The organism is Bacillus sp. N13C7 (assembly GCF_026790065.1).
GTDB lineage: Bacteria > Bacillota > Bacilli > Bacillales > Bacillaceae > Bacillus.
This window is the reverse complement of the sequence record NZ_JALAMO010000006.1, coordinates 88,340-201,139: the sequence shown is the minus strand read 5'-3', so window position 1 is coordinate 201,139 and position 112,800 is coordinate 88,340. Positions and strand designations below refer to the sequence as shown.

124 protein-coding genes, 3 pseudogenes, 4 riboswitches and 1 other annotated feature (2 of these 132 only partly in view) are annotated in these 112,800 nt (G+C 45.0%); of the genes and pseudogenes, 31 read left to right on the top strand and 96 right to left on the bottom strand.

All coding sequences use genetic code 11. The features are described from left to right. Positions 1–541, bottom strand: a pseudogene (locus MOB98_RS07820) (DedA family protein); it reaches 123 nt to the left of the window's first position. A gap of 172 nt (positions 542–713) precedes the next feature. Here MOB98_RS07820 and MOB98_RS07815 point away from each other — a divergent pair. From MOB98_RS07815 to MOB98_RS07805, 3 genes are read left to right on the top strand one after another with little or no spacing between them, the layout of a single operon-like run. Then, on the top strand, positions 714–3,116 hold the full coding sequence (locus tag MOB98_RS07815) for an EAL domain-containing protein (RefSeq protein WP_268367053.1): 2,403 nt from the start codon (positions 714–716) through the stop codon (positions 3,114–3,116). A gap of 36 nt (positions 3,117–3,152) precedes the next feature. Then, a complete protein-coding gene (locus MOB98_RS07810; protein ID WP_268362415.1) occupies positions 3,153–4,088 on the top strand; it encodes a Ku protein in 936 nt (311 codons plus the stop codon). Between the two features lie 3 nt (positions 4,089–4,091). Further along, positions 4,092–5,927 (top strand): DNA ligase D, encoded by a 1,836-nt coding sequence (locus tag MOB98_RS07805; RefSeq protein WP_268367052.1) that lies wholly within the window; start codon positions 4,092–4,094, stop codon positions 5,925–5,927. A gap of 76 nt (positions 5,928–6,003) precedes the next feature. Here MOB98_RS07805 and MOB98_RS07800 read toward each other — a convergent pair whose 3' ends face one another. Together MOB98_RS07800 and MOB98_RS07795 are read right to left on the bottom strand one after the other, a co-directional pair. After that, a complete protein-coding gene (locus MOB98_RS07800) occupies positions 6,004–7,017 on the bottom strand; it encodes a glycosyltransferase family 2 protein (protein ID WP_268362654.1) in 1,014 nt (337 codons plus the stop codon). Positions 7,018–7,029: 12 nt separating this feature from the next. Continuing rightward, positions 7,030–8,724 carry a DUF6044 family protein gene (locus MOB98_RS07795; RefSeq protein ID WP_268362652.1) on the bottom strand — a complete coding sequence of 565 codons (1,695 nt, stop codon included), beginning with the start codon at positions 8,722–8,724 and terminating at the stop codon, positions 7,030–7,032. Between the two features lie 195 nt (positions 8,725–8,919). Here MOB98_RS07795 and MOB98_RS07790 point away from each other — a divergent pair, with 195 nt between their 5' ends. Then, positions 8,920–9,732 carry a metallophosphoesterase gene (locus MOB98_RS07790; RefSeq protein ID WP_268362649.1) on the top strand — a complete coding sequence of 271 codons (813 nt, stop codon included), beginning with the start codon at positions 8,920–8,922 and terminating at the stop codon, positions 9,730–9,732. A gap of 27 nt (positions 9,733–9,759) precedes the next feature. Here MOB98_RS07790 and MOB98_RS07785 read toward each other — a convergent pair whose 3' ends face one another. After that, entirely contained in the window at positions 9,760–10,311 is a 552-nt protein-coding gene (locus tag MOB98_RS07785) for a YkoP family protein (RefSeq protein ID WP_268362646.1), read from the bottom strand. Positions 10,312–10,402: 91 nt separating this feature from the next. Here MOB98_RS07785 and MOB98_RS07780 point away from each other — a divergent pair. Continuing rightward, a pseudogene (locus MOB98_RS07780) lies at positions 10,403–11,541 on the top strand (MGDG synthase family glycosyltransferase). On the opposite strand, the gene MOB98_RS07775 reads toward MOB98_RS07780, so the two are convergent. The 3 genes from MOB98_RS07775 to MOB98_RS07765 all read right to left on the bottom strand — a co-directional run bounded on the left by MOB98_RS07775 (position 11,538) and on the right by MOB98_RS07765 (position 12,562). Further along, entirely contained in the window at positions 11,538–12,002 is a 465-nt protein-coding gene (locus MOB98_RS07775; protein ID WP_003232536.1) for a MarR family winged helix-turn-helix transcriptional regulator, read from the bottom strand. The pseudogene MOB98_RS07780 and the gene MOB98_RS07775 overlap by 4 nt on opposite strands. Before the next feature lie 134 nt (positions 12,003–12,136). Further along, positions 12,137–12,319, bottom strand: a complete 183-nt coding sequence (locus MOB98_RS07770) for a stress protein (RefSeq protein ID WP_268362330.1) — start codon at positions 12,317–12,319, stop codon at positions 12,137–12,139. An 87-nt stretch (positions 12,320–12,406) separates the two neighbouring features. Then, the gene (locus tag MOB98_RS07765) at positions 12,407–12,562 is read right to left on the bottom strand and encodes a hypothetical protein (RefSeq protein ID WP_003218545.1); all 156 of its coding nucleotides are present in this window, start codon (positions 12,560–12,562) and stop codon (positions 12,407–12,409) included. 193 nt (positions 12,563–12,755) lie between these two features. On the opposite strand from MOB98_RS07765, the gene tnrA reads away from it, so the two are divergent. After that, the gene (gene tnrA / locus MOB98_RS07760; protein ID WP_003232541.1) at positions 12,756–13,088 is read left to right on the top strand and encodes a MerR family transcriptional regulator TnrA; all 333 of its coding nucleotides are present in this window, start codon (positions 12,756–12,758) and stop codon (positions 13,086–13,088) included. A 42-nt stretch (positions 13,089–13,130) separates the two neighbouring features. On the opposite strand, the gene mgtE is transcribed toward tnrA, so the two are convergent. The 7 genes from mgtE to ykoG all read right to left on the bottom strand — a co-directional run bounded on the left by mgtE (position 13,131) and on the right by ykoG (position 18,551). After that, positions 13,131–14,486 carry a magnesium transporter gene (mgtE, locus tag MOB98_RS07755; protein WP_268362327.1) on the bottom strand — a complete coding sequence of 452 codons (1,356 nt, stop codon included), beginning with the start codon at positions 14,484–14,486 and terminating at the stop codon, positions 13,131–13,133. Between the two features lie 17 nt (positions 14,487–14,503). Further along, positions 14,504–14,626, bottom strand: coding sequence for a hypothetical protein (locus tag MOB98_RS07750; protein ID WP_010330178.1), 123 nt, complete (start codon positions 14,624–14,626; stop codon positions 14,504–14,506). A 92-nt stretch (positions 14,627–14,718) separates the two neighbouring features. Continuing rightward, a riboswitch (M-box (ykoK) riboswitch) is annotated at positions 14,719–14,885 on the bottom strand. Between the two features lie 107 nt (positions 14,886–14,992). Continuing rightward, positions 14,993–15,130 carry a transcriptional regulator SplA domain-containing protein gene (locus MOB98_RS07745; protein WP_003218541.1) on the bottom strand — a complete coding sequence of 46 codons (138 nt, stop codon included), beginning with the start codon at positions 15,128–15,130 and terminating at the stop codon, positions 14,993–14,995. Between the two features lie 81 nt (positions 15,131–15,211). Next, positions 15,212–15,727, bottom strand: coding sequence for a PepSY domain-containing protein (locus MOB98_RS07740; RefSeq protein WP_268362325.1), 516 nt, complete (start codon positions 15,725–15,727; stop codon positions 15,212–15,214). Positions 15,728–15,819: 92 nt separating this feature from the next. Beyond that, complete coding sequence (locus tag MOB98_RS07735) at positions 15,820–16,500, bottom strand: PepSY domain-containing protein (protein ID WP_268362323.1); 681 nt, start codon at positions 16,498–16,500, stop codon at positions 15,820–15,822. Continuing rightward, positions 16,497–17,861: a two-component system sensor histidine kinase YkoH gene (gene ykoH / locus MOB98_RS07730; protein ID WP_268362320.1), complete on the bottom strand. Its 1,365-nt coding sequence runs from the start codon at positions 17,859–17,861 to the stop codon at positions 16,497–16,499. The genes MOB98_RS07735 and ykoH overlap by 4 nt, the downstream gene beginning before the upstream one ends. Before the next feature lie 3 nt (positions 17,862–17,864). After that, positions 17,865–18,551, bottom strand: coding sequence for a two-component system response regulator YkoG (ykoG, locus tag MOB98_RS07725; protein ID WP_268362317.1), 687 nt, complete (start codon positions 18,549–18,551; stop codon positions 17,865–17,867). A 101-nt stretch (positions 18,552–18,652) separates the two neighbouring features. After that, positions 18,653–18,764, top strand: a riboswitch (TPP riboswitch). 96 nt (positions 18,765–18,860) lie between these two features. Between ykoG and MOB98_RS07720 the strand changes: the two genes are divergently transcribed. Genes MOB98_RS07720 through thiX form a run of 4 tightly spaced genes read left to right on the top strand, consistent with a single transcriptional unit; the run spans position 18,861 to position 22,433 of the window. Beyond that, positions 18,861–19,463, top strand: coding sequence for a Ykof family thiamine-binding protein (locus MOB98_RS07720; RefSeq protein ID WP_268362315.1), 603 nt, complete (start codon positions 18,861–18,863; stop codon positions 19,461–19,463). 1 nt (position 19,464) lies between these two features. Beyond that, the gene (locus tag MOB98_RS07715) at positions 19,465–20,064 is read left to right on the top strand and encodes an ECF transporter S component (protein ID WP_268362313.1); all 600 of its coding nucleotides are present in this window, start codon (positions 19,465–19,467) and stop codon (positions 20,062–20,064) included. Continuing rightward, positions 20,051–21,694 (top strand): ABC transporter ATP-binding protein, encoded by a 1,644-nt coding sequence (locus tag MOB98_RS07710; protein ID WP_268367051.1) that lies wholly within the window; start codon positions 20,051–20,053, stop codon positions 21,692–21,694. Before MOB98_RS07715 ends, MOB98_RS07710 begins: the two co-directional genes overlap by 14 nt. Further along, the gene (gene thiX, locus MOB98_RS07705; protein WP_268362309.1) at positions 21,669–22,433 is read left to right on the top strand and encodes an HMP/thiamine ABC transporter permease ThiX; all 765 of its coding nucleotides are present in this window, start codon (positions 21,669–21,671) and stop codon (positions 22,431–22,433) included. The genes MOB98_RS07710 and thiX overlap by 26 nt, the downstream gene beginning before the upstream one ends. 32 nt (positions 22,434–22,465) lie before the next feature. On the opposite strand, the gene rsbRB is transcribed toward thiX, so the two are convergent. Next, the gene (gene rsbRB, locus MOB98_RS07700; RefSeq protein WP_268362307.1) at positions 22,466–23,299 is read right to left on the bottom strand and encodes an RsbT co-antagonist RsbRB; all 834 of its coding nucleotides are present in this window, start codon (positions 23,297–23,299) and stop codon (positions 22,466–22,468) included. 222 nt (positions 23,300–23,521) lie between these two features. Between rsbRB and isp the strand changes: the two genes are divergently transcribed. Then, positions 23,522–24,481 (top strand): S8 family peptidase, encoded by a 960-nt coding sequence (gene isp, locus MOB98_RS07695; RefSeq protein ID WP_268362305.1) that lies wholly within the window; start codon positions 23,522–23,524, stop codon positions 24,479–24,481. Between the two features lie 131 nt (positions 24,482–24,612). Continuing rightward, positions 24,613–24,768: riboswitch (SAM riboswitch) on the top strand. 129 nt (positions 24,769–24,897) lie between these two features. Continuing rightward, positions 24,898–27,186: a 5-methyltetrahydropteroyltriglutamate--homocysteine S-methyltransferase gene (gene metE / locus MOB98_RS07690; RefSeq protein ID WP_268359672.1), complete on the top strand. Its 2,289-nt coding sequence runs from the start codon at positions 24,898–24,900 to the stop codon at positions 27,184–27,186. A 38-nt stretch (positions 27,187–27,224) separates the two neighbouring features. Here metE and MOB98_RS07685 read toward each other — a convergent pair whose 3' ends face one another. Further along, entirely contained in the window at positions 27,225–27,851 is a 627-nt protein-coding gene (locus MOB98_RS07685; RefSeq protein ID WP_268359675.1) for a histidine phosphatase family protein, read from the bottom strand. A 135-nt stretch (positions 27,852–27,986) separates the two neighbouring features. On the opposite strand from MOB98_RS07685, the gene MOB98_RS07680 reads away from it, so the two are divergent. Continuing rightward, positions 27,987–28,457 (top strand): nucleoside deaminase, encoded by a 471-nt coding sequence (locus tag MOB98_RS07680; RefSeq protein ID WP_268359678.1) that lies wholly within the window; start codon positions 27,987–27,989, stop codon positions 28,455–28,457. 4 nt (positions 28,458–28,461) lie between these two features. Here MOB98_RS07680 and MOB98_RS07675 read toward each other — a convergent pair whose 3' ends face one another. Continuing rightward, positions 28,462–29,565: a TPR domain-containing glycosyltransferase gene (locus tag MOB98_RS07675; protein ID WP_268359680.1), complete on the bottom strand. Its 1,104-nt coding sequence runs from the start codon at positions 29,563–29,565 to the stop codon at positions 28,462–28,464. A 109-nt stretch (positions 29,566–29,674) separates the two neighbouring features. Further along, complete coding sequence (locus MOB98_RS07670; RefSeq protein WP_268359682.1) at positions 29,675–30,085, bottom strand: organic hydroperoxide resistance protein; 411 nt, start codon at positions 30,083–30,085, stop codon at positions 29,675–29,677. A gap of 142 nt (positions 30,086–30,227) precedes the next feature. Between MOB98_RS07670 and MOB98_RS07665 the strand changes: the two genes are divergently transcribed. Next, a complete protein-coding gene (locus tag MOB98_RS07665) occupies positions 30,228–30,671 on the top strand; it encodes a MarR family winged helix-turn-helix transcriptional regulator (protein ID WP_268359684.1) in 444 nt (147 codons plus the stop codon). Positions 30,672–30,702: 31 nt separating this feature from the next. Here the strand turns inward: MOB98_RS07665 and MOB98_RS07660 are convergent, their stop codons facing one another. From MOB98_RS07660 to MOB98_RS07620, 9 genes are all read right to left on the bottom strand, one after another. After that, positions 30,703–31,128, bottom strand: a complete 426-nt coding sequence (locus tag MOB98_RS07660; RefSeq protein WP_010333956.1) for an organic hydroperoxide resistance protein — start codon at positions 31,126–31,128, stop codon at positions 30,703–30,705. Between the two features lie 128 nt (positions 31,129–31,256). Beyond that, on the bottom strand, positions 31,257–32,504 hold the full coding sequence (proA, locus tag MOB98_RS07655; protein WP_268359686.1) for a glutamate-5-semialdehyde dehydrogenase: 1,248 nt from the start codon (positions 32,502–32,504) through the stop codon (positions 31,257–31,259). 11 nt (positions 32,505–32,515) lie between these two features. Continuing rightward, on the bottom strand, positions 32,516–33,613 hold the full coding sequence (gene proB, locus MOB98_RS07650) for a glutamate 5-kinase (protein ID WP_268359689.1): 1,098 nt from the start codon (positions 33,611–33,613) through the stop codon (positions 32,516–32,518). Between the two features lie 63 nt (positions 33,614–33,676). Beyond that, positions 33,677–33,887: a binding site (T-box leader), on the bottom strand. Between the two features lie 86 nt (positions 33,888–33,973). Further along, on the bottom strand, positions 33,974–34,876 hold the full coding sequence (gene purU / locus MOB98_RS07645; protein ID WP_268359691.1) for a formyltetrahydrofolate deformylase: 903 nt from the start codon (positions 34,874–34,876) through the stop codon (positions 33,974–33,976). A 70-nt stretch (positions 34,877–34,946) separates the two neighbouring features. Further along, positions 34,947–35,264 (bottom strand): multidrug efflux SMR transporter subunit YkkD, encoded by a 318-nt coding sequence (ykkD, locus tag MOB98_RS07640; protein ID WP_268359693.1) that lies wholly within the window; start codon positions 35,262–35,264, stop codon positions 34,947–34,949. Next, positions 35,264–35,602, bottom strand: coding sequence for a multidrug efflux SMR transporter subunit YkkC (gene ykkC / locus MOB98_RS07635; protein ID WP_268359696.1), 339 nt, complete (start codon positions 35,600–35,602; stop codon positions 35,264–35,266). The genes ykkD and ykkC overlap by 1 nt, the downstream gene beginning before the upstream one ends. A gap of 77 nt (positions 35,603–35,679) precedes the next feature. Continuing rightward, positions 35,680–35,791, bottom strand: a riboswitch (guanidine-I (ykkC/yxkD leader). Between the two features lie 34 nt (positions 35,792–35,825). Continuing rightward, on the bottom strand, positions 35,826–36,341 hold the full coding sequence (locus MOB98_RS07630) for a GNAT family N-acetyltransferase (protein WP_268367050.1): 516 nt from the start codon (positions 36,339–36,341) through the stop codon (positions 35,826–35,828). After that, positions 36,331–36,858 carry a DinB family protein gene (locus tag MOB98_RS07625; RefSeq protein WP_268367049.1) on the bottom strand — a complete coding sequence of 176 codons (528 nt, stop codon included), beginning with the start codon at positions 36,856–36,858 and terminating at the stop codon, positions 36,331–36,333. Before MOB98_RS07625 ends, MOB98_RS07630 begins: the two co-directional genes overlap by 11 nt. Before the next feature lie 88 nt (positions 36,859–36,946). Next, the gene (locus tag MOB98_RS07620) at positions 36,947–37,678 is read right to left on the bottom strand and encodes a DUF421 domain-containing protein (RefSeq protein WP_268367048.1); all 732 of its coding nucleotides are present in this window, start codon (positions 37,676–37,678) and stop codon (positions 36,947–36,949) included. Positions 37,679–37,833: 155 nt separating this feature from the next. On the opposite strand from MOB98_RS07620, the gene MOB98_RS07615 reads away from it, so the two are divergent. After that, positions 37,834–38,064, top strand: coding sequence for a hypothetical protein (locus MOB98_RS07615; protein WP_268367047.1), 231 nt, complete (start codon positions 37,834–37,836; stop codon positions 38,062–38,064). 76 nt (positions 38,065–38,140) lie between these two features. Here the strand turns inward: MOB98_RS07615 and hmpA are convergent, their stop codons facing one another. Beyond that, positions 38,141–39,340, bottom strand: a complete 1,200-nt coding sequence (hmpA, locus tag MOB98_RS07610; RefSeq protein ID WP_268367046.1) for an NO-inducible flavohemoprotein — start codon at positions 39,338–39,340, stop codon at positions 38,141–38,143. Positions 39,341–39,582: 242 nt separating this feature from the next. Next, positions 39,583–40,101: an acyl-CoA thioesterase gene (locus MOB98_RS07605; protein ID WP_041520929.1), complete on the bottom strand. Its 519-nt coding sequence runs from the start codon at positions 40,099–40,101 to the stop codon at positions 39,583–39,585. A gap of 189 nt (positions 40,102–40,290) precedes the next feature. Between MOB98_RS07605 and MOB98_RS07600 the strand changes: the two genes are divergently transcribed. After that, positions 40,291–41,151, top strand: a complete 861-nt coding sequence (locus MOB98_RS07600; protein WP_268362568.1) for a dimethylarginine dimethylaminohydrolase family protein — start codon at positions 40,291–40,293, stop codon at positions 41,149–41,151. An 88-nt stretch (positions 41,152–41,239) separates the two neighbouring features. Next, positions 41,240–42,289, top strand: a complete 1,050-nt coding sequence (gene pgl / locus MOB98_RS07595; protein ID WP_268367045.1) for a 6-phosphogluconolactonase — start codon at positions 41,240–41,242, stop codon at positions 42,287–42,289. Between the two features lie 43 nt (positions 42,290–42,332). Here the strand turns inward: pgl and MOB98_RS07590 are convergent, their stop codons facing one another. The 10 genes and pseudogenes from MOB98_RS07590 to proG all read right to left on the bottom strand — a co-directional run bounded on the left by MOB98_RS07590 (position 42,333) and on the right by proG (position 52,709). Beyond that, positions 42,333–43,322, bottom strand: a complete 990-nt coding sequence (locus tag MOB98_RS07590) for an ABC transporter ATP-binding protein (RefSeq protein WP_268367044.1) — start codon at positions 43,320–43,322, stop codon at positions 42,333–42,335. Positions 43,323–43,334: 12 nt separating this feature from the next. Further along, entirely contained in the window at positions 43,335–44,225 is an 891-nt protein-coding gene (locus MOB98_RS07585; protein ID WP_268367058.1) for an NlpC/P60 family protein, read from the bottom strand. 6 nt (positions 44,226–44,231) lie between these two features. Next, positions 44,232–45,319, bottom strand: a pseudogene (gene ykfB, locus MOB98_RS07580) (L-Ala-D/L-Glu epimerase); the annotation flags it as partial. Then, a complete protein-coding gene (locus MOB98_RS07575; RefSeq protein ID WP_268367043.1) occupies positions 45,316–46,275 on the bottom strand; it encodes a S66 peptidase family protein in 960 nt (319 codons plus the stop codon). The pseudogene ykfB and the gene MOB98_RS07575, both read right to left, overlap by 4 nt. A gap of 87 nt (positions 46,276–46,362) precedes the next feature. After that, complete coding sequence (gene dppE, locus MOB98_RS07570) at positions 46,363–47,994, bottom strand: dipeptide ABC transporter substrate-binding protein DppE (protein WP_268367042.1); 1,632 nt, start codon at positions 47,992–47,994, stop codon at positions 46,363–46,365. Positions 47,995–48,014: 20 nt separating this feature from the next. Beyond that, on the bottom strand, positions 48,015–49,022 hold the full coding sequence (locus MOB98_RS07565; protein ID WP_268367041.1) for an ABC transporter ATP-binding protein: 1,008 nt from the start codon (positions 49,020–49,022) through the stop codon (positions 48,015–48,017). 4 nt (positions 49,023–49,026) lie between these two features. Beyond that, a complete protein-coding gene (dppC, locus tag MOB98_RS07560; protein ID WP_268367040.1) occupies positions 49,027–49,989 on the bottom strand; it encodes a dipeptide ABC transporter permease DppC in 963 nt (320 codons plus the stop codon). Between the two features lie 5 nt (positions 49,990–49,994). Continuing rightward, positions 49,995–50,921, bottom strand: a complete 927-nt coding sequence (gene dppB / locus MOB98_RS07555) for a dipeptide ABC transporter permease DppB (RefSeq protein ID WP_268362920.1) — start codon at positions 50,919–50,921, stop codon at positions 49,995–49,997. A 16-nt stretch (positions 50,922–50,937) separates the two neighbouring features. Beyond that, on the bottom strand, positions 50,938–51,762 hold the full coding sequence (gene dppA / locus MOB98_RS07550; protein WP_268362921.1) for a D-aminopeptidase DppA: 825 nt from the start codon (positions 51,760–51,762) through the stop codon (positions 50,938–50,940). A gap of 128 nt (positions 51,763–51,890) precedes the next feature. Beyond that, positions 51,891–52,709, bottom strand: a complete 819-nt coding sequence (gene proG / locus MOB98_RS07545) for a pyrroline-5-carboxylate reductase ProG (RefSeq protein ID WP_268367039.1) — start codon at positions 52,707–52,709, stop codon at positions 51,891–51,893. Positions 52,710–52,880: 171 nt separating this feature from the next. Here proG and htrA point away from each other — a divergent pair, with 171 nt between their 5' ends. After that, a complete protein-coding gene (gene htrA / locus MOB98_RS07540) occupies positions 52,881–54,239 on the top strand; it encodes a serine protease HtrA (RefSeq protein WP_268360142.1) in 1,359 nt (452 codons plus the stop codon). A gap of 158 nt (positions 54,240–54,397) precedes the next feature. Beyond that, positions 54,398–54,574, top strand: a complete 177-nt coding sequence (locus MOB98_RS07535; protein WP_268360141.1) for a hypothetical protein — start codon at positions 54,398–54,400, stop codon at positions 54,572–54,574. 173 nt (positions 54,575–54,747) lie between these two features. On the opposite strand, the gene MOB98_RS07530 is transcribed toward MOB98_RS07535, so the two are convergent. The 4 genes from MOB98_RS07530 to MOB98_RS07515 form a co-directional block, all read right to left on the bottom strand. Further along, positions 54,748–55,719: a glycosyltransferase family 2 protein gene (locus MOB98_RS07530; RefSeq protein WP_268360140.1), complete on the bottom strand. Its 972-nt coding sequence runs from the start codon at positions 55,717–55,719 to the stop codon at positions 54,748–54,750. Positions 55,720–55,730: 11 nt separating this feature from the next. Further along, complete coding sequence (locus tag MOB98_RS07525; protein ID WP_268360139.1) at positions 55,731–57,920, bottom strand: glycosyltransferase family 39 protein; 2,190 nt, start codon at positions 57,918–57,920, stop codon at positions 55,731–55,733. 7 nt (positions 57,921–57,927) lie between these two features. Beyond that, positions 57,928–58,068 carry a hypothetical protein gene (locus MOB98_RS07520; RefSeq protein ID WP_268360143.1) on the bottom strand — a complete coding sequence of 47 codons (141 nt, stop codon included), beginning with the start codon at positions 58,066–58,068 and terminating at the stop codon, positions 57,928–57,930. 82 nt (positions 58,069–58,150) lie between these two features. Then, positions 58,151–59,101 (bottom strand): ring-cleaving dioxygenase, encoded by a 951-nt coding sequence (locus tag MOB98_RS07515; RefSeq protein WP_268360138.1) that lies wholly within the window; start codon positions 59,099–59,101, stop codon positions 58,151–58,153. Positions 59,102–59,486: 385 nt separating this feature from the next. Here MOB98_RS07515 and steT point away from each other — a divergent pair, with 385 nt between their 5' ends. The 6 genes from steT (at position 59,487) to spoIISC (ending at position 63,973) form a co-directional block, all read left to right on the top strand. Then, positions 59,487–60,803, top strand: a complete 1,317-nt coding sequence (gene steT, locus MOB98_RS07510) for a serine/threonine exchanger (protein WP_268360137.1) — start codon at positions 59,487–59,489, stop codon at positions 60,801–60,803. A gap of 275 nt (positions 60,804–61,078) precedes the next feature. Further along, on the top strand, positions 61,079–61,696 hold the full coding sequence (locus MOB98_RS07505; protein ID WP_003218470.1) for a DUF47 domain-containing protein: 618 nt from the start codon (positions 61,079–61,081) through the stop codon (positions 61,694–61,696). A 12-nt stretch (positions 61,697–61,708) separates the two neighbouring features. Then, on the top strand, positions 61,709–62,710 hold the full coding sequence (locus tag MOB98_RS07500; RefSeq protein ID WP_268360135.1) for an inorganic phosphate transporter: 1,002 nt from the start codon (positions 61,709–61,711) through the stop codon (positions 62,708–62,710). Between the two features lie 109 nt (positions 62,711–62,819). Then, positions 62,820–63,566 (top strand): toxin-antitoxin-antitoxin system toxin SpoIISA, encoded by a 747-nt coding sequence (spoIISA, locus tag MOB98_RS07495; RefSeq protein WP_268360134.1) that lies wholly within the window; start codon positions 62,820–62,822, stop codon positions 63,564–63,566. Further along, positions 63,566–63,736: a three component toxin-antitoxin-antitoxin system antitoxin SpoIISB gene (spoIISB, locus tag MOB98_RS07490; RefSeq protein WP_268360133.1), complete on the top strand. Its 171-nt coding sequence runs from the start codon at positions 63,566–63,568 to the stop codon at positions 63,734–63,736. Before spoIISA ends, spoIISB begins: the two co-directional genes overlap by 1 nt. An 84-nt stretch (positions 63,737–63,820) precedes the next feature. Continuing rightward, a complete protein-coding gene (spoIISC, locus tag MOB98_RS07485) occupies positions 63,821–63,973 on the top strand; it encodes a three component toxin-antitoxin-antitoxin system antitoxin SpoIISC (RefSeq protein WP_268360132.1) in 153 nt (50 codons plus the stop codon). Here spoIISC and MOB98_RS07480 read toward each other — a convergent pair. The 37 genes from MOB98_RS07480 to MOB98_RS07300 all read right to left on the bottom strand — a co-directional run bounded on the left by MOB98_RS07480 (position 63,970) and on the right by MOB98_RS07300 (position 91,496). Continuing rightward, on the bottom strand, positions 63,970–65,061 hold the full coding sequence (locus MOB98_RS07480; protein ID WP_268360131.1) for an acyltransferase family protein: 1,092 nt from the start codon (positions 65,059–65,061) through the stop codon (positions 63,970–63,972). The genes spoIISC and MOB98_RS07480 overlap by 4 nt on opposite strands. Positions 65,062–65,137: 76 nt before the next feature. Beyond that, a complete protein-coding gene (locus tag MOB98_RS07475; RefSeq protein WP_268360130.1) occupies positions 65,138–66,034 on the bottom strand; it encodes an N-acetylmuramoyl-L-alanine amidase in 897 nt (298 codons plus the stop codon). A 12-nt stretch (positions 66,035–66,046) separates the two neighbouring features. Further along, positions 66,047–66,310, bottom strand: coding sequence for a phage holin (locus tag MOB98_RS07470; protein ID WP_268360129.1), 264 nt, complete (start codon positions 66,308–66,310; stop codon positions 66,047–66,049). Between the two features lie 11 nt (positions 66,311–66,321). After that, on the bottom strand, positions 66,322–66,591 hold the full coding sequence (locus MOB98_RS07465) for a hemolysin XhlA family protein (protein ID WP_268360136.1): 270 nt from the start codon (positions 66,589–66,591) through the stop codon (positions 66,322–66,324). 52 nt (positions 66,592–66,643) lie between these two features. Then, positions 66,644–67,483: a phage-like element PBSX protein XepA gene (xepA, locus tag MOB98_RS07460; RefSeq protein WP_268360128.1), complete on the bottom strand. Its 840-nt coding sequence runs from the start codon at positions 67,481–67,483 to the stop codon at positions 66,644–66,646. Between the two features lie 44 nt (positions 67,484–67,527). Further along, a complete protein-coding gene (locus MOB98_RS07455; RefSeq protein ID WP_019258164.1) occupies positions 67,528–67,692 on the bottom strand; it encodes an XkdX family protein in 165 nt (54 codons plus the stop codon). After that, complete coding sequence (locus MOB98_RS07450; RefSeq protein WP_268360127.1) at positions 67,689–68,015, bottom strand: XkdW family protein; 327 nt, start codon at positions 68,013–68,015, stop codon at positions 67,689–67,691. Before MOB98_RS07450 ends, MOB98_RS07455 begins: the two co-directional genes overlap by 4 nt. A 17-nt stretch (positions 68,016–68,032) precedes the next feature. Beyond that, positions 68,033–70,114, bottom strand: coding sequence for a terminase (locus MOB98_RS07445; protein WP_268360126.1), 2,082 nt, complete (start codon positions 70,112–70,114; stop codon positions 68,033–68,035). Between the two features lie 2 nt (positions 70,115–70,116). Then, a complete protein-coding gene (locus MOB98_RS07440; protein WP_268360125.1) occupies positions 70,117–70,389 on the bottom strand; it encodes a hypothetical protein in 273 nt (90 codons plus the stop codon). Continuing rightward, positions 70,386–70,964, bottom strand: a complete 579-nt coding sequence (locus tag MOB98_RS07435) for a YmfQ family protein (RefSeq protein ID WP_268367038.1) — start codon at positions 70,962–70,964, stop codon at positions 70,386–70,388. The genes MOB98_RS07440 and MOB98_RS07435 overlap by 4 nt, the downstream gene beginning before the upstream one ends. Next, a complete protein-coding gene (locus tag MOB98_RS07430; RefSeq protein WP_268367037.1) occupies positions 70,948–71,994 on the bottom strand; it encodes a baseplate J/gp47 family protein in 1,047 nt (348 codons plus the stop codon). Before MOB98_RS07430 ends, MOB98_RS07435 begins: the two co-directional genes overlap by 17 nt. Then, positions 71,987–72,412 carry a DUF2634 domain-containing protein gene (locus tag MOB98_RS07425; RefSeq protein WP_268367036.1) on the bottom strand — a complete coding sequence of 142 codons (426 nt, stop codon included), beginning with the start codon at positions 72,410–72,412 and terminating at the stop codon, positions 71,987–71,989. Before MOB98_RS07425 ends, MOB98_RS07430 begins: the two co-directional genes overlap by 8 nt. 57 nt (positions 72,413–72,469) lie before the next feature. Next, a complete protein-coding gene (locus MOB98_RS07420; protein WP_268363015.1) occupies positions 72,470–72,736 on the bottom strand; it encodes a DUF2577 family protein in 267 nt (88 codons plus the stop codon). Further along, positions 72,736–73,713: an XkdQ/YqbQ family protein gene (locus tag MOB98_RS07415; protein ID WP_268367035.1), complete on the bottom strand. Its 978-nt coding sequence runs from the start codon at positions 73,711–73,713 to the stop codon at positions 72,736–72,738. Before MOB98_RS07415 ends, MOB98_RS07420 begins: the two co-directional genes overlap by 1 nt. Before the next feature lie 15 nt (positions 73,714–73,728). Then, positions 73,729–74,388 carry a LysM peptidoglycan-binding domain-containing protein gene (locus tag MOB98_RS07410; protein WP_268362691.1) on the bottom strand — a complete coding sequence of 220 codons (660 nt, stop codon included), beginning with the start codon at positions 74,386–74,388 and terminating at the stop codon, positions 73,729–73,731. Then, the gene (locus MOB98_RS07405) at positions 74,381–78,382 is read right to left on the bottom strand and encodes a transglycosylase SLT domain-containing protein (RefSeq protein WP_268362753.1); all 4,002 of its coding nucleotides are present in this window, start codon (positions 78,380–78,382) and stop codon (positions 74,381–74,383) included. Before MOB98_RS07405 ends, MOB98_RS07410 begins: the two co-directional genes overlap by 8 nt. A gap of 1 nt (position 78,383) precedes the next feature. Beyond that, positions 78,384–78,533 (bottom strand): hypothetical protein, encoded by a 150-nt coding sequence (locus MOB98_RS07400; protein WP_003239113.1) that lies wholly within the window; start codon positions 78,531–78,533, stop codon positions 78,384–78,386. Positions 78,534–78,562: 29 nt separating this feature from the next. After that, positions 78,563–79,009, bottom strand: coding sequence for a phage-like element PBSX protein XkdN (locus MOB98_RS07395; RefSeq protein WP_003232676.1), 447 nt, complete (start codon positions 79,007–79,009; stop codon positions 78,563–78,565). Between the two features lie 91 nt (positions 79,010–79,100). Beyond that, complete coding sequence (locus MOB98_RS07390) at positions 79,101–79,544, bottom strand: phage tail tube protein (protein ID WP_003232677.1); 444 nt, start codon at positions 79,542–79,544, stop codon at positions 79,101–79,103. 1 nt (position 79,545) lies between these two features. After that, positions 79,546–80,946: a phage tail sheath family protein gene (locus MOB98_RS07385; protein WP_268362693.1), complete on the bottom strand. Its 1,401-nt coding sequence runs from the start codon at positions 80,944–80,946 to the stop codon at positions 79,546–79,548. After that, positions 80,943–81,161, bottom strand: coding sequence for a hypothetical protein (locus MOB98_RS07380; RefSeq protein ID WP_268362695.1), 219 nt, complete (start codon positions 81,159–81,161; stop codon positions 80,943–80,945). Before MOB98_RS07380 ends, MOB98_RS07385 begins: the two co-directional genes overlap by 4 nt. Positions 81,162–81,164: 3 nt before the next feature. Beyond that, positions 81,165–81,605 carry a phage portal protein gene (locus MOB98_RS07375; protein WP_268362697.1) on the bottom strand — a complete coding sequence of 147 codons (441 nt, stop codon included), beginning with the start codon at positions 81,603–81,605 and terminating at the stop codon, positions 81,165–81,167. Positions 81,606–81,617: 12 nt separating this feature from the next. Beyond that, the gene (locus tag MOB98_RS07370; protein ID WP_268362699.1) at positions 81,618–82,103 is read right to left on the bottom strand and encodes an HK97 gp10 family phage protein; all 486 of its coding nucleotides are present in this window, start codon (positions 82,101–82,103) and stop codon (positions 81,618–81,620) included. Continuing rightward, the gene (locus MOB98_RS07365) at positions 82,100–82,456 is read right to left on the bottom strand and encodes a YqbH/XkdH family protein (protein ID WP_268362702.1); all 357 of its coding nucleotides are present in this window, start codon (positions 82,454–82,456) and stop codon (positions 82,100–82,102) included. The genes MOB98_RS07370 and MOB98_RS07365 overlap by 4 nt, the downstream gene beginning before the upstream one ends. Beyond that, positions 82,453–82,836: a DUF3199 family protein gene (locus MOB98_RS07360; RefSeq protein WP_040083372.1), complete on the bottom strand. Its 384-nt coding sequence runs from the start codon at positions 82,834–82,836 to the stop codon at positions 82,453–82,455. The genes MOB98_RS07365 and MOB98_RS07360 overlap by 4 nt, the downstream gene beginning before the upstream one ends. A gap of 21 nt (positions 82,837–82,857) precedes the next feature. Further along, positions 82,858–83,793: a phage major capsid protein gene (locus MOB98_RS07355; protein ID WP_268362705.1), complete on the bottom strand. Its 936-nt coding sequence runs from the start codon at positions 83,791–83,793 to the stop codon at positions 82,858–82,860. Positions 83,794–83,817: 24 nt separating this feature from the next. After that, the gene (locus MOB98_RS07350; protein WP_268362708.1) at positions 83,818–84,645 is read right to left on the bottom strand and encodes an XkdF-like putative serine protease domain-containing protein; all 828 of its coding nucleotides are present in this window, start codon (positions 84,643–84,645) and stop codon (positions 83,818–83,820) included. A 19-nt stretch (positions 84,646–84,664) separates the two neighbouring features. Then, a complete protein-coding gene (locus tag MOB98_RS07345; protein WP_268362711.1) occupies positions 84,665–86,152 on the bottom strand; it encodes a phage portal protein in 1,488 nt (495 codons plus the stop codon). Positions 86,153–86,155: 3 nt separating this feature from the next. Continuing rightward, complete coding sequence (locus MOB98_RS07340) at positions 86,156–87,457, bottom strand: PBSX family phage terminase large subunit (protein ID WP_268367034.1); 1,302 nt, start codon at positions 87,455–87,457, stop codon at positions 86,156–86,158. Beyond that, positions 87,454–88,251 carry a phage terminase small subunit gene (xtmA, locus tag MOB98_RS07335; protein WP_268362714.1) on the bottom strand — a complete coding sequence of 266 codons (798 nt, stop codon included), beginning with the start codon at positions 88,249–88,251 and terminating at the stop codon, positions 87,454–87,456. The genes MOB98_RS07340 and xtmA overlap by 4 nt, the downstream gene beginning before the upstream one ends. A 115-nt stretch (positions 88,252–88,366) precedes the next feature. Further along, positions 88,367–88,876 (bottom strand): sigma-70 family RNA polymerase sigma factor, encoded by a 510-nt coding sequence (locus MOB98_RS07330; protein WP_268362716.1) that lies wholly within the window; start codon positions 88,874–88,876, stop codon positions 88,367–88,369. A gap of 116 nt (positions 88,877–88,992) precedes the next feature. Continuing rightward, complete coding sequence (locus MOB98_RS07325) at positions 88,993–89,199, bottom strand: XtrA/YqaO family protein (RefSeq protein ID WP_268362719.1); 207 nt, start codon at positions 89,197–89,199, stop codon at positions 88,993–88,995. Continuing rightward, positions 89,186–89,542, bottom strand: coding sequence for a phage portal protein (locus tag MOB98_RS07320; protein WP_268362721.1), 357 nt, complete (start codon positions 89,540–89,542; stop codon positions 89,186–89,188). The genes MOB98_RS07325 and MOB98_RS07320 overlap by 14 nt, the downstream gene beginning before the upstream one ends. Before the next feature lie 84 nt (positions 89,543–89,626). Continuing rightward, a complete protein-coding gene (locus tag MOB98_RS07315) occupies positions 89,627–89,794 on the bottom strand; it encodes a hypothetical protein (RefSeq protein WP_268362724.1) in 168 nt (55 codons plus the stop codon). Further along, positions 89,794–90,594, bottom strand: a complete 801-nt coding sequence (locus MOB98_RS07310) for an ATP-binding protein (RefSeq protein WP_268362726.1) — start codon at positions 90,592–90,594, stop codon at positions 89,794–89,796. Before MOB98_RS07310 ends, MOB98_RS07315 begins: the two co-directional genes overlap by 1 nt. Further along, positions 90,494–91,330, bottom strand: coding sequence for a phage portal protein (locus tag MOB98_RS07305; RefSeq protein ID WP_268362729.1), 837 nt, complete (start codon positions 91,328–91,330; stop codon positions 90,494–90,496). Before MOB98_RS07305 ends, MOB98_RS07310 begins: the two co-directional genes overlap by 101 nt. Beyond that, entirely contained in the window at positions 91,317–91,496 is a 180-nt protein-coding gene (locus MOB98_RS07300) for a hypothetical protein (protein WP_268362730.1), read from the bottom strand. The genes MOB98_RS07305 and MOB98_RS07300 overlap by 14 nt, the downstream gene beginning before the upstream one ends. Before the next feature lie 177 nt (positions 91,497–91,673). Here MOB98_RS07300 and xre point away from each other — a divergent pair, with 177 nt between their 5' ends. Both xre and MOB98_RS07290 read left to right on the top strand, forming a co-directional pair. Then, positions 91,674–92,015 carry an HTH-type transcriptional regulator Xre gene (xre, locus tag MOB98_RS07295; protein ID WP_014476533.1) on the top strand — a complete coding sequence of 114 codons (342 nt, stop codon included), beginning with the start codon at positions 91,674–91,676 and terminating at the stop codon, positions 92,013–92,015. 160 nt (positions 92,016–92,175) lie between these two features. Next, a complete protein-coding gene (locus tag MOB98_RS07290; protein WP_268362733.1) occupies positions 92,176–92,772 on the top strand; it encodes an ImmA/IrrE family metallo-endopeptidase in 597 nt (198 codons plus the stop codon). A 41-nt stretch (positions 92,773–92,813) separates the two neighbouring features. On the opposite strand, the gene MOB98_RS07285 is transcribed toward MOB98_RS07290, so the two are convergent. Together MOB98_RS07285 and MOB98_RS07280 are read right to left on the bottom strand one after the other, a co-directional pair. Continuing rightward, positions 92,814–93,650, bottom strand: a complete 837-nt coding sequence (locus MOB98_RS07285; protein ID WP_268362736.1) for a manganese catalase family protein — start codon at positions 93,648–93,650, stop codon at positions 92,814–92,816. A gap of 71 nt (positions 93,651–93,721) precedes the next feature. After that, positions 93,722–94,327: a poly-gamma-glutamate hydrolase family protein gene (locus MOB98_RS07280; RefSeq protein ID WP_268362737.1), complete on the bottom strand. Its 606-nt coding sequence runs from the start codon at positions 94,325–94,327 to the stop codon at positions 93,722–93,724. Positions 94,328–94,432: 105 nt separating this feature from the next. On the opposite strand from MOB98_RS07280, the gene MOB98_RS07275 reads away from it, so the two are divergent. Next, positions 94,433–94,810 carry a PH domain-containing protein gene (locus MOB98_RS07275; protein WP_268362739.1) on the top strand — a complete coding sequence of 126 codons (378 nt, stop codon included), beginning with the start codon at positions 94,433–94,435 and terminating at the stop codon, positions 94,808–94,810. Positions 94,811–94,846: 36 nt separating this feature from the next. On the opposite strand, the gene MOB98_RS07270 is transcribed toward MOB98_RS07275, so the two are convergent. Next, the gene (locus MOB98_RS07270) at positions 94,847–95,800 is read right to left on the bottom strand and encodes an N-acetylmuramoyl-L-alanine amidase (protein WP_268362742.1); all 954 of its coding nucleotides are present in this window, start codon (positions 95,798–95,800) and stop codon (positions 94,847–94,849) included. 123 nt (positions 95,801–95,923) lie between these two features. Here MOB98_RS07270 and MOB98_RS07265 point away from each other — a divergent pair, with 123 nt between their 5' ends. Next, a complete protein-coding gene (locus MOB98_RS07265; protein ID WP_268362744.1) occupies positions 95,924–96,178 on the top strand; it encodes a YciI family protein in 255 nt (84 codons plus the stop codon). Between the two features lie 34 nt (positions 96,179–96,212). Here the strand turns inward: MOB98_RS07265 and phrA are convergent, their stop codons facing one another. The 3 genes from phrA to yjoB all read right to left on the bottom strand — a co-directional run bounded on the left by phrA (position 96,213) and on the right by yjoB (position 98,889). Further along, complete coding sequence (gene phrA / locus MOB98_RS07260) at positions 96,213–96,347, bottom strand: phosphatase RapA inhibitor PhrA (RefSeq protein WP_268362747.1); 135 nt, start codon at positions 96,345–96,347, stop codon at positions 96,213–96,215. Beyond that, on the bottom strand, positions 96,337–97,473 hold the full coding sequence (rapA, locus tag MOB98_RS07255) for a response regulator aspartate phosphatase RapA (protein ID WP_268367033.1): 1,137 nt from the start codon (positions 97,471–97,473) through the stop codon (positions 96,337–96,339). Before rapA ends, phrA begins: the two co-directional genes overlap by 11 nt. A gap of 144 nt (positions 97,474–97,617) precedes the next feature. Beyond that, on the bottom strand, positions 97,618–98,889 hold the full coding sequence (yjoB, locus tag MOB98_RS07250) for an ATPase YjoB (protein ID WP_268367032.1): 1,272 nt from the start codon (positions 98,887–98,889) through the stop codon (positions 97,618–97,620). 151 nt (positions 98,890–99,040) lie between these two features. Here yjoB and MOB98_RS07245 point away from each other — a divergent pair, with 151 nt between their 5' ends. Further along, complete coding sequence (locus tag MOB98_RS07245) at positions 99,041–99,505, top strand: DinB family protein (protein WP_268362557.1); 465 nt, start codon at positions 99,041–99,043, stop codon at positions 99,503–99,505. Between the two features lie 223 nt (positions 99,506–99,728). Continuing rightward, a complete protein-coding gene (locus MOB98_RS07240) occupies positions 99,729–100,493 on the top strand; it encodes a sulfite exporter TauE/SafE family protein (protein ID WP_268362556.1) in 765 nt (254 codons plus the stop codon). A 38-nt stretch (positions 100,494–100,531) separates the two neighbouring features. Here the strand turns inward: MOB98_RS07240 and MOB98_RS07235 are convergent, their stop codons facing one another. The 10 genes from MOB98_RS07235 to uxaC form a co-directional block, all read right to left on the bottom strand. After that, positions 100,532–102,025: an altronate dehydratase family protein gene (locus tag MOB98_RS07235; RefSeq protein ID WP_268362555.1), complete on the bottom strand. Its 1,494-nt coding sequence runs from the start codon at positions 102,023–102,025 to the stop codon at positions 100,532–100,534. Continuing rightward, positions 102,022–103,464, bottom strand: a complete 1,443-nt coding sequence (locus tag MOB98_RS07230; RefSeq protein ID WP_268362561.1) for a tagaturonate reductase — start codon at positions 103,462–103,464, stop codon at positions 102,022–102,024. Before MOB98_RS07230 ends, MOB98_RS07235 begins: the two co-directional genes overlap by 4 nt. 75 nt (positions 103,465–103,539) lie before the next feature. Then, on the bottom strand, positions 103,540–104,541 hold the full coding sequence (locus tag MOB98_RS07225; RefSeq protein WP_268362552.1) for a LacI family DNA-binding transcriptional regulator: 1,002 nt from the start codon (positions 104,539–104,541) through the stop codon (positions 103,540–103,542). Between the two features lie 86 nt (positions 104,542–104,627). Continuing rightward, a complete protein-coding gene (locus MOB98_RS07220) occupies positions 104,628–105,896 on the bottom strand; it encodes an MFS transporter (protein ID WP_268362549.1) in 1,269 nt (422 codons plus the stop codon). 47 nt (positions 105,897–105,943) lie between these two features. Beyond that, the gene (locus MOB98_RS07215) at positions 105,944–106,780 is read right to left on the bottom strand and encodes an SDR family oxidoreductase (RefSeq protein WP_268362546.1); all 837 of its coding nucleotides are present in this window, start codon (positions 106,778–106,780) and stop codon (positions 105,944–105,946) included. Then, on the bottom strand, positions 106,777–107,856 hold the full coding sequence (gene uxuA, locus MOB98_RS07210) for a mannonate dehydratase (protein WP_268362544.1): 1,080 nt from the start codon (positions 107,854–107,856) through the stop codon (positions 106,777–106,779). Before uxuA ends, MOB98_RS07215 begins: the two co-directional genes overlap by 4 nt. Positions 107,857–107,880: 24 nt before the next feature. Beyond that, positions 107,881–108,900 (bottom strand): zinc-binding alcohol dehydrogenase family protein, encoded by a 1,020-nt coding sequence (locus tag MOB98_RS07205; RefSeq protein ID WP_268362543.1) that lies wholly within the window; start codon positions 108,898–108,900, stop codon positions 107,881–107,883. Positions 108,901–108,905: 5 nt separating this feature from the next. Continuing rightward, complete coding sequence (allD, locus tag MOB98_RS07200) at positions 108,906–109,919, bottom strand: ureidoglycolate dehydrogenase (protein WP_268362541.1); 1,014 nt, start codon at positions 109,917–109,919, stop codon at positions 108,906–108,908. A 104-nt stretch (positions 109,920–110,023) separates the two neighbouring features. Continuing rightward, a complete protein-coding gene (locus MOB98_RS07195) occupies positions 110,024–111,403 on the bottom strand; it encodes an MFS transporter (protein WP_268362538.1) in 1,380 nt (459 codons plus the stop codon). Positions 111,404–111,470: 67 nt separating this feature from the next. After that, a protein-coding gene (uxaC, locus tag MOB98_RS07190) for a glucuronate isomerase (protein ID WP_268367031.1) crosses the window boundary here: on the bottom strand, positions 111,471–112,800 show its 3' portion. 92 nt of this gene lie beyond the right edge of the window; the window shows 1,330 of its 1,422 coding nt (coding positions 93–1,422); its start codon lies off the right edge, out of view — the gene reads right to left on this strand; the stop codon is at positions 111,471–111,473.

The window sequence follows — 112,800 nt, the reverse complement described above, 5'->3', positions numbered from 1 at the left end:
ATCGAGAATAGCGCCGACCTCCTTCCAGTTTTCACCGAGCTTCACACCGAGATAGACATATACAAATGTTATCGGCACCATGGCGATGAACGTATAGAGCGAAAACACCCAAACGTTCATTTTTGCAATTCCGCATGGAATGGAGATTAATGTACGTATGCCTGGCAAGAAACGGCCGCTGAAGGCTACAAATCCCCCGTGCTTTTTAAAAAATTCATCCGACTTATCGAGAGCTTCAGGCTTAATAAAGAGGTACTTCCCGAAACGCTCAAGAAACGGCCTCCCTCCGTATCGTCCTATCCAATACAGCGTGAGCGGGCCGGCAACACCCCCAAGCGATCCCGCCAAAACAGCGCCGAAAAGCGTCATATCTCCTCTAGATACCCAATAACCTGCAAGCGGCAGGACGATCTCAGCAGGGATAAACTCAATACAGAGCGCTAGAAATATTCCAAAATAAGATAAACTTTTAAATGCTTCTATCCATGACATAACCAGCTCTTCGATAGCCATCACTTCCCTTTTTTCGATATTTATGTATAACGCATTTTGTTTTTCGGAAAACATCAACATGATTTTAACACATTTTTCACGGTCAGCCGAACTAAAAATAGATCTCACATGTATTTCTATGGACTTACAGGCTGAAACTCTGCGGTTAAGCAGCCGATAATATAGAGAGCCAACAAGACTTACACAGGGGGAATCTCCATTTGGAAATACACGCAACGTATAATACGACGCTTATATGTTTATCTATTCTTATTGCCTGTGCCGCATCGTACACTTCCCTTGAAGTCTCAAGGAAAGTCACCATCAATACAGGCTTAAAAAGCAAAGTTTGGCTGATCAGCGGCTCACTTATTATGGGATTCGGAATTTGGTCAATGCATTTTGTCGGGATGATGGCCGTCCATACGGAGATGCCGCTGCAATATGAATTCTTTCCTTTAATAGCATCCATAGGCGCATCTGTTTCCGGATCATTTGTCTCATTATATTTTGTCAGCCGGCACATTCTTACATATTACAGACTGCTTACTGGATCAGTTGTGCTTGGCGTATCTATTGCATCTATGCACTATATCGGAATGGCTGCCATTTCCCGGGTAATGATTATATACGAACCGATTCTTTTTACAGTTTCCATTATCATTGCGATTGCAGCATCTTTCGTCTCGTTAAAAATATTCTTTGACTTGGCCATGAAAAAACATTCTGACCATCTTATGTTCTATAAAGTCATCAGCTCGCTCGTGATGGGAGCAGGTATTTCTGGCATGCACTATACGGGAATGCTTGCGGCAACTTTCCACATGGACATGGCACCGCCCCGAAGCCATATGGAGGTCCATACGTTTCATTGGTCTATTTTTGTTGCGTTAATCATTTTCAGTATTCAGACACTGTTATTATTCAGTTCCCATGCCGATCGAAAGTTCGTTAAACAAAGCGAACGCATAAAAGATAACGAACAGAGATTTCAGTCTTTAATCGTCCACAATATTGACGCAATTTTTATTTTGTCGTTAGAAGGAAACATTATATCTTCCAATCATGCTGGTGAGGATATGATCAGAACATTTGGCTTTAGCATGCACGATTTGAGAAATTATACATCGCAGAAGATTAAGCGCCTCTTTGAGCAAGTCAAAACAGAAAAACAAGCCATTAACAGTGACAGCGATCTTATCACAGAAAAAGGGCAGTTTCACTTAAATATTACGCTTATACCTGTTGAAGTCAATCAAGAGCTTGACAGCATTTATGTCATTTGCAAAGACGTGACAAAGCAGTACAGGGCAGAAAAAGAAATCCATAGAATGGCTCATTATGACTCACTCACAGATTTACCCAACAGACGGCATGCCATTTCGCACTTAACAGAGGTAATGAATCGTGAGCATACCTTAAACAATAGCACCGTTGTATTCTTTCTGGACTTAAACCGTTTTAAAGTGATTAACGATGCATTAGGGCATAATGTTGGCGATCAGCTGCTTCAGCTGGCGGCTAAACGTCTGTCATCAGTTGTGCCTGATAATGGATTTATCGCCCGTCTTGGCGGAGATGAATTTATTATTATATTGAAGGATGCCAATACCGGAACAGGCGAAGCAGATGTTTTAGCAAGAAAAATTATCCAAAAATTCAAAAAACCATTTAAGATTCAGGATCACACGCTTGTTACATCTGTCAGTATCGGAATTGCGATATCGCCAAAAGACGGGACGGACGGTCTTGAATTGATGAAAAAGGCTGATATGGCAATGTATGCCGCTAAAGAACGAAACAAAAGCAAATACAGATACTATTCTTTTTCAATCGGCAACAAGGAAACCGTCAAGCTTAACCAAGAGATGGTACTCAGAGAGGCCATAGAAAACAATAGATTTGTCTTGCATTATCAGCCGCAATTCAGTGCAAAAAATCAAAAAATGACAGGTGCAGAAGCGCTGATACGCCTTGTTACACCCGATGGGCGGCTTCGTCCGCCCGGAGAATTTATCGGTGTTGCCGAAGAGACGGGTCTCATTATTGATATCGGAAAGTGGATAATTGATGAAGCATGCAAGCAGGCAAGGGCTTGGTATGACAAAGGATTTGACCTCTCTGTCGCCATTAATATTTCTGCAAGACAGTTTCAATCTGAAGATCTGATTCCCCTGATCAAGGATACGCTAATGAAATATCAGCTTCCTCCGCAACTTCTGGAAGTTGAAGTGACAGAAAGCATGACAATGGACAATCTCGATCACTCCAAGAAGGTTTTGTCTTCTTTAACGGAATTAGGAATCAGAATCAGCATTGACGATTTCGGAACGGGACACAGCTCCCTTAGCTATTTGAAGGACTTTCCGATTCACAGGCTGAAAATCGACAAATCGTTTATCGACGATATTCAGACCCATCCGAAATCAGAGCAAATTACCGGAGCGATAATCGCGATGGGCCATCAGCTGTCTTTGCAGGTGATTGCTGAAGGTGTAGAAAATTCCGCTCAAAAACAGCTTCTTTATGAAAAAGGCTGTGATCATTTACAGGGCTACTTGTTCAGCAGGCCGATACCGCCGGAACAACTCGAACAATTACTTCTCGAACAGCCGCCGCTATAAGGCGACGGATGTTTTTTTACCCATAAGTTGCTACACATGAATCGCCCTTCCCCACTTCACACTAAAGAAAAAAAGGGGTTTATCGATATGCATACAATGTGGAAGGGATCGATCAGTTTCGGATTAGTAAACATCCCCATCAAGCTATATGCGGCCACTGAAGATAAAGACATTAAGCTGCGCAGCCTTCATAAGGAGGATCATGCGCCAATCAAATACGAAAAAATTTGCACAAATTGCGAAAAAACGCTCGGTCCTGATGAAATTGTAAAAGGATATGAATATGTAAAAGGCAAATATGTAGTGCTGACAGACGAAGATTTAAAAAGCTTAAAGCAGGAGCATGAAGAGAAGGCGGTTGAGATTGTTGATTTTGTTCAGCTACAGGAAATTGACCCGATTTATTTTAACCGCTCCTACTTTGTCGGACCCGGGGATAACGGCACGAAAGCCTATACCCTGCTGCGCGAGGCGCTGCGCTCAACCGGAAAGATCGGCATCGCCAATATGACAATCAGGTCGAAGCAGCAGCTGGCCATTCTCCGCGTTTATGAAAATTGTATCGTCATGGAGTCTATCCATTATCCGGATGAGGTCAGAAGCGCTGCTCATGTCCCGGGTGTACCGGATCAATCGAATGTAAACGATAAGGAACTGCAAACTGCTATCACATTAATAAATGAGCTGACGACTGAGTTTGAGCCTGAAAAATATGAAGACACGTACCGGCACGCCCTGCTGCAAAGAGTCAACGACAAGCTTGAGAACAAAGAAACAGCGGTCACTCCTGATAAAGCGCCTCCTCGTGAAGATGTCATTGACCTGGTCAGCGCCCTGCAAGCCAGCATCGACCGGACCAGAAGGCCGAACCGGGAAGCACCAGCAGCAGCACCAGCACAACCCGCTGAACCGAAAGGAGCCGGAGATAAAAAACGAAAAACGACAAGAAAAAAAGCCTCCGGCACATCATAACCCATGGCATTTACGATGCAGCCCGTCCTTACTTCGACACCGCCAATAGGAGCAGAATGGCGCTACGAAGTGAAATATGACGGGTACCGCTGTATTCTCCGCATCCATTCGGCAGGTGTAACCTTAACCAGCAGAAATGGCTTGGAGCTTAACAGCACCTTCCCTGAAATCACACATTTCGCCAAAACCGCCTTTCAGCACATGGAAAAAGATCTTCCGCTGACACTTGATGGCGAAATCGTATGGCTGGTGAACCCTTGTCGTGCAGATTTTGAACACCTTCAAGTGCGGGGGCGTTTAAAAAGGCCGGAAAAGATTCAGGAATCTGCAAACGCGCGCCCTTGCTGCTTTCTCGCCTTTGATCTGTTAGAGCGAAGCGGAGAAGCTGTATCCTCTCTTTCGTATCTGGATCGAAAAAAGTCGCTGTTTGATCTCGTGTCTGCGGCAAAGCTTCCTGCATCTCCAGACCCTTATGCTAAGGAAACCATTCAGTATATCCCCTGCTATGATCAATTTGATCCGATTTGGGAGAAGGTGATCAAGTATGACGGAGAAGGAATTGTAGCGAAGAAAACAAACAGCAAATGGCTTGAAAAGAAGCGGTCGTCCGATTGGCTCAAATATAAAAATTTTAAACAAGCTTATGTTTGTATAACAGGGTTCAACCCCAATAATGGATTTCTGACGGTCTCTGTGTTAAAAAACGGCGTAATGACACCGATTGCCTCTGTCTCACACGGAATGCGCGATGAAGAAAAAAACGCCATACGCGAGATAATGGAACAGCACGGACATAAAACACCGTCGGGCGAATTTACGCTTGAACCATCGATTTGTGCAACCGTTCAATACTTAACGATTCACCAAGGCACATTAAGAGAGGTATCGTTTGTCGGTTTTGAATTCCATATGGACTGGACTGAATGCACGTATGCGCAAGTCATACGCCGCTCAAAACCGGTCCATCCAAAGCTTCAGTTCACAAGCCTGGATAAAATCGTATTTGAAAAGAATAAAAAAACAAAAGAAGATTTTATCCAGTACATGATTGAAGTCAGTGACTACCTGTTCCCATTTCTGAAAAGCCGTGCTGTCACCGTCATTCGGTATCCGCATGGATCAAGAAGCGAATCATTTTTCCAAAAAAATAAGCCGGACTATGCGCCGGATTTTGTTCAATCGTTCTTTGACGGAAGCCATGAACATATCGTCTGTGAGGATATGTCTACATTATTATGGCTTGCCAATCAGCTTGCTTTAGAGTTTCATGTTCCTTTTCAAACCATAAAAAGCAGACGTCCGGCTGAGATTGTCATTGACTTGGACCCGCCTTCACGCGATGATTTTCTCATGGCCGTGCAGGCCGCAAATGAACTGAAGCGGCTGTTTGACTCCTTTGGCATCACATCGTACCCGAAGCTGTCCGGCAACAAGGGCATCCAGCTTTATATTCCCTTGTCCCCAGAGGCGTTTACGTATGAAGAAACACGGCAATTTACACAGCTGATCGCAGCGTACTGCACCAATGCGTTTCCCGAGCTCTTTACTACAGAACGCTTAATTAAAAACAGGCATGGTAAATTGTATCTCGATTATCTGCAGCATGCAGAGGGAAAAACGATTATCTGCCCTTATTCGACAAGAGGAAACGAGCTCGGCACTGTCGCGGCACCGCTCTATTGGCACGAGGTACAAACATCCTTAACACCCGCTCTGTTTACGATTGATACTGTCGTTGATCGGATTAAGAAGCAGGGCTGCCCATTTTATGATTTTTACCGCAACCCGCAAGATGAACCACTTAGCGCCATTTTACATCAGTTGAAGAAAAAGAACTGACTTTCACAGAATGTGACGGGCGTGATGATCAATCGACACACAGAAAGAGCTGACTGATTAAGTCAGCTCTTTCTGTTTAACTATACTTTTTTTCTAACCGCTCTTTTTCCTGGCGCTGGAGCGGGCTCATCGGCTCATTATACAAATCAACATCAATTGCATATTTCGGCCGTCTTTTCACTTCAGAAAAAATCGTTCCGATATACTCTCCGATGATCCCGATTCCCATTAATTGCAGCCCGCCCAAAAACCATATGGAAATGATGAGCGACGCCCAGCCTGCATTTGTATGGCCGAGCAGCTTTTGAACGAAAGCGCCGATTCCTGCCACAGCACTGACGAAAAGTAAAACAAAACCTAAAAGCGTAAAGAATCGAATCGGGGCGACACTGAATGATGTTATCCCGTTAAAAGCGAATGATAGCATTTTTTTAAGCGGATATTTCGTTTTACCGGCAAAGCGTTCCTTGCGGTCATATAAGACTTCAGCTGATCTAAAGCCGATCATGGGAACAATGCCTCTTAAAAACAGATTCGCTTCCGGATAGCGAGCGAGCTCTTCAAGCGACCTTTTATTCATTAACCGAAAATCAGCATGATTATAAATTAATTTAATTCCAAGCTTATTCATGAGGCGATAAAACCCTAATGCTGTCGTGCGCTTAAAAAAGGTATCGGTTTTTCTGCTGCGGCGGACACCGTAAACAATCTCGCAGCCTTCATGATACTTCAGCATAAAATCCCGGATTACAGAGATGTCGTCCTGAAGATCAGCATCAATCGAAATGACGCAGTCTGATCTGTTTTTCGCTTTATGCAGACCGGCTAAAAGCGCTTTTTGGTGTCCGACATTGCAGGCTAATTTTAAGCCGGTAATCTTCTTGTTTCTTATGCTTTCCATAGCAATCAAGGACCATGTGCGGTCTTTGCTGCCGTCATCGACAAACAGAATTTTACTGTCTTCAGCGATTAAATTTTCTTCAATTAAGCCGTCTACAACCTCTGTCAGCTGACGGCTTGTCTCCTGAAACACTTCCTCTTCATTGAAACACGGAACGACGATGGTTAACACTGGCTGTGGCTGTTTCAATCGATATCCTCCTTATCTTGTCTCATATAAATAAATGCGCCAGGCGGAATCTTTATGGTCAAACGTCTTGACGAGCGAGAGATGGTTTTGATCGGCATTCATGATCGGAACTGAAGAAAAAATGTAACGCCCGCCCATTTCTTTAAATACATCTGTGTTTAATTCCAAATTGTTGATCGTTTTCTTCGAGTTCTTTTTAAAATCATATCGTTTGCCAAGTTCATCCACGAAAAGATAGCAGCGGCTGCCCCATTCATCGAAATACCGTTTCAGCCGAGCGTTTTTGTCCAGCTCTTTTTCGATGATTTTTCTAAATTCATACTTATATGAGAGCGGATACAGGTTGTTATACGTATCTAATGTATAAAACCCGTTATATTGGGCGATAGACGGATGCAGCCCAATGCTTGCCACCCTGTACGAATCCTGCGGACGCCCGATATACTCCTTAATCTCTTTGAATTGCTCAGACGCATAAAACTCCCGGAATGTTGGCGCATTGTAGTGAACGCCATACGTATATTCTTCATTAAAAGGCGCCAACACCATCAGCTGTGCAGCCACAGCGGCATATACAAGCCATTTCCACCCTCTTCCCATCCGCCAAATGAGATATAAAGCAAGCGCAAAGCTCACGTATATGACAAGCGGCCGCAAGAAATGAAAACGGGCAAAATTAAATTCTGCTAAAAAGGCAAATTTCTGCTTTGGCACCGCCCATATTTTGTTGAACCAAAACGCATACCATAATGACAGTGCGTAATTAAGCACACATAAAAACAGATAAACATTTTCTGACTTTGTCCTGTTTCGCTTGAACAGCACAGCTGCAAATACAAGCAGCAGGATCGGCAGGATGACAACAGTGTGAACGGTCATCACATGATTATGGCCATAGACAAAGTTTTTTACGGATAAACGAAGAGAATGCCAAACGTCATGCCTGGATGAGATAAATTCAATCCGATGCATCGGCGCATGCGAAAACAGCATCGAATAAACGAGCCGATACTCGACGAAAAGATAAATACTTGTCATGAATGCAATACTGCCCAGGAACATCAAATTCCATCTTCTTTTTGTAATGGCATCATACAGCCAAAAGCATGCCATTCCTGCCAAGAAAAAGAAGAAACCTAATACAAAACTAGAATATAAGGGCAGCAAACCAAGCGTCAACCACTCTCTCCATGTGATATCCCCTTTTCGGATATTCAAAAAAGCCCATAATGCCAAAGGATATCCAAGCGTACTCAGCATTCCCGAAGGCCAGAAAGGTGTTAAAGCAAATGCCAGCGATACGCCAATTCGAATGAAAGCCGCTTTTGGTTCAGGAATCACATGTTTCTTCAGCAGCACATACATTCCCAAAAAAGCGACAAGTCTTGTAATCGTCTGGCTTATGGCATAGGCGGTCATGGAAGAAAAGAAAGCGTGCAGCCAAACAATTCCGCTCAACTCGGTGCCAAAGGCATCCCGCGGCAGCCCGTTAATGATTTGCGGAATGGCGGCGTCAACCTTGCCGACGATTTCTCCGCTATCTGCGAGAACCTTGTACCAAGCGATATTGGAATCTAAATTATCGTGGACGCGAATATGGGCATCTTCCTTTAAAATAAAAAGCGGAGATACATACAGCAAAAGAAGAAATAATGCGATCCAGAGATAATATGTTTCTTTTTTTTGTTGTCTCATTAATCGTAACATCGCTTACACATCCATCTGTTATTCTGACTCATATCCGGCATGTTCTGCCTCATGTGTCAAAATTTATTATCCCTTTTCCCTTCCAAAACATTCATGAGATGACAATCCATTTTTTAACCTGTCTCTTACCCATTAATTCCCGCTATCCATAGGTCTGGATTACTTACTATACTGATAGGAGGGAGGGGATATATGTTGTTTACAATCTTACTTTCATTGGCCGTACTCTTATGTGTGCCATTTATCTATAAAGCGAACCGCAATACAAAAGATGTTAAGGTCAACACCATTTCAATCGATCAAAAAGACGGCCTTCCAGCCAGAAAAAAGTTAAACATCCTTCATTTATCAGATCTTCACTTAGAAAACATTTCTGTTTCACCTGAAGAGCTTTATCATTTAACAAACAATCAGCCTGTGGACATCATCGCGCTGACCGGGGATTTTCTGGATCGGAAACGCAATATTCCGAAGCTGGCAGGCTACTTAAACGCATTGCAAAAGCTGAAGCCTGCATATGGTATGTACGCGGTGTTCGGTAACCATGATTATGTATTGAAAGATAAGGACTTTCAAAGATTGAAGCGTGTATTAGAGGAAAACGGCTGTATTACGCTGCAAAATGAACATGTTCAAATCGAGACGTCTGCAGGGCCTGTCAATATTATCGGCATTGATGATTACAGCACGAATCGCAGCAATATTACCAGCTCTTATCAAAATCTAGAAAATGGCTATCATCTTGTTTTAACACACGACCCAAACATTATTCTGGATATGAAAGATGTTCATTTTGACTATCTGCTGTCAGGCCATTTTCACGGCGGACAAATTCACTGGCCTAAACCGTATCATTTGGTGAAAATGGGCAAGCTTGTTCGAATGAACATGATTAAAGGTCTTCATTATCACCACGATAAACCGTTTTATATTAGCGAAGGGTTGGGACAAACCGGTGTGAATATCCGTGTCGGAAGCCGCCCTGAGGTAACATTTCATCAGATATAATCAAAAAAGACTGTGCTGACCAAGGCATCAGTCTTTTTTTTGATAAGTTTTCTGAAGCTTTTCTTTGGAGATAAACAAATAGGATGAATTCGGTAAATGCCGAAAGCTCACTGGCTTTGAAGTGAGATATAAAATCGGCAGATGGGTTATCTTTTTAAAGCATCTGTAAAAAGGATTGACCGGGGCGACAACATCAAAGCCCAGCCTTTCCACACCTTTGTCAAGCATGGTAATTCCCACAATCCCTTTAATTTTTTCACTTTTTTTATGATTGTTGATGTATTCCAATAATATCGGCATCGATTGATATACTTTTTGATAGATAATGATCCCCTTTCTGACTGCACTCTCAATGCTTTGCAGCTCCCTGATCAGCTTAATATTATGCAGGTGAATTTTAAGTAGGACATCATTTTTTCTTATATGCGTTCCGTCGCTCAGCACGACATGATGCCCTTTGTATTTCGTCAGCCTGACTCGAAAGACACTCTTGCGATCTTTGTCAATCAAGGTCAGCCTTGAAAAAAAGAAATATATCGGGTCAATCACTCTCCAAATGGAAAGGAAACAGGTTTTCATCTCTTCACCTTCCTTATGATCAAAAACACCCTTATATTTTGTCAACGTTCTCCCCAAAATATAGTTGCCATATTTTTTAAGGAGGACCGTCATGAAAAAGATTCTCATCTTTCCTTTTTTAAGCATTTCTACCGGACATCATCATGTCGCCGATGCCCTTCAGGCAGAATTGGAGGCTCAAGGACTGGCATCTGAGAAAATCGATATCTTTTCACACGCGTATAGACGGTTAGAAAAACTATCCTCCGAGACATATTTAAAATGGATTCAATATTTCCCGAAAACGTACAGCGGCATTTACAGGCTCCTTGCCTGCGGAGAATACCAGAATGACAAACGCTATACCATGTACGAGTGGCTATTCACACAGCAAATGAGGCAGATCCTTAAAGAAAAACAGCCTGATATCGCTTTCTGCACACATGCGCTGCCTTCTTATCTGCTGAACCGGCTAAAACCTGAATATCCGAATATGACGGTTGTAAATGTATACACTGATTTTTTTGTGAATCAATTATGGGGACGGGAGAACATTGATTATCATTTTGTTCCGATCATGGATGTCAAGAAGCGGCTCATGTCTGAAGGAATTGATCAGAAAAGCATCTACTTGACCGGTATTCCCGTTCACCAGATTTTTGAAATGAGGACAGCAGACACCTGTCCGCATCATCCGCCATACACCATCATGATCACAGGCGGCAGTATGGGAGTCGGCGGGATTCTAAAATGGGTTCAGGATCTGTCGCCAGGCGGAAATATCTTATACAAAATATTATGCGGCAGGAACGAAAAGCTCTACTGCTATGTCAAAAGTTTACGCCACCCTTTTATTGAGCCGATCCCCTATCTTCACAGCAAAGCAGAAATGAACCGTTTATACGATCAGGCGTCAGGCATTATGACAAAACCCGGAGGCGTGACCATCAGCGAATGTTTGCAGAAACGGCTTCCGGTATTTATTTATCATGCGCTGCCAGGCCAGGAGGAAATGAATTTGAAGCTGTTAAAGGAGCGGAAGCTTGTCACAGATATGAGAAACTGGGACATGCAGAAGGCAGAAGAGCAGATTGCGGCATTTTTTCAATCGAATGAACAGGTGAAAGAATACGAAAAACACGTCAATAAATATCTTGGTGAAATATCTGATCGGAAGATTGAGGATGTTTTAAAAAGGATCACATGAAACAAAAAAACACTCTCCTGAAAACGGAGAGTGTAACATGTTAACGAAACAGCAAATGCTGGCTGTGAATGCCTGCTTTCTTCAACAGGACGATCAGCTGGTCCTGTTCATCAGGCGAAAGGCCTGAAAATGCTCTCGCAATACGCAGTGCATGAATCGGATAAATTTTATCCAAATATTCATTTCCCTTGTCAGTTAAGTGCGCGTAAACGGAGCGTTTATCTTTCGGGTCCTGCTCCCTTACTAAAAACCCGTTTCTTTCTAATTTGTCAATAACATATGTGACGTTTCCGCTCACAAGCAGAAGTCTCGACCCAATTTGCTGTAATTTTTGCGGGCCTCTTGTGTAGAGAAGCTCCAGCACAGCAAACTCAGTCGGATTAAAACCGTGCTCTTTGCTGTCACGGATACTATGTTCAGACACACTTTTGAAAGCCCTTGCAAAAACTCTGTACAAATTCATCGCACGCTCAACTTCTTCTTCGTTAAACGATAATCTCATCATATCTACCTCGTAATATAGGATTTTTATAAAAAAATAATGAAAACCCTTACATATAATAAGAGTTCAGTCCCTTACTATACGTATTCGCGCTAATTCGAGAAATTCCTTCTGAAAACAAAAAAAATCCTTATACATTATCTTGTATAAGGATATCTTTTGTGATCTGCGATGCCGCGGAAGAAATACGCGTATTCCTTTCGCAGTTCGGAAATCGTCATTTTGTTCATTACTTCTTTATTATAAACTCCGATTTGAAAAAGTTTTTCTGAATAGTGGCTGCGTTCTTTTTCTAAAGCGGATTTCAATAAATTACTCATAGCGTCCTCCTTCATTTTGAGGTATCCTATACACAAGATACTCTATTTAAATGAACGTGGTATGAATCTAATGTAAAGAATTTATGTTTACGAAGATTTTCGGTAGAGTCCGTTTTGAACCGATCGCAATAATTGAAAAGCATGTTCTCCGGCAAGCTGCATAAACGTCTCCAGCATTTCATCACGCTTAATATCCAACTCGATAATTTCTTTTGCCAGTGAGACCGCTTTTTCTTCCTCCATGATTATCCTTCCTCCTCATTTATTCGTTACATAAAGGATAAAACGCGCTTGTGTGTTACGCATTATTCTTGTTAATTTTTCTTCCGCATTTTTTCAAAAATCTTCTATTTCATGTTAGAAAATATGACAAGCGTCAGGTTTTTTCTCTTTGTTTTTTATATACTATTATCAAAAGACATCCAGGGGTGGAAAAATGACCACAGAAGATCATTCTTATAAAGACAAAAAAGTGATTTCAATCGGGATTGTGAGTGAATTGACAGGATTGTCCGTAAGACAGATCAGGTATTATGAGGAACGGAAGCTCATTTATCCGCAGCGTTCTTCAAGGGGCACGAGAAAATATTCTTTTGCCGATGTAGAGCGCCTGATGGATATCGCCAATAAGCGTGAAGACGGCGTACAGACGGCAGAGATTTTAAAGGATATGCGTAAAAAAGAGCAGATGTTAAAAAACGATCCGCAAGTGCGGAAAAAAATGCTGGAGGGGCAGCTTAATGCTCACTTTCGGTACAAAAACCGTTAAATGATAAAAGTCCGACTCGCAATTGAGACGGACTTTTTACGTTTATAATGAGTGTATGAATGCAGTGGCAATGCCAAAGTAAATTAATAAAGACAAAATATCGTTTAACGTTGTAATTAGCGGTCCTGAAGCGATCGCAGGGTCTACTTTCAGCTTGTGCAGAATGATAGGGATAATTGTTCCGGACATCGTGCCGATAATTAAAGTAAAGAGCAGTGAAGAAGCGACAACGAATCCCAAAAGCGCATTCCCCTGCCATAAAATTGCGATAATCGCAATCAGAACAGAACAAACCGCCCCGATATAAATACTTGTTCTGAACTCCCGGAAGATCAGGCGTACAATCGTTTTTTTGTTCATCTCTTCTTTAGATAGCCCTCTGATGACAACCGCGAGGGATTGTGTCCCTGTATTTCCTGTCATTCCAGACACCATCGGCATGAAAAACGCCAGTGCGACAACCTGCTGCAGCGCATCTTCAAAATAACTGATAATGCTTCCTGAAATCAGGCCGATAAACAGGAGCAAAATCAGCCAAGGCAGGCGCCGGTACGCGGCCACGTATGCCTTTGTGTCAAATGTGATATCCTTACCGGAAGCGGCAAATTTTTCGTAATCCTCATCTGCTTCCCGAATGACGACGTCGATAATATCATCGACCGTTACAATGCCGACAAGGACATTGTTTTCTTCCACAACCGGGATCGCCAGGAAATCGTACCGTTCAATCAGGCGTGCTACCTCTTCCTGATCCTGAAGGGCGCCTGCTGAGATAACACGGGTAAACATTAAATCCTGCACCTTTTCTTCAGGTTCGCCCAGAATCAAATCGCGGTAGGAAAGAACGCCCACCAGCTGTTTGCTGTCATTGATGACATATAAGTAGTTGATCGATTCAGCGATTTCGGCAAAGCTTTTCAGTTTGATGACTGCGTCTTTGACTGTATAATGCTGAGGAATCCATACAAACCGGTTTGTCATCATGCGTCCCGCTGAGTCCGCCGGATAATTCATCAAAAGCTGGACAGCTTTTGACTCTGACGCTTCCATGCTGGACAAAAGCTGTTCCTTCAGTTCCTCGTCCATTTCATCAAGCAATTGAGCGAGGTCATCGTTGTCCATTTTGTTCATTGCAAGTGTTGCTTTTGTTTTTCCGACTTTATTTAAGACGGCAAGCTGAAATTCGCGTTCCAGCTCTCCGATCATATCAGTGATATCTTCCACAGTTAAGTAAGATAAATAGCGGGCGCGGTGTTTTTCCGGCATTTCTTTAAAAATAAATGCCATATCATAGGGCTGAAGCTCATCAATCACGCTTCTGAAATCCCTGATTTTTCCGTCTCGCAGTAAAATAATGATGCGTAATATGAGTTCGTCATAGGTCATGTTTTGAACCATCGGGACTCGTACCTCCTCTACGGAGACGTGCCGGCCTCGCCTGAAGGTGCGGCAGATCGTCTCCTCATCGTGTAATCAATTGTCTTGCTGTCATAGTATATGGGTACTTCTTCAGATTGACTCGAATGGGGAGAATCCATACTCCGCACCTCCTTTTGTACATTTCGTTTTAAAGGCATAAAAAAAGCCTTCGGGATTGAAGGAGAAAGAAGCACGGCAAAAAAGCGTGCGGGAGCGCCTTCAATCGTAGAGCTTTAGCACTGTATGGCATAGGATCAATCATCCAGCTGCGTTAAAAATCACCTTATGTCGATGATTTCTGTTGACCCATTGGCGTCTTTGGACATTTTTGGGCAGCAGCGTATCTCCATACAGGAGCCTCACCTAACGAAGTTCCTAATTGAATTGACACACTGAGATTACAGAAAAAAACAAGCTGTGTCAACTCAAAAAAGTAATTAATGCGCTTCCATCACCATTACGGAACAAAATAAGGGCCTAAGCCCTTATTCTGTTGTTTGCGTCTCATCATCCTCAGAGAGTAAATGATATGTTTCATGAAGAAATAAAGCGTATTCTCCTTCCTTCGTCGGATGTGGTACATATTCAGCCTGATTGATGTATTGCTCCTCTTTCTTTTCCATGCGTTTCGCCTCCTTTTCTATTTAGTTTGTCCAATAGAAGGTTTCTTATCATGAAAAAACCCCGCTGCTGCGGGGTTTTGATTAGTCGTCTATCTCCTGCTTAATGATATGTCCATCCTTTGCAGAGATTTCGTACTCTGCCTCAGTTCCCTGTTTCGTTTTGATCTCAATTTCATAGATGTAAACACCGTCGTCTTCGTCAAGCTTGCTTTCTGTTACGGTTCCATCTGTTTGCTTTAAGGCAATCTCTTCAGCCTCTTCTTTTGTCATTATGACTTGTTCTGCTTTCTCTTTTAACGGGTCATTGAGCGCCTGTTTTGTCTTGATATCTACATAAACGTCGTAGCCTTCACCGTCTTTTTCAATCTCTACTTCATAGACTTCTTTACCGTTGTACATGTCTCTGTCGATGTCATCCACTGTGCCGTCAACAACCGTTTTGGCAATCGATTCTGCTTCCTGTTCAGTGAGTGCACCAGTCTTGGCAGAAGCCGTCTGTGTGTTTCCATTGTTTTCTTTCGCAAACGCGTTGTAGCTGAACCCGCCAGCCGCTACGCATCCTGCTAAAAGGCCAACCATCCATCTTTTCTTCAGCATATGTGATTCCTCCTTTGTTTTTGTATGTGTACAGTTTACATACTCAACATGAAAGGAAAACGAGAGAAAGATGAGAATTTGATGAGAAACCGTCAATCTTCATACACAATGTTCGCAATTTTTCCGGTGTAGGCATTGATTTTCACTGTTGCTTCCTTATCTTCCGGAAGATCAACATCCACTTCAAAGATGAGAGTGCCCTCACTTTCTTCCAGATCAGCGTCCTCCGCTGTTCCGCCCGTTTCTCGCTCAGCAATGGTTTTGGCTTCTTTTTTCGTAATCGGTGTTTTTTGTTGATCTTTACTGCTGATTTGATCAGCAGACACGACTGCTCTTGCCACCATGTCTACCTTCACTTCGTATGTTTTTCCGTCTTCTTTTTGTATGGTATATGTGGCGACACGATTTTGTTGTGTTTGTTTTTTAACGGTTCCCGGCACCTGCTCAAGTGCTAGATGCTCGGCTTCTTTTTCTGTCATGGCAGTTGGCTTCATCGCTTTTACTCTGTTCATCGAAAGAATGTCTGCCGACTTTGCATCCGCCTTTATAAAATACGTCCCCTTAGGATTTTCAAGAGTCAAGTCATAGGTTTTGTTGTCCTTTGATTGTGTTACTTTCGTGATCTCGCCTTCATAAGAGGCTTCGATTTTTTTTACGATAGCCTCCTTTGACAGGACGTCCTCGTGGGTTTGCCGAATGATAAGAACTGCACAGATGATGACGGCTAAAACCGCTGCTGCCGCAGCAAATACTGCTTGTAATGGTTTGTTCATCGGCCTCCCCCATTCTGTTCTTTGAATTGCATGGTCACAGCTGTTCCTTGTCCCGGCTTGCTTTTTACACTCAGCTCAATGCCGTGCTCATCGGCGATGTGCTTGGCAATGGAAAGGCCTAAACCCGTCCCGCCTGTTTTTCTGTTTCGTGCCTCATCCGCCCGATAGAACCGTTCGAACAGGTGCGGGATATGCTCCTCAGGGATTCCGATGCCTTCATCCCTCACTGACAGAAACGGCCGTCCATCCTTCGTTCCGGCTGACATCACAATGGGTTTTTCACTATACTTTATGGCATTATCGAGCAATATGGTCAGCAGCTGCTTGATGCGTTCTTCATCAGCAGTTACAAGCAGGCTCTCCTTATTTGTTTCAAGCAAAATGTCACGCTGATAGGCGGACTGGAGCGTTTGCATGACGGCGCGCGACACTTCAATCAAATCGATTGTTTTCAGATCAAGCTCGAGTCCTTTATGGCTTTTTGCCAGCGCCAGCAGCTGATTGGTCAGTTTCTTCATATGCACCGCTTCTGAATGAATGGCATCTATCGATTCCTCAAGCACTTCCGGTTTTTTTGCCCCCCACCGCTTCATCAGGCTGCTGTAGCTTTCTATAATGGTGAGCGGAGTTTTCAATTCGTGTGAAGCATCCTGAACGAACTGCTGCTGTTTATCGTAGTGCTCTTTCAGCATCATCGCCATCTCATTAAATGTCAGCCCCATTTGATATAACTCGTCGTGAGACTGCCCTTCCAATGAAATCGTTTTGAATGCTTTCTCCCGCTGTATGTCTTTCATTGTCACCATTAAGCGTCTGATCGGATTGATGATACGGCGGGCAAGCAAGCTGCCGGCAAAAAAAGAAGCGATACAAACAGCAGCACTTGCAGCGATTAAAATGATTTTCAGCAGAAACAGACTCTCTTCTGTGTTCTCAAGCCTTTCAACCAGCTGAAGAGAAACCACTTGTCCATCAGTCCAAATAACCGGAACAGCAGCCTCAGCAAACAGCTTGCCGTCATGTTTTCTTACATCTGCCGTTTCCCCGCTGTGAAAAGACAGGGGAAATTCTTTATATGCTTTTTCCTTTGTCATGGTCATGACGGCTTTTTGATCACCATTCACTACACGGACCATGCCGTTTGCCGGAAGATAAGCCTGCAGCATGTCCTGCAAAGCCACTCCTTCTGTTTCAGCTGCATGCAGTGCTTCAGAAATGTTATCCGTCTCAGCTGCAAGCCGGGCTGCATCCTTTGAGGTCAGCGCAGATGAAAAAATGAGATAGACTGCGGTATGGACCAAAATTAATAAAATCAACAGCGATATTGATGTGTACAGATGAATCTTGGTCTTCAGCTTCATCGTTTACCCCTTAATGGCATAGCCGACCCCGCGAACGGTATGGATCAGCTGTTTTTCGTAAGGATAGTCAAGTTTTTTTCTGATGTATCTGATATAAACATCCACGACATTTGTATCACCGATATAATCAAATCCCCATACCGAGTTTAGAATCTGCTCCCGTGTCAGCACCTGTTGCGGATGCTTCAGCATATAGACGAGCAAATCAAATTCCCGGGGCGTTAATTCCACCTCTTTATCTCCGCGTCTCACTTCACGGGTTTTTTCGTTCACCCGCAAGTCGTCATATGTAAGATAGGTGCCGATATCTTCTGTTTTTGTTCCGTTTTGGCGCAGCGCCGCCCTGATTCTCGCAAGCAATTCCTCGATTTCAAACGGCTTTGTGACGTAGTCATTCGCGCCGATATCCAGCCCTGTTACCTTGTCAGGAATGCTGTCGCGAGCCGTTAATAAAATGACCGGTGTCTGCTGATCCGTTTTTCTCAAGCGGCGCAGCACTTCCAATCCGCTCAATCCCGGGAGCATGACGTCAAGAAGCACCAGGGAATACCCGCCTTCCGCGGCGGCATTCAGTCCTTCTGTGCCGTTGTGTTTGATGGTGACGCTGTATCCTTCATATTCCAATTCAAGCTGAAGCACCCTGGCGATTTTTTCTTCATCTTCCACAATTAATATGTTCCCTTTTTCCAAAAGCGATCATCCTCTCCTATCCCAAAATGAAAAAAATGATTTCATTGTTTACAAAATGGTTCTTATCATCTATTATGATGTCAAAATAAAAAATTGTATACGGAAAGCACTAGGGGTGCTGTTTTGGCTGAGATAAAGCGCGCAAACACGCGCTTTGATCCCTTATGACCCGATCTGGATAATACCAGCGTGGGGAAGTGCAGGTTGACCGAATGGTGTATTTTTTTGTGCGCTTAATCGATCTATGACTGCATATTCCCTTAGGATATGCAGTTTTTTATTTTACCAAAAAAACAGGAGGTCGGAGAAATGGATCATATTTGCGGCACAAGCAGAATTGCCGGTTTTCGGTTCTCTTTATATCCGATGACGGATGATTTTATTAGTGTGATTAAGTCGGCGCTGAAAAAAACCGACACATCCAACGTTTGGACGAAAACCGATCATATCAGCACAGTCCTGCGCGGATCGATTGATCATGTATTCGACGCTGCCAAAGCCATTTATCTCTATGCGGCGAACAGCGAACAACACATCGTCATGAACGGGACGTTTTCTATCGGTTGCCCGGGCGATACACAAGGAGATACATATCTTTTTGCAGACGGCAAGCGCGTCAATGAAGAAGCTGTCCGCAGCCTGAATGCGGAAGCGCCGTGCCAATTTGCGCTGTATCCGCTGAATGAGCCCGATTATATGGGCTTGATCATGGAAGCTGTCGAGATTACGAAAGCAGAAGGCACCTTCGTACAGGGGGTCCATTACGCGAGTGAGCTTGACGGGGATGCACATGACGTATTCAGAACACTGGAAGCCGTTTTCCGCATGGCTGAACAGCAAACAAACCACGTAACCATGACTGTCAATGTCTCGGCTAACAGTCCATCAAGAAAAAACAGAAAGCAGGGATAATATGAAAAGCTGGAAAGTAAAAGAAATTGTCATCATGTCTGTTATCAGTATCGTTTTTGCCGTTGTTTATTTATTATTTACGCATTTCGGAAATGTACTTGCAGGTATGTTCGGGCCAATCGCTTATGAACCGATTTACGGCATTTGGTTTATCGTTTCTGTCATCGCCGCGTACATTATTCGAAAACCGGGTGCAGCGCTTGTTTCTGAAATCATTGCCGCTCTCGTTGAGTGCCTGCTGGGAAATCCGTCTGGCCCGATGGTCATCGTTATCGGCATTGTTCAAGGACTCGGGGCTGAAGCGGTATTTCTCGCGACACGCTGGAAAGCATACTCTTTGCCCGTCCTTCTGCTGGCAGGAATGGGGTCTTCAGTAGCAAGCTTTATTTATGATCTCTTTGTTTCTGGCTATGCAGCCTATTCACCGGGCTATCTTCTCATGATGCTTGTGATCCGTCTGATTTCTGGCGCGCTTCTTGCAGGGCTTCTCGGAAAGGCTGTCAGCGACTCTCTTGCTTATACGGGTGTGTTAAACGGAATGGCACTCGGGAAGGAATTGAAAAAGAAACGGAAGCGGGCTTCAGAACATGCAAGCCTTTGATGAGTTCCTAACGGTTGACCAGCTCGGCTTCTCTTATGAAGAAGACAAGAAACCGGTTTTTCAAAACATTTCGTTTGCACTTCACAAAGGAGAATGCGCTTTATTGCTGGGACCGAGCGGGTGCGGAAAAAGCTCGCTCGCCCTTTGTTTAAACGGCCTGTACCCGGAGGCTTGCGACGGCATACTGTCCGGACATGTATTTTTATATCAAAAGCCGGTCACAGACGCTGAAACTTCCGAAACGATTGCACAGCATGCCGGAGTTGTCTTTCAGGACCCCGATCAGCAGTTTTGCATGCTTACGGTTGAGGACGAAATCGCTTTTGGGCTGGAAAATCTGCAGATTCCGAAAGAAAAGATGGCGGAGAAAATTGATGCCGTATTAGAAAAATTACGTATTACTCATTTAAAAGAAAAAACAATATCTGCACTGTCAGGAGGGCAAAAGCAGAAAGTGGCTCTCGCCTGTATTTTGGCGATGGAGCCCGAGCTTATTATATTAGATGAGCCAACTTCCCTGTTAGATCCTTATTCAGCTCGGGAATTCGTTCACATGATGAAAGAGCTTCAGCAAGAAAAAGGCTTCAGCCTCCTCGTCATTGAGCACCAGCTTGATGAATGGATTCCTTGGATTGAGCGGACAATCGTGCTGGACAAAGCAGGAAAAAAAGTGCTGGATGGCGGGACGAAAGATCTATTTCAGCACGAAGCGGAGACCTTAAAACAAATGGGCATCGCGATTCCAAAAGTGTGTGACCTGCAGGAAAAACTCAGTATGCCGTTTACTTTATCAAAAGAAACGCTTTTTAAAGAACCGTTTCCTGTCAGTCATAATGAAAAGAAAGAAGCTCCTTCTGGGGAGCGTGTGCTGGAAGTCAGCAGCCTTTCGTTCGCAAGAGGACAGCAGACGATTTTCAAAGACATCAGCTTCTCATTGCACGAAGGCTCTTTGACGGCGCTTGTCGGCCCGAACGGCACCGGAAAATCAACACTCTTATCCGTCCTCGCCCGTCTGATGAAGCCGAAAAGCGGAAAGATTCTTCTATATGATAAGCCGCTTCAATCGTATAAAGAAAATGAACTGCGAAAACGAATGGGATTTGTTTTTCAGAACCCCGAGCATCAGTTTGTCACCGGCACAGTATATGACGAGCTGCTGTTCGGCAAGAAAGCAAATGCTGAAACCAAGAAAAAAGCGCAGCATCTGCTGCAGCGTTTCGGTCTTGCGCATTTGGCTGATCACCATCCGTTTGCAATCAGCCAAGGGCAAAAACGGCGCCTGAGCGTCGCTACCATGCTCATGCATGACGTAAAGGTTTTATTATTAGACGAACCAACCTTTGGCCAGGACGCCCGCACGGCGGCTGAATGCATGGACATGATTCAGCGGATTAAGCAAGAAGGCACCGCTGTCCTCATGATTACACATGATATGGAGCTTGTCTCTTCGTATGCCGACAGCGTGCTTGTGCTTCACGATACGGACCTGGTTTTTGACGGATCTCCAGCGCAGTTATTTTCTCAGAAAACAAGGCTTGTCCAAAAAGCAAAGCTCACCCTTCCCCTTCTATATGAATGGATGGCATATCAAGAGGAGGTGCGTGATGAAGCAGCCGTTACATCTCATTAATCCGACAGTGAAAGCAGCGGCGGTTTTTTGCTGCGTTGTCATGCTGTCGTTTATTTACAACCCTTACACCCCTGCGTGTTTTTATATCATCATCGTGTCGGGTGTCCTATTGGCGGCCGGAATCCCATTAAAAAAATGGTTTTTGTTTACCATTCCGTTTTTGATTTTGGCATTCGGATGTGTATGGACAGCCGCTGTTTTTGGCAAGGTTCCGACAACCCCGGAAAATTTCTTATTTCAAGCCGGCCCTATCTCTATTAACAGCGATAATGTGTCTGTGGGCATCTCTCTCGGGTTTCGGATTTTGTGCTTTTCCGCCTTATCGATGATGTTTGTTTTTACGACTGACCCCATTTTATTTATGCTGAGCCTTGTCCAGCAGTGCAAGCTCTCACCAAAGCTCGCATATGGCGTGATTGCAGGTTTTCGTTTTCTTCCGCTGTTAAAGGATGAAGTCCAGCTGATTCAGCAGGCCCATAAAATCAGAGGAGGAGCGGCAGAGAGCGGCTTCGTTGAGAAAATCAGCGCGCTAAAGCGGTATACCATCCCGCTATTGGCAAGCGCCATCAGAAAAGCGGAACGGACCGCCCTGGCAATGGAATCGAAGGGGTTTACAGGAAGCAGGAATCGGACATATTATCGAACGCTGTCCGTAAATCGCCGCGACTGGCTGTTCTTTTGTCTCGTTCTCTTCTTGTTCGCAGGATCTTTTCTTGTATCCTTATGTTTTGCCTCATAAAAAGCCGCTATCGACGATAGCGGCTTTTTATATTATTGATGATAGTTTAATGCCTGGGCAAGATTGGTTTTAATCGTTATATTCGAAAAATCAATTCCAAGCTGTACAGCTGTTTGAGCGATTTCAGGCCTGATTCCTGACAGAGTTGACCGGACACCGATTAAATTGAGTGCCTCAATCAATTTAAAGATTTGGTGCGCCACCATTGTATCAACCACCACAACGCCTGACAGATCGATTAACAGATGCTCTACGCGTCTTTTGGCACAAGCATGAAGCGTGTTTTCCAGAATAAACTTGGCCCGTTCAGTATCAATGTCACCTACAAGCGGCAGCAGAGCTGTTGATTTGCTCAGGGTAATGACAGGCGAGCTTAATTCCAATATCATTTCTCTCTGGGCGTTTAATTGCTGTTTGGCATTCGTTTCAGCATGATCAACGAATGTATAAATCGTAAAATCAAAGACTTTTACAATCAAATCAGCCCATTTCTGTTTCTCTCCCGGTTCAAATGCCGATTCATTTTCTTCTGCGAACTTCTCAAGATACTTCGTGTATAATCTTCGGTTTCTCATAAACTCCCGAATGACGTACTGAACCGGCGTGTCGAGATGCTTTTGGTCGTTTGTCAGCTCAATGATCCACTCTTGAAATTCTTCGAGAAATTGTTTTTCCGGTAAAACATACATGTAATTCAGATGCCGATAAAATTCTCTGTCCTGCTCTTTCAATTCTTCCGTTACAGATGCATTATGTAGAGCGTAAAGCGAGTTCGGATCGCTTTCCTCCATCGTTTCAATCCATTCCTCGGCCATTTGATCAACATGTTCTGAAAAAAATGCGTATAATTTTTCATTCAGTTTCATCACACTGCTCCTTTCCCCAACACTATTATAACTTGACTGATAGCTGAATCCCAGTCATACACGCTGAAGCCATCCAATATTTTGAAAATTACTAATTCTTTGGGGTGTATCCTATTTTTTCAAAATGCTTCAAATGGCTCTGTCCGAGCGGTTGCTTTTTTCATATAATATGAGGCAACACCCTTGAATCCACTTGAAAGCATAAAAAAGGAGGGCTTTTTTATGAATGGTGAAATCCGCTTGATCCCGTATGTGACGAATGAGCAGATCATGGATGTAAACGAGCTTCCTGAGGGCATTAAAGTGATTAAGGCGCCAGAATTGTGGGCAAAAGGGGTAAAAGGCAAAAACGTAACAATTGCAGTATTGGACACTGGCTGCGATACAAGCCATCCTGATTTAAAAAACCAAATCATCGGCGGAAAGAACTTCACAGATGATGACGGCGGCAAGGAAGATGCGATTTCCGACTACAACGGACACGGCACACACGTCGCCGGAACAATTGCCGCTAATGATTCAAATGGCGGCATTGCTGGAGTCGCTCCTGAGGCAAGCCTATTGATTGTGAAGGTTCTAGGCGGCGCAAACGGCAGCGGACAATACGAATGGATTATTAACGGCATTAACTACGCTGTGGAACAGAAAGTCGATATCATCTCAATGTCCCTTGGCGGACCAAGCGATGTTCCGGAGCTTGAAGAAGCGGTGAAAAACGCCGTCAAAAACGGAGTGCTTGTCGTTTGCGCGGCGGGAAATGAAGGTGACGGCGACGAACGAACAGAAGAGCTTTCCTACCCCGCGGCTTATAATGAAGTGATCGCGGTTGGTTCTGTTTCCGTAGCTCGAGAATCGTCAGAATTTTCTAACGCCAATAAAGAAATCGATCTTGTGGCACCGGGAGAAAATATATTATCCACCCTCCCTAACAAGAAATACGGCAAGCTCACCGGGACTTCAATGGCTGCCCCTCACGTCAGCGGAGCGCTCGCTTTAATTAAAAGCTTTGAAGAAGAATCATTTCAAAGAAAGCTTTCTGAACCTGAGGTTTATGCACAGCTGGTTCGCAGGACACTCCCGCTTGATATCGCAAAAACGCTGGCAGGCAATGGATTCCTGTATTTAACTGCTCCTGATGAGCTGGCAGAAAAAGCAGAGCAATCACATTTGATGACACTATAAATTTATTTTTCTCATATAATAAATGCCGTAATTTGTAAATAAAATTTCAAATTCTATGTTGACAGCGAATTTGAATTGCTGTTAAGATTACCAACAAATGATTCAACTTTTCAAAAAATTAATAACATTTTCTCTTATCGAGAGTTGGGCGAGGGATTGGCCTTTTGACCCCAACAGCAACCGACCGTAATTCCATTGTGAAATGGGGCGCACTGCTTTTCGCGCCGAGACTGATGTCTCATAAGGCACGGTGCTAATTCCATCAGATTGTGTCTGAGAGATGAGAGAGGCAGTGTTTTACGCAGAAAAGCCTCTTTCTCTCATGGGAAAGAGGCTTTTTGTTTGTGAGGAAACCTCTTAGCAGCCTGTATCCGCGGGTTAACTTAGAGTGTTTTACATATAAAGGAGGAGAAACAATGACAACCATCAAAACATCGAATTTAGGATTTCCGAGAATCGGACTGAACAGAGAATGGAAAAAAGCACTTGAAGCGTATTGGAAAGGCAGCACTGATAAAGATACGTTTTTAAAGCAAATGGATGACCTATTTTTATCCGCAGTAAAAACACAAATTGACCAGCAGATTGATGTTGTGCCTGTTTCTGATTTCACACAGTATGACCATGTACTCGACACAGCGGTCAGCTTTAACTGGATTCCGAAACGATTCAGACATTTGACTGACGCTACCGATACATACTTCGCTATCGCCCGCGGAATAAAAGACGCTGTATCAAGTGAAATGACAAAATGGTTTAATACAAATTACCATTACATCGTTCCGGAATATGACGAGAGCATTGAGTTCAGCCTGACAAGAAACAAACAGCTCGAAGATTATCGCCGAATCAAACAGGCATACGGCGTTGAAACAAAGCCTGTGATTATCGGCCCATATACGTTCGTTACGCTTGCTAAAGGCTATGAACCGTCAGAAGCTAAAGCAATCCAAAAACGCCTTGTGCCGTTATATGTACAGCTTTTGAAAGAGCTTGAAGAAGAAGGCGTAAAATGGGTTCAAATCGATGAGCCGGCGCTCGTTACCGCCTCTTGCGAAGATGTTCGCGGCGCAAAAGAATTATTTGAAAGCATTACAAGTGAGCTTTCCTCTTTGAATGTGCTTTTACAGACGTATTTTGATTCTGTTGATGCCTATGAAGAGCTGATCTCTTACCCGGTTCAGGGAATCGGCCTTGATTTCGTTCACGACAAAGGCAGAAACCTGGAACAGCTGAAAACACACGGCTTTCCGACAGACAAAGTACTGGCAGCCGGCGTGATCGACGGACGCAACATTTGGAAAGCAGACCTTGAAGAACGTCTCGATGCCATTCTAGATATTCTTAGCTATGCAAACGTTGATGAACTGTGGATTCAGCCTTCAAGCAGCCTGCTGCATGTTCCGGTAGCAAAACATCCTGACGAGCATTTGGAAAAGGATCTGCTGAACGGATTATCCTACGCTAAAGAAAAGCTGGCCGAGCTGACAGCTTTGAAAGAAGGGTTAGTATCAGGAAAAGCGGCGATCAGCGAACAAATCCAGCAGGCAAAAGCTGATATTCAGGCGCTTAAACTGTTTGCAACAGGCACGAATTCTGAACAAAAGAAAGAGCTTGAGCAATTAACAGATAATGACTTCAAGCGTCCGATACCGTTTGAAGAACGTTTAGCTCTGCAAAATGAATCTCTCGGCCTCCCGCTTTTGCCGACGACTACGATCGGAAGCTTCCCGCAGTCTGCTGAAGTGCGGAGCGCACGCCAAAAATGGCGGAAAAATGAATGGTCTGATGAACAGTATCAAAACTTTATCAATGCGGAAACCAAAAGGTGGATTGATATTCAGGAAGAATTGGAACTTGATGTCCTTGTTCACGGTGAGTTTGAACGGACAGACATGGTCGAATACTTCGGTGAAAAGCTGGCCGGCTTTGCCTTCACAAAATATGCTTGGGTTCAATCATACGGCTCACGCTGTGTTCGGCCGCCAGTCATTTACGGAGATGTTGAATTTATTGAACCGATGACAGTGAAAGACACGGTATATGCACAGTCCCTGACATCCAAGCATGTGAAAGGAATGCTGACAGGTCCGGTTACAATTTTAAACTGGTCTTTCCCTCGAAACGATATTTCGAGAAAAGAAATCGCCTTCCAAATCGGGCTTGCCCTTCGGAAAGAAGTAAAAGCGCTTGAAGACGCAGGCATTCAAATCATCCAAGTCGATGAACCAGCACTGCGCGAAGGCCTTCCATTAAAAACCCGCGATTGGGATGAATATTTGACTTGGGCGGCAGAAGCATTCAGATTAACCACTTCTTCCGTGAAAAACGAGACACAAATTCATACGCATATGTGCTACAGCAACTTCGAAGACATTGTCGATACGATCAATGATCTGGATGCGGATGTCATTACGATCGAGCACAGCAGAAGCCACGGAGGATTTTTAGATTACTTAAAAGAGCATCCGTATCTCAAAGGCCTTGGCCTTGGTGTGTATGACATTCACAGCCCTCGGGTGCCGTCAACTGAAGAAATGTACAACATTATCGTTGATGCGCTTGCCGTCTGTCCGACTGACCGCTTCTGGGTAAATCCAGACTGCGGATTGAAAACAAGACAGCAGGAAGAAACGGTTGCCGCATTGAAAAACATGGTGGAAGCTGCAAAACAAGCAAGAGCTCAGCAGACACAGCTTGTATAAAATAGAAACCATCTGTCTTTGGCAGATGGTTTTTTCTATTAGAAAGCGGAAATCGGTTTCCGATGCTTCCCGTCCCCTTCTTTTACTATTTTGGCTGTTCCATTTTCATCAAATTCCACAAGGCTCAATGATGTATCATGTATGTAAGCAGAATTCCATATGTCGTTAACGCGTCTCCCCTTTATGATATTTAACAGCATTAATATAAAGACAGAATGGGTAACCAAGAGAACATTACCGGAAGAATGGCTGTCTAAAATCGTTTGGAGAGCCAGCCTGACCCGTTTTTCAAAGTCAAAAAACGTTTCACATCCCTGCTGGCGATAAGCTTCGGGATAATGAAAATAAGCATGAAAAAGATCTGGTTCGTCCCTTTCAATATCCTCTTGTTTTTTCCCTTCCCATGAGCCCAGTGACATTTCTCTGAATATATGATCTATCACCAGCGGGGGCCTGCGCGATCCCAGTATGGTTTTTGCTGTCTCTTCTGTCCGCTTGCTCGGGCTGATGTAGACCTGATTCAATTCAATATCCTTCAGACGCTCCCCAAGAGCGCGGGCGTTGTACAGCCCAAGTTCTGTCAAATCAGAATCCAGCCAGCCCTGCATCCGTTTTTCTACGTTCCATTGGGTCTGTCCGTGTCTGGCAATATATAAATGCAGCATGTTTCCCCCTCCTCTTTTCTCCTCTTATCTTAGCAAATCCCCCAAATACTTTGTTTATTTTGCACTTTTTTGAGAATGTTCTTTGCCCCCTTTTTCGGCTATACTTATAACACTCAATTGACAGGAGGGTTTGGGATGAATCATGAAAAGTTCTTAAAACGGGCTGTCGACCTCGCTCGTGAAGGAGTGAATGCAGGAGTTGGCGGGCCTTTCGGGGCCCTTATTGTAAAAGACGGTTCTATTATTGCCGAGGGGCAGAACAACGTTACAACAAGCAATGATCCGACTGCCCATGCGGAAGTGACAGCTATTCGGAACGCCTGCCGGGCACTTGGCGCCTATCAGCTTGATGATTGCATCTTATATACGAGCTGCGAGCCGTGCCCCATGTGTTTAGGCGCCATTTACTGGGCCCGGCCAAAAGCCGTTTACTATGCGGCAGAGCATTCCGACGCTGCCGAAGCGGGGTTTGATGATTCGTTCATTTATGAAGAAATTGATAAACCAGCTGAAGAAAGAACGATCCCCTTTTATCAAGTGACTTTGACAGAGCATTTATCCCCGTTTCAGGCATGGCGGGCTTTTGACAGTAAAAAAGAATATTAAAGGATCAGGCATGCGCGGCCTGATCCTTTGTTAATTCGCTGAGAAGACGCTGTGCCCGCGGGCACTTCGGATTGGCCTTCAGCGCTTTTTGCAAATACAGCACAGCGGTCATATGCTGATGCGATTCAGCATGGCAGACACCGAGCCAGCAGCTTGATTTAAAATCGGCTGCTCCTTTTACCTCTACGTACTGATGATTTTCATTAGTGATTTGAAGGCAAGCCTCAAATGCCGTGATTGCTTCTCTTACTTTTTTAAGCTGATACTTGATGACCCCTTTGTAATAGTGGAGCGTGCAGTAATCGTGATAATGCCCGAGTGCTTCATTGATATCGTGTTCCGCTTCTTCGTACCGTTCTGCGTCTATTAATAATTTATACTTTAAATAATAGACATTAGGCGGCGGAATTTGCTTTTTTCTCTTACATTCATTGATATAATCCATTGCCAGGCTGAGGGCTTTATCATGTTTGTTTCCTCTGTCATATTCAGCTGCTTTCTGATATACGAGAGACGGGTCAGTGCAGGATGCCAGCAATTCCGTATTCAAAAAGCTCATGTTGCGCTGATGCTTTTGCTGTGCCTCCTGCTCTAAATGGCCGTAATGGTGAATGATACATGGAAGCGTGAAAGAGCTGCTTGCCGCTTTTCCCTCAGGCCTTTCGCCAATACTTCCCGTAAACACTATGTTTTGCTGATTGCGGATCAGCCTGATCTGCCTTTGTTCAAACGCTTCATTTTCATTCCATTGCTTCCCGGTATAGTTCACGACCTTCACATAACCGAGAGACGGCAGGCTGTCTGTCAGCAGCGAAGGCAATAGGCTGCCCGTGTCCGGATCCAGCTCTTCATCGGCATCCAGGATCAATATCCACTCTCCCTTGGCATGCTGCAGGCTGGCATTTCTCGCCTGTGAAAAATCCTGTTCCCATTTATGGCGAAAAACTTGGGCATGAAAGCTTTTGCAAATGTCTTCCGTACGATCGTTTGATCCGGTATCAACCACAATAATTTCATCGGCAATATGCTGCACACTCTCTAAACAGCGGGCGATATGGCGTTCTTCATTTTTCACAATCATACAAACTGACAGCTTTGTTTTTTTCATGTGCTCACCTTTTCTCTAGACTGAATTCACCTATACTACATGTATTCATCCTTCGAAAAGATCATGCCCGCTCCTCATGCTTCCACACAAAAAAACATCCTGAGAATCCTTATTTTAATTCTAATTTTACATCAATATTTCCCCTGGTCGCCTTAGAATAAGGACAGAATTCATGAGCAGCCTCGACAAGCTCTTGTGCCTTTTCCCGATCTAAATCTTTCGTGTTCACAACCAGTGTGACGCCGATTTTAAACCCGCCGTCGCTCTCATCCTTCATAAGGCTGACCTGCCCTTCGATTTCGGAATCAATTTCGATATTTTGTTCTTTGGCCACGTGTTCGAGCGCGCCGCCGAAGCATGCAGCGTATCCTGCCGCAAAGAGCTGTTCCGGGTTTGTGCCGGTTTGTCCTTCTTTTTTGGCATTCGGCATGACAATATCAAAATCTAGAACACCGTCGTCTGAAGTAATATGTCCTGCCCGGCCGCCTCGCGCGGTTACTTTAGCTGTAAATAGTGCCATCATTTCCATCCTCCTTATATCGTATCTAGTTGTTATATTTCCCATTCTGTTCTTTTTAAACATGCTAAGTTTGCCGAGAATAGGAAAAGTGGTGTTTTTCAGATACAATAGAATGGAATGTCAGAAAGAGTTGGTGAACAAGATGGAAAATGAATTTGACCATATGAAATTGGAGAATCAGCTTTGTTTTTTGCTTTATGCGAGTTCGAGGGAAATGACAAAGCAATACAAGCCGCTGCTTGATAAGCTGAATGTGACGTATCCGCAATATTTGGCTTTGCTTTTGTTATGGGAACATGAAACGCTTACTGTCAAAAAAATGGGCGAGCTGCTGTATTTAGATTCAGGCACGCTCACTCCAATGCTAAAACGGATGGAACAGCAGGGGTTGATTACGAGAAAAAGATCTGAAGAGGATGAGCGGTCCGTGTTGATCAGCCTGACAGAGGACGGGGAATCATTAAGAGAAAAAGCTGCCGACATACCAGGAACGATCTTGGGGCTCTCCAAACAGTCCGGTGAAGACCTGAAACAGTTAAAATCCGCTCTCTTTACATTGCTGGAAACAATCCATCAAAAAAGTTGAGGATGCCTTATATGAGGCATCCTCTTTTCTTTTATTCAGCTACTTCAAGTGTCACATCGATATTTCCAGAGGTTGCTTTTGAATACGGGCAGACGCCGTGCGCTTTTTGCACAAGTGCCTGTAATTCTGACGCACTGACTCCTTTTCCTTTCACTTGCAACGTCACCCCCAGTTTGTAGCCTTGATCTGCTTCGTCCTTTAACAGGCTGACATGCGCTGTAACCTCTGTCTCCACTTTCACCCGTTCTGTTCTTGCTACCAGCTGCAGTGCGCTGTCAAAGCAAGCTGCGTAACCCGCTGCAAACAGCTGCTCCGGATTTGTCGCTTTTTCTAGTTTCTTTGCTCTCGGTGTCCCCGGCATTGCGACATCGAGCTCGAGAACGCGGTCTGATGAAATGACCTTTCCTTCTCTTCCTCCTACCGCTGAAACAGATGCTGTAAATAATGGCTGACTCATTTTTCATTCCTCCAATATATTTTATACAATTAAATTGTAAACAATTAAATTTGCAGTGTCAATTTTTCAGCGCATAAAAAAGCTTATCCCTTTTAAGGGATAAGCTTTTGAATTGAACATCGCCACGCCTATTCGCGGATTTGCCCAGTTCCTTTAATGATGTATTTTGTAGAAGTCAGTGCAGGAAGCCCCATCGGCCCTCTGGCATGAAGCTTTTGCGTACTGATGCCGATTTCAGCTCCGTAGCCGAATTCAAAACCGTCAGTAAAACGGGTTGACGCGTTATGATAAACTGCGGCAGCATCGACAGCCGTCTGGAAATAAGAGGCGTTATTGTCGTCTTCAGTTAAAATCGCTTCAGAATGATTGGTGCCGTATTGTTGGATATGCTTCACAGCTTCTTGAACGTTCTCAACTGTCTTTACGCTGAGGACAGGCGCTAAAAATTCAGTTTCCCAATCTTCTTTTGATGCTTGTTTGCTTGAAGGGTGAAGTTCACATACCAATTCATCACCGCGAATTTCAACTCCCGCTTTTTCCAGCTGAGCAAGCAATTCTTTCCCATGCTGCTCTGCCCACGCCTTGTGAATCAGCAATGATTCAATCGCGTTGCATACGGAAGGGCGCTGTGTTTTGGCATTTACAACTACTTTTTCTGCCATTTCCGGTTTGGCCGTTTCATCAATGAAAATGTGACAGTTTCCTGCGCCGGTTTCTAACACAGGCACTGTTGATTCTCTCACAACGAGGTCGATCAGCTTTTTGCCTCCGCGCGGGATTAATACGTCAAGACCGTCGTTCAGCGTAAAGAGTTCTTTTGCCGTTTCTCTGCTTGTATCCTCAATCAGCTGTACAGCGTTCACTGGAAGCGGTGACTGTTCAAGCGCTCTGTGAATAACACTGACGAGCGCTTTGTTGCTGTGAATGGCAGAAGAGCTCCCCCGCAGGACAACCGCGTTACCCGTCTTTAAGCAGAGGGTCGCAGCGTCGACTGTTACATTCGGCCTCGCTTCATAGATCATTCCGACAACACCGAGCGGAACGCGGATTTTTTCGATAAAAAGGCCGTTCTCCTTTTCAATCGTTTCAAGAGATTCACCGACCGGGTCTGCTAAATCAATTAAAAGCTCTACTGCATCCGCTATATCACGAATGCGTTTCTCATCCAGTGTCAGCCGATCAATGATATCAGGTGTTAAGCCATTGCTCTTACCGTTTTCAATATCTTTTGCATTTTCCATTAAGAGAAAATCCATTTCATTTCGGAGCCCGTTTGCAATGAGGCTCAGCGCCTCATTTTTTTCAGCCGTTGTTTTCATAATCAGTTCAGCTGCTGCTTCGTTTGCCAGCTTCGCTTTTACAGAAACTTCTCTCATTTTTCCGCCTCCTAGTCTTTTAAATTGACCCAGTCATTCCTATGAATAACCTCAAACGTTTTTTCAAAATCAAGTTCATCACTTCGTTTGCCTTTAGCCTCCATAATCTCCTCGGAGGAGTAATGCGTCTGGCCTTTGCCGATTACGCCGCCCGGTCCCCTGACTTCCACGACGGCCCCTTTCGGAAAGCTCCCGTTCACACCTACAACGCCAGCCGGCAGCAGGCTGCTTCCCTTATGGATCATCGCCTCCTCGGCACCAGCATCAATGAGGATCTCTCCTGATATCGGCGAGTGGAACTGTATCCACTGTCTCGTGTTGTTGACCGAGGATAGTTCTTTGTCTCCGATATAAGTGCCGTCTCCCCTGCCGTCCAAAATGTCTGCCAGCTTTTGCTCTCCGCTACCTGTACCAATGAACACCTTCACTCCGAGAGACAGCGCAGTTTGTGCGGCTAACAGCTTTGATTTCATACCACCGGTGCCGACCTTTGATCCGGCTGATCCTGCATATCCCAGCAATTCAGGCGTAATTTCCGGCAAATAATCAAAACGTTTCGCCTCAGGATTTTCATTCGGATTGGCATCATACAGTCCGTTGATGTCAGTGAGAATCATAAGCTGGTCCGCATGAATCAATCCGCTGACTAACGCAGAAAGCATATCATTATCCCCGAATGTCAATTCTTCAACAGATGTAGAATCGTTTTCATTGATAATGGGAATAACGCCGCGCTCGAGTAATTCCATAATCGTTGCATACGCGTTTCGGTACCGTTCTCTTTTCGAAAAATCATTTCTCGTTAAAAGGATTTGTCCCGGAGTCAGTGCGTATTGTTTGAATTGATTCATATATTGCTGCATTAATAGTGTTTGTCCGACCGCGGCCGCCGCCTGTTTTCCTTTGATGGTAACGGGACGGGACGGATAACCAAGGCTGGAAAACCCCGCCGCTACGGCTCCTGAAGTAATCAAAATCATTTCATGTCCCGCTTTCTTCAACAGGGAAATGGCCTGAACATGTTCTCTGATTTTCGCTTCATCAATGCTTCCGTTGCTGTTCGTCAGCGAACTGCTTCCTATTTTCACTACTATTCTTTGTTTTTTCATTTATTCTCCTCCGCGGCTCTTCGCCAGCCAACTTACAATAAAAAAACCCATTTCATCCTGTTTCATAAGGACGAAATGGGTTTCCGTGGTACCACCTTGATTGAACGCGCTTATGCACGCTCCGCTCTCCTGTAACGCCAGGTTACGCGCCTAGGTTTTCCCCCTAAGACTCCAAGGCAGGTTCAGCAGGTTTCATGCGGCAAAATGTTTCAGCGATTCATTTTGCTCTCTGTCACAGAAAGGTCTGCTTACTAATCCTCTTCAACGCTCAATGATTTTTTTATATTATGCAAAGAAAAAAGGCACTTGTCAAGGTTTTTTGTCACCCAAAAGAGCCCGCATGGCGCGGGCTCTTGCAGTCTAGTTAAAGACGATTGTTTTGTTTTCATGAACGATGACACGGTCTTCCAAATGCCATTTTACAGCACGTGCAAGCACGCTGCGCTCAATTGTTCTGCCGATGTTTTTCAGCGCCTCTGTATTATCGCGGTGATCTACGCGCTCAATATCCTGTTCAATGATCGGCCCTTCGTCCAGATCGTTTGTGACGTAGTGAGATGTCGCTCCGATCAGTTTCACGCCGCGCTCGTAAGCACGTTTATACGGATTCGCGCCGATAAAAGCAGGCAGGAACGAATGGTGGATATTGATGATGCGATTCGGATGAGCCGAGACAAAGTCAGGAGTTAAGATCTGCATATAGCGTGCGAGAACGATTACATCAATCTCGTATTGCTCAAGCAGTTCAAGCTGCTTCTTTTCGACTTCCGCTCTGATGTCTTTGTTTGCTTTCATATAGTGGAATGGAATGTTCAGCCGCTCAACAAGCTCTCTCGCATCCTCATGGTTGCTGATAACAACAGCGATTTCCGCCATAAGGTTGCCTGTTTGCCATTCCCAAATCAGCTCATGCAGACAGTGAAGCTCCTTTGAGACAAAGATGGCGACGCGCTTCAGTTCACTTGCCAATGTTAAGCTCCATGTCATGTCGAATTTTTCCGCAATTGGCGCAAACGCCTCGTGCAGTGTTTCTTTTTTCTCATGAATGCCCGCACAGTCGAATTCGATTCTCAGGAAGAAGCGGCCGCCTTCAGGGTCTGTCGTATATTGATTGGATTCTATAATATTTGCGCCGTGTTCAAATAAAAACGCAGAAACCGCAGAAACGATCCCCGGCTGATCAGGACAGCTGACCAAAAGGCGCCCTTTATCCTCATTCCCGTCACGGTATTCGTTTAACCGCTGAGTCATATATGATTTCATGAATAATCCCTCTTATCTTGTTAAGTCTAAACTATTTATCCATTATACTGAAGATTTGATAAAAATCAATTTATGACAGAATTTTTAAACCGATCGCTGAGCATAAAATCAAGGCGATAAAGAAGATCCGTTTGGCGTCTTTCGGCTCCTTGTAAAAGAGGATGCCGACAAGCGCGCCGCCGGCTGTGCCAATGCCTGTCCAGACGGCGTAAGCGGTACCCATCGGAATGGCTTCCATTGCATATGACAGCAGGGAAAATGAAGCGGCAAAACCAACAATGATCAACAGCACCCATTTCACGCTTTTGTCTTTCGCATATTGATTCATAAGGGCAACACCGGCCATCTCCAAACAGCCCGCGCACAATAAACTGATCCAATGCAGCATTATGCCTCGCCTCCTTTTTCCTCTGCCTCATCCTGTGTCACAAGCTTCAATCCGATTACACCGATTAGGAGCACACCAATTAACAATAGCTTCGGCCATCCAACCGGTTCATGAAACAGAACGATTTCACTCAGCACAGTTCCGGCTGTTCCGAGTCCGGTAAAGACGGCGTACACGGTTCCAACAGGCAGACTGTGAGTCGCCTTTATGAGAAGATAAAAGCTACATAAGATGCCGATGGCAGTGCCGCTCCATGTTAAAGCTGAGTCAGCATGCTTCAAGCCTATCACCCAAACAACCTCGAAAACAGCGGCAAGCACGACCAATCCCCATTTCATTTTACGCCATTCCTTTCTATCTGCTAAGATTTTCAGAAAACAAAAAAACCCCGGACAGTCGTCTCACATGAGATTGACTCTCCCGGGCTTTTTTCCCTCCGTGTGCATACGCGCTATTATTTACGCGTATGTGCTTTCTCTCGGACCAGTCCATGTTCATTCACATGCGGAACCCTAGAAAACTTTACCTGACAAATATGATACTACAACTTTACACCTTCTTTCAATTGTAAGATTTTCTTTCATATACCGCGATCGGTTTATTCCACTTTCTGATCGTTCTGCTGTATAGCATGCCAATTTTCTGCGCTACCCGTATGGACGCTTTGTTATCCGGGTCAATCAAAGCCGTCATTTTGCCGAACTGCCGCTCGTTGAAGCCGTAGTCCAGACAGGCTCGAGCCGCTTCCTGCGCATAGCCTTTCCCCCAGTGGCGTCGGGCAAACATATAGCCGATTTCCATTACTGTTTGATTGTCGACCTGCTGAGGAACGATGCCGCATTGCCCCAAAAAATCCTCTGTCCGTATGTCTTCGGCGATCCACAGACTGACGCCGTATCCTTTTTCATTTCTTTTGTTCCAATTGATCCACTCGCGTGTTTGCCTTTTATCTTTTAACTCGGAATAAAATTTCATAACGTCAGGATCGTTGAACAGCTCAAACAAAGAGGCCTGATCATGATCTTCCATACAGCGCAAACGAATTCGGCCGGTCACAAGCTTCGTTTTAGCGCTCATATTTTGCCATATCCTGCTTCCATTCTTTTTTGAGGGCTTCAATATGTGCTTGATGATAACGATTATGATCCGCCATATGCCATATGCCCCATCTTACAGTTGCGCTGTTACCATCGTAAAAAAGCGTCTGATGCAAATCTTCTTCTGTTAAGGCGAAACATACCGACTTCAGCTCGTTTACCACATGCTGATGTCTTTTCAGAAGTTCATCCAATCCGGGCTGATTCTCCGGTTCAGACAGCTGTCCGTTTTCATCTGTCATCGGTCCGTAAACCTGTTCAATATGCTCCGGTATCCGGTTTTCCTTAATACGCCAGACCCATCTGATATCAACATTTGCGATGTGGTGCAAAAGCTGGACCGTGCTGTTTTTTGTTTGACAGCGCCCCTTATAATAAAGCTCACTGTGTGTCATGCGGCTTACGATAGAAGCCAGACGGAGACTGTTTTCTTCCACAGCGGAATAAAGCAGGCTGACCGTCGGCGCCATGTCGTTTCTAATGATTAAGTCCTTCATGTGTCGTCCCCCCTAACTAGGTACATTTGACACCAAACAAAAATTCCCTTTAAAAAGAAAAAAGCTCTCAGTAAAATAGAGAGCAATCTCAATTGTTATTTCCCGGTTTATACAAATAAGGATCATGCCGCGGCTCGTTTGAGGTATGTAAATCAAGCGATATGTCGCCGCGGGCATTCATCGTTCCAAGTGTGATCGAGGACAGAAGTTTAGGGCTGCACCCTTTTTCCTCAAGCTTCTCAAACAGCCAGGCTCGGTTTTTTTGAAGGTACTTTAAATTATGATCAAGGATTTCGCCGTCCAGTATAAGGGGAATCGGGATAAAATTCCGTTCAGCCTCCATATTCAAATCCCGCACCTGCACCGCTCTCGCTTCCTCTTTTGGAATGACGCTTACTTCTCCCGTTTCTTCAATAATGGCAAGATCAATGTCGGCCGGATCCGCATAGCCCTTTTCCCTAAGTTTTCCGAGCAGTTCATTAACAGTCAGCCTTTCTTTACGCAGGCCGCGTTCATCAATATCCCCGTTTCTGATTAAGACAGTCGGGCTTACGACCAGCAGCCATCGCCATCTATTAGAAAGAGCTAGCTTGCTCATTATAAGATAAAGCACCAAAAAAGTGCCCGCGTAATAAATCGACATCGGCAGCCTGGATGTAAGAATCGGCTCACTGATAATGGTTCCGATTGCGAATGTCAAAAGCAGATCAAAATTGTTCATTTGAGACACAGCTTTTTTGCCGGCAAGCCGAAACAAAATATACGCAATCGAAAATACGATAACTGGTTTCAGTAAAAATGACCATACGATCCACAACACCGACCTTTACCTCCATCACCCTAGTCATATTGAGCCTATTTTGCCCTGAGGCAGAAGCGCTATACCTCACACCATTTTCAGTGTTAGAAATAGGCGAACGTGCATTTCTCCGGCACATACCATAAATAGAAAGCAACATAGATTGGAGGCACAACATGAAGAATCAGAAGTCGAATACCCATTGGCCCTATGATGTACCATTGGCTCCTCAGCCCGCAGACTATCAGCAGCATCAGACAATCGACAGGCTAGCCGGCTTAGAGCTAAGAATGGAGCAGCTAATCAGAGCGATTGAGGTAAACAATGAATTGCTGAGAACAATGCAAGAACAGCAAAACCGTGTATGCACAAACGGCGGCGGAGGATCAGTGATTGTCCGAATGTAGAAGCAGGCGCTTGTTCGCTCCTTCTATCTCAATAAAAAAACTCTTCTCAGAAAAGAGAAGAGTTTCTTTTATGTGATCAAACAGACTGTGCCATACTTAATTGCGGGCCAAACAGCTCGTAACGGATAGACTCCGGTGCTGATCCAAGGCCTGACACAAGTTTATGCATTGCTGTAATAAATGGTTGTGATCCGCAAATATAATAATCCGCATCTGTATTGGCAATCAGCTCCTTAAGGAATTGCTGATCAATCTGCCCTTCATGAAATTGAAGATCACCTGCACGGTCTTCCTCTGTCGGCTCACGATACACAAATGCTGTCTTGACAGAGGAATGGTTTGCTGCTTCTTCCACCTCATGTCGCAATGCGTGATATTCACTGTTTTTCGCGGCGTGAATGAACAGAATCTGCCGTTCAGGCTGCTTGGAAACAGACGTTTTCAGCATGCTGATCATTGGTGTAATGCCAACTCCGGCACTGATCAGAACGAGATCTTTTTGTGAGGAAGCATCTAAAACAAAGTCCCCTGCCGGTGCGCTGATCTCAATTGAATCTCCCTCATGCAGCCCATCGTGTAAATAGGACGATACGGCACCGTCTTTCTTCACTGAGATTCGATAATAATCTTTTCCCGGCACATCAGACAGGCTGTATTGACGAATATGCGTATATTCAGAACCAGGAATACGCACTTTGATGCTGATATATTGTCCTGCTTGAAATTCTGGTAACGGCTTGCCGTCCTCCGGCTTCAAATAAAAGGATATAATTTCTTTGCTTTCCCGCTCTTTCTTCGCGATGACGAACGGCTTATACTCCTTCCAGCCGCCAGCTTGCTGCTCCGCCTGTTCATACATTTCTTTTTCCATTCCGATGAACGCATCAGCGATAACGCCGTACGCTTTCTCCCACGCCTGCATAATATCGGGTGTTGCAGCATCTCCCAGAACGTCTTTAATCGCAATCAGCAAATATTTGCCGACGATCGGATAATGTCCAGGCTTGATTCCAATACTGCGGTGCTTGTGCCCGATTTGTTTGACGACCGGAATAATATTTCCAAGCTGGTCAATATTTGCTGCAGCTGCAATAACGGCATTTGCAAGTGCAGTACGCTGTGTTTTTTTCTTTTGGTTTGTTTGATTAAAAATGTTCAGAAGCTCTGGATGGTCTTGAAACATCAGATCGTAAAAACGGCCAGTGATCGCTACTCCATGCTGTTGTAATACGGGTACAGTACTTTTAATGATTTCGATTGTTTTCTGATCTAACATTGTTTAAACAATCCTTTCAAAAAGATGTATTTTAAATATATCTTTAAAATACATGATGTTATGAATAAAAGATATATATAAAATGAATCTTTTATAAAGTTGTCATAAAATTATCAATTCAACATGACAATTGTTGCTTTTTTATAGAATCCCCTAGCAAAAACGGACTAACCACTGCAATAATCACCATCGAAAAATGAAAAGCACAAAAAAACCCAAAACTTACGTTTTGGGTTTAACGATTACCAAGGTTTTTCAGTTCCCAGCGCATTCGCAAGCGCCTGGCTGTGTTTTTTGCGGTTCTTTCGTTCATTGGCGCGCTGAACGGCTGTATTATGCAGCATGATTTCTTCTTCTGTTTCCGGTACAACTCTCGGTACAGGCACCGGCTTTCCATTTGAATCCAGTGCGACAAACGTCAAAAAAGATGTCGCGGCAAGCTCCCTTTCGCCAGTCATCAAATGCTCCTTTATGACTTTTACAAACACCTCCATGGAGGAAGTGCCGACCCATGTGACATAGGATTCCAAGCAGACAGAATCCTTTTGTCCGATCGGCTTCAGAAAATCTACCGAGTCCATCGAAGCCGTTACGGTTTCCCGTCTGCAATGGCGCGCCGCGGAAATAGAAGCTATATCATCTATGTAGCTCATTAATTTTCCGCCAAACAGCGTATTATGGTTGTTCGTATCAAGCGGGAACACCCTGCTGGTTTTTACAACCTTTGACTCTTTACAAAATTTAGTTTCCGGTGTTTCCATACCTTTCTCCCCTTTGATGTCTGATTGTTTAGCTAAATGCACTCATATTCTCCTATTAAACAATATTCTCTGCTATTTGTCTAAAATTTAAAATGCTTTGTCTGCCAGGTTTTCTTTCTAAAACGTTTAATGATTTTGATGATGAGGGAATAATAAATGTATTCTTCACAAGGTCAGGAGGAGAAACAAATGGATGTATCCATCCCGAAACATCACCGCAAAACAGTCTGCCGAACGGAATACGGCACACTTGAGAAAGTGATTTTATGCAAACCGGAGCATATGACCATAAAAGATGTCATAAACGAAACCCAAAAACATTTTGAAGATGACAATATTCATGTAAAAACCGCCACCGATCAGCACCGCCGCCTGGTTGAAGCACTCAGGTCACACAACATCGACGTTATCCTTTTGCCGGTCCGCGACGGACTCCCCGAGCAGGTCTTCACCCGCGACATAGGATTTGTCATCGGAGAAAAAGCCTTCCTCTCGAGCATGACTGAACCGATTCGCCAAGGGGAAGAGGCCGTCATAAAAGAATTTTTCCACGATCAAGGCATTTCTTACACCCGTATGCTTGATACAAGCATTGAAGGCGGTGACGTCATCATTGATGGGGACACAGTTTACGTCGGAATCAGCCAGCGTACCGACATATCAGCCATCGGACAGCTGGAAGAGGAACTTCCTGAATATACAGTCATTCCAGTACAGCTTCATGAAAAATTTTTGCATTTGGACTGCGTTTTCAACGTCATATCTGAAAGCGAAGCGTTAATTTATCCTAAAGCCCTTGAGCCAGAGGCAGTTGACATGCTGGCAAAACGTTATGACCTCATTGAGGTGCCTGAGGACGAACAATTTACGCTTGGCACCAATGTGCTTTCTATCGGAAGAAAAAGAATCATCAGCCTCCCTTGCAACCGTCATGTCAATCAACAGTTATCAAAAAGAGGCTATCACATCATCGAAATCGACCTGTCAGAAATTGTTAAATCAGGCGGTTCGTTCAGATGCTGTACGATGCCGCTGATTCGCGGCGAATGAAGAATATTCCCCTTTTTCATGTTTTGAACAGCTTATTTTATCAAGATACGTTAATATAGAGATGACATCATTTTAAGGGGGAAATCGCATGACAAAGTACATAGGATATGTCGGAACATATACAAAAGGCGGAAGCGAAGGGATTTATTCATTTGAGCTTGATACTGAGAAAAAAACACTCAGCGAGCCCAAGCTTGCCGCAAAACTGGGCAACCCCACATATGTAACGCCAAATAAAGACAACACCATTCTTTATTCAATTGAAAAAGCAGACGGCCAAGGCGGAGTGGCTGCCTATCAAATCGATCAAAACAGCGGCGAATTGACATTTCTGAATCATCAGTTAATTGAAGGGCCGTCTCCATGCCACGTCAGCGTCAATGATCAAAATCAATTCGTATTAACTGCCAATTATCACAGCGGGAAGGTCCACGCTTTTCCAGTTCAAGGCGACGGAAGCTTGCAATCACCAGCTTCAGAAGCTGCTCACACGGGAAAAGGGCCGCATGAGAGACAGGAAAAGCCGCATACACACTACGCGGGGTTCACACCTGAACACAACTATGTCGTAGCGGTTGACTTAGGAACCGATAAACTGTACACCTATAAGCTGAAAGACGGCGTATTGACTGAATCTGGAAGCCATACCTTCGCTCCCGGCGCAGGGCCTCGCCATATCGCTTTTCATCCGAAAGAAAAATACGCTTATGTCATGACAGAATTAAGCAATGAAGTGATTGCGCTTGAATACAATCCGACAGCCGGCGAATTCAGAGAAATCCAGGTCATCTCTGCCATCCCTGATGATTTTACAGACAACAGCCAGGGAAGCGCCATTCATGTCACACAGGACGGTCGTTTTGTTTACGTTGCAAACCGAGGACATGACAGCATCGCTGTATTTGAAGTAAACCAATACTCAGGCGAGCTGGCTTTCGTGGAAAGAGTTTCAACAGAAGGAAACTGGCCTCGTGACTTTGTATTGGATCCAACAGAAGCTTTCCTTGTGGCTTCAAATGAAGAAACAGGCAACCTTGTCCTGTTTGAAAGAGATAAAGAAACCGGCCGATTGACAGTGCTTCCATCAACTGTTTCTGTCCCTTACCCGGTTTGTGTGAAATTTTTACATCAATCATAAAAGCAAGGAGTGGCTCCGTAAAAATGAGAGCCACTCTTTTTGTTTACCGTACTTTTTCTTTTGCCTCAGCATGTCGATACAAATGGCAAGCGACAAATCGGCCGGCTTCGACTTCTTGAAGCTGGGGACGGGACTCCCCGCATTCAGGCATCGCCTCCGGACAGCGGGTTCGAAACACGCAGCCGCTCGGCGGATTGACCGGGCTCGGCAGCTCCCCTTTTAAGAGGATGCGCTCACGCTTGTCCTCCAATTCTGGATCTGGAATCGGAATCGAGGACAAAAGCGCCTTTGTATAAGGGTGCAGGGGTTCACGATACAGGGTTCCGCTTTCTGTAACTTCCATCATGTGCCCTAAATACATGACACCGATCCTGTCACTGATATGCTTCACCATCGAAAGATCATGGGCAATAAATAAAAACGTGAGCCCTTTCTCTTTTTGAAGCCGCTTCAGCAGGTTGACCACCTGCGCCTGAACCGAGACATCAAGTGCAGAAATCGGCTCGTCTGCCACGATAAACTCAGGATTTAGCGACAGTGCTCTTGCAATCCCAATCCTCTGTCTTTGTCCCCCGCTGAATTCATGGGGATAACGGCTGCCAAAATCGGGATGAAGCCCTACTGACTCAAGCAGCTCGTCCACGACGAGAAGCCGCGCTTTATGGGTATGATAGAGATTGTGAATCTCCATCGGCTCCAAAATAATGTCTCGAACGGTCATGCGAGGGTTAAGTGAAGCGTAAGGATCCTGAAAAATCATCTGCAGCTTGCGATTGAAGGCAAACTGCTCTTTCTCACTCAGCGCGTGAAGATTTGTGCCGCGGTAGGTCACACTCCCTTCTGTCGGCTCATAAAGGCGCATCAGCACTCTCCCTAGAGTTGATTTCCCGCACCCAGATTCCCCGACCAGCCCGAACGTTTCTCCTTCATGAATCTGAAAGGTGACCCCGTCGACGGCTTTGACTGTCCGCTTTTTCCCTGCTTCAAAATGCATTTTCAGCTGGCTGACCTCTAACAAAGGCAGTGGCGTCATTTGTCTCCCTCCTTATTCTGAAAAACAGCGGCGCACCGCACATCGTTCTTTTTCATAGATTGTCTCCTTTAATGAAAGGATTTCGATTGATTTCCCTGTCTTTGGAGAATGAAGCATTTTCCCGCCGCCTATGGACAGACCGACGTGATGAATCGCTCCTTTTCCTTCCTCATAAGCAAAAAACAGCAGGTCACCGGCCTTCATATCACCAAGCGGGACATCCTCCCCAGCTTTTGCCTGATCACCTGCATCACGGGGGATGCTGTAACCATTGGCCTTAAAAATACTGTACATAAACCCGGAGCAATCAAAGCCAAACCCGCTGATCCCTCCCCACAGGTAGGGAAGCCCAAGAAAGGAAGCCCCCGTTTGAATGATGTCTTCAGCGGTCCCTTTCTGTTCGCGGACAGGCTCTGCGTCAGTTTGCTTCACAAACCTTTCCCCAATAGCGGTTGCAACCTTAAAAAATCCGTTTTCTTCTGCAATAAAGGGCAGGACCGTCAAAAAGCTCAATTCAAACTCCTTTTCTCCATTACTTTTATACAAAAAGGCAGTAGGTTTGTTGATGAACAAATTATTTTTTGTATGAATAGGGCTTGTTTTTTTCAGCTGGTTCTTTTTCATCCAGCCCGGATATCCGCGTCTATCCTTTCGAGATGGCTGGCTCGGCACGATCACAGAAACCCATTCGTCCTGTTCCCCCGTTACCAGCACCTTCTCACCAAAGAGAACCTGAGTTTGGATCACATTGTCTGTACATAACCCAAGACGCTCATCATACGTCATACGCGCCAGCCAGTCTCTGATCAAAACGTTCGGACGAAGCATCATTTGATCTGATGGACGCGGCGAATCAGGTGCTGTCCAGATGTTGGCCACTGCTGATATGACAGTGTGCATCATTATTATTTCCCCCTTCAAAAGCGCAGTCCGGTGATTCCGAGACCCGGTCTGTCAGGCATCGTAACCGTGCTGCCGCTGTAAGTTATGCCGCCTTTGATGACATCTGTTTTCAGCATCAGCGGCGCGTCAAAATCAAAGCGTGTGATGTTTCTTTTGCTTGCCGCGAAATGCGCCGCGGCCGTAATGCCCAGCTTTGTTTCGATCATGCTGCCGACCATGCACTCCACACCGCACGCCTCAGCCATGGCATTGATTTTCTCTGCACCGCTGATGCCGCCTGCTTTCATCAATTTAATATTAATCAAGTCAGCACTCCGGGTTTGCAGAACTTCGAACGCCTGCCGCGGCGTAAAAACACTTTCATCGGCCATAATCGGCGTGTCTGTCGCATCTGTCACCTTTTTGAGACCAGTGAGATCATCTTTATGGACAGGCTGCTCGACAAGCTCAATCCCCAGACCGGCATCCTCCATTTTCCGAATGGCAGTTATCGCTTCCTTCGGCGTCCACCCCTGATTGGCGTCTAAACGAAGTTTCACGGCTGTCCCGACACGTTTTCTGATTTCCTGGATACGAGCGATATCTGTTGCAATATCATTCTTTCCGACCTTTATTTTCAGCGTTTGAAACCCTTGTTTGAGATAATTCTCGGCATCCGCTGCCATCTCATCAGGGAAGTTGACACTGACGGTATAATCCGTTTCCAGCGTATCTCGGTATCCGCCGAGCATTTGGTATAACGGCATTCCGCACATCTGCGCCCAGCCGTCGTATACCGCCATTTCAACAGCCGCCTTAGCGCTCTGGTTTCCTGTAAGGAGATGCTGGATGTCGTGCAAAATGGCCTCACTGCCGGACAGGCTTTTTCCAAGCAGTGCCGGCTTCAAGACATTGTGAATGGCACTTTCAATGCTATCCATGCTGTCTCCAGTAATCACCATCGTCGGAGGCGCTTCCCCCCATCCGATCGCACCGCTGTCATAAGTGATCCTTACGATGACCGATTCTGCTGTATACACAGTGCGAAGTGCGGTTTTAAACGGCTTTGTCAGCGGCACGGCGATTCGGCTTGTTTCTATTTGAGTGATTTTCATGTCTTCAGCGCCCCTTCTGAAACGCCCGCCTCGATGACGACTGTTTTTTCTGCTGTATTCATAGCCGCTTTTGCGCCGAACGGAACGGCGATACTTGGCGAGCAGTGGCCGATTTTAAATCCTCTCAGAGCAGGCTTGCCCGCTGATACAATATAGTCTTCCAGCACCTGCTCAAGGGAGAGGGATTTCTCTCTCTTCACCGGGACACAATTATGAAAATCACAAACAAGAATGCCGGCGGCTTCCGTCAGCTTCCCTGCCATTTTCAGCTGATTCAGCATCCGGTCAATTTGATACGGCTCCTCGTCAATATCTTCAATGAATAGAAGCTTTCCTCTCGTATCTATTTCAAACGGTGTGCCCAGTGTAGACGTCAGCAAAGACAGATTTCCCCCGACAAGCTCGCCTTCAGCTTTTCCAGGAACAAGCACCGACAGCGGAGAAAGCTCTTCTGTATAGGTGAATTCTGTCTCTTGGAAAAGCTGCTCATACGATGCTTTAGTCAGCGGGTGAACGTCTTCAAGCCCAATATCTGAGCTGAGCATCGGGCCATGGAAGGTGACAAGGCCTGTGTTTTGATGGATGGCAGTATGTAAAAACGTAATATCGCTGTATCCCCAGAAGATTTTAGGATGTTTGCGGACTAAGCTGAAATCAATGCCGGCGGCGATACGTCCAGTCCCAAAACCTCCGCATGCGCACAGTATTGCTTTTACCTCCCCGTCCCTGAACATCTCATGGAGATCGGCCAGCCGCTCATCATCCTGTCCCGCCAAATAGCCGTGCTGGTTTTTCAGCGCCTTGCCCAATTTCACCTGAAGACCGAGCTCTTCTAAAAATAAAAGCGCGGTTTCAAGCTTTTTTGGATCCGGCGGGCTTGCGGGCGCAATCACTCCGACTGTGTCACCCTTTTTCAGCGCTTTCGGCTTGTGATTCAATCGAATCACTCCTTTCATTTGCTCTGCACCCTACGTATACGTGCAAGAAAGAGAAAAAATACCGCTCCTTCACTTAAAGAAGCAGTATTTTCTCAATCGCCGGCGTTAGTTTTTATCTGCCCATTTTAAATCGATGTAGCCAACAGGATGCCGAACGATTCCCTTTACATTTTCGTTTTGCAAGTTGACCTGATTATAGAAATAAACCGGAATAATCGGCGCTTCATCGATCAGCAGCTTTTCTGCTTGATGCATAAGGGAGAAACGCGTTTTTTCATCGGCTTCATGTTTCGCCTGCTTGATCAGCTGATCGTATTCTTTATTGGCCCAGCCTGTGCGGTTCATCGAATTTCCTGTTTGGAAGGCTTCCAGAAAACTGATAGGGTCGGCGTAGTCAGGCAAAAATGAGCTTTGAGAGAATTGGAATTTCAGCGCTTTCTGATCCTCTAAAAATACGTTCCATTCCATATTGGCCAGCTTCACGTCGACGCCAAGAGTATTTTTCAATTTTTGCTGAATCGCCTCGGCAATCTTTTTATGCTCCGGCTTTGTGCTGTAAGTAAGGGTGATCGCAGGAAGCTTCTCATAGTTTTCTTCCTTCATGCCCTTTTCCAGCAGCTGCTTTGCTTTGCTTTCATTTGGCGTCAGCAGGTCTCCGCCCGCTTCACGGAAATCCTTGCCGTCAGGCTGTGTAAATCCAGGCGATACAAAGGCGCGCGCCGGTTTTTCATTGTTTTTTGTGACGTACTTTACAATTTCCTCTTGATCCACAGCCATCGCAAAGGCTTTTCTGATGTTTTCATTTTGGAACGGCTCCATGTTCACATTAAACCGGTAGAAATATAGACCCGCCTGGTCAACAATGCTGACGTTGTCCTGGTCCAGCAGCTGATCGCTTAACTCAGCAGGAACGTAAGCGGTATCCAATTCCCCAGACTGAAACATCTGGTAATCTGTATTTCTGTCACTGACCATCGCCCATTTCACCTTATCAAGCTTCACGGTGCCTTTATCCCAATACGTGTCGCTTTTCTCCATTGTGATGCTGTCATCATGCTTCCACTCCGTCAGCTTAAACGGCCCGTTCCCGACAAATGTATCCGCCTCAGCAAACCACTTCGGATTTTCTTTATCGACCTTTTCATTAACTGGAAAATAGGCCGGATTGGATACGACGCTGAGAAAATATTTTTGCGGCGCTTCAAGCGTTACTTCCAGGGTTCGATCGTTCTTTGCCGTCACCTTCACATCGTCTTTTTTTCCTTTCCCGCTGTTATACGCTTCGCCGCCTTCAATAAAATAGCCGAGAAACGCTGATGAAGCGCCTTTTTTCGGATCAAGCATCCGCTTCCACGCGTATTCAAAGTCTCCGGCAGTTACCGGATCTCCGTTTGTCCATTTCGCATTTTCCCGTATCGTAAATGTGTAGGTTTTTTTATCTTTTGACACAGACCACTTTTCTGCCATTGCCGGTTCAGGCTCATTATCTTTCCCAAGGCGCGTCAGCCCCTCCATGATGTTATTCAACGGCTGCCACGACACATTATTAAAACCGATCGGCGGATCGAACGAAGTCGGTTCATTTTCGTTATTTAAATACAGTACCTTTTCTCCGCTTGTTTTTGCTTTGTCGCTACCGTTTTCTTTTCCGGCCTGTTCGTTTGCTGTACATCCCATCAGCGCAAACGAAAGCCCCAATGCAAGGCCCATCCCCCAAAGCTTTTTCACTCGTTTCATTCTCTTCCCCCTTTTCGTGGTCAATCCTTCGCATCTCCGGACAGCGCCGCATGCTCAGCCCGTTGATCCTGCAGCCAGCAGTTGACGGTGTGCGTGTCAGATCTGATGGTCTCCCCCGGGTATATCCTGTCACACACGATCATCCTGTTCGGACAGCGGGCGGCAAATGGACAGCCTGGCGGAGGTGAAAATAAATCCGGCGGTGTTCCGTCGATCGGAATCAGCTCCGCGCCATCCAAATCCAGACGCGGGACAGAGCCCAGCAGCCCTTTTGTGTATGGATGCTGCGGCTGATAAAAAATATCTTTTCTCGTACCGATTTCCGCTATTTTTCCGGCATACATGACGGCAACTCTGTCAGCAACCTGGGCAACGACCCCTAAATCGTGTGTAATCAAAATGACAGACACATTCGTTTTTCTCTGAATCTCTTTAAACAGCTCCAAAATCTGTGCCTGAATGGTCACGTCAAGAGCAGTGGTCGGTTCATCTGCGATTAAGATGTCAGGCTCGCAGATCAGCGCCATCGCAATGACGATCCGCTGCCTCATGCCGCCGCTGAGTTGGTGGGGATACTGCCTCAGGCGCTCTTTGGGATCGGGAATGCCGACCAATGACAGCATGGAAAGCACCTCTTCCCTGACCGCCTTTTTGCTCATTTTTTTGTGGCGCAGAAGCGCTTCCCCCAGCTGATCTCCGACAGTCAGCGTCGGGTTTAACGCCGTCATCGGGTCTTGAAAAATCATAGAAATGTCGGCTCCCCTTATGCTTCTCATTTCTTTGTCAGAGAGACGGCAAAGGTCTTTTCCTTTAAATCGAATGCTGCCTTCTGTCACTTTCGCCGAATAAGGCGGAAGCAGACCCATGATGCTTTGGGAGGTAACGCTTTTGCCGCAGCCGGATTCGCCGACGATTGCAAAGGTTTCACCTTGATATAAATCAAACGTCACCCCTCTGACCGCCTGAACCGTACCGCCGTAAGTCGTAAAAGAAACGTGCAGATTTTTGACTGACAGAACTTTTTCCATATAGCTACCTCCTCAGCTTAGGGTCGAGCGCATCCTGCAATCCGTCTCCCAGCACATTAAACGCATACATCGTCAATGAAATGAAAAAGGCCGGAAAAAACAGGCGCCACCAATGCCCTGATAAAATCGTAGGCAGGCCGTCATTCGCCATCACACCCCAGCTGGCAAACGGGGCCTGTATGCCGAGACCGAGAAAGCTTAAAAAGGATTCTGCGAAAATAGCGGCAGGTACGGTTAATGTCATTTGTACGATAATTGCCCCCATTGTATTCGGCAGGAGATTCTTTCGGATGATGCGAAAGGTTTTCGCTCCAAAAGTTTTCGAGGCGAGTACATATTCATAATTTTTCAGTTGAAGCACCTGGCCTCTTACAATTCTCGCCATGCCGACCCATCCGGTGACCGTCAGCGCCACAATAATAGTGCCCAGCCCAGGCCCCATCAGCACCATCAGCAAAATGACAACAAGCAGATACGGCAGGCCGTACAGCACTTCGATCACCCGCATCATGATGCTGTCAGTCCTGCCGCCTTTATAGCCGGCAACGCCTCCATAAATGACCCCGATCACAAAATCAATCAGCGCTGCCATGACTCCGACAAATAACGAAATCCTCGCTCCGTACCATGTTCGGGTAAACACATCCCGGCCGAGTTCATCGGTGCCGAACCAATGATCGGCTGAGGGCGGGAGGTTTTGTTCGGCCAGCGATTGGCGCGCGACACTATGGGGTGATAAAAGAGGTCCGATAACTGCCATGACAAATAGAAATAAAAGAATAAAAAGTCCCGCCATCGCTAATTTATTTTTCTTCAGCCTCCTCCAGGCATCCTGCGTGTATGACAAACTCGGCCGCTTGACCGAATCGGCTTCCCGATTTTTTTCGTGATTTGAAACAAACCACTCATCCGGCACCTGAATGTGCTGCTCTGGCTGGCGTTCATCCGTTTGTACAGGGAGATTCACACGCTTCACCCTTTCTTATGCAGTTTAATGCGCGGGTCTAAGAGACCGTAGGCCAAGTCGACCAAAAACAGCATGATGATCAAAATGACGCTGTAAAAAACGGTCGTTCCCATAATCACGGGATAGTCCCGCTGATTAATACTTTCAACAAAATACTTTCCCATTCCGGGAATGGCAAAGATTTCTTCAATGACAAAGCTTCCTGTTAAGATGCTGGCAACAAGTGTGCCCAGTACGGTAATGACGGGCATGAGTGCATTTCTGAGTGCGTGTTTTACGATAATTTTGAACGGAGAAAGCCCTTTTGCTTTTGCTGTGCGGATATAATCTTGTGTCAGGACTTCGACCATGCTTGACCGTGTAAGCCTCGCAATAATCGCCATTGGCCCAACAGCAAGCGCTGCGGTCGGAAGCACCATATGGATCGGGCTCGTCCATGTAGCAGCGGGAAATAGTTTGAGATTGACAGCAAATTGCTGAATAAGCAATGTTGCCAAAATAAAATTCGGGATGGAGATACCGAGTACCGCGAGACTCATCGCGGCGTAATCCAAAAAGCCATTGCGGCGGAGCGCAGCGACTATGCCCAGCACCAGTCCGGAGATCACAGCAATGACAATCGCTGTCATTCCAAGCTCAAAGGAAACGGGAAATCCGCGTTCCAGCATATCATTTACGCTGTCTGACGGTTTTTTAATTGAAGGTCCGAAATCGAATGTAATGATGGATTTTAAGTAGAAAATGTATTGGAAAATGAGAGGATCGTCTAAGTGATAGTAGGCTTCGAGATTTTTTTGTACGGCTTCATTAGTGCCCCTCTCCTCGTTAAAAGGAGATCCGGGAATGACCTTCATGAGAACAAAAGTCAGGGTGGTAATCACCAAAATCGTAGCTGCCATTGCCCAAAAACGCTTTATCATGTATCGCGCCAAAGCCTAACACACCCCTTTAGCAGAATGATGTCCGCATCGCAAGCTCAGTCATGACAAGCATCGCCCGATAGGCTTCAAGCATGTCCTTTGCCTGAAATTGAACGGTTGTGGTTCCCGGCTTTATTTCAGTTCCCGGCATCAGATTCGCCCATTCTGCCTGGCCGTAATTGGCGAACTCAATGCTCAGAACCGGTCTGTCAGGCGGTGTGAGCGGTTTGACTTTGTCCTTGTTTTGCAGGGCAAAGGCGGTTTTTTCTGTCAGCAGCCGGCCGGCTTTCGCGGGGGACAAACACTTCACTGCGGATCTTGAAATGGTTTGTTTAACAGCGGCTGTCGTAACATTCGGAATGAGCTCTTCCGCTTCCTTCGCCGCACGGTCGTCTCCGGCTACCATAATGACCGGGACATCATAATAACCGGCAACGTATGCATTTAACCCGAGCTCACCGACGGGCCGATCGTTTATGTAAAAATGACGGACGCCGAAAATCATGCTGTGTGACATCACACCGGGAGTCGAAGCTCTCGCATGATAACCGAGAAACAAAGCGCCTGTAAACGTTTCATCCAGTCCCTCTACCATTGAAAAAGGTTTGACGTCACCGGAAATCAAATCTGCTTCAGGGTGAAGCTTTTCAATCATCAGATTATTCATCTTCGAATGGCTGTCATTGACCAGCACCTCGGTACACCCGCTGTTAAACGCTGAGGTGATACAGTAATTTGCCTCTTCAGTCATGATGAGCCGCCCGCGTTCGTAATTTCGCTTGCCGGAATCTACAAAGGTATCGTCCGGAAGACCCGAAATACCTTCCATATCTACTGACATGTACAGTTTCATAACGCTCCTCCTTTTTTACTAAATTATGAATATTCTAACAAATTATATTAAAAAAAGAGGAAAAATGCAATATAGCTGGAGAAAATCGCAACGATTCGGTGATAAAAAAAGAATCCTCTTTCAAGGATTCAGGTCTGTTTCTCTGCCTGTTTTGTAAGGAGCTCATATTTTTTCAGCGTTTTTTCAAACACCTGGTCAAAAACTTCCGGCACAGAGCCGCGTATGACCTCAGCTCCCTCTCCGGTAATTCCCCCTTTCGTTGCGACACGTTCCAGCGTTTCCTCGAAAGACATATTCTTTTCGATCAGCATCTTGCCAGTTCCGTATAGCGAATGAATCAGAAAATCAAAGGCTTCTTCTTTGGACAGGCTGCTGTTTCTGACAGCAGACAGCGCCAGTTCTTCGAAGACGGCAGCTATAAACCCCGGTGCCGAGCTCGTCAAGTTGCTGGCAGCATCCACATTCGATTCTTTGATTTCATGTACACGGCTGAAAACCGATAACAATGCATTCAGGCGTTCTTTTTTATCCGTTGCCAGCGCTTCACCGTGAACGACAAGCGAGATGCCTGCTTCTGCTTCGGACGTAATGCTCGGAATGACACGTGATATACCGGCTTCGGTTTCAGCCTCCAAAAGCCGCAGCGGCACCCCGGCAGCAATGGATACGATATGTGTATTCCTGTTCACATACGGGTGCAGACGGCGCATTGTTTCGATGACATGGAGCGGAGGGACACATATCAAAATCAAACGGCATGTTTCCGCCCAGTTCTCAAGCGAATCAGCCGATACGTTTGGATAATCTGACAACAGCGCCTGCAGCCGCTCCCCCCTCGTTCTTGTTTCAATAAAAAGATCATTCTCCTTTATTTGTTCATGCTTCAACAGCTGCCTGGCGATCATATCGGCCATGCTGCCATATCCAATCAATCCAATCTGTTCCATCGACTCAGTCCTTTCATATACAATAAAGAGTGTACCGTTTTCCGCCCTTTTTCACAATTTCCCATAATCTTTTCATTTTTATCCCACAGTTTTTGTTTATGATAAACTCAAGTCATAAACCTATCATAATCAAATTAAAATGAGTGAAAATAGAGAAACGGAGTGAACATGATGGATAACTATCGTGACGAAAACAGAACGGATGGAAATGAGAATGAGGTCTTTCTAGCAAAAGAAAACGACCAGAGCACCTCTTACTCAGCCCGCAATGTCATACATGATCAGGAGAAGAAAAAACGAGGCTTCGGATGGTTCAGACCGCTTCTCGGCGGAGTGATCGGCGGCAGTCTCGCCCTTGGGATTTACACGTTTACACCGCTTGGCGACCATGATTCTCAGGACGCTGCAAAACAGTCATCTCGCGAGCAGCAGACACAATCAGTTACAGCTAAAAGCACGTCCTCTGAATCTAGCAAAAGCTCATCAAGCGCTAGCGGCTCATCTGCATTCAAGAGCGAGGATTCTTCTAAAATCTCAGATATGGTGGAAGACCTTTCACCGGCGATTGTCGGCATCACAAATCTTCAGGCTCAGTCAAACAGCTCTTTGTTCGGATCTGGCTCATCTGATTCCAGTGAAGATACAGAAAGCGGTACAGGATCGGGTGTCATTTTCAAAAAAGAGAACGGCAAGGCTTATATCATTACGAATAACCACGTCGTAGAAGGAGCATCTTCACTGAAGGTCTCTTTATATGACGGCACTGAAGCGACAGCAAAGCTGGTAGGCAGTGACTCGTTAACAGATTTAGCGGTCCTCCAAATCAGTGATGACCACGTAACAAAAGTGGCAAGCTTCGGCGATTCATCTGATCTCAGAACAGGCGAAACCGTCATTGCGATTGGAGATCCGCTCGGAAAAGACTTGTCCCGCACAGTGACTCAAGGAATTGTAAGCGGTGTGGACAGAACGGTTTCAATGTCAACATCAGCCGGCCAAACAAGCATTAACGTGATTCAAACTGACGCGGCGATTAACCCAGGGAACAGCGGCGGTCCGTTGTTAAATACAGACGGCAAAATTGTCGGCATTAACAGCATGAAAATCAGTGAAGATGATGTTGAGGGCATCGGATTTGCAATTCCAAGCAACGACGTCAAACCGATTGCTGAGGAATTGCTGTCCAAAGGACAAATTGAACGTCCGTATATCGGTGTCAGCATGCTTGATTTAGAACAAGTGCCGCAAAACTACCAGGAAGGCACACTCGGCCTGTTCGGCAGCCAGCTGAATAAGGGCGTATACATCCGCGAGGTCGCTTCCGGCTCTCCTGCTGAAAAGGCTGGATTGAAGGCAGAGGATATTATCATCGGCCTGAAGGGCAAAAAAATCAATACAGGCAGTGAATTGCGCAATATCTTATATAAAGACGCAAACATCGGTGACACCGTTGAAGTAAAAATCCTCAGAAACGGCAAAGAAATGACGAAAAAAATCAAACTCGATCAAAAAGAAGAAACAACTTCTTAAAAAAATAGCGCCTCAGCCCGCAAAAGCGGACTGAGGCTTTTTATTGACCAAAAGACCTGATCGTACTATGAAACTTTCTGCCTAGGCATCCGTATATCATACAGACTGACATCATTCTCATCAGATGCACGAGATATCGTTTGCTAGGAGGTATAAACATGAAAACCATGGGATTGAGTATGACCTGCGCCGGATTGGCTTTTCTATTGCTGAGCTTTCTTCTTACTGAATCGACATTGGCGTGGGGAGCTGTACTGGGTGCCAGTATTCTATTAAACGTCACTGGTACGGCAGTGATCAGGCGTTTCTTAAAAGCCCCGCAATATCACAGCTGACATGCAGCAAAGCCTAAGGTTGAAAACTTTTTTAGGCTTTGCTGTTTTTATTTCAGCATGCCTGAACGGCAGTACAAGTTTGCAATCCCTTATTCCCATATGTCTATCAGCATCTTTTCCATTGATTCATGCAGAATAAAAAACCCCAGTCCTTAATGGACAGGGGTTTGTGATTATGACATATGCTGGTCTCTGTAGAATCTTTTATTTTCAATTCCATACGATTTCTGAACGATGTAAAGCGGTCTGTCTTTAGCTTCATCATAGATTCTGCCGATATATTCGCCGATCATCCCCAGAATTAGAAGAACGATGCCGCTGAACAGGAGCTGGATCACAACAAGTGATGACCAGCCTGTAATCGTGCTGTCTGTAAATAGCTTCAGATAGAGCACGATAAACATATACAGAAATCCTGCACCTGACATGAGAATCCCCGCATAGCTTGCCAGCTTCAGCGGTTTGTGTGAAAACGTCGTGATGCCATCCATTGACAGCTTCAGCATTTTTTTCAGCGGGTACTTTGTTTCTCCGGCGAGCCTTTCATCACGTACATACTCGACTGCTGTCTGTTTGAAGCCCACCCAGCTGACTAACCCTCTGACAAAAGGATTTTTTTCTTTTAACCTCTTCATTTCATCACAGACTTTTCTGTCCATGAGGCGGAAATCCCCCGTATCAATCGGGATATCAATATCTGTCATGCTGCTGAGAAGCCGGTAAAACATAGCCGCAGTTTGTTTTTTGAAAAAGGTTTCCCCTTTTCGTTTTGTCCGCACGGCGTACACAACCTCATAGCCTTCCTTCCATTTTTCAATCATATCTAAAATCAATTCAGGAGGGTCCTGCAAATCGGCGTCAATGACGACGATTGCATTCCCCTGTGCATAATCCATACCTGCTGTAATGGCGATCTGGTGCCCAAAGTTCCTTGAAAAATCAATGATCTTCACTCTCGGATCGATCAGGCTGTGTTCTCTTAAAATATCAATACTGCGATCTTTGCTTCCATCGTTGACAAAAAGCAGCTCGTAGTTTTCCTTCGTTTGATCCATGACCTCTTTTAAGCGCTGATAGGTTTCATGAATGACAAGCTCCTCATTATACACAGGTACAACAATGGAATATTGAATATGTCTGCTCATGTTTTCTCCTCCTATTCATCAGCATGTAATTCGTATAATGTAGCCGACTGATTCATTCCGCCAGGTCCGCCGCCCATTTGGCCGTTTTCGCCTGATGCCTTGCTACTGCTTGATGTATCGGCTGAATCAGTATTGTCTGTTTTCTGATCAGATGATGTTTGGTGATCAGAACTTGATTGCCATTTATCTGATGACACTTCTATTCCGTTTTTCTCTACCCATTCAACAATGTCATTGTTTCCGCCTCTTCCTCTTCCAGAAGCTAAGAAGTATTTCACCTTTCCTTCTTTTACAAGCTTTTTAAATTGAGTCAGTGTGATAGCCGGGTCAGAACCGCTGAATCCGCCGATTGTCATAACAGCTTTCTTCGTTTTGATAATATATGGAGCAGCTGTGTTCGAGTCGGTTGTGGCGAATAGGTATTCAGCTCCGGAGTTATTCTCCTCTAAATAGTTGATGAGTTTTTCATTTACAGTTGCATCAGACATTCTCATGCCTTTTCCGCTGGTTGAAGCGAGCTGAGGACCCGTTTCAGGCTGTGAGCTGTTTCCTCCGTACAGAAGCGGTGTGCTTGCCCAATAAATCGGCATCACCAGCAATGCGAGAAGAGCTGCAAGGGATACATAATAACTGATCGGTTTTTGGCGCTGTTTGAACAGCAGCAGAGCAATCGCTGACAGCGCGCCGAGAACGCCTACACCAATGCTCCAGCCCGCTCCGATCTGATCGTTGTAGTTCCTGAGAATAAACAATTCAAATGCAGTTGTCGCAATAATCGCTGCCGGCAGAAGCCATGATTTCCAGCCTGTCTGATTGCGGTACAGATGAACAAGAGCAACCCAGCCCGCACCGACTAGAGCCGCAATCGGCGGTGCCAGCATAATGAGATAATAGTGATGGAAAAATTCTGCGACACTGAAGAATCCGGCAATCGGTACAAGCCATGCGACCCAGAACACCGTTTCCTTCTGTTCAGCAGATAGCCTTCTTCTTTCTCTCGCGCCTGCAATCAGTAAGCCTGCGATTCCAAAAATTGCAAATGGCAGAAGCCAGCTGATTTGATCCGATAATTCTTGTTGGAAAAGCCGCAGCGGACCAGGTGTTCCCGTTCCGAACATTCCTGAACCTGATTGCATTTTCGAGCCGGTTCCTGTACCGCCTTTCCCTCCGTCTCTGCCAGGTCCGCCTTGTCCGCCATCTCCTCCGCTCGGAGGGCCTCCTTGACCGCCGCTTGGCATTTCTCCGTTGGTTGGCATTTGGCCATTGGCTGGAGGTTGCGTCATATTGGCATTTGATGATTTGTCATCACTTGAAGAGCTGCTGCTGGATGACTGATTAGGCGGTGCTTGCGTGTTATCGGAAGAAGACATTTCTTTTGAAGCGTCTCCGTTTGTCCCACCCTGGCCGCCGGAATTTTGGCCTATCAGCCGCTGAATCCCGTTATAGCCGAAAGCCAATTCTAAAACAGAGTTGGTCTGGCTGCTTCCGATATAAGGCCGTTTGCTTGCAGGGACATTGTCAACAATGAGCGGCCATGATAACGAAACGGCTGCTAATACGGCAAATGCACTTACCAACGACATGATTTTTTTCTTCATCGTGGCGTTTGCCGCAATCAGATAGAACAATAAGAAGGCCGGTAAAATCATATAAGCCTGAAGCATTTTTGTATTGAAACCTACTCCAACGACGAAAAATGCCGCTAACAGCCAGATCAGCTTTCCTTTTCTGATGGCTTTAAAGAGAAGCCATGTAGCCAGCAACAAGAAAAATACCAGTAATGCATCAACATTGTTTGTACGTGCTACAGCTACTGCAATTGGCGTACAGGCCATAACAAATGAGGCAATGCGCGCCGCCGTTTTTCCGAATGCCGGCTTTATCAGCAGGTACATAAGAAGTACTGAGCCTACACCCGCCAATGCCTGAGGGAGAATGACACTCCACCCATGCATACCGAATATCAGCGCACTGATCGTTTGGATTTGGTATGTAACAGGCGGTTTATCAACTGTTATAAAGCCGGCAGCATCGAACGAAGCATAAAAGAAATTATGAAAGCTTTGCATCATACTTGTAACTGCCGCGGTGTAATAAGGATTCACCGTGTCGTCCTTCCAAATGTTATAGATATTTAAGAATGCAGATGCGAGCAAAATGAGGATGAGGACGATATCCAGCTCGCGTTTTTTCTTTTCCACGTGTTTTTCACTCCTTTTTGTCTAACTTTGAGATAGTGTAACAAGCAAATATGAATAAACTATTAATAAACAAAGACAATATTTTTGCCGAGGCTCTTTCATGCCAATCGCCCATATACACAAAGGGTTTTAAGCCTTTTCTCCCAATCTGCGCATGATCTTTCCTGCCCAATGTTTATGCCAAAATAAAAAACCTTCCGGCCGCGCCGGAAGGCAAATGAAAACACAGTTTATTGAATTGGTTTTAGTTTTGCTTCAATTTCAGCTCTTCGATGTTCAAGGTACGGCGGAAGAGCGATCGTTTGGCCAAGCTCATCAAGGTTTTCATCAACCATAAAGCCCGGTCCGTCTGTTGATAGCTCGAACAGAATGCCGTTCGGCTCTCTGAAATACAGTGCCTTGAAGTAATAGCGTTCAACAATGCCGGAATTGCTGTACCCTTCTCGGCTGATGATTTGATGCCATCCGGCAAGCTCTTCTTCATCTCTTACGCGAAATGCGACATGGTGAACACTTCCTTTGCCTTGGCGCTCGCGCGGAAGATCATTTCTTTCTATTAAATGGATTTCCGTTGCCGCACCGCCTTCTCCTGATTCCAAAATAACGGCGGTTCCTTGTCCTTCAACTGATTCCCGGCTGATTTCTGTAAAACCAAGAATATTTATCAATACGTGTAAGGTTGAATCAGCGTAAGGCACAGTCAGTTCAACCGGTCCTAACCCGCGAAATGAAAATTCTTCCGGAATGCCGCTTTGTTTAACAGGCAGGCCATAACCTTTGCCTTTCTCATCAGCAGTCAGGACAAGGCGCTGTCCTTCATGGTCTTGGAATGCCAATATGTCACGCCCGGCTCTTTTGGCAATGCCGCTATGCGCCACCTGATGCTCTTCAAAACGCTCTTTCCAGTAATGGAGTGCTTCTGTGCTTGGAACGCGCAATCCAATAGAAGAAATGCTGTTTGTTCCCGCATGAAACGGTGCAATGCGGGGAATCTCGAAAAACGTCAGCTCGGTTCCGGGATTGGCCACTTCATCTCCGTAGAATAGATGATACATTGTCGGTTCATCCTGGTTGACGGATTTTTTGACAAGCTTTAATCCTAATACGTTCTTATAGAAATCCAAGTTTTTTTGTGCATCGGCGGTTAATGCAGACACGTGGTGAATGCCATTGACTTTCATATGCTGTCCCTCCAGGTCATTTTATCTCGATTTCGAGATATTATATCATAGTTTTAGGTTTATTGTTCTAATGACAAGGTATTTTATTCGCATGGAAAAGTCAACATATCAGCTTCAACAAAGGTTCGTTCATTCGCTGATTTCACGCTGCACCTTCGATACCAGCTAAACCCCTAACTCAAAACACGAACTTTCCAACTAAAAAATTATATATTTGTTCGTTTATAACTTAATAAAGTAGGCGTTTTCATAAATTTATCCGTCACAAACAAAGCAATTATCGAAAATCAGAAAATTTATTTTATTTTACTTTTCTAAAATAGGGTTTACAATATGAAAAATAGATTCTTCATCATAAGCTTCAACATCATAGGAGGTTAAGGACATGCATACTGAAGACAACGGTTTGAAAAAAGAGATAGGCCTCTTGTTTGCCCTTACTCTTGTCATCGGAACCATCATCGGCTCGGGTGTTTTTATGAAGCCTGGCGCTGTGCTCGCTTATTCTGGTGATTCAAAAACAGCGCTGTTCGCCTGGCTGTTAGGCGGGATTTTAACACTGGCGGGCGGTTTGACAATCGCGGAAATCGGAACGCAAATACCAAAAACCGGCGGGCTCTATACGTACCTTGAAGAAGTGTATGGGGAGTTTTGGGGATTTTTGTGCGGCTGGGTGCAGATTATCATTTACGGTCCGGCGATTATTGGCGCCCTAGGTTTATATTTTGGATCTTTAATGGCAAATCTTTTCGGCTGGGGATCTGTCCTATCAAAGGTAATCGGAATTATAGCAGTTCTCTTTTTATGCGTTATTAATATTATCGGTACAAAATACGGCGGCTTCGTCCAAACGCTGACAACGATCGGAAAGCTGATTCCGATTGCATGCATCATCATCTTTGGTCTTTGGAAAGGCGATCAGCACATTTTCACAGCAGTAAATGAGAGCATTTCCGATATGAACTTCGGAGCAGCCATTTTGGCCACACTGTTTGCTTACGACGGATGGATTCTTCTGGCCGCTCTCGGCGGAGAAATGAAAAATCCCGAAAAGCTGCTGCCACGCGCAATGACGGGCGGATTATTAATTGTAACAGCAATCTATATTTTCATTAACTTTGCATTGCTTCACATCCTGTCTTCGAACGAAATCGTCACGCTTGGTGAAAATGCAACAAGCACTGCTGCCACCATGCTGTTCGGTTCAATTGGCGGAAAGCTGATCAGTGTCGGGATTATTGTCAGTATCTTCGGCTGCTTAAACGGAAAGGTTCTTTCTTTCCCGCGAGTGTCATTTGCAATGGCGGAACGAAAACAGCTTCCATTCGCTGAAAAACTGTCACATGTACACCCAACGTTCCGCACGCCATGGATTGCGATTTCTTTTCAAATTGCTGTGGCTTTGATTATGATGCTGATCAGCAACCCTGATAAGCTCTCAGAAATCTCTATTTTCATGATCTACATTTTTTATGTAATGGCCTTTTTTGCAGTGTTTATCCTCCGCAAGCGAGCAAAGGGAGAAAAGCGCGCCTATAGTGTCCCGCTTTATCCTTTCATGCCGATTTTGGCCATCGCAGGCTCCTTTTTTGTGTTAGGAAGCACACTCATTACAGATACACTGAGCTGCGGATTATCCATCCTCATCGGCCTTGCCGGACTGCCTGTTTATTACTGGATGAAAAAACGAAAAGCAAACTGATAAAACGGTTCCCTTGTTTAGGGAACCGTTTTTTGGTGAAACAGAAGATAAAAGTTGACAGGAAAAACACAACTTTTGATATACTTTTTACGTTAAGCAGAAAGTTTTTGCAAACTTGGGTCGTTTTTTTGTAGCGAAGTAGGTCAAAATAAGGAGACATGATTTATCGAAAAAGTCAAGATACGTTTTTTTCGACTTTACCTGTTTTTTTTCGACAAAAGGCTATATAATAATTTGATGTGTGCATTGTTCATTCAAACTATGGAGGGTTTTTAATGATAAGAAGAAAAAAAGATAAGTTCTCACTCCTTTTAACAGAAATTGCAAAGAACATAGACGAAACTGCAGAATATTTTGTGAATTTTAAGGTCACTAACCAAACGACGCTTAAAGAATTTGCAGATACGTTAAAGGAATACGAAACAAAAGGTGACAATCATGTTCATGTCATGATTAAAGAGCTTAACAAGGCGTTCATCACTCCTATTGAGCGCGAAGATATCCTTCAGCTGACAAACAGCCTGGATGATGTGCTTGACGGTATCGAACATTTCTCTGCCATGATGGAGATTTTCTCCATTACTTCATCAGACGAGCATATCGATAAATTCAGCGGATACATCAGAGAATGTGCGAAAGAGATTTTGATTACCATAGAGCTGCTGGCAGAAAACCGCTTAAAGGATATTCAGCCTCACGCAATCAAAATTAAAGAATATGAGCACAGCTGTGACAACTTGCACAGAAAATCATTAAAGAATCTTTTCGGAAATGAAACAGATCCAATTAAAGTTATTCAATATCGCGAAATTTACGAAACGCTTGAAGAAATAGCCGACTCTTGTCAAAGTGTTGCCAATAATCTTGAAACCATCATTATGAAAAACGCGTAACGAGGGGTAAAAATGGATATTCTATTTATATTAACGATACTAATAGTCATTTGTGCTCTGGCGTTTGATTTCATCAACGGGTTTCATGATACGGCAAACGCAATTGCGACTTCGGTATCAACAAAAGCGTTGAAACCTCGCCATGCCATTATATTGGCTGCTGTGATGAACTTTGTCGGAGCAATGACATTTACAGGTGTTGCCAAAACCATTACAAAAGACATTGTGGATCCTTATACGTTAGAGAATGGCTCTGTCGTGATTTTGGCTGCGCTAGTTGCTGCGATTGCCTGGAACCTTATCACATGGTACTACGGCATCCCAAGCAGCTCATCCCATGCCATCATCGGGGCTATTGCCGGTGCAGCCATTGCGGCAGCCGGTTTTGCTGCGTTAAATTATAAGGGCTTCATTAAAATCATTGAAGCGCTGATCCTATCACCAATTATTGCCTTTGTCCTTGGTTTTATTCTTTACAGCATCGTTAAGCTGATTTTCAAAGACAGCAATTTGGCGAAAACGAACAAGCAATTCCGCAGAGTGCAAATTGTAACAGCTGCCCTGCAATCGTATACACACGGAACAAACGATGCACAAAAAGCAATGGGTATTATCACAATGGCTCTCATCACAGCGAATTTACATACTTCTGCTAATGATATTCCAACATGGGTGCAATTCGCCTGCGCCACAGCGATGGGTCTCGGAACTTCAATCGGCGGATGGAAAATCATCAAAACCGTTGGCGGAAAGATCATGAAGATCCGTCCGGTAAACGGCGTATCTGCTGACTTAACCGGAGCAGCCATTATTTTCGGTGCTACATTTATTCATTTGCCGGTCAGTACAACCCACGTCATTTCTTCATCAATCCTTGGCGTCGGTGCGTCACACCGGGTAAAAGGCGTAAACTGGGGCACAGCTAAGCGGATGCTTATTACATGGGTCATTACGCTTCCGATTTCAGCTACACTTGGTGCCATCGCTTACTTTATTTTAAATATGATTTTCTAATGTTACACCGCTTCTGTCAAAGGAGCGGTTTTTTTGATGAAACAGGAAAACCTGCCGGATCTCTCGAATACAATAAGCAGAACCTATTTCAGATGTGAGGGATTGATGTATGCTTTTATTCTTTCAGATCATGGTCTGGTGCATCATGGCCGGATTAGGCTTATACGTGTACGCCACGTGGCGGTTCGAATCGCAGGTCAAAGAAAAAATGTCCGCCATCCGGAAAACATGGTACTTGCTGTTTGTTCTGGGCGCTATGGTATACTGGACATATGAGCCCTCTTCCCTGTTTACCCACTGGGAACGGTACCTCATTGTGGCTGTCAGTTTCGCTTTAATTGATGCTTTCATCTTCTTAAGCGCATATGTCAAAAAACTGGCCGGCAGCGAACTGGAAACAGACACAAGAGAAATTCTCGAAGAAAACAACGAAATGCTCCACATGTACCTCAATCGGCTGAAAACATACCAATACCTATTGAAAAACGAACCGATCCATGTTTATTATGGAAGTATAGAAGCATATGCTGAAGGTATTGATAAGCTGTTGAAAACCTATGCCGATAAAATGAACTTAACGGCCTCCCTTTGTCACTATTCGACACAGGCTGATAAAGACCGGTTAACTGAGCATATGGACAATCCGGCAGACGTGCAAACACGGCTTGATCGAAAGGATGTTTATTACGACCAATACGGAAAAATGGTTCTCATCCCTTTTACTATCGAGACACAGAGCTATGTCATCAAGCTGACGTCTGACAGCATTGTCACGGAATTTGATTATTTGCTTTTCACATCATTAACAAGCATATATGATTTGGTGCTGCCAATTGAGGAGGAAGGTGAAGGATAATGGAACGCGCGTTTCAAAACAAATGCGAACCCCGAGCGGCAAAGCCGTTTAAAATCCTGAAAAAACGTTCAACCACCAGTGTCGCAAGCTATCAAGTCAGTCCGCATACAGCAAGAATTTTCAAAGAAAACGAACGGCTGATTGACGAGTATAAACGAAAAAAAGCATGATCACACTAAAAGGACAAGGGAAAACAGCTCTTGTCCTTATTCCTTTTCTTAAAGGGTTACATATACTAAAACAAACAGAGGATATTGTCAGGTGATACAGTGAAAAAATTGGTGAGGCGTGTGAAGTTTGTTGATTACGGAAGATTTGGTCTTTCCGGGTATTCGCTTCGGGTGAGGGAGCGTAGTGCCATAATATTGAAACATCTAAAAAAACGCACAAAAAAAAGCGACATTTAAACAACATGTCGCTTTTTATATTCATTATTTTTATCTGTTTGATTAAAGAACCGTGCATAAATGATTTCTAAATATTTCATTGGATAGATTAGATATTTCACGATCCGGTTAAAAACACGAGATCCAAATAGATACGTTATTCCTAATGCCATCGTAAAACATAATATCAATCGGGTGTCAGGGCTTTGCTCATTTAGCCAGCTATTATGAGTAAATAGCGGGAAGACAAAGATCATATGAAATAAATAGATCGCAAGAGAGTTTTCTCCCCATTGGGTCAACTTATTTTTGCCGGCCCCAACTATATTGAATAACAAGAAAATGCCTAATACAGCTAAGGAATAATGAAAAAATACAATACCAGTATAGCTGTGATTCTCTATATGGAACTTTTGATAGCCAAGAAAACCAAAAAACAGCTGATTAAATTTATCATGATGAAAATCTAATATAATGAATACCAATACAGAAATAGCTAAAGTTGAAAACAATTTAAACTTAAATTTTTCTAAAGAACTGTATATTTTCCCCATCAGATCTCTTGAACAATAAAAACCAGCCAGGAAAAATGGAAGGAAAACAAAAGTCCTTAATATAGAGAGCGTTTGCGTATGCATATTGCTATAATATATTTTGATCAATTCTATAACCTGATCTGCATAAAATCTGGAATAAAAACTTAGCCCCAACAACAAGATCAGTAAAGCCAGCTTTAAGATTTTTCTCCTGTTTATTTTCTTTAAAATAATAGCCAACGTATACCAGCTACCCAGACTGACAATATACCATAAGTGAGTATGCGGGCTGCCATAAGTAAATTGAATGACAGAAAAATTACCTGCGTAGTAACGGTACACACAGTAAAAGGTTTGAAAAATAACATATAACAGAATGAGATTGATCACTTTTTTGATTGATGGCCTTTTGGAAAAATAACCATTTAAAAAAATAAAAGCAGGCATATGGAATGAATAAATGAATTCAATCATATTTTCCAACCCGCTTTTACTAACACCCAGCAGATGGGCAAATACAACCAAAAATATCAATACGCCTTTGACATTATTTAGTTTCATATCTTTTTGCATAGTATAACCACCCAAAATACAAATTCATCATATTCAGTATGGTTTTACTAACATGCATTGTCAATGTTTTCTTTTTCTACAAAACTAATAAAGCACTGATCTTTTCTTTCGTCGCAGGCCCGTAGATACCATCGGCAGTTAGACCATTAACTGACTGAAAACGCGCAACGGCGTCCGCTGTTTTCGGTCCGTAAATGCCGTCAATTCCGTTGTTGACAGCGCCTTTATCAGGATAAAAATACAGAGCAGCCAGTGCTCGCTGCACCTGAAAGACGTGTTCTCCTGAGGTATAAGGTGTTGTCAATTGAATGATACCATCAGGGAGCGGATAAAGTTCTGGTTTTTGAACATTTGACGGGGCACTTACAATTAGCACTTGACCGATCTGAATAAAATTCGGATCTTCGATGTTGTTCCACTCTTGCAGCTGAGCAACAGTGACACCGAACGCTCTCGCTATGGATGTAAGTGTATCACCTTGTTTCACAACGTAGGTTTGGCTGCCGCCTCCCCCAATCCCCGCTTTGAACAAATCCCACGTATCCAACAATTTTCGCGGACATTCCTTCCCAGACCAATACTTATGAGGGACGACATTGGCGAGACTGATATGGTGTTCAGCCATTAATGTTTTGATGAGCCACTGGGCATTTGCTGTTGCTTGTGCAAAATCCCCATCGGCATTCTCACAGATTTCAATCCCGATCGAAGCCCTGTTACCGCTGCCGTTTCCGTCTCCCGCATGCCAGCCGTTTTCATTTAAAGGCAAATGCTGATAAATTTCTGTATCGTCAACTGTAAAATGCCAGCTTGTAGTGGTATCAGGATTTTTCAAATAGCGGGCGTGCGCCGCAGCATCGGCCCCGGCTGCAGTGTTCGCTGTATTGTGCACTGTAATGTAAAGAGGTGTCATTGCGTAGCCTGGACGGTTATTTGCACCGACTGGGATAAAGTCTTGTATAATGTTAACCATTTTCATCTCTCCTTATTTTGTCAGATTATTTTCCTTTAACAAGTCGCGCTGTTTTTTCCCTTTTTCTGTTACATAGTTGTTTTTAAACCAAGCGGCAAGTGTTGTTCCAATTGTAAAGACGATGGAACCGGCTGAATAAAGAGCGTCAGCAAGCTGATTGATCTGCTCCTCCTGAATGTCCAATGGTGATTTGCCAAACATCAGCATGGTCTGGTTAATTAATGCAACCAAAAGAAGCACCGTCCTGATGACCGTGCCTTTGTCATACGTTTTCATGAAAATCCCCCTTAATACTGCAGCAGGTTGTACATAATCGCGATGGCTCCGCCAATGATTCCTGTGCACACTGCTGTAATGATGGCACCTGTGATGGTGCGCTTAATCCATGTTGTGTTCTCTTCAATTTTGTTTAATTTTTCGTTCAGCGTCATGATTTGCTGGTCTTGCCGGTCAGACACTCGTTCTAATGCGGAAACCCGCTGTTCAAGCGCTTTATGCTCGCCTTTCATGTCTGCTAAATCCTGCTGGAATACATTCACATCTGTCTCTTCTTGCATCATTCACTCCTCCTTTACATGCGGATCACCTCCCTTCCGAGGGCCGAACTTGTTATAAAACCGCGGTTCCTTTTACCGAAAGAGTCCCGCCGCTAATACTGGCAATCTCCATAATAATTTCCTTAAATCCTTTAATATTAAAGGCCCACGCCTCAGCTTTTCCTAATGTACTCGAGCCAGAGGTTGCATCATCAGATTTCACGCCGCTGATCGGAATTTTCTGTCCTGACACCGATTTGCCCCAAAATTTGACTTCACTCATTTCCGCTGTGCCGTATACTTCAACGAGTAAATGTTCGGCGCCGTTCACAGGTAAAGCAGCTCCCTCGCCTGCGGACTCGGCATTTTCATGAAAGACAAAGTCAAACGTTTGGCTGGCTTTTACTTTCAGCCGCCCATCCCCTGTTTGAATTTCCGAAAGGTCAATCTGCAAAGGGGCTTTTTCATTTACACGAACATCCATTTCTCCCGCGCCGACTGATTGGTATAATACAAACTCTGATTGCTGAAGATTTCCATTCACATAACGGAAGCGGTAATACCGTTTAGAAAGGTACACCCAGTCCGTCGCCGTCAGGACACCCGCTGCGACATTCATTGCTGCTGTCGTTGTCCACACGTTGTTATTTTCGCTTTCTTCTATAAAGAGTGTGCCTTCGCGATCTGCATACGCCCAGCCCTTTACTTTCGAAACCAGAACTGCGCCCAGTCTGTCTTGCCCGAGCTGACTATATGCTTCAGTTGCCTTTAAGGCAGCGTTTGTTAAAATCTCTGCGACACCGGACAAGTTCGAAACAGGTGTCACAAAATCATTTTTTTCTCCTCTATAGGGCTTTACTGCTCCGGCTTTTCCAGTCTTATCGAGAGGAAATTCATATTGATACTTCACCATCTTCATCCTCCTTTTGATCTAAAAACAGGCAAAATAAAAAAGCCTTACATGGCTTTACCGGTAATTTCTTTATACTGATCAGATGTAATCAGCTTTTTGTTCACACCTTCTGCCAGATCCTCAATTGAACAGTCCTTATATGCTACGGCCTGTTTCACCATATCCGTTGTCGCCCACTCATAATAGAGGGCAAGCACCCAATAATTCATTCAGCATGATCTCCTTTCAAAGAAAGTAATGAAAGCATTATTTCTGCCAGCTCGCTCCCCAATGTTTTGTTCAGTTCTTCAAGCTGCTTGCGTGCCAGCTTTTCCTGCGACAATTCCTGAGCAAGTAGCTCCACCTGACCAGGCGGTTCGTACGGCGGGTTTTTTTGCAGCTCCTCCCACCAGGATTCGATCTCTTTTTGGGTTGGGATGGGGGCGCGCAGGTTCCATTCAGCTATATAAGACCCTTCCCCGTCATTTTGAACGATAAAATCTTTTGTTGGATCTGTATTGGGGTATTTATACATGATTGCTTCTGCGATCATCGTTTTTCCTCCTATACTTATACTGTAGGATAGTTCAGTCCTCCAAGTTCTTGAATGTCTAAATAATTGTATACCCCGTTATAATCGGATACACCTCTTCTATCATCACCTTGATAATTACAATAACAATAGATTTCTATATAGTCACCTTTGTTCATTGGAACGGTTACATTACCATTTAAACCGAGATTCATTTCATTTTCCTTATTCTCAAAGTACCCTCTCTTATGGTCAACTGTTTTATACACTGATCCATTTAGATAGAGTTTCAAATGAAAATTGATGTATGCCGGTGTATTCAACATATACAGCCCAACTCCTACTAAAAACATTCCATCATTAGGAGCAACGAATCTATTATTTTTAGTATCAAAAGCATTGTGACTATCTTTTATTTTACGATTGAACTGAATTTTTGTATGGGCTGCTTTATCCAAATACTGTATGCCTGTAGTTCCTATATTTGCGTGAGCAAATCCTGAAATTTTCTGCCAAGCTGTCCAGCCTGTACCAGCCCACCAATGGCGGATCCAAGTCCCAACATGATCATAGCTTCCACTAGTTGTGTCTGCATTTCCATAAAAATACTGAGTAAAGCGATAATTACTATGCTTTTCATTTTTTACAATGCCATAGGTAAGTGGGTAACCGGTAGCGTTATTAGCTCCTATATCCATGAATGTGATACCAGCTGGGTAATCATTTCCGCTTATTCTCGCATCTTGGATTACATTTGTTCCTGTTAAAACAGTTAATTTTTGATTAGAATAATTTGCATCAACATAGTTTTTAGCATCATCTAAGGCTTTATCTGCTTTAGTTTGAGCACTTGCCTCGGTCTCGATCTTATTCCATCCTTTAAACACGCCATCTGTATGAATCGTTGCCATCCAAAAGGTTCCGTCGAAACTTCTAGATGCAAAAATTGTTTTTCGGCCGCCACCTCCTGTTTCAATAACATCATAGTTATACCATGATCCATCTCCCAAAACAGGATTGTTTATTATGACATTCCCTACTGCATAATAAAAGCCAGAGGGCATCGTTAATAAGTCAGTTCCATCTGGGATTTTAGTCCGGCAGCCCTGAGTATCAGTTAATTTATATAGTTGTGCATTATTCCATTTGTCTTTATCGGATTTTGTTACATGGATATCTGTTTTATTGGCATGTGCATCTATCTTTGACTGCGCTCCCGTTATAGACTCAATTTGATACCAATTGATCGCACTATCGTTAGCGTTATAGAAAAACCACCAAGCATTACCTCCCACATCCACAGCATACCCCATGCCTATTCCTAGCTGACCGACCAATTGCATACCTCGAAGACTTGTGTTTGACGGGTTATCTGTGACCGCATTTGTTCCATAGAAAGTAACAGTCCCAACATCTTTGAGCGAATCATAAAAAGATCCAGATGACAGGTTAATCTTTTGTGTCCCATTATCGGCAGTTACTTTAAATAACTGTCCCAAATTCCATTTGTCTTTATCGCTTTTATTTACATGTATTTCAGTTTTTTCTTCATGGCTCCTCACCTTAAATTGAGCGCCTTCTGAAGTTTCTAATTGAACCCAATCAGTCCAGCCGGAATCATTCAGGCTTTTTCGCCATGTACCTCCTTCATAATCCATTGCCAAAGCTTCTCCATAAGATTTGTAGCCAATATACAATCCTCTAGTGGCAAACGGTGGGGTATTGATTCCCGTCTTATCAGTATAAAAGAAAAAGGTTTGATCCAATTCTTCCACAATCTTGTGAAAATCCAGACCGTTTTGGATGCTTGCTAGATATTTTCCTTTTTCATCAGTTAGCTTAGTTAATTGTGCGTTGTTCCACTTAGTCCTCTCACTAGATGAAATGTGTATGGTTTCATCTGAAATATGCTTGTCAAAATCCTTCTTCGCCGCCTGCTGCACATTATCTACGTTCCCCAGCCCAATTTGCGCCTTTGTTGTGTTGTGGGGGTTGTTCATGTCGTTTTTGTGGGCGGCCAGGTCTGTGTGGGCGTCTTTTATTCCTTTTTCCCAGCGGTTGACGTCATCTTCGTTGATCGGATCGTCCGGAAGCCAGTCTGTTTTTTCTTCATATGCCATGTTTACACCACCTCAAAGGTAAATCTGAAATCGAGTGTTCTGTTTTCGCTGACGTCCAGGTCTGTTTTTCTTTCTGTAATGATGTTGCCCAGCTCGTCAAAAATTTGTACCGTTTCGATATGCTTGATGTCTTCTTCACGTCTTGTCAGAACGGTGACAGTCGCACCGTCAATGGCGAGCTCTACTATTTCTGTTTTTTGGCCGTTGAGGAGCACATGATCGATTCTGCTTTTTAGATCAGCCGCTGTGCGTTCTCTGTATATAGTTGAAATCAAGTTAAAACCACCTCATTGTTGTTAAGGGTGACAGAATAACCGACCTTGAGCTCACTGGCTGTTCGGTATCTGCGGTGATTCAGGATGACTGTATCTTTGATTTGAAGCGTCTCATTTAATCCGCCTCTGAGCGTATATGACAAATGAGCGGGCTTCATGTTTTCTACGGCTTCAATCAGCTCATTCATGTGCTGAAGGTCATCAACATTGATATCCACGTTAAAGCGGTATTCGCCGGGAAGCAGGCGGACCTGTGCAGACGGGTTTTTTAAGAAACGATTCACCGCCTGCTCAATGGCCTTGTAAGTAATCGGCGGGATGTTCGACATTTTTGAAATGAGCCGCAACCGTCTGATCTCATCAGTGTCGCCTGATTCCCGCGGCACGTTTAAAATCTTTTCCCAGCGGCTGAGCCCCCATGTCGCCGTCGGCACGAATAACTGATCCGTCAGATCAAATATGCTGTTATTCTGTTTATCAAACTCAGGCGCTTCCGCTTTCAGCAGCTCGGCCATTTCTTTAAGGCTGGTAAGAAACGGCGGCAGATAAGCTGCCATATCATCTTGTTTGCTCAATGATCTTCACCTGCCCAAGCTTAGGAATTTCCACATCGCTCAGCACCAGATTTTCAGAGGTGCCGTTGATTTGAATATTGGAGTAGTCACTGACTGACGGTGAATGATAGACGATATTGTTAATTTGAGAAAGACGGATGACGTTGTCTTCGAACGCCATTTTCTTAAAGAGATTTAAAATGCCTTCTTCAATTTCTGACTTCACTTCATCAATTGAGTGATTGATCTCAGGCAGCACTTCGGCAGAAATCTCAACTTCCTTCCAGACCGCGCTTTCCACTGTAACTACAGCCCCGATTGGCGCCTGTCCCTCCCCTTGTCCTGGTTCAGGGTCAATATAATTTTTTACTTTTTGTATTAAGATGTCGGAAGCCGGCTCAAGATTCGCATTCGTGACGACAATTTTGACCGTGCCGTCACCGTTCCAAAGCGGGAAGATCTTTGCCTTTCCAACACCGTCCACTTCTTCAGCCCACTCTTTATAATGCATTTTATTGGCACTGACAGCCTCACGCCGAACCCTCGTAAAATACCGTTCTCTTAAGCTGTCATCTCCTTCTTCCTCGCGTCCCGGAATCAGGATTTCTTTGACAATGGCCTTTTCTAAACCGGGAATGGTATCCAATGACAGCAAATTGCGTCCGGTCAGATTGGCGTTTCCTGCTTCACCAGGTGTTTCACAGATGAGCGTCCCATCTGCCATATATTGAAAATAAAGATTATCCACATAGAAGCGGGAGCCGACAGGAATAGTTACTCCCGACGTAAACTCTCCCGCTCTGACCGCCTTCGTCGCGGCTGTCCGTTCAATCCCCGCTTCCGCTGCACGCCTGTCTAAAAATTCGCCTTGGGCGGTATCAGAGAAAACTAGCTCAAGCACAGTATCCAGCCATATATAAGATTTCGCAAGCTCGGCCGCCGCCGGGGCTAACGCATTATAAATGACGCTGCCTTCTCTTGTGTCAATATCTGCGGAAATGCTGTTCAGCATACGCTCCATAATCGCTTCAAACGTCTGATCTTCAAACATCTTCGCCAATCACCTCCTCAATCTCAAGCGTCCCTTCATCCGTCTCCACCACAAAGGACACATGAAACGCGTCGCCTTGTTTTTCAATCTCAAAATCTGTTACAGCCGATATCCGGTCATCATAAACCAGCGCCTCCTCTATCAGCCTCGGAATCTCCATTTTTTTATAGGCATCGGTCGTCTCATGATCCGTCAGCACGTCTTGAAGCTCATTTCCGACATTATGGCTGTAAATGGAATACGCATAGCGTTCTGTCTGTAAGGCGATATAGACGAACTGCCTGATCGCTTCAAGCCCGGTAATCAGCTCATTTGTAATTCTCCCGTTTTCAAAATCTATTTTGTACGTTTGCGAGGTTTCAATGACTTCGCTGTCATCTTTAATATCTTCAAACTCCACTTCTGGTGTCAGGGCCATGATGCCCACTCCTTTTTACATGCTAAATAAAAACCCCTTCGTTCGAAGCGGTTTTGTCTATACTTTATCTAAAATAAAAAACGATTGGCCGCCAGTCAGAGCCGCGGTCATGACGCGATCTCCCGGCTCGAGTGCATCGTCTCCCCCGGACTGCATCCGTTTTGGGATGATGATGGCGTCAGCCGGTATGATCAGTTTGCTGTTTTCTTTTAATTTGATTTCAACTGGAGAAACCGAAACCACCTCAGCCGGGACAAGCTCCACCGGAGACGCAGCGTCAACTGCGCCGACGGCCAAATGTTTAATAGCGTCACTCAATCTCATCAGGAAACTCCTTCCGGCAAGGTGTTCTTTTCGACAACATCAAGGGTCATCGTATGTTTCGTTCCTTTAAATTCATGCCGGTCCGTATCTACCCAGTAGGTTTTCTTGATGCCGGCCTCCGGAATCGAAATATAGACAGGCAAACCGCTCTGCACTTCCGGAATGCCGACTGCCTGAATATTTTTCAGTTCTTTTTTCACACCCTTTTTTTCAGCAAGGCGTACATCTGCCCGCTGCTGAAGCTGTGCCTGGTTGATGTCATCTGTGACCGTTTCCGTATATTGAAGCACACCGTATTTATTTAAGCCTGAACTGTCCTTGGCAGACGCTTTATACGTCCGATTATCCTTCTGCCGGCGAAGCACCACCCGTGTTGCCGTGTCGTTTATGGAAGTGCTGTATTGGTAGCCAGTGATATTGACACCTGTTTCCAGCACCCATACCTCTGACGGATCTGGCCAAGCGCGCAGGCCGAGCTTTCCTTTTTCTGAATACAGCTGATAATGCCGTCCTGTCTGGCTTTTCGTCTGTTTTAGCGCTTTTAAGATGATGTCATACAATGTCGTATCATTTTTAATGACAAGGCTTTTGATCGTATGGCCTGTATTCGCAATCGAGGTTGTCGGTATCTGAAAATCATTGGCAATCCTTCTGATCATCTGGTCAGCCCGCTGATTGGAAAACACATACACATCCTGGTTTTTGACCAGGTACTGAAGCATATCGTATGCGCTGAAGGCAAGTGTATACTCGTCAGGGGTTCTTGCAAAAACAATTCCCCGAAAAAGCTCTTTTCCCTTCCACTTAAACAAAACGGTATCTCCCTCATTGACGCTGTAATACGTCTGGTCGCCCTGTTTGACGACGATGGTCGCTTCAATGGAGCGCGGTGCCTGATAGCGATGGCCTTCCAGCGATACGCTTTCTGCCACCAGTTCAAGCCATTCTTTGTCTTTAATGACGAACAGCTCTATCATCTCACATCACCTGTTTCATTGCGGTATCTTTAATTTTTGGCCGGGAAAAATCCAGTGGCCCGGCTGCCTGATGTTTCGTTTGCTTCGTTTGATCATTGCTGTTTTATTGGCGTTCCAAATTTTGCGCCATTGGGTGCTGTTCCCGTAAAACCTGCCGGCAATGTCCCATAGCGTGTCTCCCTTTTTCACTATGTACGTTTTCGGAGAAGCCTTCGACGGACGTTTTGCCTTTGTTTTTTTCTTCTGCTTGATTTTCCGTGGGGAAGCGGTTTTGTATTCTTTTAATTGAATATCAAAGGAACGATCACCTATATCCTGCTGGCCTTCGCTATAGGAAAAACCTTCAATGCTGCAAGTCAGATTCACTTTAGTTCCCGTAATCAAAAACTGGACCGGTTTTTTGGCCTTCATCCATTTTTCAATTTTTGATATCGCACTTTCCGGCGACGGGAAGGTTTGATATTCAGCTATTGGGCTGTATTTCTTCGGAAAAAACGAAGAGAACGAAATTTCTTTCGCTCCCTGTTCATCAATAAATGTAAGGTCACCGAACTTGGCTACTTTAACCGTCTCATTCTGAACCGTATTTGAAATATTTAACTGGTCGGGAAGAACGGGGAGCCGCAGCTTGTCCTTCCCTTGTGAAATCCAAAATTCATATACGGATTTAGTCAAATGCAACGACTCCCTTCGTTCCAATATTGATATCCTTTTGCAGTTCGTCTATAAGCGCCTGCTTGATTCTCGCTGCAAGGGTTTCAGCGTCCTGTCCATTATGGAAGTGCTGGTCTCCGTTAAATTGAATATAAATCTCTTTTGATCCGGAAACCGTTGCGGTTGGCCGGCTAGCTGAAGTAACAGCGGAAACTCGACCTGAAGAAAGCTCAGATTGCTCGGATTGAGACGGATCTGTCACTTCCATTCCCAGAGCTTGCGCAGCTCTCTGAAGGAGATAGCGGCCTCGTATGCCCCGTTCCTCTGGAATGATCCATTCCCGCTTGTTTCCTTCTCCGACACGTGCAATTTGTTCTTTCGTAATCAGTCCGCCGTTGGCATAACCGACGTACGGACCGCCATGATTCAAGCTTTTAATCCCCGGCACATTATTGATTGACCCATATCTGCTTTTAATGTAGCCGATCGCAGCAGCTGCATTGTGAATCGGATTTCTAATGTTACCCATGCCCGGCGCCTTGTGATCATTAAAGGTGCTTGGGATGGTCTGCATCAAACCTTGTGACGGATGCCCCGCTTTTGCGTTGCTGTCCCACAAGTTAATTGCATTCGGATTGCCTCCGGATTCATTCTGCGCAATCGTCATAAGTCCCGGAAGCCAGCTCATTGGTGTCTTTGTGGCCATGAGAGCAGCCATAATCCATTGTTTTACGTTCCCGCCCATGGCTCCCATTCCGGAATAGGCAGCCGCCAGTGATCCGGCTTGTTTTTCAGCATATTTCTTTACATCTACTGAGCCAAGGCCTTTGACAACACCAATTGAAGCAAAACGCCCCAAGCTCATCATGACACGGGAAGGTGAATGGATATCTAGCTCCTCACGGAAAGCCTGCTCCACTCTCTTGGCCATATCCTTTGCCGCTTGTTTTACTTCACTGGATTTAGAATTCATGCCTGTCACAAAGTTTCCGACCATGCCTGAACCCCAGCTATTCGATGTGTCTTTTGAACGCAGGAACGGTTTGTCAACATGTGTGCTGACATATTGTGCTGTGCCTGTTTGGGTTGAGTTTTGTCCTTGCGCAAAGCCTTTGACCGTTCCTGTGCCCCATGAAGACGATTTGCTCACAGTGGCTTGGTACGGCGTTTTAACTTTTGATTGCAAAAAGCCGTCCGTTCCGGTTGCAGTGCCGTTTTGGCCCTTGGCATACCCGCTTACCATTTGTTTACCGTAATTTGGTGAAGCAGAAATCATTTGTGTAAATGGCGTATTGATGTTTTTCTTTTTCCAGTCCTCCATTTTGACAGGTTGGTTGCTGATACCTTTACCAAAGCCTTCTGAAAATTGCTGTCCGAGTGTGGACGCTTGGCCAGTCAGATTTGCAGTGTTCATTGCCGGGGTGACCGAGCCTGATAATGGACTGACAGCTGCTCCTCCTGAAACAGATACCGGACTTCCACCGGAAGACGAAGCGGCTCCCATGTCGTCTACGACTTGCATCCCCAGCTTAGACGCCGCTTGTGAAAGGAGCATTTTACCGCGGCCTCGGTTGTTATCAACCGGGATAACGAATTCCTTGCCGGCTTCACCGATCCAAGAGATGGTTGGTTTGGTGATGTAGCCGCCTGTGGCGTTCTGATCCAGTGCTTGTTGAAAAACAGTCATATTATTATTTGATGGAGATTGAGCAAAAATGTTATTAGTAATTGTTTTGGAACTAGTTTTTTTCTCTTTCGAATCCTTTTTGCTAGGTTTTTTCTTGAGGTGAGTAACCTCCTCCCCCCTGTGTATTACTTTTGCAACGAAACCTCCAACTGAATCTTTTAAATCGAATAGCCATTGAAATTTCTCAGCAATTTTCTCTGATACTTTAACCAATGGATCTTTCACATGTTCATTAAACCAAGTTTCAATTCCATCCCATGCATCCTCAAAAAATTTCCTTGCATCATCGAATTTTTCTTTTATTGAAGTTTTAATATCTTCTACTTTTGTGACGATCGGGTTCCATACATTATCATAAAACCAATTTGATACACCTATCCAAATATTGGAAATCATTGTCCATGCATCATTGATCTTACTCCAAATCCATGTTGCCGCAGTGGTTACGGCTTCACTTACAGGATTCCACACATTGTCCATAAACCATGTTGAAACAGTAGACCATATGCCTGAAATAACCGTCCAGGCGTTGCACAACCCAGTCCATATCGTTGTAGCAACATTAGTAACTGCTCCGCTTATTGGATCCCACACGTTATCCTTAAACCACGGGTAGACAATGTTCCATACTGCCAATATGCCATCCCATGCATAGGCGAATAATCCTACTATAAAATTAATCACAGGTACAGCAACATTATAAATAGGTGTAAACACATACTGGTCAAACCAAGTTGAAACTTTACTCCATGTATCTTCAATCCAAGTAATAGCCCCATTGGCAGTATCAGAAATGGAGTTCCATTTTCCACTCCACCACTCTTTGTTAAATAGTGAATTGCTTATGCTCTCCTTTAACTTAGAAGTATCAAACATCTTACCAATGTTCTTACCTGCTTCTTCGCCGCCGATTCCGCCTACTAATCCGCCGCCAATTCCACCAATTGCCCCGCCGATTGCTGTACCTTCCGGACCAACGAAAGATCCAATCGTTGCACCAGCTTCCGCTCCGGCTGTTGCACCAGCTTCCGCTCCGGCAATGCGTCCTCCGATTGAACCAACCTTTTCGCCAGCATTATCTTTATTGATTCCAGCTAAATCAAACACTGCTAAAGCAGATCCTACGTATGGAACAGCCTTTCCCATTCCTCTGAACGCTTTACCTAGTTTGGATGAATCCTTCCCTAGCGATTTTAAGCCTCCAAGCCAGTTCTTTAACTTGGAACCCGAGGTCCTAGGTGCACTTTCAGCAGGTGTGCCGCTTTGGCGTCTTCTTATCACCTCTCCAGGAACCTTGAGTGTTCTGTTTGGAGCCTTTGTGGGACTTTTCTTTTTTCTATAGGTTTTTTTATTTTTAGTGCTCGGATTGAGGCCGCCGCCTTCACAGCAGTCGCAGCAACAATTTCCTCCTGTATTACGGTTAAGGACTTTTTTATCTGTGTCAGAATTTTCACCAGAATCGTCCTTTTTTTGTGGTCCTAGAATTTTATCAATGATCTTATCAAACACATCATTTTTCAGCTTTTCTATCAATCTCTCTTTGAAACGATCCAAAAAAGCTTTGCCTATTTCATTGAGTGAATCTTTAATCCAAGGCCAAGCTGATTTTGTCCACCAATCCTTCAGCCAGCCTTTTATTTTTCCGACCCATCCAGGTTTTTGATCTGAGCTTTTATCAGAGCCTTTATCTGAGGATTTGTCTGATTCTTTCTTAGAAGTTTCTTTGTTAATCGGGCTTTCTTTTTTATTGATTTTGTCTGATATTTTTGTCTTAACAACCACTTTTACATAATAGGTTTTTTCAAATTTCCTTAGAAGGGCTGTTAATCGATTAACTGTTTTGGTGATTTCATCGATGACCTTTAGTTTTACTGTGTATCCGTTTTTCAAATTTTTCTTAATATAACCGATAATCCTTTTAACTGTAGAAGTAACCTTGTCATCTGGAATCAAAAGGAATGATAGCTTTTGATTAGATAGCATCTTCTTTATTTTTTTATACGCAGCTGCTGTCCGGTCTACCAAAGAGACAGTCAGCTTCGTTTCTTTTGGCAGCCGTTTAAGTTTTCTTTCAATTGCATCAAGCTTTGAAGTGACTTGGTCATCAAGTACAACTTTAATTTCAAGCGATTTCGCGAATTTCAAAATGATATAGTCGTTTATTTTTCTCAGCCGGTAAAATGCCTGATCTTCCGCTCTGATACTGATTTTGATTTGCCGATTAATGGTTTTGACTTTTTTTTCGACCTCTTGGAATCCTTTATGTATCCGTTTTAGTTTTTTAGATACCTTGTCTTCGAGATCAAAACGGGCTGTTAATTTTGCGATATTAGTTCCCTCCTCTCCTTGATTCTTTTTCTAATAGATCTAGCTTATAACCTATCAACCCAAATAAAAGAGCTTTAAAATGTTTTGGTGCTTCATATAATTCAAGAAGTTGGGATGGCGAGTAATGAAGCTCATGCATTGCATAGTACAAATACACAGCTTCTTTATCGCCATCCTTTACTAGTTTTTTGCTTCTTCTTCTAGATCTTCAAGATCATCTTCAAAACCATTGATTTCAATTGCTTTATTCAGCCAGTTCGCATACTCTCCCCCAACAGATAATACACGTTTGGCAACTTCTACCGGATCCGCAGTTTTGTATGCTTCCCTTAAATCTTTTGAACGAAAATCAGGATAAATAGTAGATTCGATGGCAATTCTCGCATAAAAGCGCTGGGAGTCTAAATCTTTGACGCGGCCGCGGCCTTTCACATTTTTAAATGTGGTGTTTTCTTTCTCTAATTCATCAATCCGTTCAGTAGTAATTGGTTTTAAAATAAACGGAATGACATTCCCTTTTTTATCAACAAAACGCTTTGAGATCGGCACTTTGATTTCTTCAGCTTCAATTGTTTTTCCCGGCATAAAAAAGGAAAGATCATATACGTTTTCGTTCTTCTCGCTCATGTAAAAAACTCCCTTGTCTTTTGATTGATTTCATCGTGTAAAAAACAGACCTTTCTGAGAAAGGCCTGCGTAATGGCTTGTTCAGCTTTGATTAAAACGTGTCAGATAGCTTTTCAGGCACGTCGAAGTCTTCGAATGTAAATGGCACTTCTTCTTCTAACGCTTCTGAATCGACATCAAGGCTTGCGATTTTGGCAGAGTCAAAGTTGACGTCGTACAGCGTGACTCGCTCTGTGCCGCGGCCGGAGGATTGATCATCCAGCACGGCTTGGAGCGTGAAGTAAGGGTCGCTGCCTTTTTTGACATAGTCCATCATCAATAGCACGAATTTTGATGTGACTTTGTAGAACGTTGCGGTCCCTGTTCCATTTGCCCCTGTTGTTTTATGGCCTGTCATGCGGCGGCCCATAATGTTTACTTCAGACTTGTTTTTCTCGACGTTTGCTTCAAAAGTTTTGATGTGCGCCATTTCCTCCCCATCGAGGAATAAACGGCCTTCTTTTCCTGAGATTGTGTTTTGTGCTTTTAATGCCATATTAGTTTACCTCCACATTAAAGTAGAATTTTTCTGCAGCGTCGACAGGCTGTACGGCCAGGTCAATCAAGAAGCCGTCACGGTCTTCATTCATTGAAATGGTGATATCTTCATCAGAATCAAAGCCGGTGATGCCGCCCGCATCCTGAAGCGTTGTCATGTATTGGGTGATCATCGTTTTCACATACTGAAGTCCGTCTTCAGATGCCGGAATATCGCTTCCGCTGCCTTTTCTTGATTTGATTAGGGCTTTCAGCTCGCGTGTTAAATCGTTATTTACAGCATCCAGGACACGAACGATTTTGTTTTTCGCAAATTTCTTGTTTTTCTCAGCTGTGAACGTAACAAGCGAGTTAATGTCCTTTTCTACACTGACGGACTTGTCACGAGCGTCGAATGTGAATAAAAATTCTCCTTTGCCCAGACGTTCAACAATCGTATCGTGGTCAAGGCGGTGTAACACATCAACGGCGCCTTCGTACTCAACGAACGTCAGCGATTGGTTAAAGGTTGCTCCTGCGCTCGCTCCAGCTACCCAAGCTGTTGCTTTGTCCGGCGTAACTTCCGTGCCATCTTCGAGCAGCACACCTTCTGTTACGTTGATGATGCCTTCATAGTCACCGGCATAATTCGCTGTAACCCCCTGCACTTTTTGTCCTTGTTCGTCGCGCAGGCGCTTAATAAATGCAGCAAATGTCGCCTTCAGCTGGTCGCCTTCTGCAACAGGAAGCGCAATCACATCAAAGCTCTCCGTCTCAGCCGCGGCTAAGAAATCCGTATAGTCGGAGTTGACAGGGGCTTTATCCGTACCGCCGGATAAACGGATCCCTGCTGAGGCATTCAGAGATTCAGCTGCAGTCTCTCCTTCTGATCCAGTGAGCGGAATCGTTGAAGAAAGATCGCCTGTTCCGCTAAAGGTGACATACCCGTTAGCTGTTAATTCTTCCGCTTTTTTGACGGTCTGTTTATCGACCTCTGACTCATCCATATACGTTGTGACATCAAAAGAAGCAGCATCGAGCACATTTGGGTTAATGCGGATGATGATGTCATTTCCTTTTGATCCGCCATATACAGCAGTCGCTTTGACACCTTCGGCAATATCAGCAGACGCTCGGACACCTTCGGTTAGACGGTACATTAATACCGTTTTCGCATTTTTCTTTGCTTCACGCAAAAGCAATAATGATGGATCATCAATGCTGAGGCCCACCTTTTTATTTAAATCCTCAACGCTGGAAATGGAGACAAACGTTTTCGCTTCCCCCCAGCTTGATGCGACCGGGAGTGCGACTGTTCCCCGTTCTCCGAGTGACACCCGCTCCTGTGCTGTCGTTTTAAAGTTAAAATAAATGCCTGCACGTTCTTTTTCTTTGCCTGTTGTAAATGTTCCGCCATTCATGATGACATGACCTCCTCGTTTAGAAATGTTTGAATCAATTGATTGGCTTCTGATTTCGTCATACGTGTTTGATCCACGCCAAATAAAGCCCCCTGAAGAATATCCGGCTTAACGCCGAACAGCTCCTTTGCGTGCTTAATCAAATCCGCTGTATCAAAAAGAGCTTCCCTGCTCTCTGTATGTACAGCCTTTTTATGTTGTTTGTCCTTTGCCACCGCTTATTTCACCCCGCTGTTCATGTCGATATCCTGTAAGACAGGCTGTTTTGTTTTGTGATAATAATACCGGCTGCTCCACCTGATCACCATGACCGCCTCGCCTCTGTCTCCTACCCTTGTCTCGATTCGGGAGATGCGGATTTTATCCCCTGTCTTCTCTCCAGATTCACTGAGCAGCGGAACCATATTTCTCGCTTCTCTGATGGCATCCGCGAGCCTGTCCGCTTCATCCAGTGCCTGTACGGAGTCAAGATGAAACAGCTTCACATTGAGACTGTAGGTTTTTTTAAAAGTGGAGACCGTATCTGTTTCCTCAAACACAGAAGGCGATGGGACGTATAACGACGGTATCTGAAAGTGATCAGGCAGCTCGCGTTCATAAATGAGTACAGGCCAACGGCTGTACAAAAATGCCATAATCGACCCTGTTTCGCTGTTCATCCTGCTCCTCCTTTACAGCTTCTTCAGCCACTGGCGCAGTTTGCTTTCCAGCGATGTTTCAAACAGCTGCTCATATAAAAGCAGCGCATGATCCCAGTAGCCCGAGCCCGCAATCCATTTTCTCTTGAGCGCCATTCCCGTTGAAGACGCGGGATCATAAATAAACCGTGAGCCTTGAAAATGCCCCGGCACCCATCTCACGTCTTCTTTTGACGTCCAATGGCCGTCATTAAGAAATGAGGCGTAATCAAGCTGTGTTCCGACCTCAAGCGAAAGCCCGCCGCTTTGCACAATCCAGAGATTATCCTCCGCCCCTTTTTCGAACGAGCGGAGGAGTTTCTCTGTATCAATCGTTTGTGTGCTGATGAGCTCAGATTGGACGATTTCCAGAAAATCTTGCCCGCACTCCTCAAGCCACCGGGACGCCTGTCGGGAAAAGCCGCCTGAAGCTGCTTCTTTTAATGTTGTGTTTAGCTGGTTCAGTCCCGCTATTTTCATAGGCTTTCATCTCTGACCGCAATGACTTCCCAATGATGTTGTCTGATCCTTTTCGGCAGCTTTAGTATATATTTATGATTCTCCCACATGATTTTATCGTTTACGCGGATGTCCGCTGACAACGGAAAATGGACGAGAAAGCTGTGATATACAGTTTGATCGGGCTCCGCCTGGACCAGCTGCTGTGTTTTTTCGGTAAAATAGCAAGGGACATCTTGTTCATCGGGTGTATCCGGATATGAAATCACCGGCTGCAGCTTATCTGCCGGAATCCCGAATCGGCCAGCAGACGGCGCTTGCGCTGCTTCATGATAAATGTCGCAACGGTGAATGAGCATCTGCTTGTAGCTCATAAAGATCTCACCTTCAGTCTGGAGGATTCAGGGACGTAGCCCGGCGTGATAAACTCTTCGAGCAAATGATACACCTCAGGCCGCTGAATCCCGCCTTCTCCGGAAACCGTGTAGGAATAATCCCCCATTTTCTCAGACTGATAGCTTGATGAGGCAGATTCATCGCTGTTGACAAGCGCAAAATACTGGGCAAGCTTTACTAAAGCCAACTTCACCTTGCCGGGCAGCGGATCATACAAGCTGTCTTCAAAGCGGTGGCCCGTGATGAGAGCCGCTTCTGCTTCCGCCTCGATGATATCCTGCGCCAGCAACTCTTCCGGCCTGTTTTTCACCCGATCATAGACCGAATAGGAGGCTACGTCAGTCGGTTCAATGAGCATGAGCTGACCACCTCGTTTCTATTATTCTTTTACGTTAATTAATTTCGCGCAGGCATCCTCTTCCTCGAACTTGCTGTCCAGCTTGGCCGTTAAGACAATAATGAATTTACGGGAGCGGATGTCTTTGTCGACTTCAATTCGGATATTGCGGGAGAAGCCGAGAATGATATTTTTCGGATGTGTGAGAATGATATCAGAAGCGTCATATTGCGCGTCTCCCTCACCGACTGTGTACGGCTGAATATTGGATACCCCTTTGACCGGTACGCCGAATGCTGTTGACAAGCCGCCCTGAACAGCCTGGTCCCCAAGGTTTGTCTGGCGGTCTGCCACGCGGTCCTTCCATTCAACTTCTAAGCCGTGAGACGTATAGAATCTGAATTCCTGAGGGATGCGCAAATATTTTGGCGGAACTGCCTTTAAGCCTTTCTTGAATGTTGCTCTGGACAGTTCTTCACCGTTCATGTCAACGATATGGGAAACCGCCTGTTTACGGATGCCGTCCAGCTGTGCCAGATACGGATCAGCTGATGCTGTATCGCCGTTAACGATCAGCTCTTCAATATCAACTGCTGCGCGCTCTGCTAAAATCTGCATGATCGTCTGCTGCAGGCCGTCTTTTTCAATATTGTTTTCGAGTGTGTCATACGTAATGTTAATTTCCGCAATGACTTCCTTCGTGTTCAATTGGACCGTGCTTGTCGTTGGAACTGTCAGCTCGTCGTTTGACAGTGCTTTTCCTTCTTGCGCAGTCCGCAGAATACGCTGACCGAAGCCGATTTTTTCAAATTTTTGCGAGTCATTTTCCATTTGAATCACGCGGGATTCACTGAAAATGGTCGGCGTATTTTGCACCATGCGGATAAAAGCCGATGCTTGTGCAGGATTCATAAGCCCGCCGCTTTTTAAAGCTGAAAGCGACATTTCCGCTTTCCGAATGATCTCTTGATTTCTCAATTGATTTCCTCCTCTATGACTGGTTTACAGCAGTCCGCTCCAGATTGATTTTTTGACTTGCTCTGTATTGCCGCCCGCATCGTCCGCTGTCTGCTTAGACGCGCCTCGCGCTTTTTCCAAAGCTTCGATTCGTTCGATCAGCGGAGCGAGCATGTCCTCGACGAGCTTTTTCAGACGCTCATCATCACCCGTCTGCTCCGGCTTTTCCTCCGTGTCTGTATTCTTTTCAATCCGCTCAAGCCGTTTGAGCAAAGGGTAAAGCGCATGCTCGAATGATTCTCTCATGTCTTCTTTTCTCATTTCTTCAGTCTCCTTCCCTGTTTTGTCAGCCAGCATTTGCTTGAAAACACTGAAGAATCCCGATTTTTCAACCGGTTCTTCCTCATACACGTCAGCAGTGCCCGCCATGCTGTAGCCGGTGATAATTCCGGCCTTAATCTGTTCCCACACCTCGTCAGACGCTCTTGTCACGAGCACCCACGAGCCCTTTGTAATCCGCTTAGACCCGATCGTAAAATTATCGGGCGCCACATATGACTCGACCACGACGCCGGTTCCGCCCTCAAAGCTGTGATTGATATCAATCTCCCGTGCTTCTGCGAGAAAGCCGTGGGCCGCTTTTTCAATTTCCTCGGCGGTCATAAAATCACCGTGGGCATCAGGAACATCAGGCTCATACACGATTCCGTACACGAGCTTTTGTTCATCCTGTTCACTTTTTGTAAACAGCCGAACCTTTTTTTCAAATGACGGAGGTCCGTCTGACTTCGTAAAGAAAAATTCTGTCTGGTTAGCTGCCTTGTCTACATAACTGACAAAGCTGATTTTGGCATTTCTTAATTCCCGCGCCACCTGCTTGATTCACCTCCCTTCAGGACGTTTTGATCGCTTCGATGCTTTCTTTCAGCTCCTGCATGAGCGCAGCCAGGTTTGTCTTTTCCGCATCCTGTCCTGCAGGCCGTTTGTAGATTTCCTCAGGCCACTCCTCCAGCGTTTTGCCAAGCACCCGTCCGGCAAGGTCGCGTAAATCATTCGGCGAAACGGCTCCGGCTGTAATAAAAGGACCGAGCACTTTCGCAATCTCAAGCGGATCACGAAAGTCCGGTCCTTTTAATGTCAGTCTGACGTCATGGATATTCAGCTCCGGCAATAGCAGCGTGTTCAGTTTATTCACGAGCGTTTTTCGCTCCGGCTGAAAGACCTGCTCCTCCGTAATTTTTCTAGCCGTATCAGCTGTCGCACGGTTGTATTCCTGAGCCTCGCCCGTATACAGCGGCGGGAGGCGGAACGCCGAACGCAGCTTATTTCTGCTTTTTTCATCGTATTCAAGAAACAGGGCGTCGTTTTGGAGAATTTCCGCCAAGGATTTGATTTCCACGGAAACCGGCGTAATATCCTCGCCACCGTGAAGATCCTTCTCTTTTGCGATACCTTCCGCTTCAATCAAGAGAAATTTATGGGCGTTTTCCACACCTTCAAGATCGTTCATGTATTCCTGCAGCTCCCGGTAAGAAGCTTCCGACAGCATCCCGTTTTCCACTGTGATGGCAGCGGGAACGTGACGGCCCTGTTTAAAATACATAAAATTGAGCTCTTCCGCTTTTCGGGCTCCGTATAAATTGACAATATTGCCGACCCAGCGGGGCACGCCGTATACGCCGCTTCCGATTTTGAGGTGAATGGCTTCATTCGCTTGATACTTCTCTGCCAATGCGCTCACATATTCACCCGTGCGCATGTCCATTTTTCGGGGATCACCGTATTCTTTGAAAAATACTTTCTTTCCGTTGATCATCTGCACATATTTTCGAAAGCGTTTTTGCCGCTTGATTCTTTTCATTTTTCCATTTTCCTCATATACAAATGAAACCTCGACAGGTTCACCGGCACCGCATACACGCATATTCTTCACATCTAAATATTCGATCCCAGCCGGTTTTCCCATCCCATCGCGCAGCACTTCCATAAAACCGTTTCCTGTTTTTTCCCTGTCTTCGATGGCATATCCTAAAATCGTTTCGGCTGATTCATCAAAATGAAGGCATTTATAAAAGGCTTCAAGTCTGGCCCAGTCTTTTTCTGCTTTTTTCTTTTTTGCCTGATCGACATCACTCGCGTTGACATCAAATGTGTACTCAACATCGAATCCAAAACCTGTAATATTTACTCTGTATGCATCAATGCATTGCTGAAGAATGGTCGAGTATTCGGCAATGGTTTTGAGCTCGGTGATATTGTAGGGCGGAGCGATAATGTCCTCTCCGTACAGCTCAGAAAAGTCATCTTCATAGATTTGCTTTGTCTGTGGAGCGGCGGCATTGGCTTTAAATACAGTGGCTCTGACTGTTTGATTGTGCATGATTTATGACCTCCTCCTTTCTCGGTTCGGCCGGATTCGTTTGTGTGCTGTCTCTTTCATATCAGCAACCTCATAATCATCAAGCGCATACCAAATGGCAGAAAGCGTATGCGGGTCAATCGTGAATTCATCCTCAATCAGAGCTCCGTTTTTATCTTTGGCATACGTAAGTGTCTTGAGCTCATAGATGACATTTTCACAGCGGTCCGAACAGAAGATTTTTTTGAACCGTTTTACCTTTTTGGTATATTGAAGCCTGGAGCCGGGAAACTTTCTGGCTCCAACCATCCGAAAGCCCTGCTGGCGGAAATATTGAATGCTTTTCGGCTCAGCCGAGTCGGCTTTGATCAATTCCTGTGTCTCAATAAACTCACGCAGCTCATCAGCCGTCCTGTCATCTGTCATTTTGTTTTGATAATACTCCCAATAAATGTAGAGGTATTTTTTTTCAGGATCGACAGCAAGCCGGACGACGGCATTATAGGATTCCTCGAATCCAAAATCCATGCCTGTGCGAAAGATTGGCTTGCTGATGGCTGCGATACATTTTTTCACTTGATCATGCGGGAGTACCTCGAACTGCGGCAGCACCCTGATCCCATTGACGCCGAATCGGCCTTTGCGGGCAATCCGGTACAGGTCAGGATCATACTCCTTAAGTCCGTCAAGCTGTTTCACATAGCTTTCTGGGAGGAAGAGGTTGTCGTTAGCAGTGGAATGGTGATAATACGTATCTCCCTTCACAATCGTCCGCTTTTCGTAAAGCTCGCTGTCATCCAGCACGAACCGATTATTGCGTTCATCCCGAAAAAAATGCCGGTACGTCCAATTGGAGGTGCCGACGGGATTGGTGGTGCAGATCATATGAAGCTTCAGCTCAGGGTGGCGAAGACGGCCGATTAATTCTTTAAAGCCCTCATACTTCACCTCTGAGCATTCTTCAATCCATATTAATGAAATGTTATGAACTGATTTTAATTTTGCCGGATTATCCATTCCTTTGAACATGATTCGGCTGCCGTTTTGAAACCGCATCTGCAGCGGGGAAGAAAGGGATGCCACAGCCTTTGTGAGGCCGAGCTCTTCGATTACCTCTTGGAACAAGGCAAACGTTGAATCCCGATGGGTATCGAATACCTCGCGGATGACAAGGGCCGTCCGTTTTTCCTTCAGCAGCTTTAACACGATTTTCAATGCGGTATGATAGCTTTTGGATGAGCCGTAGCCGCCGACGAGAAACTGGTACGTCTGCTCCCAATTGAACACGTAATCTTCGAAATGAGGGTTGATTTCTTTTACAATCATGATTTGCCCTCTTTTCGTTTGATCATGATTTCAAGCGGCGCTTGGCTGTCATCTGTTTTCTCCGCTTTTTGTTTGGCAAGCTTCAATTTCTCGTTTTCAATTTTTTGTTTAAATTGATCCGGAAACAAATCAAAATATAAGGACAGTTTCTCGAGCGCCTTCATTTTATCGGCCAGCTTGATGGCGATGCCTTCTTTGCCGAGCTTTGCTTCCGTCACAATGGTGCCGTCAACGAGCCCGGAATCTTTGACATCGACAAAGCTGATTTCCTTCATAATCGGGTTATCATCTTCATCAAACAGCGGTCCCGATTTCCCGACAGCCTGAACCTCTTTTTTTCCGAAGGTCACATAGTCCGTAATATCTGCAAATGCGATCTTGATATAAACCTGAAGCACGTCCATCGCTTCAATAAACATTTCATTGACCATTTCTTTTTTTATGCGTCTGATTTCAGCAGCGACCTTTTCATTCCTTAACAGCCGGCTGCCCGTCACATGGGCGCTGTCCGGAGAATAGCCCGCTTTGATTGCTGACTGTGTGGCATTGAAGCTTTTGACGTAATACAGGCAAAACAGCCGCTGGCGTTCATTTAATTCATCATTGTCTATCCGGCGCTGTTTTGGTTCGTTTCTGGTTTCTGAAAACAAAGCCTCTTTCCATTTGTCTTGTTTTTTCCAGATGCCGATCGTTTTTGCAGAAACGCCGATTGTGTCCGCGATCGCCCGATTTGTGATGTTTCCCTGATGTTGTCGATAGATTGCGAATGCTTGTTCGCGCTGTTGTGTTTTCATGCTACGGCATCACCGCCACCTCCAGCATGGATGTCTATTCATAAAAGCGGCTGAACCCGCCAGCCGCTTATGTGTCATGCTCTATTCACTTATAGGTGGCAAACGTATGACAAGCTCAGGCAAGCGATCGATTCATTTCTTCCTGCTGTCTTTGCATCTTTGCGATCGCCCGTTTGATGGTCGTTTGCACAGTTGATTTTTTCACGCCGAGAAGATCAGCGATCCGTTCATAAGAAAAGCACTCTACCTTATGCAGCAAAAACATTTCTTTTTCTCTGTCCGTTAACAGGGCTAATGCTTCTTGAATTCTCTCTCTGTCTTCTTCTGATACCTGTCCGTCCGGCTCAACCATCATAGTGCTGGAAAATGATTCGATGATTCTCGGATCTTTGATCATCAGCCGCTGGTAGGCATCACGACGGTCAATCGCCCGTCTGATGCCGGGTTGTCTTCCTTTTTCAAGCCATTCTGTTACATATTCAAGATCAGTAATCATATTTCTGATGATTTTTTTATCCTTCAGCTCTTCAGCAGAGAGCACGGATTCATCTGCTTCAGCGAGCGGTTTATATTGTGTTCTTGTTTGTTTGAGTGTGCGTTTATATTCAAATAGTAAGTCTTGCATTCTATGATCCTCCTCATTTTTGGCAATAAAAAACGGACACCAATCAACGCACAAATGCTGTGCAGTTGATCAGTGTCCGCAGGCTTTCCGTCTTGGACGTATTCTTTTTTTTCGCTTTAATTTAATTTGAAGCCGATTTCAAATTCCACACGGGCAAGATCTCCCTTTCTCGTTTCGACGAGTGTTTTTCCGTGCTCCGGCGCTTCTGTGATCCATGCTTCTTGCTTGATGCCGTCTACAATAATGACATGGATTTTTCCGTCCTCCAGCTGGCTCTCCAATGTGATGGAATCGATATGCGGCAGCTTTTTAGGATTGATCATGTTTCTTTTCCTCCCTTCCCGGTGCAGCGATTGTTTTGACTTTTTCCAATAGCTGAATGATGCGTTCCTTAGAATGAACAGAATCCCCTTTTAGAAAATCTAGAGATGCTTTGCATGCTTCCAGCAGTTCAGGCGCAGCGGCCATCAAAGCGGCATTGCTTTTTTGCGAAAAAGAGCTGAGGTCAAAGACAGCGGCGATCAGCCGGCCGTTTGAATAGGGGAATCTTTCTTTTTCTTCCTCACTGTAAGCTGAATAAATATAGATCGGTTTCGTATCCCCGCATGGGACAGCACGCCATGGTGCAGGGCTTTTCTCAGCTTGTTTTTTTGCCATCACTTTCACTTCCCGTCATCCTGATACCATTGTTCAATGTTTTTTTCGGTTCGCTTTGCCCGAAACAGCAAAGCAACCAGGGCAGTCAGCTGTCTAATCACGGACATTCAGCCTCGCTTTTCCCGCTGTCAGCATTTGTTCCAGCTTTTGAATGACCGGCGTTAAATCCGTGCCGGACCGGCAATTCGGACACGGATGAAAAACGGTTCCAATCCCGGTATGTTCCACAATGACTTTCTTTGTTTGACAAAGCTTACACATTATCTGACGCCCTCCAATCTGTGGTTAAGCTCGTAGGCTGCCCCTTTGATAATCACCAAGTAGTCGCTGCACATTTCGTAAATTCTCGTACCGAGCGCTTCATCAACCCGGACAAGTGTTTCAATCGTCAGCTCACTGGATAGCAAAATGGGTTTATGGTTTAAGTAGCGGTAGTTGAGTACCGAATACATTTGCTCTAGTTGCCAATCTGTGGCACGGGGTTTGCCGTTAACCGGTTTGAACAGATCATCTATGAACAGCACATCTGCCTGCTTCATTCGGCTCAGTTTTGCTTCCAAAAGATCAAAGTCATTTTTTAGATCAGTAAAGCCTTCTACGAACGGAAAATAAATGACCGGCACATGGATTGTTCTCATCAATTCATTGGCAGCAGCGGTCAAAAGGTGCGTTTTCCCTGATCCCGGCTGTCCTAAAAGAGCAATGCTGTTTTTCCGGCTGTCCTTGATTTGTTCATAATCCGCCACATATTCTTTTGCACATTCAAACGCGTCTTTTATGGCCTGCGGCTTTCCCTCGATGCCGAATTCCTTGAAGCCCAGCTGTCTGAAGGCGGGGGTAATCTCACTCGCACCTAGCAGCCGCTTCACCTTCCGTTCTGCCATGCAGCTGCACATCGTCCAGACTTCCATGCCGTTCTGCCTGATGAGATAGCCTCCCTGATCCTTGCATCGCGGGCAATCATACCGGCTTGCGTCTGATTCGGCCGGTTTGTCCGCCAGTAATGGACGTCTCCCTCTTCTCAGCTCGTCCAAAATTTGCTCGATTGTTCGTTTTTTCATGTCTTTCCATCCTCTCAGGTTGAATTGCGGCATTCTTTTTGGCTTGCTGCGCGAAAAATCGGTCCTCGATGAATTTCGAGCAGTAGCGAAAGGCCTTGATTGTTTCCGAAGCGGCGGTCCGCCGGTTTTCAAAGGCTTGAAAGCATTCCTCCAGCCATTTGATTGTTTGCGTCACAGGAACGCCGATGGCGACAATACGGGCGATGGCTTGATAATCTCTTGAGGAAGGATACACGGTGCGTCCTTCTTGAGCCGACCGTAATTGTTTAAACCGCTTCGCAATGTGATCCACTGCATCATCAGCAGCAGTATATGTGTTTGTTTTATCTTTATCTGATCGGACGTCTGTGTCCGGAGCCTGCGGCGAAAATGGCCGTTCCTTTATGCCCCCGTGTACAGTTCTGTCCGATCTGAAGCTGAATTTTTTGGAATGCTTTACCGAAATGATCAGTCCGTAGGGCGCACGGACAGCCTTTATGTATTCATGGCTTTCCAGAAGCTCCAGCCATCTTCTGACGGTTTTTTCACTCACACCGAATACAGCAGCCATTTCTCTCGCTTTTAATGGCTTATGGCCTAGCACAATTCCCCAGCTTACACCGTCTTTTTCAATTTCTTTTGTTGTTGAGCTGATGAACCAAAGAAACAGCCAAAGCGCTGGACCAATTTTGTCATAATGTTCTGAATTCAACAACCCTGAATACGTAGGAAAAGGATAGCTTTTATCGGTTTTCATTGTATGCCGTTTCTCCTTTTAACATCATGTAGGTTTGAAACTGCTCCTGCGTTTCAAAATGGAATACCGGAAGGCCGCATGCCGTAAACGAAATAGTGCCGCCGGATTGTCCGAGATGGCGCTGATCTATGGGATTTTCACTAAAAACAATTTGGATCGGATACATGTAATCACTCTCCTGATCATTTTTTGATACATTTCGTATCAACTGTTACCAAGTATAAACGATACAATTCGTATCATCAAGTTATTTTTGATACTTTTTTTATCATGACTTTATTTTGATACATATTGTATCTATAATCATAAGTAACTTAGGGAGTTAAAAAAGAGAGGTCATAGTATGATAGGCGGCAGATTGAAGAGTCTCAGAGGGAAAAGGACACAGGAAGAAATCGCATCTCACATCGGTGTGTCACGGGCACGATATTCCCACTATGAAAACGGGCGAAGCGAACCTGATTACGACACACTCCAAAAGCTGGCTGATTACTTTCAGGTAACAACTGATTATTTATTAACAGGAAAAGACAAAACATCCGAGGACGACGTGTTCTCAGATCCCGACTTGCAGCTTGCGTACCGCGATATGCAGGATTTCTCCCCGGAAAGCAAACAGCAGGCCATCGAATTTATCAAGTATTTAAAAGAAAAAGAGAAGAACCGCAAACCGAAAAATAAATAAATCGTTCTCTGTTCTCTAAAACATAAAAAAAATAGACCGATATAAAGAAAAAAGAGTTTATTTTTTAAAGAAAAGGGAAAGATTTCTACACGCTTTCCAGTCCTATAAGGGCTTTTCTTTCTCGCCAAAAAAGAACACACGTTCGAAAGGGAGTATTCAATTGGGAGATTACTTATCACATCTGGAGGAATACGTGAAAAATTTGTACAGCCGGCTGGGCATCACCTCCCCACATCACATTGATATGCTGAAAATCGCAAAGGATCTGGATATTTGGGTTCATTTTGAGGATATGGGGAGCATGATGGTCAAATACGACGGCATGTACAGTATCGTGTTGAACCAGAGAAAATCACGGGAAGAGCAATGGGAGGATTTTGGCCACGAACTGTGCCATGTGTTAAAGCATGCAGGCAATCATTTTCAGATGAACAAGCTCTTTCGGGAACTGCAGGAATTTCAGGCAAATCAATTTATGTACCACTTCTGTGTGCCAACCTTTATGCTGTTGCAGATGGAACTGCCGCAATGGAGAAGCCAGGCGCTCGCGACAATTGCAGCGGTTTTCCGGGTAACAAAGGAATTTGCGGAAAAAAGGCTTGAAATGTTTGAACGGCGTAAAGCAGGTATTCAATTTCAGAAGCGGCTCGCTTACTTATTATCACACAAGCGGCCAAATGCGTACGAGGAAGGCGAGCAGCAGCACTTGCAGGTCGCTGAGGAAAAAGCGTTATATCATATCGGCAAATACAGCTGATCAATATGGGCTGAGGAAAATATCCTCAGCCCAGAAGAGAACTAACATTTCGACATTGGGGGAACTGTATTATGCACCCACATTGGCGCCGGTTTAAGACGAGGCGCAGGCCCGAACGCAATCGGAGCGGGAATATACCTGAACTCTCCCCGGCCGTCAAAGGCTTCGCCATGAGCCCATCTTCCTTGTGAGCTTTCATCCCCTCTGGAAAAGTTAAACAGATCATAGGACACTTCCTGCTTTTCGAGCTCACGCGGGAACGTCGTTGGAACCACAATATCCCGTTCTCTTTCTTCCAGCTCTTTAATTGCCGCATACCACATATTTTGATGATAAGTATCCCTTGCAATCAAAAATGACAGCATATCTCTTACCCCAGGATCATCAGTCATGGCATAAAGCCGTGTCACCTGAAGGCGTCCTTGTGCTTCCGCATTTAAGTTAGCGCGAAAATCAGCCAACAGATTTCCGCTTGAGATGATGTATTTGGCATTCCACGGATAGCCCTCACTATCTGATGCCATCGCGCCCAAGCCGGACACAATAGCATGCTGAGGATTCATCCCTGACATGACTGCTGCAACAGCTGGATTGCTTTTATAAGCATCCTCCTGTACATCAGCGGGTGCATTGTCCACAAGCCTGGAAATCATCGTAGCCAGCATTTCTACGTGCCCAATCTCTTCCGTTCCCACATCACATAACAAATCTTTATACTTAGCATCCGCCCTGCAGTTAAACCCCTGAAACAAATACTGCATCATAACGCTAATTTCACCAAATTGGCCGCCCAGCACCTCTTGAAGTTTTTTCGCATAAACAGGATCGGGATGAGCAGGCTTCGCTTGGTATTGAAGCTCTTTAATATGATAAAACATGATTCATTCCTCCCTACACTTTCGCACAACCCCAGCGTATGAAGGAATAGGCTGATCGTGCAGGTCCAATTTCATTGGTTCAAAAAACCAAGCTTAACGGCATCCACATATCGATCAAACAGATCATTTTGTGTGTAGCTTTGATCACGGCAGCCAAAATTAGAGAACAATGCTTTTCGCTGTGCCGTGCTTATTTCCAATTGCAGACCCTTTTCCCTTTTCGTTCGATTGACAATATTTTTCGGATGCACACCTGCCAGCCTGTCCTTCTCATTGATGAGCTTGGCACTGAAGCCCGCTTCATTCAGCCGCTCACAAATAAGCTTGGCTTTCTGGCGATCGGCGCCTCCGACCAGTGTATGCGGAGTTTTTGGATCATGATACCCATGAATTGCTAATGCATAATGGTGGGCGTTCACTTTTTCTACAGCCAGCGGCTCGTCAAAACAAGTGCTTGTCAGATGCAAGGAACGGTTATTACGCTGCTTTACACCTTCAAACAAATAAATCGAACATTGATCGGAAAATGCCCGTACCAGCTCACTGACACCAGGTTCAATTCTGCCGCCATGAGGTCCGAGGACAATATATTCACTTCCGTTTTTTTCCTCATAGATAATCCGGTACTCCGATTCAGACGCGGAAAGGGCTGCAAAGCTTTTATACATATCTTTCATTTTGAACGCTCTCCTTTGCCAGTCAGCACCAGTTTACTCTACTCATCTATGAATGAAAACCTTTTTATAGTATGATTTGATAGAATACGTACCAGGAGGTATATCATGGGATTTATCGATGGATTACTTGGCAATGCGTCAACACTGTCTACGGCAGCGGCGAAAGAAGAACTGGCTCATATTTTACTAGAGGGTGAGAATGTCAATGCCGCATTTAAGCTGGTTCGCGATATTATTGTCTTTACTGACAAGCGGCTTATTCTTGTAGACAAGCAGGGAATCACAGGGAAGAAAACGGAATTTCAATCGATTCCGTACAAAAGCATTTCCAGATTCAGCGTGGAGACCGCCGGACGCTTTGACCTTGACTCTGAACTGAAAATTTGGATTTCCGGCGCGGAACTTCCCGCTGTCTCAAAACAGTTTAAAAAAGATGAGAGCATTTATGATATTCAAAAGGTTCTTGCTGCAGTTTGTATGTAAGAAGAAAACGGAAGCCTGCCAGCTTCCGTTTATTGATTACAGTTTTTTCTCCATTTTCGCCTTCGTTTTCGGACCGTAAATCCCATCTGCCGTTAATCCGCTGACAGACTGAAAACGTTTTACTGCATTTGCTGTTTTCGGGCCATAAACGCCGTCAATGCCGTGATTTTTCGCTCCTTTATCAGGATAAAAATAAAGGGCAGCTAAAGCGTTCTGCACTTGTTTAACGTTTGTCCCTTTCGTCAGAGGACTTGTTACTTTGATCACTCCGGATGGGAGCGGATATGAGGACCCGGCATGGCTTTTAGAAGCAGATGCCGTCTGAGGCAGCTTTATTATCTGTCCGACTATGATGCGGTTCGGGTCAGTGATATGATTTATGCTTTGCAGTGTTTTCACACTGACACCGTGTGATGCGGCAATACCTGACAGTGTATCGCCTTTTTTCACATGGTATTCAGGCTCCGAAGAAGAGACGGAAGCCTTTTTCGTTGATACGCCTCCGTTTAGTTCCTTCTCAATTGCCGCCTTCACTTGATCCCAGCGTCCCTCTGATAAAATGCGGTGCGGGCAGTACTTTCCGCTCCAGTCCTGATGCTTTCTCACCCGATCGATTCCCCAGCCGCGCTCCTTCAAAAGCTGTGCGACAAATGAAATCGCCAAGGCTTCAGCCGCCTCGTACTTTGGACCTCCCGATTTGCTGTAGCAAATCTCAACGCCGATGGATTTGCGGTTTCCTGTACCATTTGTGCCGTCACCGGTATGCCAGGCGTTTCGGTTAAGCGGAAGACCTTGAATCACCTCTTGATCATCCACTGCAAAATGAAAGCTTGTCGAGCTGGTGTTCCCTATCATATAACTGATTTCATTAGCCGCTGACGCATCGTTTGCCGTGTTATGAATGGTAATGTATTCAGCGGACATCGGATTGGGACACTTCAGCGCGTATTTCGCCTCAGAAACCAAATTTTTCTTCACTTGAATGCTCACCTATCATCTCTCCTTTTTCTTTTTCATCAATAGGTGGCATTCGTAGGACGAAAAGCTCATTTCATCTGTCGCCGTTATATGGATCATAGTGTTAAACTGATGTTCATTGGGAGGGGGAAGAGCATGAACACATATTTAATGCTGACCACAAGAACAAATCAATTCAAGCAGGGGCATGTAGCCGAACATTATGAATTTTTGGATCGCTTACAGGCAGAAAAGCGCTTAAAGATGTTCGGGCCATTCAGCGACGCCACAGGCGGAGCATACGTCATCGAGGCAAGTTCGCTGGAAGAGGCAGCGGAAATCGGACATGCAGATCCGCTGGTGGCAGGCGGATCTTCTGAGCTGACCATAAAGGAATGGAAGCTGAAGTAAAAAAAGACCCCTGAGGGTCTTTTTTTTGTTATCATTATGTTTGATTGCGTGCCGCAATATGAAATGTTTTATCCTCTGTGGCTGCTGTGTCTCCTGCATGGACCATTACCTGTGTAAAGCTGAACCCGACCGCAACGAGCAACAAACCTGACATCCATTTAGATTTCATATAAACAATCTCCTCTCTGGATTTGTTTTTGTGCGTGCACCATTTTCTCATAAAATGAAAGTGCTTTTTCGGGCTGTCCGTTTTCAATATAGAATTGGGCAGCATCATGCGCCAGCTCTTCAATATAAGGATACAGCATATGTTCTTCAAGAAATTGAAAGGTGTGTGAGACTGATTCTGTGTCAATGTTTTTTCCGTATAACGCATGTAAAAATTGAAAAAGCTCCACAAATAATTCATCACTGTATTGACGGGCGATTTCCAATCCTTCACGATACTTTTTTTGCGCTTCGGCATTATTTTTTTGTTTATACAGAACCTGTGTTAAAGAGTAGATAGAATGCGGAAGATTATCGAACTTTTCCGACTTGCAAATAGAAACAGATTTCTCAAAATATTCGGCTGCTTTTTGCAGTTCCCCCATTTTCTCGTAGCAATTTCCGAGATTGTACAGGGCAGAACTGATCAGGCGGGGATTGCCTTCTTTCTTTGCAAGATCTAAAGCCAGTTCTAAGTGGGGCAATGCTCTTTCTGGATACTGCATATCATCATAATTTCCTGCAATAACGAATTCACATTGGATTCTGCGGACGGTGTACGTTTCATACATTTGGTACGTTTCTAACGCCTGAACGGCGTAGCTCATTGAAACATAGGTTTGTTTTAAATTGTAAAAAATCTCGGCCATCTTAAAAGCAAACTCGGCTTTCTCAATATCATCCGAGACGAGGGCAAGATTCTTTTCCGCCCGTTTATAATACATCATGGCACTGACAAACATTTTCTGCTTAAATTCATACATTCCGCGAAAAAAATTAAAGTAATAATCGAGAAGCCCTGTCAGTTTGTATTGATTCCCTTCAATGTCTTCTAATAATTCTGAAAACTCCAGATGAGACGTGTCCTCTCCAAAAGGCTTAATGTAATCCAGCATGACACGGTGCCTGAACTCCATTAAAGAATAATACAGCAGCAAATCTTGGTCTTCTTCCATATCCTCGATTTCTCTTTCTACTTCGAGCTTGACCCGTTCGGCTTCAGCAACGTGGAACTGCCGGATATGGGTATACCATTCATTAATTTTAAGCCCGACATAAGAGGACGGAATCGTCTGCTTCATCCTCAATTAATCCCCCCTTTTTGAGTTACCCGAGATATGTCATATTTTATCATATTTACAAGAAAAAGAAGAACGCAAAATAACCGCAATTGTCGAATTTCGGCTAACCGCAACAAAAAAGCGCGGGTTTTTCAAAACCCGCGCTTTCTTTTAATGAAAACCGACCTTGTTGCTTTCCATCCAGCTTCCGTGCCGGCTTTTTCTTTGCTCTCCTGTCATGTCTTTTACCATGGCTTCAATATGATGCTCCCCTTCTTGGTGCCATTGAAGGGCAGAAGATACATATAATTCTCCCAGCTGTGCAAAGGAAAAGCCTTCTGTAAGCTTCGCGGTGCTTTTGATTTCTTCTTCATTCAGGAAGATGTCAAAGCCTCTCATTTTCATATATTCCCGCCGCAGCTCTTCATCCGGAAGTCCGATTTCGTAGGCACGGTCAAACCGTCCTGCGCGATTCATCAAGCCCGGATCGATCTTTTCGGGATAGTTTGTCGTGCCGATGAGAAAGAGCCCCTCTTTGGATGTCGCGCCGTCCAGCGTATTGAGAAAAAAGGATCGCACATCTTCCGGCATCGAATCTATATCCTCGATGACCAAAACTGCAGGAGCGAGGCGTCTCGCTGACTGAAAGACTTCTTCTATTGTCTCGCTTGACGTAAATTCTGTTATTTGCCAATAGGCAACAGGTGCATCGATACTGCCTGCAATCGACTTTACTAATGTTGTCTTTCCATTTCCCGGAGGTCCATATAACAGGATGCCGCGCTTGTAAGGGATGTTATACGTTTGATAAAACGTTTTATCACTATGAAAAAATTGATCAATTGAACGGTATATTTCTTTTTTCAACACTGGGCTCATAATCACCTGATTTCGTTGAACCTCTCTGACGATCGCTTCCTGTTCTTTTGAAGTTCCGCCGTCCCCATCCGTAAAGACGGTCACTTTCCGCTTGCTTTTTTCCCAAAGGCGCGGCCTGACGTCCTCTAGGAATGCACGCATTTTTTCATCATTAACCGCAAACAGGCAATCGAAGCTCATAATGCTCCCATCTTGAAAATATGGAATTCTGGCAAAAGCAACACCCTTTTCAGGATATGCATATACGCTGTTTCTTATAGATTGATGAACGGTATAATCCGGTTCTTTTTCATCTTCATCGTAAGCAAAGGTTTTCTTTTCAAGCTTTTCAAATATATAAGCCACATGCTCAGTCTCCAATGAACCGCTGCGGACATCTTCTTCAAGAAGCTCCCAGTACTCAGTGTTCGGGTCATCACTCGAATAAAGCTCATAGAAAACGCCATATTGATCATAAAGCGCCTCTTCAATTCGTGTAATAAGATAACCGAAAGTGCCGTAGCCCGCCGCAGCTCTTTCATTCTCTTTTTCTTCGTACTGATAAATGAAAGGTATGTTTGTCATGTTAAATCTCCATTTCTTGAACTTTTGTGAACGTTATATATACGATTGACATCGCTTTTTGTTTCATCCCACAGCATATTGCTTGTGAATTGATAACCGTTGATATAGGATTTCATTGCACCATTCATTTTTACATATGGAGGAGATCATAATGAGCCAATCCAATCAAATTGTCAGCCATTTTTTATCCCATCGAAACGTGACCAATGAGCTGGCTGAAAAAATTAGCAAAGAAAATTACAGCTACAAACCGGCAGAAACATCAATGTCAGCAGAAGAGCTGGTCAAACACATTCTTACGTCTTTCCACTTGTTCGCAAATGTCATTAAAGAAGGCAATGCCTCACCTTTTCAAAACAAGCAGGAAGAAACAGAAACAGATCTCAATGTTCTGGCAAAAACATATACAGACAAAACGGTCGCTATCCTTGAACAGCTGACTGAAGAGCAGCTGGACAGAGAAATTGACCTGACAGCCGTTTTCGGCAGAAAAGTCACAGGCAGCGCACTGCTTCAGCTTGCAATGGAGCATGAAATTCACCATAAAGGCAACCTGTTCGTTTATGTGCGGGAAATGGGCCACACGGAGCTTCCATTCTATCAGCAGCGCATGTAATGTAAAGGAAAAAAAGATACCTGTTAAAAGGTATCTTTTTTTTGCCTCCGCCTCACTTCTGGATTTCGTCCAGACACTCATTATAGGGCAAATGAATAGAGATATTGAGCATACCAAAATTTCAAGCAGCTAACGTACAAAAATTCAAAACATTTAATTGATTAACATGACCTAATCATATATAATCTGATAAAAATAGTCGGGTTTTCAGGAGGCCTTTATCATGAGTGTAAGCATCATATTGATGGGTTTGTTTGTCGGAGCCTTAGTCGGATTGACGGGAGTGGGCGGGGCTGCCTTATTGACTCCTCTTTTAATTGTGCTTGGAATTAATCCTTCCATCGCGGTCGGGACGGATCTTGTATATAACTCGATCACAAAGCTGTTTGGCGTTGCCTCCCATTGGCGGCAGAAAACGATTAACTTTAAATTGGTCAAATACTTAGCCATTGGCAGTATTCCGAGTGCATCGCTGGCCATTGGCATACTGCATTTGTTCCCCGCCTTTCATCAGCATCAGGAAGAAATTATTAAGCACGCTCTTGGCTATGTGTTAACACTGGTTGCCATTTCAATCATCGTCCGCTTGTTTTTGGATCGAAAACTTCGCCCGAACCGCTGGCAGCTGATGCCGCTTGAAAACAAGCGGGCGCTGACGATTCTTATTGGTGTTGTGTTTGGATTTATCGTCGGATTAACATCAATTGGTTCAGGATCATTATTTGCCATTGCTATGATTTACTTATTTAACATGAAAGCGTCACAGATTGTCGGAACCGATATCGCGCATGCTTTTCTTCTTGTTACAGCAGCAGGCATTTTGAACGCAAGCTTCGGAAGCGTGGATTACATGCTGGCAGCTAATCTGCTGCTCGGTTCAATTCCAGGCGTGCTGATCGGAAGCCATCTCTCGCCTCGATTCTCCCCGCGTCCGCTGCAATTTATTATGGCGTCCATCATTTTAATCAGCGGCTTAAAACTGATCTAATGAAGAAGGCTATCCTCTTGGAGGATAGCCTGTTCTCTTTATAGCGTTACACCCGATTTAAAAATGGCAAGTTCTCTGAAATCATTCTTTTCATGGTTTACAAGCTGACCGCTTGCCACCTCAATCATATATTGGATAAACTCTCGCAGCACATATTCCTCATGAACATCATCCTCCGCTAAAAGGCCTGCGTTAAAATCAATCCAATGCGGCTTCGCCTCATACAGCTGGGTGTTTGTCGCTACCTTCACCGTCGGGACAAAGGTGCCGAACGGCGTGCCTCTCCCCGTTGTAAACAGAACAATTTGACAGCCGGCCGCCGCCAATGCGGAGGAAGCAATCAAGTCATTGCCCGGCGCGCTCAAAAGCGTCAGCCCGTTTGTCTTGAGCGTTTCGCCGTATTTCAAGACATCCGCGACAGGTGAAATCCCCGCTTTTTGCGTGCATCCCAGCGATTTATCCTCGAGTGTAGAAATGCCGCCTGCCTTGTTGCCCGGCGAAGGATTTTCGTACACCGGCTGATCATGTTTGATAAAATATTGTTTGAAATCATTGATTAAATGGACAATCTTATGAAACACTTCTTCATTGGCAGCCCGCTGCATCAGGATGGTTTCCGCACCGAACATTTCCGGAACTTCCGTCAGCACCGTGCTCCCTCCCTGTGCAATGATATAGTCTGAAAAACGGCCAAGCAGCGGGTTTGCCGTTATGCCGGAAAAACCGTCCGAACCTCCGCATTTCAGCCCGATCTTCAGTTCGGACAGCGGAATGTCTTCTCTTCTATCGCCTTTTGCCGCTTCATGAATTTCCTTCAGCAAAGCAACACCTGCCTCCATTTCGTCGGTTACCGACTGGGATTCGAGAAATTTCACCCGATTCAGGTTCACATCTTGCAGTGCTTCCTTCATTCCTGCCAGCTCGTTGTTCTCGCACCCAAGCCCTAACACCAAAACGCCGCCGGCATTTGGATGGCGGATGGCATTCAGCAGGATTTGCTTCGTATTTTCATGATCGTCGCCAAGCTGCGAGCATCCGTATTGGTGTTTTAACACGAGCACGTTATCGAATGGAGCAATATCCCCCGTTTCTCTGACAAAACGCTGGAGCATTTTTTCAGCTATCCCATTGACGCAGCCGACAGTTGGCACAATCCATAATTCATTTCGCACACCGGCATTTCCGTTTTCTCTTCTGAATCCTTTAAACGTCCGGTTCTCATTTGAATATGGATTCTCTGCAAATCTCGGAGTATAGCTGTATGTTTGGATATCAGACAGATTTGTTTTCGTATTATGGACATGAATATGCTCTCCGATCGAGATATCTTGTGTCGCACGCCCGATTGGAAACCCGTATTTAATAATGCTGTCGTTTTCTTTGATCGGCTGCAGCGCAATCTTGTGGCCTCTTTTTATATTATCTCTGACTTCAATCGACACGCCGTCAGCATTCAGCCGCTCTCCCTTTTGGATATCCCGAAGCGCAAGAAGGACATTATCTTGTTTATGAATCTTTATACATGACTTCATCGTACCTCTCCCCTTTGTGTGCAGCATTGTTCAAAAGCCCGCTGCATGCCAAGTTCATGAATATGATTCAAGTAATCAGCAACTCTCTCGGTCAGCCTCGGTATCTTGTTGAGATCTGCCCCCCACAGCCGCCGTTCACCTAACACTCTTGATGCAATACAAAGCAAGTCTCCATTCTCCTGATGCCACACAGCTTTGAAAAATTGAAAAACATCAGGATCATCCTGCAATTTCTCGTTTCCCTGATAAAAATACAGCAAAGCGCTGAACGAAAACACCAAGCGTTCAGGAAGCTGTCCCTTCTGTTCAACATATTCCTGAATAGTCGGCAGGTTTCTCGCTTTGAATTTGGAAACGGAGTTCAATGCTATGCTTTCCAGGTAATGCTTAATATACGGGTTTTTGAAACGATTCAGCACATCCTCAGCATATTCAGAAAGCCCTTCCATTTTTAAAACAGGAAGAATTTCGTCATGAATCATCTCTCTGATAAACCGCCCCACTTCCGGATGCTCGACAGCGTCCCGCACAGTTTTTAAGCCGTATAATAAAGCTACTGGTGTCATTGCTGTATGAGCGCCATTTAAAATCCTCACTTTTTTTGTCCGATAAGGGGTGAGGTCGCTTACGATCTTTGTATGGAGCCCGGCAGCCGCAAAGGGCAGTTCTTTTCCAATCCAATCCGGCCCCTCGATAACCCATAAATAAAATTGCTCTCCTACAACAATCAAATCATCCTGATAGCCCAGATCAGCCGTGATCTCATCAATGCTGTCTACAGGAAAACCCGGGACAATGCGATCTACTAAACTATTACAAAACGTGTTGGCCTCATGGATCCACTGTGTAAATCCTTCTTCCAGCTTCCACAGCTTTGCATAATGAAGAATGGTTTCCTTCAGCTTTTCGCCATTATTCTCGATCAGCTCACATGGGATCAAGACACAGCCTTTAGTCTGATTTCCTTTAAAGGCCTGATAGCGAAAGTATAGAAATGCAGTTAATTTCCCAGGGAATGTTTTTTGCGGCCTATCCTCTAAACGGTCTTTTTCATCACATACGATACCAGCCTCAGTGGTGTTGGAAATGATCAACCGCAGCTCTTCGCTCGCAGCCAACTTTTTGTAAGCTTCATAATCAGAAAACAGATCAATTCCACGGCTGATTGAGTTGATAATCATATGCTCGTTTACCGCTTCTCCATCTTTCATTCCCTGTAAAAAAAGTGTGTATAAGCCATCTTGATCGTTTAATCTTTTGATTTTTTCTGACCCCCTTGGCTGTACAACTGCGACGCTTCCATTAAAATCAGTGTGTTGATTCAATTGATCAATCTGCCAGTCGACAAAGCCTCGAAGAAAGTTCCCTTCACCGAATTGGAGAATTTTTTCCGGATACTGTGTATAGTGATCGTACATGTTTTTATTCAGCTTCTGCACCTTCATTGCCTCCCTCTCCTTTATGCACACGTTAACATTTTTCCGCAGAAAGAATGCCCGCTGAAAAACGGGGCATCACGTTGACAATTGCCTCACTGAATCACGAACCATGAACTCTGTATTTTCGAAAATTTTTTCTGCTTTTGTTTCCGGCTCGCTGATCAGCGACAATAGTTTTTGCGCTCCAAGTACACTGATTTTCTCTACTGGGCGCTTTACAGTTGAAAGCCTCGGCGTTATATACTGTGAAAAACCAATATCATCAAAACCAATTACGGAAATATCATCAGGGACCTTTAGGCCCTTGGCGAATATCGCATTCATCGCTCCGATTGCCATGTCATCATTCGAGCAAAAGACAGCGGTTGGGGGATTTGGCAGCGCCAGCAGCCGCTCCATCGCTTGAAAGCCGCTTTCCATATCGTATTGCCCTTTGACACTGTATTCATGTTTGATCGGAATATGATGATGAATCAGTGCAGCTAAGTAGCCTTCCTTTCGCTGCTGGGAGGATTTAAAGCCTTCGATTCCCTCGATGATGGCGATGTCTTGATGTCCGTTCTTAATGAAGTATTCTACAGCTTCCTGCGAGCCTTCCTTGTCATTAGACAAAATATTCGTGATGCTGCGGTCATCAATGTCGCGATTCAGCACGACGAGCGGGATGTTTTTTTCCCGAATATGATAAATAAAAGAATTATCAATGTCACTTTGGCTCATTAAAATGATGCCGTCATATCTCATCGGCGTAACGGAGTCATAGTTTTTCAGATCATCGATGCCGCGTACATAGAGATTGTAATCCTCACTTATGGCTTGATTGACGCCTTTGATCGTGTCAGCAAAAAAGCTATGTGAGGTTCCGTTTGTGATACTTGTAAAGAAAAGCCCGATCGTATGTGACTTTTGCATCGCCAGGCTTTTTGCATTTACATTCGGTGTATAGTTGAGCTGTGCTGCGAGCTCCAGTATTTTTTTCTTCGTGTGTTCTTTGATGTAAGGGCTGTTGTTGAGTGCTCTGGAAACGGTTGTGTGGGATACGTTTGCGAGTTTTGCGATATCTTTTATGGTTACCATCTATTTTCCTTCCTTATCATACCGGCTGCGATTATTTACTGTATATTGTATCATCAAACATACCTCTCTCCCACTCTATTTCCAGATTAATAAGACACGGAATCCTCCGCTTCAGTTCCTGCTGGTTTGCCGATGATTGGACGGACAAAACGAATAACAGCAAGTGAAGCAAAGACAGCTAACCCTCCTGCAAGCAAAAATGCTCCAGAAAACGTACCCGTCTGATCAACAATAAACCCGGTTAACGCCGGCCCGATAATTCCTGCCGTATTGGCGAGGAAATGCATGAAGCCGCCTACAGAACCGACATTGTTTTGATCCACTACATCTTGAATGACAGCCCAGTAGATAGCGCCGGTCAAATAAAGAAAGAACACGGACAGAGCGACAAGGGTAACAGCGCCTGCCGTCGTTGCCACAAGCCCGGCGAAACCAATCAAAACCGCAGATGAAAACAAACACGTGACGAGCACTACCTTGCGCGAGAACAGCACACCTTTTCGGGCCGTTTTTTTGTACACATAGTCAGAAACAAACCCCCCGGCTGCGAGCCCGATAAAGCCTAAAATCCACGGAATGACCGTGATGACACTCATCGATTCAACACTTAATCCACGTTCTTCAACAAGGTAGCTCGGAAACCACGTCAAAAAGAAGAAAAGAATATAATTGTAGGCGAAAAAAGCAAACGCCGTGAATAAAACCGTTTTTTGCTTCAGATAAAAGGTGAGCGGAATTTTTTCTCCGGGAGACGTTTCTGCTCTTATCGCCGGTGCTTCCCTCATCGCCTCAGGGGGCTTTTCTTTGACAAACTTGAACCAGAGCACTGCCCATATTAATCCAATAATCATAATGAGAACGAAGGATACCTTCCAGCTGAACGCGACTGCGATCATGCCGACGATCGGGCCGGAAATGGCTCCCCCGAGCGGCGTTCCGCTGTTGGTCACACCGACAACGGACGCCCGCTGGGTTGGCGGAAACCAGTTATTCACCATCTTGTTGATGGTCGCAGAAAGCGGGCCTTCTCCCATTCCGAAGAGGATGCGTATAATCAGAAGGCTGACAAAACCAAAGGCAAGGGCGACTGCTCCGCTGAATAGCGACCAAACGACCATGGCGACAAACAGGGTCAGCTTTGCCCCATAGCGGTCAGATGCCACTCCCCCAAGAAAATTAAAAATGGCATAGCCAATCGAAAAACTGCTGAAAATCAAGCCCATTTGCGTAGCAGACAATATGAGATCATCCTGAATAAAAGGAGCTGCAATGGAAAGCGCCGAGCGATCCAGGTAATTAATCACTCCTGCCAGGAACAAAAAAAGGATAATGGGAAGCTTATCTTTTGAAAACATCTCAACCTCACCCCTATGTTGGTTCAGTTTCTGTTGCTCCGATTTCGTTATACGCCTGAATAAGCCATAAATCCTCCATCGACAGGAACGGTGATCCCGGTGATAAAACCGGAATAGGATTCATCCGCAAGCCAAAGCAGCGTGCCGAGCAAGTCCTCCGGTTTTCCAAAGCGCTTCATCGGTGTTCCCGCAATAATTTTGTGAGATCGGCTGGTTAAGGTTCCGTCTTGATTGATCAGCAAATCATGATTTTGTTTTGTCAGAAAAAAGCCTGGGGCAATGGCATTGACCCGCAGCCCGGTTTCGGCAAAATGAACGGCCATCCACATCGTAAAATTATTAATGGATGCTTTGGCGGCACTGTACGCCGGAACCTTCGTCATGGGTGAATAAGCACTCATGGAAGAAAGATTGATAATCGCCGGTGAATCCGCCTTCAGCAGCTCTTTTCCAAACACTTGAGAGGCCAAAAACGCTCCGGTGAAGTTGGTGGAGAATACAGTTGAAAAGCCCTCCTCATCCATATCAAAAAAGGATTGGCCTGCTCCCGCTTCTTCATATGTCTCCACATCGGTTATCGCGGCAGGATGATTGCCGCCAGCCCCGTTAATTAACAGGTCGACAGAGCCAAGCCGGCTGAGGACGTCCTCCTTTGCCTGTACCAGTGACATCCTGTCCAGCACATCCGCAGTAACAGAGCATGCTGTGCCGCCAGCCTCTGTAATCTCCTTCACGACCGCTTGGCCCTTTTCAGCCGTCCGATTCAATATCGCCACCTTCATGCCATGACGGGCAAGCTCTCGGGCCATTGCAGAGCAAAGCACCCCGCTGCCGCCAGTGATGACAGCCGTTTTACCAGCCAAGTTCTCATGCATCTGGATCATACTTCCACCTCTTTTTTGGCCATTGCTTCATATGCGTCCCACAGTCCGTTCAAGTACATGATGCCAAGGGCCCGATCGTATAAGCCATAACCCGGCCGGCATTGCTCGCCCCAAAGATGGCGCCCGTGATCCGGTCTGACATATCCTTTGTAATCCTGCTTATGCAGTTCTTCCATCACGCCTTGAATGTTGATCGAACCGTCTTTCGTCAGATGAGATGTTTCAATAAAATTGCCATTCTCAAAAATTTTTACATTCCGAATATGTGAAAATGGAGCAATGCCTGCATACGTCTTAGCGATCTCCACCATGTCGTTTGCGGGATTGGCTCCCATTGAACCTGTACAAAGGGTGATGCAATTAGACGGTGAATCTGATATCGCCCGCAGCTTCTTATAGCTTGCCTCCCCTGTGATAATGCGCGGCAGTCCTAAGATCGGCCATGGCGGGTCATCCGGATGAATGGCCATTTGTACGCCATGCGCCTCAGCAACAGGAAGGACTTCTTGCAAAAAGAATGATAAATTGTCCCATAGCTGTTCCTCATCGACCGTTCTGTAGGCTGCAAACAGCTCTTTGATTCGAGCCAGTTTTTCTGGCTCCCACCCCGGCAGTGTCATGTCAGATGCTTCCTCCACCGTCTGAATCAGCTCTTGGGGCTCAAGGCTTTCTACCTTTGCCTTTTCAAAAAACAAAGCAGTTGACCCATCTTCCAGCGGCCGGAACATGTCCGTGCGTGTCCAGTCAAAAACCGGCATAAAATTGTAGCAGATCACTTTCACGCCAAATTTGGCAAGATTGCGGATCGTTTGTTTGTAGTTTTCAATATACCGGCCGCGCTCTTCGTTTCCGAGTTTAATCGCTTCATGAACATTCACGCTTTCTACAACTTCTGCATGAAAACCATAGGATTGGATATATTCGGTCTCGGCTTTGATTTCTTCTTCTTCCCACACGCCGCCGACAGGCTTTTGATGGAGAGCCCAGACGATGCCTTTGACTCCGGGAATCTGCTTTATGTGTTCAAGCGTGACAGTATCGTTGCCTCGGCCATACCATCTGAATGTTATATTCATGTTTACACCTCCGGAATCAGTCCATTAATCAAACGTGATGACAGCTTTCCGCACCTGATCTGGGTGCTCCTTGATAAACTGAAATGCGTGATGAACGTCAGCAACTGAAAAGGTATGGGTCACCAGCCCGTTATGCGCTAACCGGCCTTCATTCAAAAGCTCAACCACTTTTGGAAACTGATTGGTCTGCAATCTCGATCCCGTTATCGTGACTTCTTTTTTTGTAATCGGCAGCTGAGAAATCTGTGCCGCTCTTTCATCAAATCCAAGCACAACCACATGTCCCGCCGGAGAAACGACCTCAACTGAAAGCGCAAAAGTCGCCGGCAGGCAAACCGCATCAATGACCACATTGGCTCCTTCATTCCCAGTCCATTCACGGACCCGCTCAGCAACATGTTCTGTTTGGGCATTTACAATAGCGTCAGCACCGTTTTCTTTCGCAAATGCCAGCCGCTCGTTGTTCAAGTCAGTCATCATGACGAGAGCGCCCGCCAGCTTTGCCATTTTTAACACACAGATCCCGATAGGTCCCGCTCCTTGGATCAGGACGGTATCACCTTTTTCCACCTGGCCCCTCCACACTGCCTGTGCCCCTATCGTGTAAGGCTCAGCCATGACCGCCTCCTCCCAAGGCAAGTCCTTTGATACTGCGTGAAGCTGTCTTTCCGGAAGCACAATATATTCCCGCATGCCGCCGTCTTCATGTACGCCAAATACAGAAAGCTTTGCGCAAACATTCGGCCGCCCTTTGCGGCAGGCGTAACACGTTCCGCAATAAGAAATCGGCTCAATGACCACGTGGTCACCAGCTTTTAGGCTGCGCACATTCGCCCCAACTTCCTCCACTTGTCCCGTTACCTCGTGTCCGATGACTCTCGGGAGGGTGGCGAGCGGATTCGTGCCATGATAAATGTGCATGTCTGACCCGCAAATGCCGACCCGCTTGACTTTGACGAGCACTTCATCATCCTTTGAAAGAACCGGCTTCTTCATCTCCGCTGTCACCAGATCATACGCTTTTCGCACTTGAACCGCTTTCATTTTACTCACCTGCTTTTTAAGAATTCATACACGCTCCGAGCAATTGATATTCCGTGGATTTTATTTCTTTCTTCATGCAGCTGCTCGATCTCGCCAGGCACATACACTCTCTCGACTCCAACAGCCGGAGGGGACGCCTGCAGTTCATCGAGCATGGCATCCATCTGCTCTAAAAATGCATCCTGATCGGTAAAAAAGGACGGATTGATCGCGCAAACGTAATGCCCCAGCCTTCTTTTTTGATCAAGGCCGCTGTACATTTTGGCAATGTGAGGGCCAAAAGCCGCGCCCGCCAGCAATCCGGAAAACACATCCACGACAATCGATAGTCCATAGCCTTTCGGGCCGCCGAATGTTGAAAGTGAAACGACCTTGTCAGGATCAGTTACTGCTTCTCCGTTTTCATCGACTCCCCATCCTTCAGGTATGTCTTTGCCCTCTTCACGTGCTTGCAAAATCTTCCCAAAAGCCACTTTCGATGTCGCCATATCTAGGATAAACGGTTTTTTTTGCTTAGCCGGAACACCGTAAGCAATCGGATTTGTCCCTAAAAAGGGAGTCCTCCCGCCAAACGGGACAACGATACTGTCCGTATGTGTCATTGCTATTCCGATCAGCTTTTCATCAGCCGCTTTTTGCACAAAATAGCTTAACGCTCCACAATGGCTGCTGTTTACGGCCGTCACCATGCCGACACCGTTTTTCTTTGCCATGTCAATTGCACGGTCCATTGCCATATCACAAATCACATGGCCGAAACCGTCATCACCATCCAGCACTCCTGTCACGGGTCCCGTCTCTTTAAAGGCAGGATGCGCTTCAGGGTTGATCCCTCCTGCCCTTAGCCTGTTCACATAGTGCTCTGTTCGCAGCACCCCATGAGAATGTACGCTGCGTAAATCGGCGTGCACGAGCACATCTGCCACTTTTTCAGCGTCTTGTTCATTCAAACGTGCATCAGTCAACTTTTCCAAAACGAGTTCCTTTGCTTCTTCAGCCGATATCGTTACCGTTTTCAATCCAGTGCCTCCTTCCTTTCTAGTTCTTTGGGCACCTCCTAGAGAAAACCCTTACAAATACATGTTATTTACTAATTATTTTAAATATTCTTTATATTGTGCTGTCAGCTCTTTTGATGAAGATCTTGAACGATCTGTGCATGCTGCTGGTCTGTGAGTTTATAAAGAAAACCGATAATGATCATTGCTAATGCCAAAGCAATGGCCGGATACAGAAGCAGAAGCGCTTTGATGCCGATCAGTGCCTGTGCTGTCTGAACTGCATTCGGAACATAACCGATAAGCCCTAAACCGATGCCCGAGAGAAAACCGGACAAGGACTGAGCAAGCTTTCTGGAGAAATTAAAAAGTGAATATGTCGTTGCTTCTTTCCGTTCACCAGATTTCCATTCACCATAGTCAATAATATCGGAGACAAGCGCCCACGTAATGCCATTCGGGATACTGATTCCGATAAAGGCGATGCTGGCCAAAATCGTAAACACATAGACGTTTGACGGAAGCATAAAGTTGACCAGATCCGCAGCCACACTGATGCCGAAGCCAATCATTGCCGTTCGTTTTTTTCCAAACATCTTGACGAGCTTTGGAAGGAATATGACGCCCAAAAAGGAAGAACCGATAATAATAAAGTTCATATAAGCCATCAGTTCAACATTGCCGAGATTATATTGTGCGAAATAGACGAGCATAGCGGATTTGATGTTGTATGCGGAAATTGAAAAAATCGTCATTAAGACAAGGGTCAGCAGCGGTTTATTCGCAATAAATGTTTTGACGACAGATGAGAGTGTTAATTTTTCTTTTGGCGCTTCCGATATCACAATGCGCTCTTTGCAGTTGCGGTAGCAAATATAAAACCATAGCACACCGAGTGCGGCGAACAAGCCCATGACCACCGGGTAGCCGACCTTCGGATTATCAAATTTGACGAGCAGCGGCATCACGGCCACACTTGTGATAAACAAGGCTCCAAGTGATCCGATCTGGCGAAAAGTCGAAATGGAGGTGCGATCCTCAGAATTTTGAGTCATCGCAGCCCCTAATGAGCCGTACGGAATATTCACAAACGAATAACCGATGCCCCAAATCATGTAGGATGCATATGCATAAATCAGTTTTCCGGTCGTTGATACATTAGGAGACAGAAAAATAAGTACAGTAAGCACCGCAAGCACGATGCTGCCGATTAATAGATAAGGCCTGAATTTCCCCCGCTTGCCGATGTTTTTGCGATAATCGATTGATGAGCCGACAATTGGATCTGTGATCGCTGCAAACAGCTTGCTGACTAAAAAAATGCCTCCGGCCATCGCAGCCGGGATTCCCGCTACATCAGTAAAATACTTCAATAAATAAATCTGGCCGAGATCAAACATAAAACCGTTGCCAAAATCACCAAAACCATAGGAAATCTTCTCTTTCAATGAAAGCCTTTTCTCTGTTTCGATCGACACAACCTTATTTGCCAGTTCAGTTCGCATCTTCCACCTCTGTGTCTTAGAAATTTTCGGGCAGTGATCCGCTCAGTGATGCTGAGCGGACACTTTGTTACACGTTTGCTTTCTCTTCTTGAAATTGAAAATAGTGTTTCGCATTGTCATAGCAAATTCCTTGCACAATGCTTCCTAAAAGCTCCATATCACGCGGCACTTCGCCGTTTTCCACCCATTCCCCGATCAAATTGCAGACGATCCGCCTGAAATATTCGTGGCGCGTATAAGAAAGAAAGCTTCTGGAATCGGTGAGCATGCCGATAAAGCGGCTGAAAAGGCCGACATTTGACAACGCTTTCATTTGATCAAGCATCCCGTCTTTTGTATCATTAAACCACCAGGCCGTGCCGAATTGGATTTTTCCCGGGGTGACACCGTCCTGAAAACTGTTGATCATGCTGGCGATGACATAGTTATCGTTTGGATTCAGTGAATATAAAATTGTCTTCGGCAGCTGGTTCTTCATCTCAACTGAGTTCAGCAGTTTATATAAAGGCTTGGCTATTTCTTCATCATTCATAGAATCATAGCCTGTGTCAGGTCCGAGCCTCTTCATCATCTTTGTATTCGTATTTCTTAAGGCGTTGATATGAAACTGCATCGCCCAATCGAGTTCCGCATACAAACCGCAAAGAAACTGAAGCGTATACGTCTTAAATTTCTTCTCATCTTCATCAGCAACCTCTGTTCCTCGCAATCTGTCAGAAAAAATGCGGCCCGCTTCCTCTTTTGTCGTTTCGGCAAATACCATTGAATCGATCGCGTGATCAGACACTCTGCCGCCGGCTGAATGGAAGAACCGCACTCGTTTTTCCAGCGCCCTTAGAAACTCATCGTATGTTGAAATCGATATGGCTGCAGCGTTTTCAAGTGCCCGCACCCAATCAGGAAAGCCTTCACGATTAATCTCAAGCCCTTTATCCGGCCGAAATCCTGGCAGCACGCTGACAGGAAAATCTTTGTCTTCTTTTAATAATAGGTGGTATTCAAGAGAGTCGACAGGGTCATCCGTTGTGCAAACGACCTTTACATTTGATTTCACAATCAAATCTCTTGCCCCGAAGCCTTCTCCTTTGAGCAGTTCATTCGTCTGTTTCCATATAGCCGGCGCGGTTTGCTCATTTAAAACATCATAAATACCAAAAAAACGCTGCAGTTCTAAGTGGGTCCAATTGTAGAGGGGATTGCCGATCGCCATAGGCACGGTTTTCGCCCAAGCCATAAATTTCTCTTCATCAGTCGCATCGCCTGTAATGTATGTCTCTTCAATCCCATTGGCTCTCATAATGCGCCATTTGTAATGGTCTCCATACAGCCAGGCTTCCGTGATGTTTTGAAATGTCTTATTTTCATAGATTTCTTTCGGGCTTAAGTGGCAGTGGTAA

Bases quoted from the DNA above. Each gene is read 5' to 3' on its own strand.
- uxuA (WP_268362544.1), bottom strand. From the start codon at position 107,856: ATGAATATAACATTCAGATGGTATGGCCGAGGCAACGATACTGTCACG.
- MOB98_RS07345 (WP_268362711.1), bottom strand. From the start codon at position 86,152: ATGCACAATCAAACAGTCAGAGCCACTGTATTTAAAGCCAATGCCGCC.
- MOB98_RS07390 (WP_003232677.1), bottom strand. From the start codon at position 79,544: ATGGCATTAAAAGCACAAAACACAATCTCAGGAAAAGAAGGCCGTTTA.
- MOB98_RS07615 (WP_268367047.1), top strand. From the start codon at position 37,834: ATGAAGAATCAGAAGTCGAATACCCATTGGCCCTATGATGTACCATTG.
- yjoB (WP_268367032.1), bottom strand. From the start codon at position 98,889: ATGACAAACATACCTTTCATTTATCAGTACGAAGAAAAAGAGAATGAA.
- MOB98_RS07300 (WP_268362730.1), bottom strand. From the start codon at position 91,496: ATGTATCCGATCCAAATTGTTTTTAGTGAAAATCCCATAGATCAGCGC.
- thiX (WP_268362309.1), top strand. From the start codon at position 21,669: ATGAAGCAGCCGTTACATCTCATTAATCCGACAGTGAAAGCAGCGGCG.
- MOB98_RS07450 (WP_268360127.1), bottom strand. From the start codon at position 68,015: ATGATCGCAGAAGCAATCATGTATAAATACCCCAATACAGATCCAACA.
- MOB98_RS07605 (WP_041520929.1), bottom strand. From the start codon at position 40,101: ATGGAAACACCGGAAACTAAATTTTGTAAAGAGTCAAAGGTTGTAAAA.
- dppA (WP_268362921.1), bottom strand. From the start codon at position 51,762: ATGAAACTGTACATGTCAGTAGATATGGAAGGTATTTCGGGTCTTCCG.
- proA (WP_268359686.1), bottom strand. From the start codon at position 32,504: ATGAGAGAAGTTTCTGTAAAAGCGAAGCTGGCAAACGAAGCAGCAGCT.
- MOB98_RS07325 (WP_268362719.1), bottom strand. From the start codon at position 89,199: ATGATCAATCCTAAAAAGCTGCCGCATATCGATTCCATCACATTGGAG.
- MOB98_RS07365 (WP_268362702.1), bottom strand. From the start codon at position 82,456: ATGAGCTACAAGCAGATGCTCATTCACCGTTGCGACATTTATCATGAA.
- MOB98_RS07750 (WP_010330178.1), bottom strand. From the start codon at position 14,626: ATGGATTCTCCCCATTCGAGTCAATCTGAAGAAGTACCCATATACTAT.
- MOB98_RS07710 (WP_268367051.1), top strand. From the start codon at position 20,051: ATGCAAGCCTTTGATGAGTTCCTAACGGTTGACCAGCTCGGCTTCTCT.
- MOB98_RS07735 (WP_268362323.1), bottom strand. From the start codon at position 16,500: ATGAACAAACCATTACAAGCAGTATTTGCTGCGGCAGCAGCGGTTTTA.
- MOB98_RS07215 (WP_268362546.1), bottom strand. From the start codon at position 106,780: ATGATCCAGATGCATGAGAACTTGGCTGGTAAAACGGCTGTCATCACT.
- rsbRB (WP_268362307.1), bottom strand. From the start codon at position 23,299: ATGAAACTGAATGAAAAATTATACGCATTTTTTTCAGAACATGTTGAT.
- MOB98_RS07360 (WP_040083372.1), bottom strand. From the start codon at position 82,836: ATGCTCATTGAACCGACTGACGTAGCCTCCTATTCGGTCTATGATCGG.
- MOB98_RS07785 (WP_268362646.1), bottom strand. From the start codon at position 10,311: ATGAAAACCTGTTTCCTTTCCATTTGGAGAGTGATTGACCCGATATAT.
- MOB98_RS07340 (WP_268367034.1), bottom strand. From the start codon at position 87,457: ATGATTGTAAAAGAAATCAACCCTCATTTCGAAGATTACGTGTTCAAT.
- MOB98_RS07630 (WP_268367050.1), bottom strand. From the start codon at position 36,341: ATGAGCGCTAAAACGAAGCTTGTGACCGGCCGAATTCGTTTGCGCTGT.
- isp (WP_268362305.1), top strand. From the start codon at position 23,522: ATGAATGGTGAAATCCGCTTGATCCCGTATGTGACGAATGAGCAGATC.
- MOB98_RS07535 (WP_268360141.1), top strand. From the start codon at position 54,398: ATGAAAACCATGGGATTGAGTATGACCTGCGCCGGATTGGCTTTTCTA.
- MOB98_RS07420 (WP_268363015.1), bottom strand. From the start codon at position 72,736: ATGAGATTGAGTGACGCTATTAAACATTTGGCCGTCGGCGCAGTTGAC.
- ykoH (WP_268362320.1), bottom strand. From the start codon at position 17,861: ATGAAGCTGAAGACCAAGATTCATCTGTACACATCAATATCGCTGTTG.
- steT (WP_268360137.1), top strand. From the start codon at position 59,487: ATGCATACTGAAGACAACGGTTTGAAAAAAGAGATAGGCCTCTTGTTT.
- MOB98_RS07810 (WP_268362415.1), top strand. From the start codon at position 3,153: ATGAATCGCCCTTCCCCACTTCACACTAAAGAAAAAAAGGGGTTTATC.
- xre (WP_014476533.1), top strand. From the start codon at position 91,674: ATGATAGGCGGCAGATTGAAGAGTCTCAGAGGGAAAAGGACACAGGAA.
- mgtE (WP_268362327.1), bottom strand. From the start codon at position 14,486: ATGGTTCAAAACATGACCTATGACGAACTCATATTACGCATCATTATT.
- MOB98_RS07275 (WP_268362739.1), top strand. From the start codon at position 94,433: ATGGGATTTATCGATGGATTACTTGGCAATGCGTCAACACTGTCTACG.
- metE (WP_268359672.1), top strand. From the start codon at position 24,898: ATGACAACCATCAAAACATCGAATTTAGGATTTCCGAGAATCGGACTG.
- ykkD (WP_268359693.1), bottom strand. From the start codon at position 35,264: ATGCTGCATTGGATCAGTTTATTGTGCGCGGGCTGTTTGGAGATGGCC.
- MOB98_RS07795 (WP_268362652.1), bottom strand. From the start codon at position 8,724: ATGTTACGATTAATGAGACAACAAAAAAAAGAAACATATTATCTCTGG.
- hmpA (WP_268367046.1), bottom strand. From the start codon at position 39,340: ATGTTAGATCAGAAAACAATCGAAATCATTAAAAGTACTGTACCCGTA.
- MOB98_RS07425 (WP_268367036.1), bottom strand. From the start codon at position 72,412: ATGGCCCTGACACCAGAAGTGGAGTTTGAAGATATTAAAGATGACAGC.
- MOB98_RS07235 (WP_268362555.1), bottom strand. From the start codon at position 102,025: ATGAAGTCATGTATAAAGATTCATAAACAAGATAATGTCCTTCTTGCG.
- MOB98_RS07745 (WP_003218541.1), bottom strand. From the start codon at position 15,130: ATGGAAAAGAAAGAGGAGCAATACATCAATCAGGCTGAATATGTACCA.
- MOB98_RS07225 (WP_268362552.1), bottom strand. From the start codon at position 104,541: ATGGTAACCATAAAAGATATCGCAAAACTCGCAAACGTATCCCACACA.
- MOB98_RS07515 (WP_268360138.1), bottom strand. From the start codon at position 59,101: ATGAAAGTCAATGGCATTCACCACGTGTCTGCATTAACCGCCGATGCA.
- MOB98_RS07370 (WP_268362699.1), bottom strand. From the start codon at position 82,103: ATGAAAATAGCGGGACTGAACCAGCTAAACACAACATTAAAAGAAGCA.
- pgl (WP_268367045.1), top strand. From the start codon at position 41,240: ATGACAAAGTACATAGGATATGTCGGAACATATACAAAAGGCGGAAGC.
- htrA (WP_268360142.1), top strand. From the start codon at position 52,881: ATGGATAACTATCGTGACGAAAACAGAACGGATGGAAATGAGAATGAG.
- MOB98_RS07480 (WP_268360131.1), bottom strand. From the start codon at position 65,061: ATGCAAAAAGATATGAAACTAAATAATGTCAAAGGCGTATTGATATTT.
- MOB98_RS07715 (WP_268362313.1), top strand. From the start codon at position 19,465: ATGAAAAGCTGGAAAGTAAAAGAAATTGTCATCATGTCTGTTATCAGT.
- MOB98_RS07680 (WP_268359678.1), top strand. From the start codon at position 27,987: ATGAATCATGAAAAGTTCTTAAAACGGGCTGTCGACCTCGCTCGTGAA.
- dppE (WP_268367042.1), bottom strand. From the start codon at position 47,994: ATGAAACGAGTGAAAAAGCTTTGGGGGATGGGCCTTGCATTGGGGCTT.
- MOB98_RS07415 (WP_268367035.1), bottom strand. From the start codon at position 73,713: ATGATAGAGCTGTTCGTCATTAAAGACAAAGAATGGCTTGAACTGGTG.
- MOB98_RS07500 (WP_268360135.1), top strand. From the start codon at position 61,709: ATGGATATTCTATTTATATTAACGATACTAATAGTCATTTGTGCTCTG.
- MOB98_RS07600 (WP_268362568.1), top strand. From the start codon at position 40,291: ATGGATGTATCCATCCCGAAACATCACCGCAAAACAGTCTGCCGAACG.
- MOB98_RS07660 (WP_010333956.1), bottom strand. From the start codon at position 31,128: ATGAGTCAGCCATTATTTACAGCATCTGTTTCAGCGGTAGGAGGAAGA.
- MOB98_RS07475 (WP_268360130.1), bottom strand. From the start codon at position 66,034: ATGGTTAACATTATACAAGACTTTATCCCAGTCGGTGCAAATAACCGT.
- proB (WP_268359689.1), bottom strand. From the start codon at position 33,613: ATGAAAAAACAAAGAATAGTAGTGAAAATAGGAAGCAGTTCGCTGACG.
- MOB98_RS07470 (WP_268360129.1), bottom strand. From the start codon at position 66,310: ATGAAAACGTATGACAAAGGCACGGTCATCAGGACGGTGCTTCTTTTG.
- MOB98_RS07385 (WP_268362693.1), bottom strand. From the start codon at position 80,946: ATGAATGGCGGAACATTTACAACAGGCAAAGAAAAAGAACGTGCAGGC.
- spoIISB (WP_268360133.1), top strand. From the start codon at position 63,566: ATGGAACGCGCGTTTCAAAACAAATGCGAACCCCGAGCGGCAAAGCCG.
- MOB98_RS07455 (WP_019258164.1), bottom strand. From the start codon at position 67,692: ATGAATTATTGGGTGCTTGCCCTCTATTATGAGTGGGCGACAACGGAT.
- phrA (WP_268362747.1), bottom strand. From the start codon at position 96,347: ATGAAATCTAAATGGATGTCAGGTTTGTTGCTCGTTGCGGTCGGGTTC.
- MOB98_RS07565 (WP_268367041.1), bottom strand. From the start codon at position 49,022: ATGGAAAAAGTTCTGTCAGTCAAAAATCTGCACGTTTCTTTTACGACT.
- MOB98_RS07240 (WP_268362556.1), top strand. From the start codon at position 99,729: ATGAGTGTAAGCATCATATTGATGGGTTTGTTTGTCGGAGCCTTAGTC.
- MOB98_RS07245 (WP_268362557.1), top strand. From the start codon at position 99,041: ATGAGCCAATCCAATCAAATTGTCAGCCATTTTTTATCCCATCGAAAC.
- MOB98_RS07465 (WP_268360136.1), bottom strand. From the start codon at position 66,591: ATGCAAGAAGAGACAGATGTGAATGTATTCCAGCAGGATTTAGCAGAC.
- MOB98_RS07585 (WP_268367058.1), bottom strand. From the start codon at position 44,225: ATGATGCACACTGTCATATCAGCAGTGGCCAACATCTGGACAGCACCT.
- MOB98_RS07670 (WP_268359682.1), bottom strand. From the start codon at position 30,085: ATGGCACTATTTACAGCTAAAGTAACCGCGCGAGGCGGCCGGGCAGGA.
- xepA (WP_268360128.1), bottom strand. From the start codon at position 67,483: ATGGTGAAGTATCAATATGAATTTCCTCTCGATAAGACTGGAAAAGCC.
- MOB98_RS07530 (WP_268360140.1), bottom strand. From the start codon at position 55,719: ATGAGCAGACATATTCAATATTCCATTGTTGTACCTGTGTATAATGAG.
- MOB98_RS07220 (WP_268362549.1), bottom strand. From the start codon at position 105,896: ATGTTTTCAAAAGATAAGCTTCCCATTATCCTTTTTTTGTTCCTGGCA.
- MOB98_RS07505 (WP_003218470.1), top strand. From the start codon at position 61,079: ATGATAAGAAGAAAAAAAGATAAGTTCTCACTCCTTTTAACAGAAATT.
- MOB98_RS07720 (WP_268362315.1), top strand. From the start codon at position 18,861: ATGGATCATATTTGCGGCACAAGCAGAATTGCCGGTTTTCGGTTCTCT.
- MOB98_RS07430 (WP_268367037.1), bottom strand. From the start codon at position 71,994: ATGTTTGAAGATCAGACGTTTGAAGCGATTATGGAGCGTATGCTGAAC.
- MOB98_RS07575 (WP_268367043.1), bottom strand. From the start codon at position 46,275: ATGAAAGGAGTGATTCGATTGAATCACAAGCCGAAAGCGCTGAAAAAG.
- MOB98_RS07685 (WP_268359675.1), bottom strand. From the start codon at position 27,851: ATGCTGCATTTATATATTGCCAGACACGGACAGACCCAATGGAACGTA.
- MOB98_RS07305 (WP_268362729.1), bottom strand. From the start codon at position 91,330: ATGAAAACCGATAAAAGCTATCCTTTTCCTACGTATTCAGGGTTGTTG.
- MOB98_RS07665 (WP_268359684.1), top strand. From the start codon at position 30,228: ATGGAAAATGAATTTGACCATATGAAATTGGAGAATCAGCTTTGTTTT.
- MOB98_RS07195 (WP_268362538.1), bottom strand. From the start codon at position 111,403: ATGCGAACTGAACTGGCAAATAAGGTTGTGTCGATCGAAACAGAGAAA.
- MOB98_RS07315 (WP_268362724.1), bottom strand. From the start codon at position 89,794: ATGTGTAAGCTTTGTCAAACAAAGAAAGTCATTGTGGAACATACCGGG.
- tnrA (WP_003232541.1), top strand. From the start codon at position 12,756: ATGACCACAGAAGATCATTCTTATAAAGACAAAAAAGTGATTTCAATC.
- MOB98_RS07280 (WP_268362737.1), bottom strand. From the start codon at position 94,327: ATGAAAGATATGTATAAAAGCTTTGCAGCCCTTTCCGCGTCTGAATCG.
- MOB98_RS07265 (WP_268362744.1), top strand. From the start codon at position 95,924: ATGAACACATATTTAATGCTGACCACAAGAACAAATCAATTCAAGCAG.
- MOB98_RS07310 (WP_268362726.1), bottom strand. From the start codon at position 90,594: ATGAAAAAACGAACAATCGAGCAAATTTTGGACGAGCTGAGAAGAGGG.
- MOB98_RS07205 (WP_268362543.1), bottom strand. From the start codon at position 108,900: ATGAAAGCGGTTCAAGTGCGAAAAGCGTATGATCTGGTGACAGCGGAG.
- MOB98_RS07375 (WP_268362697.1), bottom strand. From the start codon at position 81,605: ATGAACAGCGAAACAGGGTCGATTATGGCATTTTTGTACAGCCGTTGG.
- MOB98_RS07770 (WP_268362330.1), bottom strand. From the start codon at position 12,319: ATGAGTAATTTATTGAAATCCGCTTTAGAAAAAGAACGCAGCCACTAT.
- MOB98_RS07285 (WP_268362736.1), bottom strand. From the start codon at position 93,650: ATGTTTTATCATATTAAAGAGCTTCAATACCAAGCGAAGCCTGCTCAT.
- MOB98_RS07330 (WP_268362716.1), bottom strand. From the start codon at position 88,876: ATGCAAGACTTACTATTTGAATATAAACGCACACTCAAACAAACAAGA.
- spoIISA (WP_268360134.1), top strand. From the start codon at position 62,820: ATGCTTTTATTCTTTCAGATCATGGTCTGGTGCATCATGGCCGGATTA.
- MOB98_RS07740 (WP_268362325.1), bottom strand. From the start codon at position 15,727: ATGCTGAAGAAAAGATGGATGGTTGGCCTTTTAGCAGGATGCGTAGCG.
- MOB98_RS07775 (WP_003232536.1), bottom strand. From the start codon at position 12,002: ATGATGAGATTATCGTTTAACGAAGAAGAAGTTGAGCGTGCGATGAAT.
- MOB98_RS07590 (WP_268367044.1), bottom strand. From the start codon at position 43,322: ATGACGCCACTGCCTTTGTTAGAGGTCAGCCAGCTGAAAATGCATTTT.
- MOB98_RS07395 (WP_003232676.1), bottom strand. From the start codon at position 79,009: ATGAGCGAGAAGAACGAAAACGTATATGATCTTTCCTTTTTTATGCCG.
- MOB98_RS07805 (WP_268367052.1), top strand. From the start codon at position 4,092: ATGGCATTTACGATGCAGCCCGTCCTTACTTCGACACCGCCAATAGGA.
- xtmA (WP_268362714.1), bottom strand. From the start codon at position 88,251: ATGAAAACACAACAGCGCGAACAAGCATTCGCAATCTATCGACAACAT.
- MOB98_RS07765 (WP_003218545.1), bottom strand. From the start codon at position 12,562: ATGGAGGAAGAAAAAGCGGTCTCACTGGCAAAAGAAATTATCGAGTTG.
- MOB98_RS07625 (WP_268367049.1), bottom strand. From the start codon at position 36,858: ATGAAGGACTTAATCATTAGAAACGACATGGCGCCGACGGTCAGCCTG.
- ykkC (WP_268359696.1), bottom strand. From the start codon at position 35,602: ATGAAATGGGGATTGGTCGTGCTTGCCGCTGTTTTCGAGGTTGTTTGG.
- proG (WP_268367039.1), bottom strand. From the start codon at position 52,709: ATGGAACAGATTGGATTGATTGGATATGGCAGCATGGCCGATATGATC.
- MOB98_RS07445 (WP_268360126.1), bottom strand. From the start codon at position 70,114: ATGGCATATGAAGAAAAAACAGACTGGCTTCCGGACGATCCGATCAAC.
- purU (WP_268359691.1), bottom strand. From the start codon at position 34,876: ATGAAATCATATATGACTCAGCGGTTAAACGAATACCGTGACGGGAAT.
- MOB98_RS07675 (WP_268359680.1), bottom strand. From the start codon at position 29,565: ATGAAAAAAACAAAGCTGTCAGTTTGTATGATTGTGAAAAATGAAGAA.